Source organism: Arthrobacter sp. 10T416, assembly GCF_056394165.1.
The window spans coordinates 1-112,219 of the sequence record NZ_JBFTHI010000011.1; the positions used below are offsets into that span (position 1 = coordinate 1).

Genomic DNA, 112,219 nt, shown 5'->3' on the forward strand with positions numbered 1-112,219 from the left:
CACACCACCACCACCTCATCCACAAAGAACAATGGACCATCCACAACCACAACGGCACCCCCTAGTACACCCCACCACCACACCTCGACCCCACCCAACAACCCCGACGCAACCACCACTTCCGACCCTAAAAAGAAGTCCAGACCGGCCATCGACCCGGCCCTGCCCCAGCAACCCGCGGGAGGGCGCAGCTTCCCGGCAGCGCCACGGCAAGTATGTTGGGACCGCTAATGCCGCTTGCCTATAGGAGGGAATCCGTGTGAAGAATCCGTCCATCCCTCAGCTGGCGGCTGGAATCTTCATGCTCGTCTGGGCGATGATTTTCCTCACCTGGACGCCCCTCGACGCGGTGCGGCTCATCACAGGGATCGTGCTTGTTCCCGTCGGAGTGCTGCTGATCGCCAGATATGTCGCGGCCCGGCGCCAGGCGGGACGGGCGACGACGCACGCCCCGCCTGACGCGCAGAAGTAGCTGCAGGACGGGCCGAGCCCCTATGCCGTCGCGCAGCTCCCGCGGCTCACCCCAAGGTGGCTACAGCGGCAACTGCCGCCGAGCTCACCGCCGCCAGAGGTAGGGCGTCGTCGTCGAGACCCGTTCCAGGCCGTAGCGTTCCAGGATTGGCCGCGAATACTCAGTCGAGTCACTGTGAATGAGTGTCTTGCCTAACGCCATCGCCGAGCGGGCACGGGCAGCCGTCAACGCCCGGTAGATGCCCCGCCCGCGCCACTCCTGGCGGGTGGCGCCGCCCCAGATTCCCGCGAAATCCGTGTCCGGCACCGGTTCCAGCCGTCCGGCACTGACGATGTCACTTCCATGCTCCCCCACCCACAATTCCATCCCGTTCTCGCGGGCCATCCGGCGCAGAATGGCCTCCGCATTGCCGTCCGAGGCGGGGGTGCCAAAGACGTCGTCCTGCATGGCGCTCATGGCGCGGATGTCGGGCTCAGCCGTTATGCGCCGCAGGGTCACTCCCGGCGGTAAGGCCACCTCCACGGCGAGAGCGCTGGCGGGTCCGATCATGACCGATTCGGTCTCGTCGGGTTCGAACCCGTTCTCCAGCAGCGCCTCGTGAAGTCCGGGCGCGTGGTCGTGGCCGCGGGTCTTCCATTCAACCCGCACAATGTCCGGATCGGCGCGATAGAACTGGGCCGTCTCGGCCACCCACCCCGCGATCGTTTCCGCGCTGGCGCCCGCCAGGTCCTGGTAGGTCACGAATCCGCGGCCGCCCGCGAAGGTCACGAGCCGAAGTGGGCCCAGCCGTTCGACGGCGATCGCACTGGGAGTTTCCGCATCGGTGCGCAGTTGCTGGTCGTAGGCCTCAAGGAGTTTTCGAAGTATGCATTGGACCTCACGGTACATCCAGCCGGAAGGCACCGCTCCGCCATAGCGCGCGACACCGCCCTCCATGCGAAAGAGGCGGCCGCATCCGGCCCGCCGCCGCTAGGCTCGGGCCATGGCAAACCCGAACCTTCTCGACCAGATCAGGTCCGCCTACAACGCCGTGGCGGAGTCCTATGCAACGGCCCTCCCTGACGCCACGTTCGAGGCGCCGCTGGACCTCGCGATGGTTGAGCAATTCTTGCCCTGGTCTGCTCAACGCCGGAGCGCAGGGTGATCGACGCCGGCTGCGGTGCCGGGCGGATGAGCGCCCTCCTCACCGGCTCGGGAGTGCGGGCTACAGGCGTGGACCTGTCGCCGGAGATGGTTCGGGTGGCCCGCGAGCACCACCCGGAGCTCGCTTTCGAGGTGGGTGAACTGTCAGGGCTCCCGGCCGCCGACGCCGCTGCGGACGGCGTCCTCGCCTGGTACTCGATCATTCACTCATCCCCTGCCGAGCTCCCGCGCATCGCCCGTGAATTCTGGCGGGTCCTCCGGCCGGGCGGCTGGGCGCTGCTGGCATTCCAGGCGGGGAGCGGGCGCCGAACTATGGCACGCGCCTACGGCCACGACGTCGAACTCACGGCCGAACTCCACATTCCGGACGACGTCGCCACCCGGTTCGCGGAACAAGGCTTCACGCTTGAGGCCCAACTTGTTCGGGCGCCCCGGACGTCTGAAAAGCACCCGCAGGCGGTCCTGCTGCTGATGAAATCTCCGCTGCCCGAACCCGGCGCAACAGCCAGCTAGCCGCCGTCGGAAGTATTGGACGTAATGGAGATCCAGTACCGCCACGCGTCGGCTGATTCCGGGCCCACGCGCACACCGCCCTGCCGCTCAATAGTCTTCGCCGAGGGGAGATTTCCGGCCTCGCAGACCAGCAGAACACCGTCCATGCCGAGCGAGCGCGCTTCCTCGACCATGCGGCCGAGCGCCCACGTTCCCAGCCCGCGCCCCCGGGCGGAGGGACGGATACCGTACCCAATGTGCCCGTTTCGCTCCACGAACCCGTCGGAGCCGTGGCGCAGGGCAATCCCGCCGAGCACCGCACCGCCGTCGACGATCCACCGGTATGTGCAGTCCTCCGACTCGCCGGCCAGCCGTGCCAGCCACGCCTCAAACCCGGCTGCAGACGCGACGTCGTCGTCCGGGAGTAACCCGAAACCGTCCTCGTGCAGGCCCGGCCACCACTCCGCGTGAGCCGCGAGCCAGGCAGTATGAAGGCGCTTCGTCGGGGCAGTCAGTGCGGCCATTCCGCCACTCTAGCGCCGCCGAACCCGCGTCGGGAGCCTCCGGCGGGCGCGGTAAAGTGTCACCGGAAGATTCCTTCCCGGTCCCGCCACACATTCTTGAAAGGCTCGCTGCAATGAGCATGCTCGGCACCAAATGGAAGATCCACGGAAACGGCAAGTCCGTCCGCCCCGGCGAGGTTGTCCGGCCCGATGAACGGCTCGCCTGGCCCCTGACCATCGGTGTGGGCATGCAGCACGTTGTCGCCATGTTCGGTGCCACCTTCCTGGTCCCGATCATCACGGGCATGCCGCCGGCCACCACCCTCTTCTTCTCCGGCATCGGCACTCTGCTGTTCCTGGTCATCACCCGGGGCCGCGTGCCCAGCTACCTCGGCTCGTCGTTCGCTTTCATCGCCCCGATCATGGCGTCGCAGCAGCAGTATGGGATCGCGGGCGCGCTCGGCGGCGTGGTGCTGGCCGGCGTCGGACTGGCCATCATCGGCGCCATCGTGCAGAAATTCGGCGCCGGGTGGATCAACCGGCTGATGCCTCCGATCGTCACCGGCGCCATCGTTGGGCTCATCGGCCTGAACCTGGCCCCGGCCGCCAAGAATAACTTCGACGCCGCCCCCATCACCGCCCTGATCACCCTCGCCGTGATCATCGTGGTCAGTGTGTTCTTCCGCGGCATCCTGGGCCGGCTGAGCATCCTGGTCGGCGTGATCGTGGGCTACGTGGTGGCCATGATCCGCGGCGAGATCCACTTCGCGAAGGTCGACGCCGCCGCGTGGGTCGGGCTTCCGCACTTCCAGACCCCGGAGTTCCACCTCGGCGTAGTTGGCCTCTTCGTGCCCGTGGTGCTGGTCCTTGTGGCCGAGAACATCGGCCACGTGAAGTCGGTCTCCGCCATGACAGGGCAGAACCTCGACGGCGTGTCTGGCCGCGCGCTGCTGGCCGACGGCGCCGCGACGGTCCTCGCCGGCCTGGGCGGCGGCTCCGGCACCACGACATACGCCGAAAACATCGGCGTTATGGCCGCGACGAAGGTCTACTCGACGGCGGCCTACTGGGTGGCGGGCATCTTCGCCGTCGTACTGAGCTTCTCGCCGAAGTTCGGCGAACTGATCGCGACGGTCCCGGCCGGGGTCCTGGGCGGCGCCGCCACTATGCTCTACGGCATGATCGGCGTCCTGGGCGTGAAGATCTGGGTGCAGAACAAGGTCAACTTCTCGAACCCCATCAACCTCACCACCGCCGCAGTCGCCCTGATCGTGGGCATCGCGGACTACACGTGGACCATCGGCGACCTGAAGTTCACCGGCATCGCCCTGGGATCCGCGGCCGCGCTGGTGATCTACCACGGCATGAAGGCCATCGCGAAGGCCCGCGGAACCGTGGCCGAGCCGGAAACGGACGACGCCGCCGCGGTGGCGGCAGTGAAGTCTGCGGTGAACGCCGCAGCGAAGCGCGCCCCGAAGAAGCGCCGCTAAGCGGCAGCCGGCACACAAAAGGCCGGCCCCTCCACCAGATGGTGTGAGGGGCCGGCCTTCGGCGTTTCGGCGGCGGATTACCCGGCGTCGAACGAATCCTTGTCGTCGCGGCCGCGGTCCTTCGGTGATTTCTCCTCCGGCAGGTCCGTGCCGCTGCCGTCGGGAAGGCCGGCCGCGTCCTGGCCCGACTCCGAGGAGAAGGGGCGCTCCTGCTCCGGTTCCTCGGTGTTGGCCGCATCCATATCCGCCTCCGAGGACGGAACGGCACCGCCGCGCTCGGCGGCTGCCGCGCTGCCCTGCTCGAATCCGGCCTCGCTGCTTTCGTTTTCCGCGTTCATCTGTTCCTCCGTCCCCCCGAAGCGTCCGGCTCCGGGTTCACCTGCACTGTCCTGGTCTTCGGCGCCGAACTGGCTCAGGTCCGGCGCTCCGGCCGGGTACGTCTCGCCGTCCGGGCTGTCCTGGTTGAGGCCGGCCGCATCAAAGGCCTCCTCGTCGCGGGGCTGCGCAAACGACTTGTCGTCGCCGCCCGGCACTTCCTGCTCGGCGGTGGGCGTCCCGTAGCCGCCCGCTTCTTCTTCGATGGGGTGTCCCTGCTGGTCCTGAGTCATGTCGTTCCTCCTGCATTCTGGCATTCGGCCGGTCGATTCTGGATGATCGGAGCTGAGGATTGGGCCGGGCAAACATGCCGGGCCCTATCGCATTTCCACCGTACCCGAAAAATCCTCAGTAAGCTTAGTACCGAGGCGATTTTCACGATGAGGAGCGATGATGCCGGACGCAGCAGGGTCCCCGGGCACGGGGCGGGATGAAACCTTTGACGAGAAGATGGACCGCAACTGGGCGGAGCTGCTGCAGGAACTCCGGGTGCTCCAGACGGGCGTGCAGATCCTCGCCGGCTTCCTCCTGACCCTTCCCTTCCAGGCCCGCTTCACAACCCTCGACGGATTCGAAATGGTGCTCTATCTCGCCACCGTGGTCCTTGCCGCCCTCACCACCGCCCTGATCCTGCTGCCCGTCAGCGCGCACCGCCGGCTCTTCCGGCAGGGCCTCAAGGAGACCCTCGTGGCCAGCGCGGACCGGATCGCGAAACTGGCCCTGGCCGGCGTCGCACTCCTCAGCGTGGGTACCTCGGCGCTGGTCTTTGACGTCGCCATCGGCCGGGCAGCGGGCCTGATCGCGGGCGGCGGCCTGCTCGCCGTGCTGCTGGTCCTGCTCGTGCTAATCCCGGGCAGGCTCCGCCACAAAGCCCGGCGGACCTAGTCCGGCACCGGCCTAACACTTCACACCATCCACCCAGAGTCGGGAGAACAAATGCGCAAGTGGGTTAAAGAACGCGGGCTGCTGCTGGCCAACATCGGGCTCTTCGTTGTCTTCTTCGGCGGAATGGTGGTCACCGGCGCCGCCGACTACAGCGAAGACCAGCTGGCCCACGGGCAGTCCGCCGTCGGGATCTTCGAGTACCTGGGTACGGGCGCGTTCCTCGAGGCGACCTTCGAGAACTGGGAATCGGAGTTCCTGCAGATGGGCATGTACGTCATCCTGACGGTGTTCCTCTTCCAGAAAGGCTCCTCCGAATCCAAACCGATGGGCAAGGCTGCCCCGCAGGATGAAGACCCGCGAACCGCCACCATCAAAAAAGCGACGCCCTGGCCCGTGCGCCGGGGCGGGTGGGTGCTCAAACTCTATGAGCACTCCCTCTCGATTATGTTCCTGGTGCTGTTCCTGGCTTCAGTCGCCCTCCATGCCGTCGGCGGCAGCCAGGAATACAGCGACGAGCAGCAGGCCCACGGCCAGCCGCCCGTCACGGTCTGGGGCTACTTCGCCACCAGCCGTTTCTGGTTCGAGTCCTTCCAGAACTGGCAGAGCGAATTCCTGGCCGTCGCCGTACTGGTGGGCGCCTCGGTGTACCTGCGGGAGAAGGGCTCCCCCGAGTCCAAGCCCGTGGCCGAACCGCATTACGAAACCGGGGCCTGACGCCGCGGAGGCTAGTCCGCGTGGCCGTCCCTCTGCGCGGAACCGGCTGACTGGCCGGGGTCGGCCGGAGCAGCGGGGTCGGCCGGAGCAGCGGGCGCACCGGGCCGGGGAGCCGCCGCACCCGACTCGGCACCGGCCCCCGCCGCCCCCGCTTCACCCTCCGGCGGCTCGTAGGTGTGGTCGAACGGCATCTCGTTGAGGTCCAGGTTCTCGTTCGACTCTTGGCCGGCTACCAGTTCGTGCGCCTCCTCAATCGTGTCGACGCTCGGCATGGAGCCCATCAGCGGTTTGCCGGCCGTCTCCTTGATGAAGTACACCGCCACTGCGCCAACGGCCGAGGTGGCCATCAGGTAGTACGCGGGCATCATTTCGTTGCCCGACGCCGCAATCAGGGACGCGATGATGAACGGCGCCGTGCCGCCGAAGATGGCGACGGCGAAGTTGTACGCGATGCCCATGGCCCCGTAACGGCTGGCAGTCGGGAAGAGGGCGGGCAGGGTCGAGGCCAGGTTCGCCACGTAGAACGTCAGCGGGAACGCGATGAGCGCGAGCCCCAGCAGTGTTGACCAGATGGCCCCGACGCCGATCAGGAGGAAGGCCGGCGCGGCCAGCACCACGGTGCCGAGCGAGCCGATCCACAATACCGGCCGGCGTCCGATCCGGTCCGAGAGCTTGCCTGTGAGCGGAATCGCGGCGGACATCAGGACCAGGATGGGGATGGTCAGCAGGGTGCCATGAAGCTCGTCATAGCCCTTGTTGGAGGTCAGGTAGGTCGGCATGTAGGACGTCAGGGCGTAGCCGACCGTGTTCGCGGCGGCCACCAGGATCATGGCGAGCAGGATGCCGCGCCAGTGTGAGGTGAAGATGGCGACGGGTCCCTTGGTGTCCGCGGCCTCCCCCGCGGGACCCCCTGCCTCCTGCGCGTCGAGGCTGGCCTGGAACGCCGGGGATTCCTCGATCTTCATCCGGAAGTAGATGGCAATCAGGCCCAGCGGACCGGCAATCAGGAATGGAATCCGCCACCCCCACGCCACCATAACGTCCCCGCCGAGGGTGACCTGCAGCAGGGTCACCAGCGCCGCGCCGATGGCGAAGCCCATGTAGCTGCCTAGGTCCAGGAAGCTGGCGAAGAAGCCGCGGCGGGCGTCCGGGGCATGTTCGCTGACGAAGGTGGTCGCACCCGCGTACTCCCCGCCGGTCGAGAAGCCCTGGATGAGTTTGGTGGTGACCAGCAGCACCGCCGCCCAGATTCCGAGCACCGAGTAGCCGGGCAGCAGCCCCACCACGAACGTCGAGGCTGCCATGATGATGAGCGTCATGGCCAGGACACGCTGACGGCCGATCTTGTCGCCGAGCCAGCCGAAGAACACCCCGCCCAGCGGCCGGGCGATGAACGTTGCTCCGAAGGTGCCGAGCAGGAACAGGTTCTGCACGGTCTTGTCCGCCTCGGGCAGGAAAACCGGGCCCATGGTGGTGATCAGGTAGCCGAAGACGCCGACGTCGTACCATTCCATCGTGTTCCCGACGATGGTCCCGCCGAGTGCCTTACGCATAACGCGCCGGTCAACGACGTTGATGTGTTCGACCTCCAGGCGGCGTTCCTGGAGTTTGGGCCGGCGGGGACTGGTGCGCTTCATGGACATATCGGACTCCTGGGCAGGGCCACGGTCTGCGCGTAACCCTGGCAGGGAGTCACGGCCCCCAATGCCGCCAGTTTATCGGCGCCGATACGCCCGAACCAGAGTTTCCCCCGGGGAATCCGTGCCCGGGGGGCTAGGCCCCTTCGAGGACCTGGGTGGTGGCCCAGGCCAGGTACTTGGCCGCCTTCGCGATGGCCTCGACCGGGTTCGGGGCCACGTCCAGCAACTGCGCTGCCGCCACCACCCCGTGCCGGGCCAGGTCCTCGGGGGTGACCAGGATCCGGCCGGCGACCATAATGACCGGGATTCCGAGTTCGCGGGCGGCGTCGGCCAGCGCGATCGGCGCCTTCCCGCCCAGCGACTGGGAGTCCAGCGACCCCTCGCCGGTGATCACCAGGTCAGCGTCGGCCAGTTTGTCGGCGAGGCCCGTGAGTCCGGCCACGAGCTCGAACCCGCCCTCAAGGGACGCGTCGCTGAAGGCCAGGAACGACGCCGGGAATCCGCCGGCCGCCCCCGCACCCGGGACGTTGACGTCGCGGCCGGTCGCCTGCCGGATCACCGAGGCCCAGTTGCGCAGCCCGGCGTCGAGTGCTTCCCGCGCCTCCGCGTCGGCCCCCTTCTGGGCACCGAAGACGTGGGCGGCGCCGTCGGGCCCGTAAAGCGGGTTCTGAACGTCCACGGCGATCCTGAATTTCACCGCGGCCAGCCTCGGGTCGAGGCCGCTGAGGTCCACGGCCGCGACGTCGGCCAGCGACCCGCCGCCGAGCGGCACCACGTTCCCGGCGGCGTCCACGGGTTTCAGGCCAAGGGCGCGCAGGGCCCCGCTGCCGCCGTCGCTCATCGCAGAGCCGCCGACGCCCAGCACAATGTCCGTGGCGCCGGCGTCGAGGGCGGCCGCGATCAGCTGTCCGCATCCGTAGCTGTGGGCCCGCAGCGCATTCTCGGGCGTCGGTTCCATGTGCGCGAGGCCGGACGCCTGGGCTGTCTCGATGACAGCGGTCGCGCCGCCGAAGGCATCTTTGCGGATCGCCCAGGCCGCGCCAATTGGGGCCAGGATCGGGCCGACGACGGCGTTCAGCCGCTCCTCGTACCCGGCGGCGACGGCGGCTTCCAGGGTGCCCTCGCCGCCGTCGGCCACGGGAAACTGGATGGCTTCCGCCTCGGGATAGACCCGCAGGGCCCCCTCGGCAATGGCGGAAGCGGCCTCGGCGGCGGTCAGGGAGCCCTTGAACTTGTCCGGGGCGATCAGGATACGCATGGCTCCATCCTGCCAGCCGGCACCGACATTTGCCTTCCGAGACAAGGCCGGGGCCCGGGAGTAACGTGGGCACTTCCGGGCCGCCCGGGATCCTCCCGTGGACGGCAGTGGCAGTTTCGACAGGCCCCGCGGGCGGGCGTGCAGGAGGTAACGGTGGGCAACAGCGAATATGCCGGCGGCAGCTTGCCGGGGATCACGGGACTCGTCCTGATCCGGCACGGGGAAAGTGAAGGCAACGTGGCCGCGACCCGCGCGCATCAGGCCGGGGCACACGTCATCGACGTCCCGGCGCGCGACGCCGACGTCGGGCTCTCGGACACCGGCCGGGAACAGGCACTGGCGCTGGGCCGGTTTCTGGCCGGCGTCCCCGAGCAGAGCCGCGGCGCCGTGTGGTCCTCCCCCTACGCCCGCGCACGGCAGACCGCCGAACTGGCGGTCGGGACGGGCGGCTGGCGCGGGCAAATCCGGCTGGACGAGCGGCTTCGCGACCGCGAGCTCGGAATCCTGGACATGCTCACCTCCGACGGTGTCGAAGCCCGGCTGCCCGAGGAAGCCCAGCGCCGAAGGTGGCTGGGGAAGTTCTACTACCGGCCCCCGGGCGGCGAATCATGGGCCGACGTCGTGTTGCGGCTCCGCTCGCTGCTGGCGGATCTGGACCGGGTCCACTCCGGGGAAGGGGTTGTGCTGGTCTGCCACGACGCCTTGATCGTGCTGTTCCGCTACATCCTCCAGGGCCTCTCGGAATCCGAGTTGCTGGACCTTGCCGCCAAGACCAGCATCCTGAACGCCTCTGTCAGCCGCTTTGCCCGGACCGACGGGCGGGGGGCGTGGGTGCTGGAGAGCTTCAATATGGCGGACCACCTGGCGGAACAGGGCGTCCCCGTCACCGAGCACGCAGGGGACGCAGATGTCCACCCGCGCTAAGTCTTCGCCCACAGTGCAACTGACGCCAACGCTGCTGCGCGGCTGGCCGCTGCCCGGCGGCGGTTCCGGCAAGGACGACCGAGGTTCGGTGCTGGTGGTGGGCGGCGCGCGCAAGACGCCGGGGGCGGCCCTGCTAGCCGGCGTGGCGAGCCTGCGCTCAGGTGCCGGCAGGCTGACCTTGGCGGTGGCGGAGTCGACGGCGGTGCAGCTGGCGGTGGCCCTCCCGGAGTCGGGCGTTGTGGGGCTGCCGGAGACGTCGCATGGGTCGGTCAAGGGCTCCGGAGCGTCGTTGCTGGCGGACGAGGTAGGCGCTGCGGACGCCATCCTGGTCGGACCCGGCTTGGATGACAAGGACGAGACCCTGTCATTGCTGCGCGCCCTGCTGCTGCCTGGCAGGTCCCGTCCGAAGCGCGGGCCCGCCGTCGTCCTCGATGCCTATGCCCTGGGCTGCCTGCCCGAGCTGGCCGAGGAACTGCAGCCATGGGCGGGCCGGCTGATCCTGACCCCCAACGTCACCGAAGGCAGCATCCTGCTGGGCCGGGACATTGAGGACCTTCAGCGGGACGCGTCAAGAATCGCTGACAAATATCAGGCCGTGGTCAGCTGCCAGGGGGTGATCGCGGAGCCCGGCGGGACCGTCTGGGAAATCACCACGGGACACAGCGGCCTGGGCACCTCGGGAAGCGGCGACGTGCTGGCAGGCGCCATTGCTGGGCTGCGGGCGCGGGGAACCACGGACGCGCAGGCCGCCTGCTGGGGTTCCCATCTGCACGCCGCGGCCGGCGATCGGCTGGCGAGCAGGCTGGGCGGACTAGGCTACCTGGCGCGCGAACTCTGCGACGAACTGCCGGCCCTGATGGTGGAACTCAGCAGTTAGGTTCACTCCGAGCCGAGGGCGCGCGGCGTCGGGGTTCCCGGCGGCGCGGGTCCCCGCGGCAGCGCGTCTCAGTCGACCCACTGGCCGCGTTCCTGCAGGACCGTCTTCAGCAGGTCGGCACGGTCTGTAACGATGCCGTCGACGCCAAGGTCCAGCAGCCGGTGCATCTCGGCCGCCTCATTGATGGTCCAGACGTGCACATGCAGGCCCTGGCGGTGGGCGCGGCGGACAAATCCCGCCGTCACCACCGGCACGGCGCCGTACCGGACCGGGACCTGCAGGGCGTGGACGTCGCGGAGTGCCCGGGCCGTCGCCCGACGCAACAGGTCCGCCGGGAGCAGCGGTCCCAGCAGCACAAAGAGGGCATTGGCGGCCATCCCGGCGGAACTGGCCGCGGGCCGGCTCAGGCGCCGCAGTACCGCGCGCCGCCGGCGGTCGGAGAAGCTGGCAATGAGGACCCTGTCATGCAGCCCGAACTGTTCGATTGCGGCTGCGAGCGTGTCCACCGAATTCCAGTCTTTGACGTCCAGGTTGAGCCGGACGTCGGGCAGTTCGGCCACCAGTTCCGCCAGCAGCGGGATCGGCTCGGCGCCGGCGATCCGGGCGCGGGCAACGGTTGCCGCGGGTAGTTCGGAAATTCGTCCGCTGCCGTCCGTGACGCGGTCCAGGGTTTCATCGTGGAAGAGCAGCAGAACGCCGTCGGCCGTGGTGTGCACGTCCGCTTCAAGGTAGCGGTAACCGAGTGCGACGGCGGCGCGGAACGCGGCCATCGAGTTCTCGGCGCCTTCCGGCGAAAATCCGCGGTGCGCCATCGGCACCGGCGCCCCGGGGGCGCCGCCGGGGGCGAGGAAGGGGTGCGGGGCTATCACCCTTGAAGCGTACCGGAGGGACTCTTTGGGCTCAGGCGCTGTGCGGCAGGATCTCCACGCCATCGCTGCAGTGCAGCAGGGTGCGGCCGCCGCCGTCGAGGTCTACCCAGACCGTGGTGTGGTCCGGGGTGACGGCGTCGACGAACCCGCCGGTTTCAAACCCGGGCGAGAGCCGGACCCTGACCCGGTCGCCCTGCCGCAGGCTCTTCCAGTGCGCGTCCGGGTCCACCCGCCGGAGCGGCTGGTCATCAATATGTCGGTTGCCGTACCTGGCCATGAGTGCCCCACCATCAGTCAAGAGATCCATTCGGTGCTGCCAGCCTAGGAGCCGAAAGTGAACGGCAGTTGGCCGCCAGCTGGGAATCCCATGTCCGCCGGGGTTGCACTCCTGCGGGGGTTGCACTCCCGGGTCAGGGAAGGCGGACGCCCAGCTCGGCGAGTTTGGCTTCGAGGATCTGGGCCACGCCGTCGTCGTCGAAATGGGGCGCCTGCTGGCCGGCCGCGCGGATGGCCTCCGGGTGGCCGCTGGCCATGGCGTATCCGTCGCCGGCCCAGCGGAGCATTTCGATGTCGTTGGGCATGTCGCCGAACGCCACGACGTCCTGCGCCTGCACGCCCAGGGAAGCCGCGTACTCGGCGAGGGTCACGGCTTTGTTGACGCCGGGCAGCGACAGCTCCAGCAGGGCGACGTTCGGGGCGGAGTGGGTGGCGGCGGCCAGGTGGGCGACTGCGGGGGTAACTTCGGCCAGGAACTCATCCGCCGTCCCCTCCCGGACGATCGCCAGGAACTTTACGACGGCGTCGTCCGCGGTAAGCGTCTCCTGCAACGGCGCCGGGGTGAATTCGGCGAGGAGGGCAGTGGAGCCGGTGCCGAGGAAACCCGGTTCCAGGTGGAAGCCGGTGAGTGTTTCGGCGGCGAAGAGCGCGCTGGGGCGCAGCTGCTGGATGATCCGGCGGACTTCGAAGACGGCGTCGAGCTCCAAGGCCCGGGAGGAAACCACCCTGTCCGTCTCCAGGTCCCAGACCACAGCCCCGTTGGAGCAGATGACGGTGCCTGTGTGGCCAAGCTGGTCCTGCAGGGGGTGCAGCCAGCGCGGGGGCCGGCCGGTGACGAACACCAGTTCCACCCCGGCGTCGCGGCAGGCGTGGAATGCGCGCACGGTCCGGTCGCTGATTTTTCCGTCGTGGCCGAGGATCGTTCCGTCAATATCACTAGCTACCAGCCGCATAGTGCCAGTCTACGTTGGCCGCGGAGGGGGGCGGGGCTGGTGACGACGGCGGCCGTCAGTGCCGCTCGTAGGTGCCCGTCAGGCTGGCACGGGCCAACGTGTGTGGCCCGAGTTTGGCCTCGAGGCTGGCCGGGGAGGCGCCGGCGTCGAGGCCGGACGTGTCCGTATCCAGGGCGTGCACCGTGATCACGTAGCGGTGCGGGCCGTGTCCCTTGGGCGGGGCGGCCCCCAGGTAGCCAACTTTCCCGCCGTCGTTCCGGAGCTGGAACGCGCCTTGCGGAAGGCCGGCGCCGCGCCGGTCGCCGGCCCCGGCGGCCAGGGACGCAGTGCCGGCCGGGATGTCCAGGACGGCCCAGTGCCAGAACCCGCCGCGGCCCGGGGCGTCGGGGTCGAAGACCGTGACGGCGAAGCTCCGGGTTCCGGCCGGCGCGTTGCTCCAGCTCAGGGGCGGTGATTCATCCCTGCCGCCGGGGCCGGTGGCGGCGCCGCGTTGGGCCGGCGGAAGAACCTGCCTGTCGTCGAAGGCATCGCTCCGCAGTGTGAAGGTTTCCATGGCGTCCTCTCCTTACCGGCCGGCTCACCCGTCCCCGGGCCGGGGTCATCCAGTCCCGTCTACCTCTTCAGCGCAGCCCAGTCCGCTTCCATCCGGTTCAGTTCCGTCCGGGTGGGCGGGTTCGCTCCGGCACGGGAGACCGTCACAGCGGCGGCCGCGGCGGCCCGGGCCAGGAGTCCGTGCAGGCTCTCCGCGGAAAGTTCACGCAGGCCCGGGCGGTTCTGCGCCCCGTTCAATCCGCGGTCCACGATGCCGGAGAGCAGCGCCGCCATAAAGGAATCCCCGGCGCCGACGGTGTCCGCAACCTGCACTTTCGGTATCCTGACGTGCGCTTCTCCGGCCGCGTTGACGGCCCACGGCCCGTCGGCCCCGCGGGTGACCACCACCATGGCGGGGCCCTCGGATCCGCCCAGCCGGAGCCAGCGGCGGGCCGAATCGAGCGGGTCCTCGCCGGGGTAGAGCCACTCAAGGTCCTCGTCGGAGGCTTTGACCACATCAGCGAGCGAGGCGAACTTTTCCGCTTGCGCCCGGGCGTAGCCCACGTCGGTGATGATGGTCGGCCGGCAGTTGGGGTCAAAACTGATGGTCATTGACGGATGGGCATGCTCGACGGCGGCCAGGACGTCCGCGGCGCCCGGCGCCAGCATGGTCGCGATCGAACCCGTGTGCAGCAACGTGCTGCCCTGCAGGGTGAACGGCAGCCGGTCCGCGAAGCCGGGGAGCTCCCAGGCGAGGTCGAAGGTGTAGCTCGCGGCGCCGTCGTCGTCGATCAGGGCAGTGGCTACCGACGTCGGCAACTCATCCGGGCCCAGCGGTACCAGCACCGAGCTCGACTTCAGGTGCGCCGCGACGGACTCCCCGTAGGCGTCCCGGCCGTAGCGCCCGATGAACTGCACCGGATGGTCCAGCCGGGCCAGCCCAACCGCCACGTTCAGGGGACTGCCGCCAACATGGGCCTGGATTCCGGAGGAGCGCTGGACAACATCAACCAGGGCCTCACCAATGACTGTGAGCATGCCCATACTCTGCCAGAGAACACGTCCCGGCGCCGCTGTGGTCCGGATCCCGAGCTCCGCCCAGCCCGCTCCCTAGGACTCCGCGGGTCCCTGCTGGTAGACGTCCGGGATCCCGTCGTGGTCCGAGTCGCGCCTCTCCTCTTCCTCTGCCAGCCGGTACTGGCGGTTGCGGGCGCGCAGCACCACGCTCGCCAGCAGTGCGGCCAGCAGGGACGCTGCGAGGATCCCGACCTTGGCGTGGTCGTCGTGGACACTGCCCTGGCCGAAACTGAGCTCGGCAACCAGGAGCGAGACGGTAAAGCCGATGCCCGCAAGAATCGAGACGCCGCCGACGTCGATCCAGGTGAACGAGGTGTCCAGGCGGGCGCGCGTCGCCTTCGTGAGCAGCCAGGTGGTGCCCAGGATGCCGGCCGGTTTGCCCAGCACCAGCGCCAGGATAATCCCGATAGCCACCGGATCCGTCAGCGCAGCGTCCAGGCCGCCCCAGCCGCCAACGGCCACGCCCGCCGAGAAAAAGGCAAAGACGGGAACGGCGATGCCCGCGGAGATGGGCCGGAAGCGGTGTTCGAAGATTTCCGAGAGACCCGGACCCGCCTCTGGTCCCCCGCTGGCCCGGGAACGGAGCACTGGAATGGCGAAACCAAGCAGGACGCCGGCCACCGTCGCGTGGATGCCGGACGCGTGCACCAGCACCCACGTGGCCAGGCCGAGGGGCAACAGGATGAGCCACGCCGCGGGAGCTTTTAGCCCGAAAAATCGCCGGTACCGGTGCGCCAGGTAGGTGTAGAGTCCCAGCGGCAACACGGCCAAAAGAAGAGGTACCGGCTGGATCTCGCTGGAGTAGAACACGGCGATGATGGTGATTGCGATCAGGTCGTCCACCACGGCCAGGGTGAGCAGGAAGATTCGCAGCGCGCTGGGCAGGTGCGAGCCGATGATCGCGAGTACCGCGACTGCGAACGCGATGTCCGTGGCGGTGGGAATGGCCCAGCCGCGCAGAGTCTCCGGGCTGCCGAGGTTGGCGAGGGCGTAAATCACCGCGGGCACCAGGACCCCACCGGCAGCAGCGGCCACCGGAACAACGGACTTGCTGAGCTGGCGCAGGTCGCCCGCCACGAATTCGCGTTTGAGCTCCAGTCCCACCAGGAAGAAGAAAATGGCGAGCAGCCCGTCGGCGGCCCACGCGCCGAGGCTGAGCTCCAGATGCCATGGCCCGTAGCCGACAGTGAAGTCGCGGAGCGCGAAGTAGCTCTCCGACGCCGGGGAGTTTGCCCAGATCAGCGCCGCGAGGGCCGCGGCCACCAGAAGCGCGCCGCCGACGGTTTCCTTGCGCAGAATTTCGCCGATGCGCAGGGATTCCGCGTAGCTGCCGCGGCCCAGGATGGTGGCGCCGGGCGGGCCCGGCCTAGCCGCAGAGGGAGGAGTGTGGCTCACGTGGAAGTCCTAATTTTCGGGTCGACAGAACTATGCCGACCAGACTTCCCGGCGCACCTGACTTCAGTCTATGCGAACGCCCAGCCGGGCGCTCAGGTTACTCCGGGCTAGGCCAGGAGCTGCTGTACAAGTTCGCGGCACTTCCGGTAGGCGGGCGTCTTGGTGTCGATGAGCGCGAAGTGGTCGCCGGGGACCTTGAGGAACTGGACGGGGGCGCCGCTTGCCTTCGCAGCGGCCGCGTAAGCCTCCGACTGGCTCATCGGCACCGTGTCATCCTCAGTGGCGTGCACGGCGTAGACGGGGACCCGCAACGGCACCGCCGTCATGGGGTCGGCGTATTTATGCCGTTTGGGGTATCTTTCCGACGAGCCGCCCAGGAAGTTGCTGACGGCGCCGTTACTGAGGTCGAGCCGCTCGGCTGCGGCCAGGTTCAGCAGGCCCGACTGGCTCACGACGCCGGTGAGCTGCACCGCTGCGCCGTCGTCCCTGCGTTGCAGCTGGCGGTCAGCATCCGGGGTACCAAGCTGGCACAGCCGGCTCCGGCCCGCCGCCCACACCGCCAGGTGGCCGCCGGCGGAGTGGCCCAGTGCCACGACGCGCTCCAGGTCTAGGCTGTGTTCCCCGGCGACGTCGCGAAGCTTGTCGATCCCCGCGAGCACGTCCTCGAAAGTGTTCGGCCAGCCGCCGCCGTTGCCGGCCCGGCGGTACTCCAGGTTCCAGGCCGCCAGTCCGTGGGCGGCGAGGTCCCTGGCCAACGGTTCGCCGAGTTCGGCACCGTACTGCGAGCGCCAGTAACCGCCGTGGATCACCACCACCACACCCCTCGGCTCGGCCGCCTCCGGGAGGAAAAGTTCTCCCCACTGGCTTGGGTCGTCACCATAGTGGTACTTCTGCCGCTTCACTGTGTCCTCCTTGGGGCCCGGTGAACAGGCGGCGACCGTCCCCAGAGTCACCGCCGCTGCAGCCACGAAGAGATCCCGACGCCGCACTTCAGACATGTGCAGAGCCTACCTTGGGCGCCGCCCGGCACCGCCGAAGGCCCTCGCCGCGGTCAAAACACCGCAGTTTCGACGGCGGGCTGCCGGCCGCGCTGTCACACCCGCGCCGTAAGCTAGGCCCATGGCTAGCAACTGGGACCGCCTGGACCCCGCGCTGCGCGAATCCGTGCAGGAAAACGTGGAACTCTACGAGCGGGTTCGTCCTGCCCTGAAACTCGTCACCCGCGAGGTGCTGCTGACCCTCCGGGCAATGCTCAAGGGCACCGAGGTGACACCGCTGTTCGTCACCGGCCGCACCAAAACCGTGGAATCCTTCCGCGAGAAGATCTCCCGGACCGAGAAGCCACTGGAGCCGGGCGGCCCGCCCGTCCTGAAGTTCCCGGACCCGTTCCGCACGCTCAATGACATGGTGGGCATCCGGGTGATCACCAAGCTGCCGGCGGAAAACGCCGTGGTGGCCAACCTGATCAAGCGCCAGCGCCAGCTGTTCGACTGCCGCGGCGACCGCGAAAAGGACATCGGATCGATCGAATCCGGCACCTACGGGTACTCCAGCCGGCACCTGATCCTGCGGACCATCCAGAACGACGCCGTGAAGGCCTACCAGCAGGTGTTCAACCCGGACGTGCAGCCCAACGGCAGCTACTTCTTCGAGTGCCAGATCCGGACCGTCTTCGCGCACGCCTGGAGCGAGATTGAGCACGACATCCGGTTCAAGGCCGAAGATCCGCGGGCCTGGACCCCGCAGTTCGACCGGCAGTTCACCGCCACCGCGGCGATGCTCGAGACAGTCGAAAGTGCCTTCGCCGACCTGAACGAGAGGTACGAGGAGGTCCGGGGCTACTGGGACATGGACGGGGAGGGCGCCGCCCAGCTCACACCCAACCGCATCCGAGATGTCTGGCGGACCCTGCTGCCGCACGTGGACCGAAAAGTCGACGACGACTGGGGCTGGGCTGCGGAGCTGATGGCGGCGCACGGGCTGAACCAGACCGTGCAGCTGGCCGGCCTGCTCAGCGCCAACCGCATCACCGAGGTCCGCCGGGCGCTGGACCACCGCTACTCCCCCGGCCCGGACCGGCTCCTGGATGATCTGCTGCTGTGGCAGTACGGCACCACCCACATCGACCTCACCGCCGAACCCGCCGACGCCGTGCCCCATCCCCGGCGCGACAGCCTGCTGCGCCGGCTCAAACAGATCGAGCGGTACCGGCTGACCCAGGGGTAGGCGCGCCGGTGTACATCGCACGAACCTGGTGGAAAATTAAGGACAGCAGACTTAGTATTTCTTGCAAGCGGTCCTTTGGACCGGGACATAAACCAGCATCAAAAAAATTTCATCCCCCAGAACAAAGGAAACCGCAATGTTGCTTTGGATAGCCATCATTCTCGCCGTTCTTTGGCTCCTCGGCCTGCTGGGCAGCATCGGCGGCGGGTTCATCCACCTGCTTTTGGTCATCGCCGTCGTTGTCCTGATTTTCCACTTCATCCGCGGCCGATCCCGCGCTTAGCTACGGCACACTGGTTGCCCCGGCAACCACCGTCCGCGGAGCGTGCAGCTCCGCGGACGGCTGCCCCATCTTCAGGGGCCCCTCCCCGGGCGGCGGAGCCCGGGAACGGCTTGGGCGTTAGGGTTCGACGCCGGTAAAGCCCGCCACGTAGCGCCGCTGCCAGAGAGTCTCCACGGCAGCGCGCCGGTAGTTACTCCGCACAAAATCGACCGCCTCGGCGGCCGGGACGCCGTCCAGGACCGCGATGCAGGCCAGCGCGGTGCCTGTTCTTCCCCGGCCGGCCCAGCAGGCCACCTCCACCCGCTCGGTTGCCGCACGGCGCCATGCCTCGCGGAAGGCATCGAGGGCGTCGTCGCCGTCGGACGGGATGCGCAGGTCCCGCCAGCGCACCCACCGGTACTCCCAGTCCACGGGACGCGGACGACGCCCCAGCAGGTACAACGCGAATTCGGGCCGCGGTCCGGGCGGAAACGGCGCCAACAGCCCCCGGCCGCGGATCAGGCGTCCGGACGGAAGACTGAGCACGCCGGGTTGGCCCGGCTCCCATGTCTGCGCCATAGTCCCGAGCGTAGCCGGTCGGCGAACCAGGTAGAAGGATTCCAGATTAGGGTCGGAAGGGTCTGGCGGGGGCGGGATCCGGTGCCTAGAGTGGCCCGGAACTCCACGCTCCGCTGAAGGGAATCCAAGGATGTCATTCCAGGCGTACCTCGACACCATCGAAGACAGGACGGGCCTGACGCCACGTCAGCTCCTTGAGCTCGCGCGGAGGAAGGGGTTTTCCGGGACCTCCGCGCAGGCGGGCGAGATCCTCGACTGGCTGCGCGCGGATTACGGGCTGGGCCGCGGCCACGGCATGGCTTTGGTCCACGTCATCCGGCAAGGCCCGGGGATCAGCAGCAAACACGTCGGGACCACGGGCGCGCACAGCGACGAATCCAACACCCTGTGGCTCGACGGCAAGGCGACCAAGCCGGCGTCCTAGCCCGGCGGGGCCGCCCGGCTAGTGCCCTGTTAGTGCCCGGCGCCGAGCTTCCCGGCCAGGCGTTCGCGCATCAGGCTGCTGGCGTCGTTGAGTCCGACCACCGTCACATCCTTGCCCTGCTGGCGGTACTTCGCGGTGATGGCATCCAGCGTCGCGATGGTTGAGGCGTCCCACAGGTGCGAGCCATGCAAATCGATCACTACTTCCTGCGGGTCAAGGGCATAGTCGAACTGGGTGTAGAGATCGTTGGAGGAGGCGAAGAACAGTTCGCCGTCGACGACGTAGGTGGCTCTCCCCCGCCCGTCGACGGAACTCACGGTCCGCTCCACCGTCACGAAATGCGCCACCCGCCGGGCGAACATGACCATTGCGACAACGACGCCGACGCCGACGCCGATCGCCAGGTTATGGGTGGCGACGGTGACGATGACGGTGGCGGCCATCACCCCGGTCTCGCTCTTGGGCATCAGCACCAGGGTGCGCGGCCGGATGCTGTGCCAGTCGAAGGTGGCCACGGAGACGAAGATCATCACGGCCACGAGCGCCGCCATCGGAATGAGCGAGACGGCGTCGCCTAGGGCCACCACAAGGACCAGCAGGAACAGGCCGGCCAGGAACGTGGAGATCCGGGTGCGTGCGCCGGAGGCCTTGACGTTGATCATGGTCTGGCCGATCATCGCGCAGCCGCCCATACCGCCGAAGAATCCGGTCACGATGTTGGCCACGCCCTGGCCCCAGGCCTCGCGGGTCTTGGGCGACCGGGTGTCGGTGAAGTCGTCGACCAGTTTGGCCGTCATCAGTGATTCGAGCAGGCCGACGAAAGCCATGGCGAGGGCGAAGGGAAATATGACACCGAGCGTGTCGAGGGTGAACGGAACGTCGGGGATCAACAACGCCGGCAAGGAGTCCGGGAGCTCGCCCTTGTCGCCCACCGTGGGAACCGTGATGCCGGCAAGGACCGTGATCAGCGTCAGCACCACGATGGCCACGAGCGGTGCGGGTACTGCCCTCGTCAGCCGGGGCAGGCCAAAAACAATACCCAGGCCGAGCGCCGTCAGCGGGTACACCAGCCACGGGACACCCAGCAGTTCCGGCACCTGGGACATAAAGATCAGGATCGCCAGCGCGTTCACAAAGCCCACCATGACCGAGCGCGGAATGAAGCGCATCAGCCTGGCCACGCCGGCGAGCCCCAGGACTACTTGGAACAGGCCGGCCAGGATCACGGCGGCGACGAGGTAATCGACGCCGTGGGACTTCACCAGCGGGGCGGTGACAAGGGCCACGGCGCCGGTGGCAGCCGAGATCATTGCGGGACGCCCGCCCACGATGGCGATGGTGACTGCCATGGTGAAGGACGCGAACAGGCCGATCCGCGGATCGACGCCGGCGATGACCGAAAAGGCAATCGCCTCCGGGATCAGGGCCAGGGCCACGACCAGGCCGCCCAGGACTTCGGTCTTCAGCCGCCGCGGGGACAGCAGGGCGCCCCGGACCGACTGGCGTTGCTCGGGGGTTAACTCGGGGGTCAATACGGCGGGTAGGGCGGCCACGACTGGCTCCGTTCTGGCTGGGAGGGACGCAGCACCGCGCCGAAGGTTTGAGGGGGAAGCGCGTCGACCGGCGTCGCGGCGGGTCTCTAAAGTGCGCTCAGGAAATGCCTGCAAGGGGGCATGCCGGCGGGTTCAAGACTACAGCCGGGCACGCAGCGCCCCGTCGCCCGGCTAGGTCAAAAGTCTGACATAATCCCGCCCGGGCAGTCACGAACTGGCTCCGGGCACGCCGCCGGTGGCACCATGCTTGGATGCTTGAGGCAACCAAATCATCTCAGTCCGCGCCGGAGCCCCGCACTGACGCGGACGGCCCGGCGAACGCCGCCCTCGCCGCCGAGGCCAGAATCGCCCGCATTGCGGTCACCATTTTCCCGCTGCTCGTGGTGGTCGCCGGGGTCGCCGGTTTCCTGCTTCCGGGGGCCTTCAAACCGCTGGCGCCGAGCGTGCCGTACCTGCTCGGCATCATCATGTTCTGCATGGGCCTGACCCTCACCCCGCCCGACTTCGCCTCGGTCGCCCGGCGCCCCTGGGCCGTGGTGCTGGGCATCGTGGCGCACTACGTGATCATGCCCGGCGCCGGGTGGCTGATCGCGCAAGCGCTGCACCTCGAGCCGGAGCTCGCTGTCGGGCTGATCCTGGTGGGCTGCGCGCCGTCCGGCACCGCGTCGAACGTCATGGCCTTCCTTGCCAAGGGCGACGTCGCCCTGTCCGTGGCGGTCGCGTCCGTCTCCACGCTCCTGGCGCCGATCGTCACGCCGCTGCTGGTGCTCTTCCTCGCCGGATCGTACCTGCAGATCGACGCCGCCGGGATGGTCCTGGACATCGTCAAGACCGTCCTGCTGCCCGTGGTCGCCGGCCTGTTGGCCCGGCTGTTCCTGAAGAAGGTCGTCGCCAAGGTCCTCCCCGCCCTGCCGTGGGCGTCCGCCGTCGTGATTTCGCTGATCGTGGCGGTCGTGGTGGCCGGCAGCGCCAACAAGATCGTCGCCGCCGGCGGCATCGTCTTCCTGGCCGTTGTGCTGCACAACGGCTTCGGCCTCGGCCTGGGCTACCTGGCCGGCAAGCTCGGCCGCCTCGACGACAAGGCGCGCCGCGCCCTCGCCTTCGAGGTGGGAATGCAGAACTCGGGGCTGGCAGCCACCCTGGCGACGGCACATTTCAGCCCGCTGGCCGCGCTGCCGTCCGCCGTCTTCTCGCTGTGGCACAACATCTCCGGCGCGATTGTGGCCGCGTGGCTGGCCCGGCGCCCGCTGCAGGACGCGTAGCACCGGGCCAGGCGCCGGCCTAGTACCCGGTGCTGCGGCCGCCGCCGAGGACCTCGGCGGTTCCGGAGAGCCCCAGCCGGGTGGCGCCGGCCGCGACCATGGCCTGCGCAGCAGCCCAGTCCCGGATGCCGCCGGAGGCTTTTACGCCCAGGCGCGGAGCCACTGTTCGTGCCATCAGCTCGACGGCATGGGTGGTGGCCCCGCCGTCGAGGTGGAAGCCCGTGGAGGTCTTGACGAAGTCCGCCCCGCTGGCTTCGGCGGCCTCGCAGCAGCGGATGATCTGCTCATCGGTCAGTGCGGCTGTTTCCAGGATGACCTTCAGCACCGTTGGCGCAGGCACGGCCTCCCGTACAGCCCGGATATCCTGTGCGACGGCGTCGTAGTCACCGGCCCGGACGGCCCCGACGTCGATGACCATGTCGATCTCGTCCGCGCCGTTGCGCACCGCCTCGCCGGCCTCGGCCGCCTTGACGCTGCTGTGGTGCTTGCCAGACGGGAAGCCGCACACCGCGCTGACGCGGGTGGCGGCGGTGCCGGGCAGCGGGAGCATCGACGGCGAGACGCAGACCGAGTAAGCCCCCAGCCGCGCGGCCTCGGCGGCCGCCTCCGCTGCTTCGGCGCGGGTTCCGGTGGATTGCAGGAAGGTGTGGTCCACGATCGCGGCCAGGCCGGTCGCATCCAGCGACGCATTCAGGTCAGTCATGATTCTCCTCGGAGGTGGGGCTACTTGCAGGTGGCGGTGTCGCCGATGCCGCGCAGGTACGAGCAGAACCCGTCGACGCCGCTGCGGGTAACGAGCTTGCCCTGCAGGACCCGGGATTCCTCGACCTTCTCGCCGCTGGCCACGGCGTGGCCGATCTTGACGACCTCCTGGCCGAGGGCAAACGGGGACTCGGCGTTCGTGGCGTACATCTCGCCGCTCTTGACGGCGGCGAGGGCGTCGCCGATGCCGTCATTGCCCACGATCTTGATCGAGGACAGCAGGCCGCGCGACTTCACGGCGGCCACCGCCCCGAGTGCCATTTCATCGTTTGCGCCGTAGATGCCGGTGATGCCGGGGTTAGCCTGGAGGATGTTGGTGGTCACATCCAGGGCCTTGCCGCGATCGAAGTCCGCTGACTGCACGGCGACAACCTGCACGCCCGGGCATTCCTTCATGCCGGCTTTGAACCCGGCGGACCGGTCCCGCGCAACGCTCGTGCCAAGGAGGCCCTGCAACTCGGCGACTTTGCCGGTTCCGCCGACGGCCTCGCAGAGTGCCTTTGCGCCGTTCTTGCCGGCCTGGACTGCGTCATAGCCAATGAACGCGGCCAGTTTGCCCTGATCGGGCGCCCGGTCGAAGGCGACCACCGGCACATTGGCCTGGTTGGCCTTGACCGTGATCGAGCCGCCGGCTTCGCTGGAGGTCGGGTCGAGGAGCAGGACGCCGGGCTTCTTGACCAGCGCGGTGGTGGCCTGGTTCAGCGATGCGGTGTCGTTGTTGTTGGCGTTCTGCACGTCGAGGTTGACGCCGAGCTTCGCGGCCTGGTCCTTGGCGCCGTCGCCCACGGAGACGAAGAACGGATTGTTCAGCGTCGAGATGACCAGGGTGGCGCTCTTCGCGCGGTTGTCCCCGCCGCCGTTGTCCGCCGAGCGGAAAGCGGTGGTGACCCCGGCGCCGACCACCAGGAGGCCGACGACGGCGAGCATGGCGACCTTGGGGAGGAGCGGCGCGGGCGAGCCGGTGTCCGCAGCGGACGCCGCCGTCGTCGTGCCCGTCTTGGCCGGGCCTGCGCGGAAGATGCGCATCAGCACTCCCGAGTTCCGGTCCACGAAGACGGCCAGCAGGATCACGGCGCCCTTGACGACGCTCTGCAGGAACGGGGAAACGTTGAGCAGGTTCAGCCCGTTATCGATCATCGCCAGCAGGACCGCGCCGACGAGGGTGCCGAGCAGGGCGCCGCGGCCGCCGGAGAGGCTGGTGCCGCCGATGATCACCGCGGCGATGGCGGCGAGTTCCAGGCCGGTGCCCGCGGTGGGCTGCGCTGTTCCAAGACGGGCGGTAAGGATAAAGCCGGCGGTCGCGGCGAGAACACCGGAGATCATAAAGGCCGTGATCTTGACCCGGTCCGTGCTGATGCCGGCGAGGCGGGCGGCGTCGGCGTTATCGCCGGTGGCGTACAGCTCCCGGCCGTAGCGGGTGCGGGCCAGGATGTAGCCGAACAGCACGCCGAGGACCAGCATGATCCAGATCGGAGTGGGGATTCCCAGGAGGCTGCCCTGGCCGAGGGCCAGGAACGCGTCACTGGTCACCTTGACCGGGTTGCCCTGGGAGAACTGCAAGGTCAGCCCGGCGAAGATGGACATGGTTGCCAGGGTCGCGATGAACGAGGGCATCTTGGCCTTGGTGACCAGCAGGCCGTTGATCAGGCCCGCCAGTGCGCCGACCGCGAGGCCCGCGGCCAGGCCGGCCACCACACCGTACTGGCTGATAACGCTGGCGGTGGTGATCGCGGTGAAGCCGAGGACCGCACCGACTGAAAGGTCAATCTCCGCAAGGATGATCACGTATGTCTGGCCGGCGGCGATCAGGGCCACAACGGCTGCGGTGAGGAGGACGTTGAGCATGTTGGACGGCTGCAGGAACAGCGGTGTGGCGAAGACCAGGGCGATCGCTACGAACGCGAGCATCCAGACCGCACGCAGCTGGTCGTTGAAGAGGGATATTTTTTTCATCGGGAAACGGTCTCCATTGCGTGTTCCAGGACGGACTGCTGGGTGAGGGCGTCGGAGGCCAGTTCAGCGTTGATGCTGCCTCCGCGCATGACCAGCACCCGGTCCGACATTTCGACTAGTTCGGGAAGGTCTGATGAGACAAGGACGACGGCGACGCCCTGGGCGGCGACGTCATTGATGATGGAGTAGATCTCGGCCTTGGCGCCCACATCAACGCCGCGGGTGGGCTCTTCCATCAGGAGGATGGCAGGGTTGCCCAGCAGGCAGCGGGCGAGCAGCACCTTCTGCTGGTTGCCACCGGACAGGGTTCCGACGGCGTCATCGATGGTGTTGCATTTGACGCTCAGCCGGGTCGAGATCTCCTGGCACCGCTCCCGCTCCCGTTTCAGCGCCACGATCCCGTTCCGGGTGATGGCACCGAGGGTAGCCAGGGATTCGTTGTGCGAAATGGGCTGCGCCAGGGTCAGGCCCTCCGCCTGGCGGTCCGGGGTCAGGTAGGCCACACCGGCGCTGATGGCGTGCCGGGGCGAGGCCAGGCTCAGCGGCTTGCCGTCGATACTGACGGTGCCCGCCGCGTTGACCAGTCCAAACAGGGCACGCAGGACCTCGCCTTTTCCGCTGCCCATCACGCCGCCGATGCCGAGGACCTCGCCGGCCCGGACCTGGAAGGAGACACCGTTGACGCCGGCGGCTTCGAGGTCCCGGACGTCCAGCCGGACCCGCTCGGTTCCGTGGTGCTCCTTCGGATAGAAGTTCTCCACTTCGCCGCCCACCATGGCTGCCACGACGGCGGCCTCGGTCAGTTCCGCGGCGGTGCCGGTTTTGGACACGCGGCCGTCCCGCATCACAACAATCCGGTCGGACAGCGCGAAGACCTCCGGGAGGCGGTGGCTGATGTAAATCACGGCCACGCCGGCGGCCTGGATCTTGCGCACCTGCGCGAACAAGAGCTCGGATTCGCGGTCATCGAGGGCCGCCGTGGGTTCGTCGAGGATGAGCAGCTTCACTGAGTGGTTGAGGCAGCGGGCCAGCTGCACAAGCTGTTGCTGGCCGAAGCTGAGGCTCCCCACCGGACGCCGGGTGTCGACGTCGATCCCCACCTGGTTGAGCAGCTCGGCGGCCCGGGCGTGCATCTTGTCCTTATTGACGAACAGCTTCCCGAACTCGCCGGTGCCGTCATGGGCGAAGATGTTCGAGGCGACGTCCAGCTGCGGGAACAGGTTGTTCTTAAGTTCCTGGTAGATGACCTGGATACCGGCCGCCATGGCGTCCTGCGGACCGCCGAATTTCCGCGCTTGGCCGTCGATGGTGATCTCGCCGGAATCGGGCTGGTAGGCGCCGGCGATGATCCGGGTCAGGGTGGATTTTCCAGCCCCGTTCTCCCCGACGAGGGAGACAATCTCGCCCGGTTCGATGCTGAGGTCCACACCGCGCAGTACCCGATTGGGGCCGAAGGATTTGGTGATGCCGCTGAGGGTGAGAGTCATGTCAGTACACCACCCCGGCGATGAGGATGACGTTGGCGTAGGAGGTGAACTCGCCGGAGCGGACGGCGGCCTTGGAGTTCCTGGTCCGCTGCTTGAAGTCCGTGTGCGGGACCAGTTCCAGTGGGATTCCGTGGCTTTCGAGCCGTTCCGTGAGGGCCGCGAGGAGCTCGGGGCTGTGCTCGGCGATTTCCGAGGCCGCAATGGCCCCTTCCGCCTCGACTTCGGCCAGGACGACGTCCAGGCATTCAAGGAACCGCGGGACGTTGGCTGTTAGAGCGAGGTCGATCCGTTCCACTCCGGCCGGGATCGGCAGCCCGGCGTCAGTGACCACAAGTTCGTCGGTATGACCCAGTTCCGAGATGACCCGGGCGAGGGATGCGTTGAGGGTACCGCTGTTTTTGCGCATGGTTGCTCCACTGCGTTGTAGAGGGATGGGACGTTGGTGGGGTGGTCGCGCCAGCTAGCGGGCGGCGGCGGCCTGCCCGGCGAGGAAGGTGTCGATGGCCTCGCGCCGGGGAAGGCTGGGGCTGGCTCCGGCCACGGTGACGGCCAGCGCGCCGCCGGCCATGGCGCGCCGGAGGGCGTCGTCCCAGTCCAGACCCTCGGCCAAGGCGCTGCCCAGGACACCGGCGAAGGCGTCGCCGGCCGCCGTCGTGTCCACGGCGGTAACCCGGAAGGGTTCCTGCACGGTGACCGTGGTGCTGTCCGCGCCGGTCCGTTCGACGACGACGGCGCCCGCGCCGGCCAGCGTGATGACTGCACGGTGCACGCCGCGGTCCGTGAACCACCGGCCGGCCGCCGTGGCTGATGCGTGGTCCGTGACCTCGATTCCGGTGATCAGCCGGGCTTCGGTCTCATTCGGCGTGACGATGTCAACGTGCGGCCAGAAGTCCGGGTCGAGCCCTGTTGCCGGCGCCGGGGCGGGGTCCAGGATGACGGTGATGCCGCGGGCCTTGCATCCGCGCGCAGCTTCGAGCGCCGATTCGTGCGGGATCTCCAGCTGGATTAGGGCGACTGCGGCCTGCTGTCCGGGCTGCTCGAGGGTTTCCCGGATGTGCGCGGGGCTGAGCCGGGAGTTGGCGAGCGGGATCATCACGATGTCGTTTTCGGCCGAGGAGTCCACGCGGATGTGTGCGATGCCGGTGGGGCCTTCGGTGCGGAGGACGTTGGAGGTGTCGATGCGTTCCTCGGCCAGCGTTCCGAGGACCAGCTCGCTGAAGCCGTCGTTTCCGACACTGCCGACCAGCGAGACCTGGCTTCCGGCGCGTGCCGCAGCCAGTGCCTGGTTGGCGCCCTTGCCGCCGAGCACCATGGTGAACGAGTTGCCGAGCACCGTTTCGCCTGGCTGCGGCAGGCGGTCACTGAAGCTGGTCAGGTCGCAGGTGATGCTGCCGATCACCAGTACGTTCCCGTTTCCGGGCGCAGTTGTTGTCATGGGATTCCTTAAGCAGGGGTCAGGTGGGGTGTCAGTGGGAGGGCGGAGCGGCGCAGGACTGCCGGATGGTCAGGCTCACCGGAAGGACCTTGTGCTCCAGCGGGGGCTGGATGGGTCTGCCGAAGTGTTCGATCCGGGCGAGCAGCAGGTCTGCGGCGGCATGGCCCTCGGCGATGGCGGGCCGTGAGATGACGGTGACCGGCGCCGGGAGGAGCTCCGCCAGGTCGAAATCGTCAAAGCAAAGGAAGGACAGCTGCCCGGGAATGGAAACGCCGGCCGCGTGCAGCGAGAGCAGGGCGCCCTGGGCCATGGTGTTGTTTCCCACGAAGAGGGCGGTGATTCCGGTGGGGTCCTCGATCAGTTCCTGGGCGGCGCGGCGGCCGAAGTCGCGGCTGAACTCTCCGATCTTGATGGCCTCCGCGGGCACCTGGATGCCGGCGTCGGCCAGGGTCTGCAGGAAGACTTCGTGCCGGACACGCCCGGGGACGGTGTCCTGGCGGCCGCTGATGATGCCGAACCGGCGGTGCCCCAGGGACAGGAAGTATTCCGCGGCTGCCTTGGCGCCGCTGGCGTTGTCGACGTGGACCAGGTCAAAGCCGGGGTCCTCAACCACGGTGCGGTCGATGAGGACCACCGGTTTGTTGAGGCCGGAGAGCATCCTGCGCGTGTTCTCGCCCTCCTCGGCCGGAACGATCGCAACGGCGTCGACCGCCTCCACGAGGTTTCCCAGCAGTTCCGCTTCGGCGCTGGACTGCTCATCGCTGCTGGCAACGATGATCCGGAACCCCTGTGTCATGGCCCTTTCCTCGATGCCCCGGACCAGGGTAGCGAAGTAGGGGTTGGAGATATCAGGAACAATGACGGCAATGCTGTGGTGCTTGCCCAGGCGCAGGCCGCGGGCGCTGGCGTTCGGCCGGTACCCGAGATCGGCGATGGCCTGCCGGATGGCGTCGGCGCTCCGGACGTTTTCCCCCGCGAGCATGCGGGAGACGCTTGCAATGGAGACGCCGGCGAGCTTTGCCACGTCATGGATGTTCGCCACGGATGCACTCTCCTTTGAGTCGGCCAGCTGGGCGGGTCCGGCACGTCACGGCCGGGGCGGGACAGCCGGTTGTGAATCCAATCACGTCGGCTTTGCAATACTGTAAACGTTTTCAGTTAGCAGCACAAGAGCCGGTTTTCTGCCGGCTCAGCCCAACACCGCGGGTAACTCCTTGGTAAACGCCAGCGGGCGCGGAGAACGGTCTGACGGCGATGGTCAGCTCGCCGTCCTTCCTGGCGGCCTCCTCAACCGGGGCGGCGGCCATGTTCCGTTGCAAGATCTTCCGGTTCTGTTACCGAAGATTGCCCCGCGTGACGCGAGGGGACGGAATTGTGCGCCGCCGACCCGGCCCTCGCCTAGCCTGCATAGAAGACGGCAGACGATTGGGGGGCGCAAGGTGTCACTGACGACGCGCGGGACAACGCATCAGCTGGCCATTGACGCCCCCGGCGACCTGGTCTTCGGCGTGTTGCGCGACGCCTCGCACTGGCCCTACCTGGATGGTCTCACCATCTATTCCGAGCACGTCAGTGGCGACGAGTGGGAACACGAATTGAGGATCTCCGTCGTGGCGAACGGCGCCCTCAGTTCAAGTCACTGCCGCCGGCTCTTGGATCCGGGCCGGCTGCGGATCCTCTTTGAGCAGGCGCGGCCCGAGGCCCCGCTGGTGCGGCTGGCCGGCGGCTTGGCAGTGACGCGCGGCGCCGACGACGAGGCCGGCCTTGCAGTGGTCACGCTAAGTCACGAGTATGAAGTTGAGGACGGTGCGGCGGATCTCTCCTCCTGGATCCACCGCAGTATTGACGATTACGGCCAGCGGGAACTTGCCGCCCTCAAACTCAGTTGCGAACGGCTCGCGGTTTTGTTGCGGCAGCATTCCGGTGGCCGGGAAGTGGAAGTGGCCCATGGACGACCAGTACACAACTGAACGGGACGGCTTTGGCAGGCTGCTCGCCGACCGGCAGGTCTGGCGGCAGGCCACCACCATCCCTGCGGCCGGGGAACTGACCGCGCGCTGGCTCGAGGGCAGGAGCCAGTACCAGCCGGGGACTTTCACCGCCGGCATCGACGCGGAAACGGAGCCGATCGCCGACCAACTCGCGGTATTGAACCGCAGCGGCCTGTTCACCAAGGAGTCGCAGCCCGGCCTTCGCGAGGGCGGCAACACCCAGCGCGCTTATGTCACCGGCTACTGCGCCCCGGAGTCGGCCGGCCGCCTGCTGGAACTCTCATCCCGGACCGAGCTGGTGACCGTGGGGCACGCCCCGGGCGAGATGAGCCGCGCCTCAATCCCCGTGACGCTGCGGGACACGGAGATCGTCACGGTTTTGGGCACCAGCGAAAGCCCGATCGAGGCAGACCAGCTCCAGGACTGGTCGGCCGAGGCCAACGAATCGCTGGCCCTGGTGCTCGCGGAGTCCTGGTATGTCGAGGTTTTCGACCCGGTCTGGGGGCGCGACGACGTCCTGCTGGACGCGGTGCTCGACGCCCTCACCGCGGGGTAAGCTCAGCCGATTCCGGCAGCCTCGTCCAGGGTGCGGGCCTCGAAGTGTTCGAGCATCTCCCGCATGGCCTCGACGCCCTGCGTAAAGGTGTCCGACGCCCGCCACTGCTCAATTTGTTCCAACGACTCCCAGGGGCCGGTGCTGATAAAGCGGTTCCGCACATCGCGGTCGTGCATCAGCACAGCCTTGGCGTGGGGGTAGTCCTCCTGGGTCTTCCGTGCCAGATCGCGCCAGGCCTGCACAAAATCGTTCTCGCGTCCCGGGTGGACCAGCCAGATTCCAAGTGTGTAGACAGACATGGCTGCCGCCTCCATTCTCCGTATGGGGTTGATACCGGCGATTATCATCCCGCCGCAATGGAGCCGGTAGGGCCGGACTGCCCGGCGGGGCGGGGCGGCGGGGCGGGGTGTGCCGTGCGTGCGACGGGGGCGGCGTGGCGACATGCCCATCGGTGGTCGTCAGGGATGGACCTGCTCATCGGTGAACTTCGGCGACGACGAGCATGTGCATCGAACGTCATCAGGAATGGACATGCTCAATGGTGGTCCGCGAGCGTGGGCATGCTCAACGAGGATCTTCCCGAAGGATGGGCATGCTCGTCGTTAGTCGAGGCCGCTGGACATGCCCATCAGTGCCCGTCAGGAGTGGACATGCTCGTCCGGGCGCACCGAGAAAGACGGACATGCCCAGTCTTCGAGCCCAAGGATGGACATAGTTGCGTTATGTCCATTGGTCGGCGCGAACGTTGAGCATGTCCGATGGGTGCTCCCGGGGACGGGCATGTCCCGAGGTGGGGCCGGGACTCCTCCGGCACGCGCGCCAAAGCCTGCCGGGCAACGGCCTCCGCAGTCGCACCAGGTCCAAGACCCACGAGTCGTCACGCCCTCGCCAGCCCCGCCCACCTCACAGGACCTCGCTGCGGTCCGCCCACCTGAAGCGAATGGTCCCACCGATCGGCACCTGCGCGGCGATATCCAGCTGCGAGTCGACGACGACGGCGATCACCGGGTAGCCGCCCGTGATCGGATGGTCGGCCAGGAACAAAACGGGCAGGCCTTCGGGCGGAACCTGCAGGGCGCCGGAGACGGTCCCCTCGCTGGCCAGTTCCCCGTCGCGGGCGCGCTGAAGCGGGGTCCCGTCCAGGCGCATCCCCACCCGGTTGGACTGCGGCTTCACCTGCCACTCCTGACCGGTCAGGGAATCCAGCGCCGCCTGATCGAACCAGTCCGCGCGCGGGCCAGACACGACATCCAGGACTGTCACCCCGGAGCCGGGAAAGTCCGGCTGCAGTTCGGGGTCGCCGACGACGCCGGACTCGGCACCGCTTCCGGCCGCGAGGAAGCCGCCGGCAGCCAGCGGGTCGGGACCGATCCCTGACATGGTGTCGGTGGACCGGCTGCCGAGGACCGGGGCGGCGTCCACCCCACCCCGCACAGCGAGGTAGCTGCGGAAGCCCCGCTCCGGCACACCCACGGTGAGGGTTTCGCCGTCGAGCAGGACAAACGGGGCGGCCATCGGGACGGTGCGGCGGGCGGGCTCGTCCTCCGAGACGTCCGGTGTGGTGATGACCAGTTCGGAGGGTGCCCCCGCGACGGCCAAGACCTGGTCACCGACAGCTTGCACCCTCAGTCCGCCGGCCACGGTTTCGATCGCCGCGGCCGACGGCGTGTTCCCAACGAGCCGGTTGGCGCGGCGCAGTGACGCCCGGTCGAGGGCGCCGGACGCGGATACGCCGAGGCCGGAGTGGCCGTGCCGTCCGAGGTCCTGGATCAGGCTCTGCAGGCCAGGTGAGACGATCCGGAGCCCGGCCCCCGCCTCCGACACGGCGCGCTCGGGCCGCGGAGCCGCCTCCGCCGCGGCCGGCTCGGGCCGCGGAGCCGCCGCCAGCGGGACGGTCTCCCGGACGGGCCGGAACTGGATCCGCGTACCCGGGGCGGCGAGGGCAGGCTGCTCCCGGTCGAGGTCCCACATCCGCGCGGAGGTGTGGCCGATCAGCTGCCAGCCCCCGGGCGAGCGGCGGGGGTAGACCGCCGAATAGGTTCCGGCCAGCGCCACGGAGCCTGCAGGCACTGCGGTTCGGGGCGAACTGCGGCGCGGAACCTCCAGGGTGTTGTCCTCCCCCACGAGGTATCCGAAGCCGGGCGCGAAGCCGGCGAAGGCTACGGTCCACTGCTGGCGTGTGTGTGCGGCGATCACGCCATCGACCCCAAGGCCGGTCAGCTTCCCCACTTCGGTGAGGTCCTCGCCGTCGTACACGGTGTCGATAACAACCAGGCTGCCATCGCGCTGCACCGGATCGGTGAGGTCGAGCTGCAGCAGCTGCGCGCCGATCCGGCGGGCGGCGGAGGGCGAGTCGGCCGTGACCATCACGGTCCGGGCTGCGGCCAGGACGTCCACCTGGCCTGGCAGCGGGTGCTCCAAAAGCAGCGCTTGCAGCGCCAGTACGCCCTCGGTACCGGTCAGCTCGGCCAGCACCGCGCGGGTGCCCACCGCCCGCACCGACTCCACTTTGTGCCCGGATGCCCCCCGCGCCACCCCCGGCTCCATCCCTGCGTCCATGATTACCCCCGCCATTTCCCGCACCTAGGCGCGCGTACCCTGCAGCAGTCGCTCTTCCTCGCTGGACTGCGGGTTCCGGCCAATCGCCAGTCCCACCACCGTCACTACCGCGGACAGCGCGAGGTAGCCGGCGATCAGGAACCAGTTCCCGGTGGCGGCGAAGAGTGCGGTGAAGACCAGCGGGGCAATGGCGCCGCCAATCACCCCGGCGAGGGTGTAGGCCAGCGAGCTGCCGGCGTAGCGCAGCCGGGCGGGGAACTGCTCGGTGATGAAGGCGGCCTGCGGGCCGTACATAAATGCGTGCAGGGCCAGGCCGATCACGACGCCGATGGTCAGGACAGCCACCGATTTGCCCTGGATCATCAGGAAGAAGAGCGGAATGTAGATGGCGGTGGCGACGGCGGCGAGGCCGTAAACGAGGCGCCGGTTGAACCGGTCCGTCAGCGCGCCGGCGGCCGGGATCAGGGCCAGCTGGAATGCCGAGCCGATCAGAATGGCGCCCAGGACGTTGCCGGTGGTCATCCCGAGCTGCTTGGTGGCGTAGAGGGCGACGAAGACGGTGAACAGGGAGTACAGCACGTCCGGGCAGATCCGCGAGAGGGCGGCCGCCACAAGGGCGCGCGGTTCCCTGGTGAAGACTTCCTTCAACGGTGCTTTGGGGGCTTCGCCGTGGGCCTGGATGGCTTTGAAGACCGGGGTTTCTTCGAGCCGGAGCCGGATCAGGAGGCCGAAGACCACCAGCAGTGCGGAGGCAAGGAAGGCCACGCGCCAGCCCCAGGACAGGAAGGCCTCGTTGCTGAGGGTCGCCGCGAGCAGGGCCAGGACGCCGTTGGCCATGAGGTTGCCTGCCGGTGGCCCGATCTGGGCGGCCGAGGACCAGAACCCGCGCTTCCGGGCATCCCCGAATTCGCTGGAGAGCAGGACGGCTCCGCCCCATTCGCCGCCGACGCCGATGCCCTGGGCCAGGCGCAGCAGCACCAGGATGGCCGGGGCGGCAACGCCGATGGCCGAGTAGTCAGGCAGCACGCCGATGAGCACTGTGGCTACGCCGATCAGCATCAGCGTGACAACGAGGACATGCTTGCGGCCGATCCGGTCGCCGAGCCGGCCGAAGATCACGCCGCCGATGGGTCGGGCCAGATAGCCGACGGCGAAGGTCGAGAAGGACAGCAGCAGCCCCACCAGTTCGTCGCCTACCGGGAAGAAGATCTTGGGGAAAATCAGGGCCGAGGCGACCGAGTAGATCGCAAAGTCGTAGTACTCCAGCGAGGTGCCGGTGAGGCTCGCGATGTAGGCCTTGAGGGCGCCGGGCGGCAGATTCCTCTTGGCGGCGGCCGGAGCGGCCTGGTGTGGTGTGGTCATGATGGTCCTCCAAATTTCGGTGCGGCGCCGTTGCCGGACGGGTGAGGTTAGACGAAGGGGGCGGTGCCGATCCCGGCTGCTTCGAGCGCTTCCCGGACGGCGGCCGCCATCGCGACGGCTCCCGGGGAGTCGCCGTGGACACAGATGCTCTCCGCGCGGATCTTCAGGATGGAGCCGTCGATGGTGCGGACCGCCGAATCGGCGGCCATCCGCAGGACGTGTTCGGTGACTTCGGCATGGTTGTGAAGCACGGCGCCGGGCAGCGTGCGGGAAACCAGGGTGCCGTCCGGGTTGTAGGCGCGGTCGGCAAAGGCTTCCGTGACAGCGCGCAGCCCGGCAGCCTCGGCCAGGCGGAGCACTTCGGAGCCCGGCAGGCCCAGGATGGGCAGGCCCGGGTCGACGGACCTGACGGCGTCGACGACGGCCTTCGCCTGCGCGGTGTGCGCCACGATCGCGTTGTACAGGCCGCCGTGCGGCTTCACGTAGGTGACTGTGCCGCCTTCTGCGGCGGCCAGGGCCTGCAGCGCGCCGATCTGGTACACGACGTCGTCCGCCAGTTCTATGGGGTCGATGTCGAGGAAGCGGCGGCCGAACCCGGCTAGGTCGCGGTAGCCGACGTGGGCGCCGATCCGGACTCCGGCGGCTACGGCTTCCCTGCACGTCCGGCGGATGACGCTGGGGTCGCCGGCGTGGAATCCGCAGGCCACGTTGGCGCTCGAAACGGACCGGAACATGGCGGAGTCGTCGCCGATGCTCCAGCGGCCGTAGGACTCGCCGACGTCGCTGTTCAGGTCGATGGTGGTCGTCCCGGTAGTGCCCATTCGTGATCCTCGTCTCAGTGTGGTGCTCCTACTAGGATGCCCCATTGTGTTGGATTGTTCAACAATCCGACGATTCACCTGAAGAACAATCGTGTAGATTCGGCACTATGAGCACACCCGACGCCGCCCCGCAGGCCCTGGCAGCGGCGGCCCGGCTGCGGATCGCCGTCCCGTCCGTGGCGGATCGGGTCGCGGCCGAACTCCGGCAGCAGCTGGCCGACGGCGTACTGCTCCCGGGCGCCCGGCTCACCGAGTCGACCATCGCGGAGGACCTCGGTGTCTCGCGCAACACCGTCCGCGAGGCTTTTGCTGAACTGGCCGCCGAGCGTCTTGTGGTCCGGCAGCCCAACCGCGGCGTCTTCGTGGCCAGCCTTGCCCCCGGCGACATCCACGACGTCTACACGGTGCGGCGCGCCATCGAGGTCGCAGCCCTCCGCGGCGGCGGCAGCCCAGAGCGGGTGGCTGCGGTCCGCGCCGCCGTCGACGAGGGCCGCGCCGCCGCGGCAGCCGACGACGAGGAAGGCCTGGGCACCGCAAACCAGCACTTCCACAAGGCAATCGTCGCCCTGGCCGGCAGCCGGCGCTTGGACACGATCATGTCCCAGGTCCTCGCCGAAATGCGGCTGTTCTTCCACAAGGCCACGGTGGACGCGCACTTCTACCGCAGCTACCTCGACGACAATGAGCTGATCTGCACCGCCCTGGAGGCGGGCGACACGGCCCGGGCCGCGGACCTGCTGCTGGCCTACCTCGACCGCTCGGAGCAAAAGCAGAGCGCGGTCCACGGCGCCTGACTTTCCCGGGCCGCGGGTCTGCCGAAACGGATTTGGCCTCGCGACGCGCAAAATACCTGTCGCACCGGAAATACCCGCGGCGCTGGGCAATATCCGAGTCGGGTGGACCAACCCGCGTCGCCCAGCTACATCCGCGTCGCCCAGCTACATCCGCGTCGCCCAGCGCGCGGGACCCCGCTTGTTAGGCTGACGTCATGAAACGACGCCTCGCCGCCCTGTCCGCCGTTGCCCTGATGCTCCTCATTTCCGGCTGCGGCCAGGTGCAGCAGGCTGCCGAAAAGGCGGTCAATGACGGCGCGTCCCAGGTTGCCAGCGCGGCCGGCAGCGAGATCAAGAAACAGGCCTGCTCACCCGTGGCAGACGGCCTGGTCAGCGTCCAGGACAAAAAGGCCCTGGCCGGCCTGGTGGCCGGCGCGAAGGGCGCAGGAGTGCCGGCGGAGATCACCACCCCGCTGAAGCAGATCGCGGATTCCGGGGACCAGGTGCCGGCCGACGCCGTCAAGAACCTCCAGGCCGCCTGCGCCAAGTAGGCAGCCCGCGGGGTCGCCCGGGAAACGGCGACCTCCCCCCAGTCAGTGGGGTCGGCTTAGCGCTTTCCCTTTTTGCGGGATCCCTTGCCGCGGCCCTTGTCCGGGTTCGGCGCATACCGCTGGGCCACTTTCGGCTTCTTCACGGCCGGGCCACGGCGGTCCGGCTTCGGCGCGCGCTTGGGCTTATCCTGCTGGGCCGAGGGCTGCCGGGAACTGGCGGCGGTCCGGCCGCGGACGATCCCGATGAACTCCTCGATGACTTCGTCTGTGGTGTCGCTGGGCCAGGCCAGGGCGATTTCGGTGCCGGGGGCGCCCGTGAGTTTCCGGGCCACCGTGTCCTTAACGTTGAAGTGCCGGGCCACGGACATCGGCAGGATCACCAGGCCCGCGCCACTGGCCACCACCTGCAGGGCCGGTTCGGGTCCGCCAAGGGCGGCGACGTCCAGGAAGGATTCCGCGGCGAGATCATCCAGCGCGACCTCCTCGAAGACCGAGATTTCGTGCCCCTTCGGCGCGACCACCACGGGTTGTTCCTCGTAGAGGGGGATGACGCTGAGGCCCTCGCGCTCCACAGGAAGCCGGACGAAGCTCAGGTCCGCGGAGCCGTCCCGCAGCACCGCGAGCTGCGCGCCGTCGTCGGCCATAAAGGAGCGCAACGGAACGTCCGGCATCCGCTCTTCCCAGCGCCGGATCCACTTGCCGGGGGTCACACCGGCTACGTACGCGAATGTCAGCTCCCGGACGGCGGCATCGGGGTGGTCGTGGGGCTGGGCTGTTTCTTCGTCTGCGGGCACACGTTCACAGTACCGCCAGTGCCGCAGGATGGTCCGGCCCCTGCGGCCGGGTGGTGCCCTGCAGCCATCCCGCCGGATACCCTTGAACCATGACCTCTGCAAACTCCCAGTCCATGAAGCCGGCCACCGTTGCCAAGAAGCTTGGCATCTACCTGCCCGCAACACCCCAGGAGTTCCAGGATTCGGTTATCACCCGCGCAGATTTCGCCGAGCTCCAGGCCAACCCGCCGGAGTGGCTTGCCGAACTGCGCCGCACCGGCCCGCACCCGCGCCCCGTCGTCGCCCAGAAGCTCAACGTCTCCATCAGCGGCCTGGCCCGCGGCGGCGTCGAGGAGGCGCTGACGACGGCGGAAATCACCGCGCTGCTGCAGGCTCCCCCGGCCTGGCTGGTGGCCGAACGCGCCACCCACGCCGCCGTCCGCGCCGAGGCCCAGCGGGTCAAGGACGACGCCGCGAAGAAGGAAGCGAAGCGCGCACGCCAGTAGCGCCCGTCCGTTTCGACGGTTCCGCGCCGCTTCGACGCCGGTAACCATCCAGCCTGCAGGGAACCGTCGAATTGGCGGCCCGCGCCTAGTCCTGGTGCAGCTGGACGTAGTTCCCGCAGCCGTCGTCCAGGACCGCCGTTGTGCCGCCCGGGCCCTCCGACGGCTCGGACTGGAAGACCACACCCTTGGCGGCCAGCCGCTCGTATTCGGCCCGGACATCCGGCACGCCGAAGACGATCGCGGGCATCCCGGCATCGTGCAGGGCGTTCATGTACGTGGCCCCGATCGGATTGTCACTGGGCTCCAGCAGCAGCCCCACACTGCCGCCGTCGCCGGGATCCTTGACGATGTAGAGGTTGTGTTCGGGCAACACCATCAGCGTTTCAAACCCGAGGACTCCGGTGTAGAACTCGTGGGCGGCGGCCGGGTCCTTGACGTGGATACTGCACATTTTCAATCGCATGCGCCCTAGGCTACGCCGCGGTAGCTGCCGCGGGGAACCGCCCATTGACGGTCCGGCGCGGATGGACTCCAATGGAATCAGCGGAACTGCGCCCGCCCGGTCGCGTCCCGCGGGAGGTGCGCGATGCCGTCACTTGGAGGATCCGGCCCGCTTGGGGCCTGGCAGTTCCTGGCGCTTGCCCTCCTGATTGTCGGCGTTGTGGCCGCCTCGACGTTTATGGTCCGTAAGCACCGGGCGTCCGACGGCGCCCTGCCGGACGCCGTGTTCTGGGACGGTTTCGCGGGGCTCACCGTCGTTCTTCCCGCCGTCGTCCTTCCGGCTTTGGCCTCCCCGCGGGCGGGATCGGTCCTCGCCGGGCTCGCCGTGGCAACTGCCGTGCTCAGCTACCGCTGGGCGCCGGCGCTCTTCCGCTGGCAGGAGAACCGGCAGGCGGTGCGGGAGGCCACGGCCGACGACGACGCGGCGGCGCTCCGGCACCGCGCGGCCCTGGCGCGCTGGCAGCGCTACGAACTGGACCCCGCCCTCGAAATAGATTTCCCGGCCATGACGGACCCTGGGTGCGCGGAGACCGCCGCGATGTACAAAGCCATGCGGAAGGCCGATCAGTTGCGCGGCGGCACCGGTCACAGCCGCACCGGGTACGGCGGCACCGGTCACAACGGCACCGGCGGGGACGGCACGCCGTCCACGGGCTACAGCACCGCCGTCGAACGCTTCGAACAGGCACTGGCAGAGGCTGAGACCGCCGCAGGCGCCCGGCACATTTCCACAGGAGGGGCATGATGACTGACATCACGATAATCGGCAGCGGCAACATGGCCCGGGCGATCGGACTCCGCGCCGTCGCAGCGGGCCGCTCCGTGCAGGTCCTGGACCGGACGCCGGACAACGCGGCCACACTCGCGGCCGAGCTGGGTTCCGGCACTACGTCCGGCGGCCTGGGCGACGTGCCCGACGGCGACATCGTGGTGCTGGCCCTCTATTTCGAACCGGCGAAGGAGGTCGCCACGCACTATGGCGACACGCTGAGCGGCAAGACAGTGATCGAGATCAGCAACCCGATGGACCCGGAAACCGGGGACTCGGAGGTGGAACCCGGGAGCTCCGCGGCAGAGGAAATCGCCCGGCTCCTGCCCGGCGCGCGGGTGGTGAAGGCCTTTAATACGACGTTCGCCGGGCCGCTGGCGGAGGGCTCCTCACAGGGCATGGCCCTGGACGTTTTTATTGCCTCCGATTCGGAGGCGGCCCGGAATGAGGTGGCGGCCTTCGCGGCCGCGGCCGGACTGCGGCCCCTCCAGGTGGGCGCGCTGCGCCACGCCCGCGACCTGGAGGGGATGCAGCTGCTGGTGATGGGCCTGCAGATGAACCCGGCATACGAGTCCTTCGCCTGGAGCACGGCGCTGAAAATCCTCGACTGAGCGGCGAAGTCCGGCGGCGCCGAGCCCCTGCCCCGGCCGCGCCGCGGCTCCCGCGCCTAGAGTTCGACCGTTCCGCTTTCGCCGACGCTCATCCGGCTGTTCGTGACCTTCGATTTCACCCACTGCAGTACGGTCGCGGCCGTTCCGCCGGGGCTGGTCCAGTACTCGGCCGAATCGGAGTCCACGCGCAGCAGGACCACGCCCGGGGTGTCCGGGCCGTCCGGGAACCAGGCCTCGACCATCTGGTTCCACCGGTCGTGGATGGCCTGCCGGTCGGTAACAACCTCCGCGGTGCCGGCCACGGAGACCCACTCGGTCCGCTTACCGAATGAGACGTTGACTGCGGAATTGGCTTTGATGTGGGCTACCTGGGAGGTTTCTGCCGACGTAAAGAACCACATGTCGCCGTCGTCCTGCACGTCCTGAACGGCCAGCGGCCGGCTGACAAGGGCGCCTTTTTCATTGATGGTGGTGAACATTCCGATCCGCGAATCGTTGATGATGTCCGTCACCTTGCTGATGTCCTGTGCGTCCGACATGCGCTCACCGCTTCCATAATCCAACGGAGGAAGGTCCTCCTTCCGCCAGCCTATTGATAAGTGTGCTTACTTTTCAAGGAGCGCACACGGGGCCGGCGGAGGGAGGACCTCCAACACACGGGGATCAGCCGCGGGTCAGGACCTGCCCCTTGAAGAAACCGGGACGGAGCCTGGCCATCACCAGCATCAGGACCACGCCCAGCAGGATCACGCCCATGCCGAGGATGAACACCAGGCCCAGGCCACCGATGGAGGAACCTGAACCGTAGTCCGGGTCCATGGAGTCGTAGGCGGTCTTGAAGAACATCACCAGCAGGATCACGCCGCCCAGCAGCGGGGCCAGGAACTTGAAGAAGAACGAGTGCGCCCCGCTGAAGGCCTCGGCCCGGAAGAACCAGACGCAGGCCAGGGCCGTGATGCCGTAGTAGAAGCAAATCATCATGCCCAGTGCGGTGATGGTGTCGTACAGGGCGTTTTCGGACAGGGTCCGGGTGATGACGTAAAACGCTGCGGCCGCGGCGGCCGAGGCGACGGTGGCGTAGCTCGGCGATTTGTAGCTGGGGCTGATCCGGCCGAATTTTTGCGGCAGGGCCTGGTAGTGGCCCATGGACAGCAGGGTCCGCGCCGGGGAGACGAACGTGGACTGCAGCGACGCGGCCGAGCTGCTCAGGATAGCCAGGGACATCAGGATGGCGAACGGGCCCATCACGGGTCCGGCGAGGACGGCGAAGATGCTGCCCTGGTTGTCCGGGTTTCCGGTGCCCAGGCCCTCGGTTCCGACGCCGGCGAAGGCCAGGGTGGCCAAAGCGACGGTCATGTAGATGATCACAATCACCAGGACCGTGACGGTGGCGGCCCGGCCGGGGGTCTTCTCCGGGTTTTTCGTTTCCTCGTTCATGGTCAGCGTGACGTCCCAGCCCCAGTAAATGAAGATGGACAGCGACACGCCTGCGGCAAAGGCGGAGAAGGATTCGACGGCGAACGGATTGAACCAGTCCGGTGCGATGGCTGTGGCATCAAAGGCCGTCCCGTTCGCCACGTGGCTGAACGCGGCGACGGCGAACCAGCCCAGGACCAGCAGCTGGAAGGCCACGAGCACGTACTGCACCGTCTTGGTGGTTTCCATGCCCCGGTAGGAAACCCAGCACGCCAGGGCAATGAACACCAGGGTCGTGGCGATGTTCAGCGGCAGGACCTTGGTGAGGTCCGCCAGCTCCGGATTGCCGAAGAGCTGGGCCAGCATGAGGTAGAAGAAGTCCACGGCGACGGCGGCAAGGTTGGACAGCACGATGATGGTCGCCGCGATCAGCCCCCATCCGCCCATCCAGCCGATCCACGGCCCGAACGCCCGCGAAGCCCACGTGAACGAGGTTCCGGCGTCGGGCATGGCGTTGTTGAGCTCCCGGTAGCCGAACGCCACCAGCAGCATCGGCAGGAAGCCGACCAGGAAGATGGCCGGCAGGTGGACGCCCACCTCGGCGACTGTCGGGCCGAGGGCGGCGGTGAGGGTGTAGGCCGGGGCGATGCAGGATACGCCGATGACGACGGCGCCGATCAGCCCCACCGACCCGGCTTTGAGGCCCTTCTCGCTCAGGCCGTGTTGCCGGTCCGCCGGGCCGGCTGTGGTAGCCACGTGTTTGGTGCTCATGCTGTTGCCTCTCGGGAGGTGTCATTCGACGTTGAATGGGTTCGGGTCTTGAGCTCGTAGTCGCTGGGGACCACGATCATCGGCACCGGCAGTGCGCGCAGTATCCGGTTGGCAGTGCTGCCGAGGAAGATGGAGCGGCTCCGGGCAAGGCGGCTGGATCCGATCAGGAGGACCTCTCCGTCTTCCCAGTCGAGCCGGTCCACAGCCTCTTCGACGTCCCGGCCCTGGGCCACGACGACGTCGGCCCTGCCGTCGGGCGCGGAAGCAGCGGACCCGGCCGCGCCAGCGGCGTCGGCCGGGAGGGCCGCTGCGAGGTGCCGGGTGGCGTACGCGTTGGCGGCCGTCGCGGCGTCCGCGGAGTCCCCCTCGTCCAGGGTCAGCAGGGAGACAACGCGCAGCGGAACTTCGCGGTTGACCGCCATCGAGACGGCGTAGTCCAGCAGTTCCTCCGCGCCCGGGCGGTCCCCAAGTCCGCAGCTGACGCGGGTCAGGGCCTCCCGGCGGTGGTAGCCGTGCGGGGCGAGGGCCACCGGGACAGTGGCTGCGTGCAGCAGTGCACTCGCCACCGAGCCGATGGTGAAGCGCTTGAACAGCCCGCTGCTGGTGGCGCCGATGATGAGCATGTCCGCCTGGAACTCGTCACAGGCCTCGATCAGCGTCTGCGCATCGGATTCACCGCTGCGGACGTGCGCGGCGGCCGGGACGTCCGCCGGCACCAGGGCGAGGGCTTCCTCCAGCCATTCCCCCGCCTGCTGGTGCAGGTAGCTGTCATATCCCGCGGCGGGGGCGTGCGCGGCGTTGAACGGCCCGGGCTCCGGGATGGCCACCACCAGGTCCAGGCCCGCTCCGCGGCCGCGGGCCAGGGAGACGGCCAGGTTCACGGCGTCGCGGCCCCTGGCATTGGCTGAATACCCCACTACGTAACGCATCTGGCCGACCTCTCTGATCTTCTTTTCGGATTGTTGGATGGACTTTGGGGACTTAGCGTGCGGCCGTGGTCCGGTCCGCGGCCGCGGCGATCCGGGATGCGACCCGGCGCCCCATCCGGACGGCGCCGTCCACGTGCTGGTAGCCCTCAGCAGCAAGGTCCGAGGAGGCCCAGTAGATCGGCCCGACGGGCGCGTGCTGGTCCTTGCCGTAACGGTGCAGCCCGCCGAGGTCGTAACTGGCCGCGTACGCCCCGCGGGTCCACTCTTCGGAACCCCAATCGGATTCGTAGTAGACCTCCGGGGTGAGGGCCTTTTCGCCCAGGAAGGCGGCGATCGATTCGAGGATGGCGCGCTTGCGGTCTGCGGCGCTGAGCTCGAACATGGCGTCTGCTTTTTCGTCGGAGACGAAGCCCACGAGGGTGCCGCGGGGATCCTCGTGGTTGGTGTTGTCGTAGACCTCCTGGACCAGGGCGTCCGCGCCGAAGCAGGTTCCGGACAGGCCCTCTTCGCGCCAGAACGGTGTGCTGTAGACGGCGTGCACCTTGATGACGAGGCCCAGGGACTGGTGCTGGTGCATCTGGTGCTGGCGCCGCGGCAGGGGCGGGTTGTAGGAGACCCGAGAGTAGAGGTTGGGCGGGACGGCCATGATGACGAAGCGGGCCGTCACGGTGGCCCGGTCCGATTCGACGGTCACCCGCTGCCCCGCGCTGCCCTCAGCGGCGGCGCCCTCCCAATGGATGGTGCGCACCGGACTGGAGAGGACGACGTCGTCGCCCAGTTCCGCGGCCTGCAGTAGCGAGACCTGCTGCATGCCGCCGACGACGCGCTTGTCCAGAATGAAATCCTCATCGGTGAGGTTGGTGAAGGAGCCCGCGGAGGCGGCCATCAGCACGGCCTGCAGGGCCGAGAAGGCGTGGGCCGGCTTGGTGAGCATGCCCCCGGCGATGAAGAGTCCGATGTTGTTGCAGGCTTCCTCGTCCGAGGAGTTGGCCCGCAGCCAGTGATGGAAGGAGATGGTGTCCAACTCGCGGGCCTTGGGGTGGGCCCACGGCTCGGAGGCGCCGATCTCCGCGGCGAGCGAGTCCAGGAGGGCCGTCAGCTTGTCCATCTCGGCCGCGGTGGTGGCGCTGACGGGGAAGGTGTCGCCCGTGTAGAGCGTGCGCCGGCCGTCTGCGCCGATGTAAACCGATTCGCCGGCCCGGTAGCGGTCGTAGGTCTCGAGCCCGAGTTCGTCGAGGAGTTCCAGCAGCGCCGTCTGGTCCGGCGAGACCCACTGGCCGCCGATCTCCAGCATGGCCCCGTCGACGGCGTCGGTCCACGTCCGGCCGCCCACGCGGTCGCGGGCTTCCAGCACGGCGACGCTCAATCCGGCCTTCCGCAGCTCCCTCGCTGCGGTGAGGCCGGCGGGCCCGGCTCCGACGATGACGACGTCGCGGTCAAGTTCCAGCATGATGTCCTCTCCGTGGCCGCAAAGTGATGCTAACCACTAAATGAATGCCATTCATTTACGACGACTATAGCGGTACGGTGCAGAAGAGGGAAGACCTCGGGAGAAAGTCCCCTACGGTGGAATAATCCTTGGGACAGCCCAGAAGAAAGGTCGCGAATGCCGGCAGCCAGCAGCGCCACCGCGGATCCGCTCCGCCCCGACGCAACGACGGGCCGCCGGGTGGGGCGGCCGCCCGCTGCCGTCCTCGACCAGGCCGGGATCACGTCCGCCGCCCTGCAGCTGGTGCGCAAGAGCGGCTATGACGGCTTCACCATGGCCGCCCTGGCGCGCTCACTGAACGTGGCGCCGTCGGCCCTGTACAACCACGTGGCTTCCAAGCGGGAGGTGCTGGTACTCATCCAGGACCACCTGACGTCTTTCGTCGATGTGTCGGCCTTTGAATCAAAATCCTGGGATCAGGCGGTCCGGGACTGGGCCTGGAGCTACCGCGATGTCTTTTCGCGGCACACTCCCCTCATTCCGGTGATCGCGGTCCTTCCGGTGGCCGACGCGCCCAAGACCCTGGCCATGTATGAGGCCGTCAGCGCCGGGTTCAGCCGGGCCGGCTTCCCGCAGGCCCGGATTGTCTCAGCGATTGTGGCGCTTGAGTCCTTTATCTTCGGCTCCGCCTACGACGTCACGGCACCTGCGGACATCTTCGACGCCGGCAGCCTGGCCTCGTCTACGCCCCACTTCTCCGCCGCCGTCGCCAGCCTCGGTGACCAGGGCTACGCGAACCAGGCGGATGCGGCCTTCAGCCTGGGACTGGAGGCACTGGTGGCGGGATTCGGGGCGCTCCGGGCGAATGGCGAAACTCCGGCCAAATAGCGGTTGGCCGGAGTTTCACTTCATTATGTGCCGGGGCACCTGACTGTTTGCTTAGAGTACGCAAAAGGGAGGGCCCCAAGACCCTCCCTTTTGTCAGCTGGCCCTCGGCCCGCGCTTAGTCGTTGTTGTCGCTGCCCTCGTGGTGGTCACGGTGGCCGCTGTGGTCTTCGTTGTGGTGGCCCTGGTTGTGGTCGCCCTCGTTGTGGTGGGCCACATTCCAGTGTTCCGGGCGGTGGCGGGAGTCATCCCGACGTTCCGCATCGCGGCCGTGCTGCCGGGCCTCGGGAGCGGGGGTCGCCGCGGCGGGTACAGCGGCGGCCGGCTTGGCGGCTTCAACCTCTGCCGCGTCGTCACCCTTGCGCTCAGTGGCCTTATGCTCGGTGGCCTCGTTTTCAGTGGCCTCCGTTCCGGCCTCGTTGCCCTCGTTGACATCGCCGGCCTCGTTGTCGTCACCGGTTTCCGGCTCTGCCGGAGCGGGCGCCGAAGAGACCGGGGCGGACGGCTCCGGTGCCTCCGGCGCCGTCGGGCTGGGCTTGGCCGTCTCAGTGGGCGTCTCACTGGGTGTCTCCGACGGGGACTCCGAAGGCGTTTCGGAGGGAGACTCCGAGGCCGCGGAGGCAGTGGCCGTCGCTTCGCTGCCGGCGTCGGCCGTGGTGATGTTCGCGAACGCGGCCGCGCCCCCGCCCAGGGCGATCGCGCCTGCGGCAACCGAGCTGATGAGGAACTTGCTCGCGGCAAGACTGGTCAAAATAGGCATGGAAACCTCCGGAATTTCTCGTCTTGATTGCTCATTGGATATTTCTCGGATTGGGCTGCGGCTGCCTCACCGCACGTTCGGACTGACCGAACGCCCGCACCACCGTAGGCACATATGCGGTGCGTGTTGGGCGTTCCTGCGGTGATGCTGTGGTTCTGTTCATCTCCCGTTCACCGGGCACGTCCGGCTAGGCTGACGCCATGAAGACCCGGTTATCTGCCGCACTGCTGCCGGCGCTGCTGCCAGCGCTGGTGCTCGCCACCGGCTGCACCCCGGCCCCGACGGCCTGCCCTGCCGTCGGCTTCGTCAACCTCGACGCCGTCGAGTTGGATCTCTCCGGCGTTCCGGGCGCCCTGAGGGCGTCCGCCTGCTTCGTTACCAACGAGCACTGCAACCCCGCACCGGTCCCCCAGGACAGCTCCGGGCGGTGGATGGTCCCGCAGGCGACGCCGTTCCTCCAACCCGCCAACGCCCCCACGCCGGCGTCCCGCATCAGGGTCGTCGCCACCAGACCGGACATGTCCGTCTCCGACCACGTCTACGACATCGGCCACACACCGCCGCGCGGAGGGTGCGACAACACCTACGAACTCCTCCCGGTGAGGGTCCACTGATGGGCAGGGGACCCACCCGCCCTATCGACAGGACACTCTGATGAGCGAAACCCGCGCGGAAGAACCCCTGGGGAACACCGGCGTGACGATCCGTCCCATGACCCGGCAGGACTGGCCGGCAGTGGAAGCCATCTGGGCCGAAGGCATCACCACCGGGCACGCGACCTTTGAACCTGCGCCTCCCTCATGGGAAGACTTCGACTCCACCCGCCGGCCAGACCTCCGCCTCGTGGCCGAAGACCGCGGCACGGTGATCGGCTGGGCCGCCGGATCGCCCGTCTCGTCACGGCCGGTCTACCGCGGCGTCATCGAACACTCCATCTACATCTCCGCCGCTGTCCGGGGACGCGGGCTCGGACAGCGGCTCTTATTGGAGTTCATCCGCCACTGTGAAGCGGCCGGCGTCTGGACCATCCAATCCAACATATTCCCGGAAAACACTGCTTCAATTGCCCTGCATCTGCGGCACGGGTTCACCGCGGTAGGCACCCGCCGCCGCATCGGGCACATGGCCTATGGGCCCCGCTCCGGGCAGTGGCGCGACACCCTACTGCTGGAATACCGCAGCCCCGGGGATGCAGTTACAGACCCTCCCGGGGCGGCGGTAAAATCGGACAGTGCGCAGGGTCCTGAAACACGCGAGAGACATCGCCCGGATTGGACCCGCGCAGGCTGACCATCTGCCGGCGCTGCGCGTCGGAGTCAGCATCAGCGTCCCGCTTCTGGCGCTCCTCGCCCTCGGCCGCCCTGACTTGAGCATCTACGCGGTGTTCGGCGGATTCACTGCCATGTACGGGCGCAACGACGGCTACCGCTCCCGGCTCGTTCATCAATCACGCGCCGGCCTCTTGCTCACCTCTGGCCTTGCCCTGGGTGTCCTGCTGTCTGTCGCCCGGGCACCGTCCTGGATCCTGGTGGTGGTGGAGTCGCTGTTCGCTGTGGCAGCATCTCTGGCTGCGGACAGGATGCGGCTCAGACCCTCCGGGCCCTTCTATGCGATCTTCGCGCTCGGAGCCTGCGCATCGGTTCCGACCACCATCCCCTTTGGACTGGCGATCGGCATCTGTGCGGCTTCTGCGGCGTTCTCGGTCCTGGTCGGATCTTCCGGGTGGATCCGCAACAGGACGTGGACCGCGACGACGGCGACGACGGCGCCGGGAGGGGCGGCACTGGATCCGCGGGCGGTGCGCGTGCACGCCGCCCGTTACCTTATAGCCGTCGGCACCGCGGGCGCCCTCGGGGTTCTCGGCGGGGCCGGCCACGCGAACTGGACCATGGCCGCGGCGGCAGTGCCCCTGGCCGCCACTGACAGGAAGAGCCGCATCGTCCGCGGCATCCACCGGGTGGTCGGAACCTTTGCCGGCATCCTCCTCACGGCCCTGATCCTGCTGCCCGGGTTCGACCGGACAACCCTGACCGTCCTCCTTATGGTCCTGCTCTTCCCCACCGAACTGTTTATGATGCGCCACTACGGGCTGGCCATGATGTTCTTCACCCCGGCGATCCTGCTCATGAGCCAGCTTGCCAACCCGATCAGCCGGTTTGTCCTCATCACGGACCGGGGCATCGAAACCCTCCTCGGCGCTTCCATCGGCATAGCCGTTGCGGTCTTTGTCCCCGAACCCACCAGAAGTCCGTAGCCGGCGCGCACCAGCGAGTAATGCTCGCGCCGCGTTGGCGGGTCTATAGGCGGGCACAAAAAAGGACCCCGGGAAATCAACGATTTCCCGGGGTCCTGATGCGTGCGCGAGGGGGGATTTGAACCCCCACGCCCTTTCGGACACTGGCACCTGAAGCCAGCGCGTCTGCCGTTCCGCCACTCGCGCGCAACTTCTTTCACCCGGCCGGGGCCCGTTCTCCGGACCATCAACCTCGTAAAAGCAGCGAGATCAAGCATAACGGACAACAGCGGGAAAACACCAATCGAGTCCCGGAGGCGCCCGACGCGCCACATTTTCGGCGCCCCGGCCGCCCGTTCGGAGCACCCGGCAGCAGCGCTGCCACTGGAGTCGGCGGCCGGACGTCCGCGCACGTCAGAGCCGCCCGGCTCTAATTTTCACGACCCCTGCGGGGGCGCGCATTAAGGTCATTCCCAGCCTCGCCCAGTAGTATCTGATGTAGGAGTGCCCGAATACGGCGGACTCCTGCGAATGTTGGAAACCGAGTTCCGGAACAAACGCTGCCCCGCAGCCGTCAGGAAAGGAGAAGGACCATGGGCTTGCTTGACAAGGTCGAGCGCGGCATCGAAAAAGCCGTCCGCGGAGTCTTCTCCACCGGTTCCCGCGCCCAGGTAGAGCCGGTCGAAATCGCCAGCCACCTCCGCCGCGAGGTCGATAACAAGGCCCTCACGATTGCCGCTGGCCGCACCCTGGCCCCCAACGTCTTCGACGTCCTGCTCAGCGAAGACGATTTCCAGCGGGCCCAGGAATGGGGCACGCCGCTTGCGGAAGAACTCTGCGACGTCGTTATCAACCACGTACGCAGCCAGGGCTACACGCTCCAGGGCCCGGTGCGGATCAGTTTCCGTCGCGACGAGGACCGCCGCGCGGGCGATTTTGAAATCAAGTCCCGGACGGAAAAGTCCGGCGGCGCCCCGGCGCAGCCGGGCGGCCACAGCGGGATGCCGGCCGCCCCGACCCGCCAGCCGGGCCGGCTCCAGCCAGTCCTGGACATCGACGGCCAGCGCTACTCGCTGAACGCCCCCTCGGTTGTTCTGGGCCGCTCCTCCGAAGCGGACATCCTGATCGATGACACCGGCGTATCGCGCCGCCATCTGGAAATCCAGACCGGCCAGGGCACGGCGCAGGCAATCGACCTGGGCTCAACGAACGGCAGCTATGTGAACGGCCACAAAGTTGTGGGCAGTTCGGAACTCACCGACGGTGCCACGATCACGATGGGACGGACCAAAATCATCTTCCGCCTTTTGCCCGCCAGCCCGGGTGGCCGCCAGTGAGCGAACTGACCATCACGGCCCTGCGCTTTGGTTTCCTGATTCTGCTCTGGGTGCTTATTTTCAGCATCGTCTCAGCCATGCGCCGCGACCTTATGATCGGCCGCAAGGCCGCCGCCGGGGCACCGACGGCCAGGCAGGTACGCCGGAACCCATCGCTGGCAGAGCCTGCTCCGGCCCCGGTAAAGCAGCAGGCCCGCCAGCTCGTTGTCACCGAAGGCCCGTTGCGGGGCACCACCCTTCCGCTGGCAGCCAGCCCCATCCTGCTCGGCCGTGCTCAGGAGGCCACCCTGGTCCTGGAGGACGACTACGCCTCCGGCCGCCACGCCCGCCTGTTCCCGCAGGGCAGCCGTTGGTTCATCGAGGACCTCGGATCCACCAACGGCACCTATTTGGCAGATCAACAGCTCACCCGGGCCCTTCCGGTGGAGCTGGGTGTCCCCGTGAGAATCGGCAAGACGGTCATTGAATTGAGGCCGTAGCCATGGCTGCCTCCGACTCCCCCGCCGACCGGGCAGCAACTGCCCCGAAGCGGCCGCTCATCATGCGCTATGCCGCGCGCTCCGACGTCGGCCGCGTTCGCGCGAAAAATGACGACTCCGCGTACGTGGGCCGCCACCTCGCCGTCGTCGCCGACGGTATGGGCGGCCACGCCGGCGGTGACGTCGCGTCTGCAGCCACGGTGCTGGACATGCTGCATCTGGACCGCGATGACTATGACGCCGCCAGCAGCGAAGCGGACACCGTCCTGGCCGACGAAATCCAGACCGCGAATTCACTGCTGTCCGAACTGGTCCACATGAACCCGAAGCTGGCCGGAATGGGCACCACCGTTACGGCACTGCTGCTGGCCAACGGCAAGCTGCACTTCGCCCACATCGGTGATTCCCGGGCCTACCGGCTGCGCAACGGCGTCTTTGAACAGGTCAGCGTCGACCACACCTTCGTCCAGCGGCTTATCGATGAGGGCCGCCTGCGTCCGGAAGAAGCCGAGACGCACCCGCACAAGAACGTCCTGATGCGCGTCCTGGGTGACGTCGACGCCAGCCCCGAACTGGACCTCGACGTCCTGGCCGTCGAACCCGGCGAACGCTGGCTGCTGTGCTCCGACGGGTTGAACTACGTCGCCGGGCACGTTGTGGAGCGCACCGTCCGGGAAACCAAAAACCTGCGTGAATGCGCGGAACTGCTGGTGGACCTGACTCTGGAAGCCGGCTCCCCTGACAACGTCACGGTCGTTGTCCTCGACATCGCGGAACAAACGCCCGACGACGTCAACACGGCCGCTGTCGAGGTGGTCCCGGCGCCGGCCACGGTCACCGCGACGGCGTCAGAGCCGAAGTCCGGAAGCACCCCGCCGGCCGGGAGCACCGGCAGCACCTACGCGGGCAAATCTGCCGGCAGCAGCAAGGACGACGCGTCCGGCAAGGCCCAGGGCGAATCCGCGGACGATGCCAAGGAACCGCAACCCTCCACCGATCCGCACCTCGGGGAGCACCTCTCCGCCGAGGTCCTGCGCGAGGAACTTTCCACCCGCCCGCACGAACTTGTGGGCGCCGCAGCCGCGGCCGCCGCCTCCGGCTCCATCCCGTCCATCGCGGGGCGCACCGTCGCCCGCCGGGCCGCCACGGTCCTCACGCACAAGGCCGAGCAGGACAAGGAAGAGCCCGACGAGTTCAAGCCGCCGGTCAAGCGCCGGCGCTGGCTGACCATGTCCATTGCGGCCGCGATCATCGCAGTGCTGGGCATCGGACTCTGGCTCGGCTACGCATGGACGCAAACCCGGTACTACATCGGCGAGCAGGACCAGCGGGTCGCCATTTTCAACGGGGTGTCCCAGCGTCTGGGCCCCATTCCGCTTTCCACCCTCGAGACGGTGACCGATATCCGGATGTCTGACCTGCCAGAGTTTTCGCAGCAGCGCGTGCGCCAGACCGTCCCCGCACGGGACCTGTACGACGCCCAGCGAATCGTCAAAAACCTGCAGCGGACCGGCACCACGGCGCCGGCCGATGAGTGCCTGACGCCCTCCCCGTCGCCAAGCGCCAGCGCCTCGGCGACCCCGCGGGCCACCGCGTCGCCGTCGGGGACGGCCCGGTCGAAATCGGCCACCCCCACCCCGACGCCGACTCCGGTCCCGACCAACTGTGAGGGGGGCAAATGACCGCCATCGACGCCACGCCTAAACCGCGCCGCAACGTTGAACTCGTCCTGCTGATCCTCGCCCTGGCAGTCGGCATCGGCGCCAACGCCCTCGTCGGCGTCGACCGGCAGAAGGCCTTCGACACCGACTTCTGGTTCCAATCCGGGCTGCTGACCGCCGCCGCGCTGGCATTCCACCTGGTCCTCCGCGTCCGCGCTAAATATGCCGATCCGGTAATACTTCCTTTGGTGGTCGCTCTGAACGGCCTCGGGCTGGCCATGATCCACCGGCTGGACCGGGTTGGGGAAGACACCGGCAACAACCAGCTCCGGTGGACCCTCGTGGCGATGGCCGTCGCGATTGCCGTGATCTGGTTCCTCAAGGACCACAGGATCCTGCGCCGGTTCACCTACATTTCCCTGGCTGCCAGCGCCGTACTGCTGATCCTGCCCCTGGTTCCCGGAATCTCCGCCGGCGAAGTCCTGGGCGCCAGCGTCTGGATCAAGCTCGGGTCCATGACGTTCCAACCAGGTGAAATCGCCAAGATCACCCTCGCGATTTTCTTTGCCGGCTACCTCTCCTCCAACCGGGACCTGATCCTGCTGGCCGGCCGCAAGATCGGCCCGGTGCAGTTCCCCCGGTTCAAGGACATGGGTCCGATGATTGCGGCCTGGCTTGTCAGCATCGGCGTGCTGATCTTCCAGCGCGACCTCGGCACCTCAATCCTCTTCTTCGGCCTCTTCCTGGTGATGATCTATGTCGCCACCAGCAGGATCAGCTGGGTGATCATTGGTGTGATCCTGATGGCGGCCGGCGGCTTCGTGGCCGCCAAGGTCTTCTCGCACGTGGCGCTCCGGATCGACGGCTGGGTCAACGCCTTCACCCCGGAGGTCTACGACCGCGAGTTCGGCGGCAGCCGGCAGATCGTCGAAGGGCTCTTCGGGATGGCCAACGGCGGCCTGGTCGGCACCGGCCTCGGCCAGGGCCGCCCCAACCTCGTGCCCTTCGCCAACAGCGACATGATCGTCGCGTCCTTCGGCGAGGAACTGGGGCTGATCGGCATCTTCGCGATCGTCCTCATGTACCTGCTGCTGTTCACCCGCGGATTCCGTGCGGCGCTGGGCACCAGGGACGCGTTCGGCAAGCTGCTCGCCACCGGGCTCTCGTTCGCGATCGCGCTGCAGTGCTTCGTGGTGATCGGCGGCGTCACGCGCCTGATCCCGCTCACCGGACTCACGACGCCGTTCCTCGCCGCCGGCGGTTCCTCGCTGCTGGCGAACTGGATCATCGTCGGGCTGCTCCTGATGATCTCGCACGCGGCACGCGGGCCGGTGGACACCACCCCGCTGCCGCCCGGGCAGGATCCCGAGGCGAGAAAGGACGCACCGTCCCTGCCGCCCAGGCCCGCCACGGCCCCGGCCACCAGCTCCAGTCAAGACGCTCCCACCGAGGCGGTGAAACACCTGTGAACCAGGCAATTCGTAATTCCTGGATCGCCGCGATCGCGATGTTCGCGCTGATCTTCGGCGCACTTAGCTACGTCCAGGTGGTCGGTGCCGACGAGCTCAAGGCCAATGCCTGGAACAAGCGCACGCTGATCCAGAACTACTGCAACGACCGCGGCGCCATCATCGTCGGGGGCAAGCCGGTTGCACAGTCCGTGGCCGGCAATGAGGCCTGCCAGTTCCAGCGCACCTACACGCAGCCGCAGCTTTACGCGGGCATCACCGGCTATTTCTCCAAGAACTACGGCCTGACCGGGATGGAGCTGGCCATGAATGAGCAGCTCGCCGGCAGCTCCGACCAGCTGTTTTTGGACCGCGTGGGACAGCTGTTCCTGGGGAACCAGCCCAAGGGCGCCTCGGTTGAGCTGACGCTGGATCCGAAGCTGCAGAAACTGGCCTATGACCTGATTCCGGACGGCCAGCGCGGGTCGATCGTGGTGACGAACCCCAAGACCGGCGCGGTCCTGGCCATGGTGTCCAAGCCGTCGTACGACCCCAACCTGGTCGCTACCCAGGATGCCGACGCCGAGGCAGCCAACATCACGGCGCTGAACAAGATCCCCGGGATCAACCTGAACCAGTCAGTGAGCGGGCCCACCGGTGCCCTGCTGGCCCCCGGATCGGTCTTCAAGATCGTTGACACGGCCGCGGCGCTGAGCTCCGGAAAGTACAACAAGGACAGCGTGCTGCCCAACCCGGCCGAGATGCCGTTCCCCGGCATCCAGTACAAACTGCCGAACTACGCCGGCGGCAACTGCTACACCCGGAACACGGCCTCGTTCGCGTTCGCGCTGCAGCAGTCCTGCAACACCCCCTTCGCCAGCATCGCCGTCGACCTCGGGCAAAAGGCCATCGAAGAGCAGGCCACCAAGTTCGGTTTCGGGCAGGACTTTGGCGACCAGCTGAAGCTGGAGAACGCCAAGAGCACGTTCCCGAGCGAGCCCCTGGACGAGGCCGGGCTGGCGCAGTCCGCCATCGGTCAGCGGGATGTCCGCGCCACGCCGCTGCAGATCAACATGATGACGGCCGCCATCGCCAACGGCGGCGTCCAGATGAAGCCCAACCTGATCAAGGCCCTGCGGTCCCCGGACCTGCGGATCCTCAACGAGCCCAAGCCCGAGCCGCTCCGGACATCCACCAGCCCGGAAATCGCCCGCCAGATCACCGAATGGATGACCAGCGTCGTCAGCGAGGGCATTGCCGGCGGAGCCGCCGTGCCCAACGTGGAGGTGGCCGGCAAGACCGGTACCGCCGAGCTCGGCACCGGCTTGAACAACTCATGGTTTACCGGGTTTGCCCCGGCGAATGACCCGCAAGTGGCCGTCACGATCGTCATGCAAGGCGTGGACATCACCACCGGCGCAAATCTAACCAGTCCGAACGCGAAGAAGATTTTTGAGGCGGTGTTGAATAAGTGAGGCCTACATCGGGAATCACACTCGGCGGCAGGTTCCAGCTGACCACACGCATTGCGATCGGCGGTATGGGCGAGGTCTGGAAGGCCAAGGACCTCATTCTTGGCCGGATCGTCGCCATCAAGGTCCTCAAGGAGGAGTACACCGGTGATCCGGGGTTCCTGCAGCGCTTCCGGGCCGAGGCACGCCACACCGCCCTGCTCAACCATGTAGGCATCGCCAACGTCTTTGACTACGGCGAGGAGGAAGGCTCGGCGTACCTGGTTATGGAACTCGTTCCCGGCCAGCCGCTGAGCAGCATCATCGAGCACGAGCAGGTCCTCTCACCGGACCGCACCCTGTCGATGATCTCCCAGACGGCGCGGGCGCTCTCGGTAGCGCACGCCCAGGGCCTGGTGCACCGGGACATCAAGCCGGGCAACCTGCTCATCACCCCGGACGGCCGGGTCAAGGTCACCGACTTCGGCATCGCCCGGCTGGCCGACCAGGTTCCGCTGACGCAGACCGGGCAGGTCATGGGCACGGCCCAGTACCTCGCCCCGGAGCAGGCCACCGGCCAGACCGCGACCGGTGCCTCAGATATTTACTCGCTCGGCGTCATCGGTTACGAGTGCCTCACGGGGCACCGGCCGTTCTCCGGCGAGTCCCAGATCGCCATCGCGCTGGCCCAGGTCAACGACGCCCCGCCGCCGCTGCCGGAAACCCTGCCCAGGCCGGTCCGCGCGCTCCTGATGTCGATGCTGGCCAAGGACCCGAAGAACCGTCCGGCGGACGCCATCAAACTGGCCGAAGCCTCGGACGCCATCCGCAACGGTGACATCGCGGCAGCGCACGCCGCCGTCCCCGGCATGCTGCTCTACGAGGCGCCGACCGGCCCCATCACCGCCCCGGTGGATGTCCGCACCGCGGCAACCGGTGTCATCGGCACCGAGGACAGGTCGACGTCGGCACTGCCCGTGCTCGGGGCAGCCGGCGCCGGCGCCGCTGCAGGACTCGCAGCGGGAGCCGCGGCGGCCAGCGGCCACGGAGCGCGCAGCGCCCTGTCCCGCGCCGATGCGCTGGCCGCCGAACGGACCTGGACCCCGGAGGAAGAGGACTACGACGACTACGAGCCCGACGAAGAGCCGCGGCGCAAGGGCCGCAGCCCCTGGACGTGGCCGCTGATCGCCCTGATCCTGCTGGTGCTCTTTGCCCTGGTGGGCGTGGTGCTCACGCAGGCCGGGATCCTGTTCCCCTCAACCCCGGCCGCGACCAGCTCAACCACCAAGGCCAGCGTTACCAGCGCCCCGCCCACGTCCCAGAGTCCCAGCCCCACCAGCAGCTCTGCCACACCCACCGTGTCGACCCCGGCTGCCATCAACCTCCTGCCGGACGCGTACAAGGGCCGCCCCTACAACGACGTCCGCGCTGAACTCAACGGCTTGGGTCTGCAGGTCAAGGGCGAGCCGGTCGCGGATCCGTCCGCTCCCGGCACCGTCCTGGACATCAACCCCTCGGGCCCGGTCGAGCCGGGAAGCCTCATCACCGTGAGCTACTCCAAGGGCCCGGAGAAGGCCACCGTTCCCACGCTTCAGCAGGGCGCCAGCGAGGCCTCCGTCCAGCGGGCTATCGAGGGTGCAGGGCTGCGCTGGCAAAAGGGTGATCCGGTTGAGGGCGACGGAACCCAGCAGGAAGGTACTTTTGTGAGCTCCGAACCCGCATCGGGCAAGGAAGTCCCTGCAGGCTCCGTGGTGACCTACCACTTGGCCAAGGCTCCGGCTCCGGCCGACTCTTCCCCCACCCCGAGCGTCAGCCCCAGCAAGTAGGCACCTGTGTCCACGTCGCCCCGCACTCCATCGCACCGTGAGGACAGCAGCCCGGTGTCATCCCGGCGTGTCCTCAGCGGGCGCTATGAGCTGGGTGAGCTGATTGGCCGCGGCGGGATGGCCGACGTCTTCCGCGGGGTCGACACCCGGCTGGGCCGGACGGTGGCGATCAAGCTCCTGCGCCCCGACTTGGCCCGTGACCCCCAGTTCCAGGCCAGGTTCAAGCGTGAAGCCCAGGCCGTCGCCGCGCTGAACCATTCCTCGATCGTCGCCGTCTTCGACACTGGGGACCATGCGGTGCCCGGCGGCCACGACGACAGTGTGCGGGTTCCGTACATCGTGATGGAGTACGTCTCCGGGAAGACCATCCGGGAGCTGATCCGCTCGAAGGATGTCACTATCGACCAGGCCATCGACTTCTCCCTCGGTGTGCTGGCCGCCCTCGATTACAGCCACAAGGCCGGAATTGTGCACCGCGACATCAAGCCGGCCAACGTGATGTTCTGCCCTGGTTCGAACAGCGTGAAGGTGATGGACTTCGGGATTGCCCGGGCCATGGCTGATTCCTCTGCCACGATGACCCAGACGCAGGCCGTGGTGGGCACGGCCCAGTACCTCTCACCGGAACAGGCCCGCGGCGAAACGGTCGACGCGCGCAGCGACCTCTATTCGGCCGGCTGCCTGCTGTACGAGATGCTCACGGGCCGGCCGCCGTTCGTCGGCGACAGCCCGGTCTCCGTCGCGTACCAGCACGTGCGGGAGATCCCGGAGCCCGCGAGCAGCCTTAACCCGGACGTGTCCGAGGCCCTGGACAGCGTGCTGGCCAAGGCCCTGCAAAAGAACCGGGCAGACCGGTTCCAGGACGCCGGCGCGTTCCGGCGCGCGCTCCGGGCAGCCCGCAGCGGCGTCGCCGTCGCCCTGGTTCCCGCCAGTGAGGCACCCACCGATCCCAACAACACAGTGGCCCCCGAGCCGGGGCCCCCCACCGCTGCCTTCGCGCTGACCGGTGCGAGGTTCCTCGACGATGCCCCGTCCGGTCGCATCCCGACCCAGCACGCCGCGGCGGCCGAGGATGCACCGGCCGTCGAGTCCGCGTCCGACGTTCACCTGCAGCCGGAAACGGACAGCTTGGAGCTGAGCTTCCCCGCGGAACGTGAACCCACCCGCCGGCAAAAGACCACGCGGCGGATGTGGACGGCAACGCTGGTGATCTTTACGTTGCTGGTGCTGGCCGGCGGCGGGCTGTGGCTGTACAACATGGTCAACCAGCAGCCGCCACCCGTTGCCAAGGTGGCCGTGCCAGCGGTGGCCTCGCTGACCGAGTCCGAGGCGCTGCAAAAGCTTTACAACGCCGGGTTGAAACCGCAGCTGGAACGCATCCAGCACGAGAAGATCCCGAAGGGCTTCGCCGTAGGCACCGTGCCGTCCGCCGGCAGTTCCCTGGAAACTAACTCGGAGATCACGCTCGACATTTCCGAGGGTCCCAGCGTGATCACCATCCCCGCGGATCTGCCGGGCCGGACGGAGGCTGACGCGCGGGACGAACTGCGCCGAACCGGCCTGACCGGCGCCCCGAAGACCACCCTCAACAACAGCCCGAGCGTCCCGGCGGGCATTGTCATCACCACGAATCCTGCGCCGTCCCAGACGGTGGCCGTGGACAGCACGGTGGAGATCATTGTGTCCACCGGCAAGGTCGCGGTGCCGCAGCTCGTCGGCCTGCCGCGCGCCGAGGCGCAGGCGGCGCTGAAGAAGCTCGGCCTGATTCCTATCTTCAAGGAGACCGAGAACTCACAGGTCCAGCCGGGCAAGGTGACCGCCCAAAGCGATGCCGCCAATACCGCCGTCGAGCAGGGCAAAGCCGTCACCGTCACGGTGGCCAAGGCACCCACGCCCACGCCCACCCCGACGCCGACTCCCACCCCCACGGACACCCCGACGGATGTCACTGAGGGCGTGGGCAAGCTGCTGGGACCTTCCTCCTAGCAGCGCAGGGACGTCAGTGCTGGATGAGCGGGCTCAAGGCCGCCGCCCGCGCGGCCGCACCGTCCATGCCAAGCGATTCCAGCCAGTTGCCCACCATCTGGTAGCCGCCCTCGGTCAGGACCGACTCGGGGTGGAACTGGACTCCGCAGAGCGGCGCCGTTCGGTGTTCCAGCCCCATGACCACGCCGTTTCCAGTCTCCGCGGTGATCTCGAGGATCTCGGGGATACTCTCACGGACGGCCGCGAGGGAGTGGTAGCGCGTTGCGGTGAACGGGGAAGGAAGGCCCTTGAAGACGCTGGTGCCGTGATGCTGGACCAGTGAGGTCTTGCCGTGCATCAGTTCCGGCGCGTGGGTGACGCGCCCGCCGTACGCCTCAGCCAGGGCCTGGTGCCCAAGGCAGACGCCCAGCATCGGCTTGTTGTGGCTGCCGCACCATTTGATGAGTTCGATGCAGACCCCCGCCTCGGCCGGTGCCCCCGGGCCGGGAGAAATCAGCACACCGTCGCGCGCCTCGGCCATCTCGACGACCTCGGCCAGCGTGACGTCGTCGTTGCGGACCACCGTGGTCTCCGCCCCCAGTTCCTGGAGGTAGCCGACCAGGGTATAGACAAAGCTGTCGTAGTTATCCACGACCAGGATCTTGGTTGTACTCATTGCCGTGCTGTACCAATCGTTGAATCAGTGAACGGGCTGAATTGCGCCATCCACGGGAAGAGGAACTGAACCATCAATACCAGTACGCCTGCCAGCAATACCAGCGAGGTCACCACCCGGACCCAGAGTGGGCCGGGCAGCCGCCGGAAAATCCATCCATACATGGGCTACCCACCCGCCAGAGTCCGGGAGACCTGGGCTGCGATGTCCGCGGGCGGGCCGGCCGCAGCGGGCCGCCAACTCTCCAGCAGGGAGTACGCCACAATGCGCTCCTGCGATCCGAAGCGTGGGTTGCAGCTGGTCATGGTCAGGTAGCTGTCCTTGGCTACGGCCCCTGGCTGCGTCGGCACCGGCAGCAGGACGTTGGTAGCTGTGGGAAGGACAATCTCGCTGTTGCGGAAACGGTAGGTGTAATAGCCGTCGCGGGTCTGAACGTAGATCCTGTCTCCCGGAACCAGGGAATCAATGCTGTCCAGCACCGCACCGTGCGTTTGGCGGTGCCCGGCCACCGCGAAGTTGCCGGCCGCGCCGGGCATCGCCGTTCCCTGGTAGTGACCGATTCCCAGGGAATCAAGGACGGCCGGAGTGGTGCCCTGCACGAGCGGGCGCGTGTAGCCGGCTCCGAAGCGGGGCACATAGAGGACACCGATAGTGGCGCCCGGCGCCGGCTCCGCGGCCACCACGGCGCGGTCCGGTCCGTTGGAACCGGCGGAGCCGGTTGGCTTCCCTTGTTGCCCGGGCTTGGCGGGCGTGCCGATCTCGCGGGCAAAATCCCGGACGACGTCGCGCTGCCGGGCATCGGCGTCGAGGTTGGTCCACCAAAGCTGCCACGCCACGAACAGGAGGAGCACGACGCCGGCGGTCAGCATGAGTTCCCCGCCGATCTGCAGTGCCCGCGCCAGCGGACCGCGGCCGGCCTCGGAACCGGCCCGGGCAGGTGCGGCTGCGGGGTCCGCTGTCTCCTGCAACACCGTGGGCTCTCCTTCGGGGCTTTCGCAGCGGGCGCGGGGTATGGCCTGAATTACAGCTAGAATTGGCTGCGATTAGGATTTCCAAGTTGACCAAGAGCGCGTTAACCGCCGGCTGTTCCTCCCAGCAGGATATCAAGCCGTGTCGCCGCTCCTCACCAAGCCCGCCAAGGAGGACCCGTGCCCGAGTCGAAGCCGCGAAAGAGGACTGCCCGCGTAGAGCAGCAGACTTCAGCGACGCAGGCCTACAAGCCCAACCCTGTGTGGTTCAAGCCGGTGATGTTTGGCCTGATGATCATTGGACTGCTGTGGATCATCACGTTCTACATCAGCGAGGGCACCCTCCCGGTCCGGGACTGGGCGTCGTGGAACATCGTTGCCGGGTTCGGCATCGCCATCGTGGGCTTCCTGATGACCACACGCTGGCGTTCCTAATAACTCCATCTATTCGCTTTTCCAGCGGGCCGGCACACCGAGTGTGCCGGCCCGCTGCCGCATCCGGAGCCACTGCGCGGCAGGCGATAATGCTGGAAGGCAACTCTCCAGCGAAGGACGCTTTATGACCCCCGACCTCAGTGGCTGCATCACCGGTGCGGACGGATTGGCCCGCCCCGCCTGGGCGGCGACGGATCCGCTCCTGCGCGACTACTACGACGGCGAATGGGGCCTGCCGGTGCGCGACGAGCAGGGACTCTACGAACGCATCAGCCTCGAGGCTTTTCAGGCCGGCTTGTCCTGGGCAACAATCCTCCGCAAGCGGCCGGCGTTCCGGGCCGCCTTTGCCGACTTCCATCCCGAGACTGTGGCCGCCTTCACCGAGGACGAGGTCGAGCGGCTGCTGCAGGACGCCGGTATCGTCCGGAACCGGCTGAAGATCCGGGCGGCGATCACCAACGCCCGCGCCACCATCGATCTAAGGGCCGACGGCGGCCTGGTTGATTTTGTGTGGGGTTTCCAGCCCGACTTGACACCCGAGCCGACAGCCCTGGACCAGATCCCCACCAGTTCGCCCGAATCCGTTGCGCTCTCGAAAGCCCTGCGCGGCCGCGGCTTCGTCTTTGTAGGACCCACCACCATGTATGCCCTGATGGAAGCCATCGGGATGGTGGATACGCATCTGCTCGACAGCCACCGGAGGGGATCCTCCGGCGTCTGGACTGCCTAGAAGTCATCGCTGACTACGGGCTCAGCGCGTCCACAGCTGTGCAGAACGAAGCCTATAGTTATCCACAGTCTGTTGACAGTTGGTGCGGGATCCAGCTCGGAGTCTGGCATTTGAGGGCCCCCTGCGCCCCGCAGCGAGGAGTTTCGAGCATAACGGCAGGGGAATTACGGCTCTGTAAGTTATTAACAATGTGGATTAACTGTGGATAACCACCGGGCGTGCAGGGATACGAGTCAAAAATGGCCGGTAACGGTCTCCTGGGGACGCTGAACCAGGCAGGGACGGGCATTTCCGGCCCCCGCACACTGACGGGTTCCGGTTATCCACTTAATAACAATCCACTACCCACAACTTATCCACAGGTGGGGATAACCGGCAGCTGGTCGCGGCACGGGTGCCTCCTCCGGGGCCACAACGGCGCTTTCCGGTGCGAAATACTCAGAAGATCAAGTTATTAACACTGTGAACAACGCTGTGAATAACCCGATAGAAATCAGATATATAGACCCCGGGGCCCGATCCGGCGGGCCTGCGCCCGGCAACAGCTCGCAACTCGAGGCGTAAGCCTTGGAAATGCCTTTCCGGGCCACCCTCCGGGTTCATGCCAGTTGTCCACTTAACCACAGGGCCGGGGCGGGAAGTTATCCACAGATGTGGAGAATCTCTCGTGCGGCTGGGGAAATTTGCCCGCTGTGGCTGTCAGATCCGCATCGCCAGCCTGAACTACAGGGATGTAAGTTACCAACAGTGTGGATAACCCCTGTGGAAAAGACGGCTGCGCCGTCCCGCAGGGACTGGCCGGTGATACCGCACGTGGGGTTGCCGGGCTGGCGTGGGGGCGCCGTTTAGCGTACGAAGGGAACCAGAGGGCGGGGCCGAGCGGAGGCGGGAGACGCGGGGCGCCACAACGCAGGGATGCAACGCAGGGCGCTACACCGGAGGGAAACACGACGGGGCGCCACAACGCAGGGCGACACCACGGGGCCGTGCCGTGGGTGGGGAAAGCCGGGCTAGGCCGGGACGGCTGTGGCGGTGGCGTGCAGGGCCGAGGCGACGATCAGCAGGCACAGGACGGCCGTAAGTCCGGCGGCCTGGAACAGGCCACGCAGCCGTCCCCTCGGGACATACGCGATGGCCGCAGCGCACAGGGCTCCGGTGACCAGGCCACCCAGGTGCGCTTGCCAGGCGATCTGCGGGACTACGAATCCGATCACACCGTTGATGGCGATCAGGACCCAAAGCTGCCTCGTGTCCCCGCCGCGGTGGCGCTGGACCACCAGCATCGCCCCGAAGAGGCCGAAGATGGCGCCCGAGGCACCCACCACGCCGGTCAGGTCCTGGCCTGGAACATAGGCCGGTGTCAGCAGGAGGTAGCCGACCGATCCGCCGACTGCGGAGAGAAGATAGACGGCCAGGAAGCGGATGCGCCCGAGAAGGGGTTCCAGCGCCTGTCCGAACATCCACAGCATGTACATGTTGAGCACGATGTGGAGTATGAAGCCTTGCGAGTGCAGGAAAGCGGACGTCAGCATCCGCCAGGGTTCAAAGGCGCCATAGGCCGGGTTGGCGTACGCCGTTGCGAAGGCGAAGTTCTGGTAGATCGCGTCGTTGGGGATGATCCACTGGAGGACGTACACGAGGGCACACACAGCGATGATCCCGAAGGTGGCCAGGGGCCGGCCGACGGCGGCGGCGCCGCCATAGACGGAGCGCGGCGCCGGCGCCGTACGTTTGGTTTCGTTGACACAGTCAACGCACTGGAATCCGACGGCGGCCGCCCGCTGGCAGTCGGGGCACGCAGGGCGCCCGCACCGCTGGCACCGCACGTAGGCGGGCCGGTCCGGGTGCCGGGGGCACACCGGGATCTGCGCGGACGGCTCTGCCGCCGGATATCCGTAGCTCATGGCGTGTGGCTAGAGCTGTTCTACGTCGATGCTGTTGATGACGACGTCCTCGACCGGACGGTCGCCCATCCCGGTGCGGACACCCTCGATGGCGTCGACGACCTTCTTGGAGTCCTCATCCGCGACTTCACCGAAGATGCTGTGCTTGCCCTGCAGCCAGCCGGTGGGGATGGTGGTGATGAAGAACTGGGAGCCGTTGGTGCCGCGGCCCATCTGGATGCCGGCGTTGGCCATGGCGAGCTTGTAGGGCTCGTTGAAGGTGAGTTCGGGGTGGATTTCGTCGTCGAACTTGTAGCCCGGTCCGCCGATGCCACGGCCCAGCGGATCGCCGGCCTGGATCATGAAGTCCTTGATGATGCGGTGGAAGATGGTGCCGTTGTAGAGCGGGGTACCGGTCTTGTCCTCACCGCTCTCCGGGTGCGTCCAGGCCTGCTCGCCCGTGGCCAGTCCGACGAAGTTCTTGACGGTCTTGGGCGCGTGGTTGCCGAAGAGGTTGACGACAATGTCGCCCAGGTTCGTGTGAATGGTTGCTTTTGCAGTTGCGATGGCAGTCATGGCCCTATTCTTCCACGGCAGGGGCAGCCGTACAGGGCCGCGGAGTCAGTTCCGCGCTGGGTGAAATCGGGCCAAAATCCGGCCGGAGAATAGCCGGTGGAGTCCGGGACACGTAGGCTAACTGCAGAACCGTCACATTAATCGGGAGGTAGTTGTGAAGAAAACGGATCGTATGGCCCGTGAGCTGGAGCACTCGGTCAGCAGCGCGGTGGAGAACGCCAGGGACTGGGCCGCCCCGCGGGTCGAGGCGGCAGTCGACTGGGCCGTGCCACGCCTGCAACAGGGCATTGACACCGCTTCCCCCAAGATCCAGGAGGGCCTGAAGTCTGCGGCCCACAACCTGGCCGACGGTGTGGCAACTGTGACCCCCCGCCTTCAGGACGGGCTCGCGCAGCTGGCGCCGAAGATCCACGACGCCGTCGAGAGCGCCACCCCGCGGCTGCACGAAGCGCTGGACAAGGCCACTCCGGTGATCGCCAACGCCCGCGACCGCGTCGTCGTCGAATACCTGCCCAAGCTCTCTGACCAGCTCGGTCAAGCGTCCGACGCCGTCCACCGCACCCTCGAGGGCGCTCCAGCCCACGTGGACGCCGTGGCACAGCGCCTGGTCGATTCCGGTGTGGTCCACAACATCCAGGAACAGGCGCAGTCCGCCGGCCAGCAGCTCAAAGCCGCAGCCGCCGAAGCGAGCCGCGCCGTCTCCGGCGAGATCGCCAAGCCGCAGAAGCCCAAGCACCGCGGTTTCCTCATCTTCGGCGTCATCGCCGCCGCCGTAGCCGCCGGTGTGGCCGCGTGGAAGGCGTCCAAGCCGATCGAGGATCCGTGGAAGACCCCGGCCCCTGTTGCACCGTCAACCCCGGCCCCGGTCCCGGCCACAACCGTCAGCGACGTCAAGGAAGCCGTGAAGGACACCGCCAGCGACGCGGCCTCCGCCACGGTTGCCGCCGCCGACAAGGCCGCCGAAGCTTCGGCGGACGCCGCCGACGCCGTGGCGGGCAAGTCCGAGGACCCCGCGTCCAAGGTTGCCACCGACGCCAAGACCGCGGTCCGCAACATCGCCGCCAGCCTGAACGGCGACGACAAGGCCAAGTAACCGCCGGTCCGCCCGTCGAGCACACGGGGGGCCAAAGGCTGTATTCATGGGAGGGATCCCGCTGCTGGAAGGTTTCAGCGGCGGGGTCCCTCCTTTGCGTTGCCCCGCCGCCCCGCGGCCCGGTCATCGGATCCCCTGAACACTGCAGGTGCTAAATTTGGGGTGATGTCACCCGAACAGCCTCCCGTGGATGCCCTGGACGATGCTGCGCCGCCGCCAGCCGTCTCCATCGTCATCCCGGCGTACAACGAGGAAAGCGTCATACGGCAGTGCCTCATCGCCGCCGTCTACCAGTCCGTGCCGGCCCACGAAATCATCGTTGTGGACAACATGTCCGGGGACCGGACCGCTGAAATCGTCCGGCACATGCAGCTGGAATACCCGGAGAGCCCGATCATCCTGCTCAGCCAGGACAAGGACCAGGGCCTCATTCCCACCCGCAATTTCGGGCTGGACCACGCCACAGGGGAAATCCTGGGCCGGATCGACGCGGATTCGGTGTTGGAGCCGGACTGGGTAGAACAAGTCCAGAAGGCCTTCGCGGACAGCGCCGTCCATGCCGCCACCGGACCCGTCGTGTATTACGACATGCCGATGCGCCGGTTCGGTCTCAAAGCCGACGACAAGATGCGGCAACTGATGCTGAAACTGGCCAAGCACCAGTACCACTTCCTCTTCGGCTCCAACATGGCCCTGCGCCGCTCCGCGTGGGAGACTATCCGGCTCGAAACCTGCCGGGACGAAAAGGATGAGATGCATGAGGACATCGACCTCTCACTGCACCTCGCCGACCACGAGCTCCGGATCCAGTACTGGCCGCAGATGGTCTCCGGTATGTCCGCCCGCCGGCTGGAGGATTCCCCGCGGGACTACCGCTATTACGTGACCCGGTTCGACCGCACCTACAAGGCGCACAACGTCAAGAAAATGGCGTTGAAGGCCCCTATGGTCGTCTTCTTCTCCGTCTACTTCCCGGCCAAGCTGCTGCGCGCCATCCACACGGTGAACACTGCCCAGCCCGCCCGCCGCGGCGGCCAGTAGCCCCCTGCGGCGCGGACCGCCGTCGTCGTTAGTCCGTTCCCAGCTCCGCCAGCCGTGCGGCGTCACGCCGGACCGCGCGGGAGCGCCGCTGGCCGGCGACGACGACGGCGAGCCCCACAAGGATCATCGCCAGCCCCGCATACGTTCCGCCGGGGAGCTTCTCGCCCAGGAACGCTGCGGCGAGCAGGGCGGCGCCGGGGATCTCCAGCAGGATGATCATGGAGACCAACAGCGGGCTCATGGTGGCCAGGAGATGGTTGAAGGCGGTGTGTCCCACCAGCTGCGCGCATACGGTGATCGCCAGGATGCCCAGCCACCCCGTCGCGTCAAAGCCAGCAAGGGGCTGGCCGGTGGAAAGGGCCAGCACGGCCACTAAGGCGGCACACATGCCGTAGCAGAGCGTCGTGTAGACGCCGGTTCCCATGCTCTGCCGGGCCTTGCCGCCGGCCAGGGTATAAATGCCGGCCAGGACCCCTCCGGCGACGGCCAGAAGATCCCCAAGCGCGGCCTGCGGCGAGCTGCCCATGTCGAAGCCGGTGATTGCGACGACGCCGCCGAACGCCAGCCCCAGGCCTGCGAGGACCTGCCACGGGTGCCTGATCCCGCGGAAGAGCTGGAAGACGGCGATCCAGCCCGACTGAAGGCACACCAGGGCCGTTGCGGCTGCTACCGAGGTCAGCTGCAGGGACGTGATGAAGCAGGCAAAGTGCAGTGCAAGGGCCACCGCTGCGGCCAGCGACCAGCGGAATTCGCTGCCGCTGACCCGACCGAACTGGCGGGGCTGCCGGACCAGGACGGGTCCGGCCATGACCACGGCACCGATAGCGTTCCGCCAGAAAGCGATGGCGAGGGCGCTGACGGTCGTGGCGCCGAGGGTCGCTGCGATCAACGGACCGGAGGAGGCAACGCCGAGGACTCCGAGCGCGGCGAGGAAAAAGTTCACGTACCCACAATAGAGGCCAGCAAGGGCGGTCCCGGCTCCGGACAGAGTGGTTACGCGGACCCCGGGGGCGGGAGTAGGTATGAACCTGGCGACAGTGGTTAACGCAGAGGGTCCCGGCCAGCGTTTCCGCTGGCCGGGACCCTTTCCTATGGTGGAGGCACGGGGACTCGAACCCCGAACCCCCTGCTTGCAAAGCAGGTGCGCTACCAATTGCGCCATGCCCCCATAAGAAGCAACCCGTCAATCATACCCCGGCGCCGTCACGCTGTTTCCAGCGTTCCTGCCCCGGGTCCCAGGCTAATCAACCGTATCGGTCGATTTGCTCCAGACTGCCTTTCGGGCTTCGGATTCCTGCACTTTCCTGTAGACCAGGACGCCTGCGATCGTGGCTGCAACAACCAGCAACTTCTTCACATGCACCCCGTTCCGGGCCACTTTTACGTGGACCCTTACAGGAACCAGTACAGGTTCCGTGGGCGTACCAGGACTTGAACCTGGGACCTCTTCGTTATCAGCGAAGCGCTCTAACCGCCTGAGCTATACGCCCCGATGCCTCATCGGGCCGAGATATGACTTTACAGCACATCCCGGCCCGATCTCAAATCGAGGCATTTCCCCGGGGTTTGGCCGGGAAAAGTACGGGTTTTAGTCGTCCGTGAGGGTGACGCCGATGCCGCCCACCAGGGTGGCAGCGATGTTGTACAGGACCGCCGAGAGCATCGACAGGGCTGTCAGCAGCACCACGTTGATCACGGCAATAATCACCGCGAAGGAGGCGACCTGGCCCAGCGACGCGACCTTCTTCAGCTCGAAGCCGCCGCTCTCGGTGCCGGCAAGGGTGCCAAGGAGGCCGTCCACCTGGTCGAAGATGCCCGTGAGGTCCAGGACGGTCCACAGCACGATGGCAGCCACCACGGTCACGATACCCAGCGCCACCGAGAGCAGGAAGGCCATCTTCAGGACGGACCAGGGGTCCACCTTGCTGACCAGGAGGCGTGCGCGGCGGACCTTGGCCTTCGGTGCCGGCTTGACCAGCCCCGGGGCGCCGGGGGCGCCCTGGGCGGGACGCTGACCCTGGGCGGGCGGGCGCTGGCCCGCAGACACCGGACGCTGGCCCGGAGCAACCGGGCGTGCACCGGAGCCGGCGACGTTCGGCCGCTGCTGCGGACGCGACGGCGCGTTCACCCGCGGGGCGGCAGAGGGCTGCCGAGTTCCGGCGGGACCACTGCTGGACTTGGGATATGAGTCGGAATTACTCACGCGTTACCTCCGGTGTTGTCTTCGTCCAGTTCGGCATGGCCTGATGACTCATCTGACTCCGGGGCCGGTACTGATTCTGTCGCTACGGACCCCTCGTGTGATCCGTTATCTGCAGCCAACGTTACGTCATCCTGCCCCGCAGCCGGACTTTCGTCCCCGGTTTCGGCATCGGTTTCGTCCGTCTCGAGGCCGCGTTCGCTGTTCCGCGCCACTGCGATGATGCGGTCATTCTTGTCCGGCTTGGCAAAAATCACGCCCATGGTGTCGCGGCCCTTGGCAGGCACCCCGGTCACCGAGGAACGAACCACCTTGCCGCCTTCCATGACCACCAGGACTTCATCCTCTTCCTGGACAATCAGGGCACCAACGAGGTGTCCGCGCTCTTCCTGGTACTTCCCGACCTTGATGCCGAGGCCGCCACGGCCCTGGAGGCGGTATTCCTCCACGGCGGTCCGCTTGGCGAACCCGCCTTCGGTGACGATGAAGACGAAGGAACCGTCCTGCACGACGTCGGCCGCCAGCAGTTCATCGTCCTCGCGGAACTTCATGCCGGTTACACCGGACGTGGCCCGGCCCATCGGGCGCAGGGCATCGTCGGTGGCGGTGAAGCGGATGGACTGTCCCTTTCGGGAGACCAGCATAAGATCGTCGGTTTCGGAGACCAGCTGGGCGGAGACCAGCTCGTCCTCATCGCGCAGGTTGATGGCAATGACGCCGGCGGACCGGTTGGTGTCGTAGTCCTCCAGCCGGGTCTTCTTGACCAGGCCGCGTTTGGTAGCGAGGACCAGATACGGCGCGTGCGCGTAGTCGCGCAGGTCCAGCACCTGGGCAATGTGCTCGTCGGGCTGGAAGGCGAGCAGGTTTGCCACGTGCTGGCCCTTGGCGTCCCGCGCTGCTTCGACAAGCTCGTACGCCTTGGCGCGGTAGACCCGGCCCAGGTTGGTGAAGAACAGGAGCCAGTGGTGGGTGGTGGTCACAAAGAAGTGCTCCACGACGTCGTCGCCGCGCAACTGCGCACCCTTGATGCCCTTGCCGCCGCGCTGCTGTGAGCGGTAGTTGTCGCTGCGTGTCCGCTTGACGTAGCCGCCGCGGGTGATGGTGACAACCATCTCCTCTTCGGGGATCAGGTCTTCGATGGACATGTCGCCGTCGAAGCCCATCAGCACCTTGGTGCGGCGGTCATCGCCGTGCTTGGCGACGATCTCGCCGAGCTCGGTGCTGATGATCTCGCGCTGGCGTGCCTCGGAGGCCAGGATGGCGTTGTACTCGGTGATCAGGGCTTCGAGTTCGGCATGCTTGTCCTGGATCTTCTGGCGTTCCAGGGCGGCGAGCCGGCGCAGCTGCATGTCCAGGATCGCGATGGCCTGAACCTCGTCGATCTCGAGGAGCTCCATGAGCCCGTCGCGGGCCGCCTGGGTGGTGTTGGAGGCGCGGATCAGGGCGATGACCTCATCGAGCGCGTCCAGCGCCTTGAGGAGTGCCCGCAGGATGTGCGCTTCCTCCTCGGCCTTCCGCAGCCGGTACCGCGTGCGGCGGGCAATAACGTCCATCTGGTGCGTGACCCAGTGCCGGATGAACGCGTCGAGGCTCAGCGTGCGTGGCACGCCGTCGACGATCGCCAGCATGTTGGCGGCGAAGTTGTCCTGCAGCTGGGTGTGCTTGTAGAGGTTGTTCAGCACCACCTTGGCCACGGCGTCGCGCTTGAGCACGATCACCAGGCGCTGGCCGGTGCGGCCCGAGGTCTCGTCGCGGAGGTCGGCGATGCCGGAGATCTTGCCGTCCTTGACCAGTTCGGCGATCTTGATGGCCAGGTTGTCCGGGTTGGCCTGGTAGGGCAGCTCGGTGACCACCAGGCACGTGCGGCCCTGGAGTTCCTCAACGTTGACCACAGCGCGCATCGTGATGGAGCCACGGCCGGTCCGGTAGGCATCCTCGATGCCCTTGTGGCCCAGGATGGTGGCGCCGGTCGGGAAGTCGGGTCCCTTGATGCGCTGGATGAGTTCCTCGAGGAGTTCCTCGCGGGTGGCGGTCGGGTTGGCCAGGTACCACTGCACACCGTCCGCAACCTCGCGGAGGTTGTGCGGCGGGATGTTGGTGGCCATGCCGACGGCGATGCCGGAAGAACCATTCACCAGGAGGTTCGGGAACCGCGCCGGCAGGATGGTGGGTTCCTGGTTCTTGCCGTCGTAGTTGTCCTGGAAATCGACGGTTTCCTCGTCGATGTCCCGGACCATTTCCATGGCCAGCGGGGCCATTTTCGTTTCGGTGTACCGCGGGGCGGCGGCGCCGTCGTTGCCGGGCGAGCCGAAGTTGCCCTGGCCGAGCGCCAGCGGGTAGCGCATGGTCCAGTCCTGGATCAGGCGGACCAGGGCGTCGTAGATCGCGGTGTCGCCGTGGGGGTGGTACTGGCCCATGACCTCGCCGACGACGCGTGCGCACTTGTTGAAGGAGCGCTCGGGACGGTAGCCGCCGTCGAACATCGCGTAGAGCACGCGGCGGTGGACGGGCTTGAGGCCGTCGCGGACGTCCGGCAGGGCACGTCCGACGATGACTGCCATGGCGTAGTCCAGGTAGGACCGCTGCATTTCGGTCTGCAGGTCCACCTGCTCGACGCGGTCGGTCAGCACATCGGTGTCAAGAACGTTGCCTTCGAGTACGGGCTCCGCGCCTGATTCGGCGGGGACCTCGGGGGTTTCGTCACTCATAGTCTATATTTTCCGTTTCAGGTATATATCGGTTCTGGAATATGCAGGGCCGCAGCCGCTAGATATCGAGGAACCGAACGTCCTTGGCGTTCTGCTGAATGAAGTTTCGGCGGGATTCAACGTCTTCGCCCATCAGGACGGAGAAGGTCTGGTCCGCCGCGAGGGCGTCGTCCATGGTGACCTGCAGGAGGGTCCGGTGGTCCGGGTCCATGGTGGTGTCCCAGAGTTCCGTGTAGTCCATCTCGCCCAGGCCCTTGTAGCGCTGGATGCCGTTATCCTTGGGGATACGGCGGCCGGCGGCCTGGCCGGAGACGAGTTTCGCGTCGCGTTCCCGGTCGCTGTAGACGTAGTCGTGCGGTGCGTTCGACCACTTGATCCGGTACAGCGGCGGCTGCGCAAGGTACACGTAACCGTTTTCAATCAGCGGGCGCATGTAGCGGAACAGGAGCGTCATAAGCAGGGTGGTGATGTGCTGGCCGTCGACGTCGGCGTCGGCCATCAAGACGATCTTGTGGTAGCGCAGCTTGGCGAGGTCGAAGTCCTCGCCGATGCCGGTGCCGAAGGCCGTGATCATGGACTGGACCTCGGCGTTGCCCAGGGCTTTGTCCAGCCGGGCGCGTTCGACATTCAGGATCTTGCCGCGCAGCGGGAGGATCGCCTGGGTTTCGGGATTGCGGCCGCGCTTCGCGGAACCACCGGCCGAGTCACCCTCCACGAGGTAGACCTCGCACTTCTGCGGGTCCTTGGAGGAGCAGTCGGAAAGCTTTCCGGGCATACCGAACGATTCCAGCGGGCTCTTGCGGCGGGCGTTGTCCCGGGCTTTGCGGGCGGCCATGCGGGCCTGGGCTGCGGAAATGGCCTTCCGGATCACGTCGCGGGCAGGCCCCGGGTTGCGTTCCAGCCAGTCGCCCAGCCCGTCGGTGACTACGCGCTGGACGAAGCCCTTGACCTCGGAATTCCCAAGCTTGGTCTTGGTCTGGCCCTCGAACTGCGGTTCGGACAGCTTGACCGAGATGACGGCCGTCAGGCCCTCGCGGATGTCGTCACCGGTGAGGTTGTCATCCTTTTCCTTGATGATGCTCTTCTCCCGCGCGTAGCGGTTGATGAGCGAGGTCATCGCGGCCCGGAAGCCCTCTTCGTGGGTGCCGCCCTCGTGGGTGTTGATGGTGTTGGCGTAGGTGTGGACGCTTTCGGAGTACGCGTTGGTCCACTGCATCGCCATTTCCAGCGCAATGTGCCGTTCCGTGTCCTCGGTTTCGAAGGCAATGACGTCCTCGTGGACAACGTCCACCTTCTTGCCGGAGTTCAGGTGCTTGACGTAGTCCAGCAGGCCGTCGTCGTACTGGTAGACCACGGTGTGGAATTCAGCGGGGACTTCGCCTTCGGTCTCGACGACGTCGAGATCCAGGTCATCATCTTCGGCGGGCTCTGAAGCCGCCTGGCGTTCGTCGGTCAGCGTAATGCGCAGGCCCTTGTTCAGGAACGCCATCTGCTGGAAGCGCGCGCGCAGCGTCTCGAAGTCGAAGTCGGTGGTCTCGAAGATGCTGGCGTCCGGGTAGAACGTCTGGGTGGTGCCGGTTTCGGAAGTCTCTTCGCCCTGGACCAGGCTGCCCTGGGGCTTGCCGCCGTCGGCGAAGGACATCCGCCAGACGTGGCCTTGCCGGCGGACCTCGGTTTCCACGCGGCTGGAGAGGGCGTTGACAACGGAGATGCCGACGCCGTGCAGGCCGCCGGAGACCGCGTACCCGCCGCCGCCGAACTTTCCACCGGCGTGCAGGATGGTCATGACCACTTCCACCGTCGGTTTGTGCTCGGTGGGGTGCATGTCCACGGGGATGCCGCGGCCGTTGTCCACGACCTTGACGCCGCCGTCGGCCTGCAGAACGATCTCGATGTGCGTGCAGTAGCCGGCCAGCGCCTCATCGACGGAGTTGTCCACCACTTCGTAGACCAGGTGGTGCAGGCCGCGGGGACCCGTGGAGCCGATGTACATACCCGGGCGTTTGCGGACGGCTTCGAGGCCCTCGAGCACCGTGATGTCGCTGGCACCATATTCGCGGGGTTTCACTGCCTCCCCGGCTGTTTCCACCGCCGCACCTTCGGCTGGATCCGCTGCCGGGAAATCATTACTGTCGTTAGCCACAGGCGCTTTCGACTCCTCTATGTTCGTTGAAGGCCGGCCGTCCCGTTCCCGAAGGAACGTGGCCGCCAACAGGCACGTCGCTGCACCCCGGCTGCTGTCCCCGGCCGAGTCCGTCCGCACACAAAAAATGCGTCGGAAACGAACTCAGTCGACGTTTCACCGGCGCCCAGTTATCTACCACGATTCTACCGTGTTATAGGACGGAAACCCGCATTCTGGAGGCCCAAACGGCGGTCTAAATGCCGCTGAGAGGCCGCTCGTTCCCCCTGCACGCGCCCAGGGGTACTCCTGCTGGGTGCCTATACGAGTCCGGGGCCTCAAAGCGCCCTACACGGCGTTAGGGCATTTTTCAATAGTTTTGGAAGAAGTGCTTCATACCCGGAGGGCCGGGCGTGGTTATCCGTAGGTGTCGCGCGGGCCGCGGCCGTTGACGGTGCGGGCACCTTTTCGCCAGCTGGGGGCCGCCGGGCCGAGCACCTGGATGTTGGTCACCACGCCCTCGCCCAGTTCCAGGCGGAACTTTTCCAGCAGGCTCAGGCTCAGGAGCCGAAGCTGCGTGGCCCACGCCGTGGAATCGCAGCGGACGTGCAGTGTGGTGTCCGTAAAGCTCTCGGGGATGCAGTGGGCTGAAATTTCGGGCCCCACCAGGGCTGGCCACTGGGCCATTACCGATCCCACGGCCACTGGCGATGACCAGCCGCGCTCGGCGACGAGCCGTCCCACGACCTTCCCGAGTCCCAGGGGATCCCGTCCCGTGCCGTGGAACTGGCTGAATCCGCGGGTGCCGCCGCGTGCGGGTTTTTGGGTAGTTCCCGGCCGCGGGGGCGCTTTCCGGCGGATTTCGCCGCGGGCTGCCGCAGCGTCCCGCATGCGGTTCAGAGCCGATTGGGCAGCATCAATTTCGTCAGGATCCCGGCCCGGCTGCAGGCCGCCGTCGGTGTCCTTATTCATCGGTTGTCCGGCTCATCGATTCCTCCGGGAATGACCTTGACCCGCCGCCCGGCCAGTTCCGCCGGGATGTCGTCCTCGACGGCGGCGGTCACGAGGACCTGTTCCGCGCCGGATACTATGGCGGCCAGTTTACGCCGCCGCTGGACATCAAGCTCGGCAAAAACGTCATCGAGGATCAGGATCGGCGCGGACCCGCCGGTGCGGGAGTCATCCAGCATGACGTAGTAGGAGGCCAGGCGGAGCGACAGGCACATGGACCAGGTCTCACCGTGGGAGGCATAGCCCTTGGCCGGCGCCTGGCCCAGGATCAGTTCGAGTTCGTCGCGGTGCGGGCCCACCAGGGAAATTCCGCGTTCGAGTTCCCTGCGCCGCGACGCCGCGAAGGCCTTGATATACCGATCCGTCAGCTCCTCCACGCTGAGGGTACGGAGATCCTCCACCCCCTCGGGCGGCACGGTGCCCGACGCCGGACCGGCGGATTCGTCGTCGTCGGACATGCCCTGGAGGGTGGAACGGTACACCGCGCCGGCGGCCTTGGAGCCGTCCGTGAGCTGCGCGTACGCGTTTTTCAGGTGCGGCTGGAGCAATTCCACAAGCTCGAGCCTGGCGTGCAGCAGTTCCGCCCCGGCCCGTGCCATGTGCTGGTCCCACACATCCAGTGTTGCTTCATGTCCCGCGGTGAATTTGCCGGCACGGCCGGATTTGAGCAACGCGTTGCGCTGTTTGAGCACCCGGTCGTAGTCACTGCGGGTGGCGGCGTGCCGCGGGATAAGACTGACCAGCAGTTCATCGAGGAACCTGCGCCGGTTGGACGGATCCCCTTTGACCAGAGCCAGATCCTCAGGGGCGAAAAGGACCGTCTGGCAGATACCCAGAATGTCCCGGGCGCGGACCGGGTTGCTGCGGTTGATCCGGGCCCGGTTGGGACGTCCGCCGTTGATTTCCAGTTCCAGTACCGTCGGCTGGCCGGCGCGGACCAGCCTGGCCCGAATCATCGCCCGTTCGGTGCCGAAACGCAGCAGCGGAGCGTCGGTACTGACCCGGTGGGAGCTGAGGGTGGCGAGGTAGCCGATCGCTTCCATCAGGTTGGTCTTCCCGATGCCGTTGGAACCCACAAGGACCGTCGCGCCCGGGGACAGGCTGAGGTCCACCTGGGCGTAACTGCGGAAATCCGTCAGCGAAAGGTGTTCTAGGTACACGCCGTTTTCAGGATTCCGGTGATTATTTGGCCGGGCGCGTGGCGTGCCCGCCGAACTGGTGGCGCAGTGCCGAGACCATCTTCATGGCCGGTGAACTGTCCTCGCGGGAAGCGAAGCGCGCAAACAGAGCCGCCGTGATAGCCGGTGCCGGGACAGCGTTGGCGATTGCTTCTTCCACGGTCCAGCGTCCTTCGCCGGAGTCCTCGACATAGTCGTCGATGGTTTCCAGGCCCGGATCCTCGTCCAGTGCCTTGACCATCAGGTCCAGCAGCCAGGACCGGACGACCGTACCCTTCTGCCAGGCCCGGAAAGTGCCGGGCAGGTCGGTGACGATGTCTTTGGCGGCGAGCAGTTCGTAGCCTTCGGCGTAGGCCTGCATCAGGCCGTATTCGATGCCGTTGTGCACCATCTTCGCGTAGTGCCCGGCGCCGACGCCGCCCACGTGGACAAAGCTGTCGGCGCGTTCGCCTTCGGGGCGGAGCGCGTCAAAGACCGGCAGGGCACGCTCGATATCTACCGCGTCACCGCCGGCCATCAGGCCGTAGCCGTTTTGCAGGCCCCAGACGCCGCCGGATACGCCGCAGTCAGCGAAACGGATCCCCTTGGCAGCCAGCGCGGCGCCGTGCTTCTGGTCTTCCGTGAACCGGGAGTTGCCCCCGTCGATCACGAGGTCGCCGGCGTCGAGCTTGTTGCCGAGCTCGGTGATGACGGCGTCGGTGATGTCCCCGGAGGGCACCATGACCCACACCAGGCGGGGTGCCGGCAGGGCGGCAATCAGGTCTTCGACGGTGGCGACGTCGGTGACATCAGGATTGCGGTCGAAACCCGTGACCTGGATGCCGCCCTGGCGCAGCCGCTCGCGCATGTTGTTGCCCATTTTTCCAAGGCCGATTAGTCCGATGTGCACGGTGTGAACTCTTTTCTGCGCTGGTGGTGCGGGTGGGCGAAGAATCGCGCCCTAGTTGGGAAGGCGGACCGGCATGACCAGGTAGCGGTAGTCATCCTGGTCCTCACCGTCGGCGTCCTGCTGGGCGGTGATCATCGCCGGCTTGGGAGCGGTGGTGAAGGAGAACCGCACGAACTTGGTCTCGATGACGCTCAGGCCCTCGATCAGGTAGTGCGGATTGAACGCAACCGTGATTTCTTCCCCGGTCAGCTGCGCTTCAAGTTCTTCGGATGCCTGCGCGTCCTCGCCGGTGCCGGCGTCAAGGTGCAGCTGGCCCTCGGTGAAGGCCAGGCGCACCGGGGTGTTGCGTTCAGCCACCAGCGAGACACGGCGGACAGCCTCCACCAGCTCCTGGGTCTGGACGGTGGCGTGGATCGGCGTGGAATCCGGGAACAGCGACCGGATTTTCGGGTAGTCCCCGTCCACGAGCAGCGACGTGGTGGTGCGGCCGCCGCTTTCGAAGCCGATCAGCCGGCTGTCATCGTCGGCCAGCGCGAGGTTGATATCCCCGCTGCCGCCCAAGGTCTTGGCGACCTCGTTGAGTGTCTTGGCCTTCACCAGCGCGCTGGTGGAAATCCCCGGCGTAGCCGGCTTCCACGGAACCTCGCGCATGGCGAGGCGGTAGCGGTCGGTGGCCAGCAACGTGATGAGATCGTCCTCGATCTCCATCCGGACACCGGTGAGGATCGGCAGGGTGTCGTCCTTGCTGGCGGCGATGATCACCTGGGAAACGGCCTGGGCGAAAGAGTCGCCGGGCACGGTACCGCTGATCGGCGGCAGGGCCGGCAGCGGCGGGTATTCGGTCTCGGGCATGGTTGCCAGGTGGAAGCTGCTTCGCCGGCAGGTGAGGGTGACTTTGTTGCCGTCGGTCTCAATTTCCACCGGGGCGGAGGGCAGGCTGCGGCAAATGTCGGCCAGCAGGCGGCCGGAAACCAGGATGGTGCCCTCGGTGGTGATGTCGGCGGGAATTTCCAGGCGGGCCGAGGTTTCGTAGTCAAAGCTCGAAAGGCTGACAGTGCCGGCCTCAGCTTTGAGGAGCAGACCGGAAAGCACGGGAACAGGCGGCCGCGGAGACAACGACCGGGCGGTCCAGGTCACGGCTTCGGCCAGGACGTCCCGTTCGACTCTGAACTTCACGGAAGGGTGCCGCCTTTCATTGCTGCTGACATCGCTAATAAATCACTGGGCCATTGCGGCTCCGGGCGTGGTGCCCGATCCGTCAAAAGGCAAGTGCATGCACCCCGGACGCACTGCTTCCGCTTCCCGCTGCCGGGCTGCGAATGACAAAGAGTGTCCGGGACGGACGCACTGCAGACAGCTTAGCCCCAACATCGGAGTTCTCCCATCCCCGGGTTACACCAGTGTGGTTCCCGGCCAGGCCGGAGCGGGTTGGTTCAGGAGAGTCCGGGGTGGGGCGAGGTCGGTCGGGAAGAAACTGTTGTTTGAGGGAATTTCATTTTCTTGGGATTAGTAGTGTTAATAACTGCTGTGGAAACTGTGGATAACCCGGTCTGGACGCTGGGATCCGCGGTTAAGCCCTGTTCATGGACTGTGGGTGGAGCAGGTTTTAAACAGGGTGTGGATGGGGACAACATTTTTGGCCGTTTCGCCGATCCACAGGCGGCTTAAGGGTTTTAAGCCCATTAAGGCCGGTTGTCCCCTTAACTATCCACAGGGTTGTCCACAGCCCCCTGTTAATAAGGTAAGAGTGCGCGACGCCGAAGCTCAGGAATTGCGCTGCTGCTGCTTGATCCGGTTGGTCAGTTCCGTCACCTGGTTGTAGATCACTCGGCGCTCGGCCATCAGTTCGCGGATCTTCCGGTCTGCGTGGATCACCGTGGTGTGGTCGCGGCCGCCGAGCTCCTGGCCGATCTTCGGCAGCGACATGTCCGTGAGCTCCCGGCAGAGGTACATCGCGATCTGCCGGGCGGTCACCAGGGTCCGGGTGCGGGACTTGCTGCAGAGCTCTTCCATGCTGAGCTTGAAGTAGTCGGCCGTCTGGGTCAGGATCTGGGCCGACGTGATCTCCTGGGCGCCGTCGTCGGTGATGAGGTCCTTGAGCACCATCTCGGCGAGGGCCACGTCCACCGGCTGCCGGTTCAGGCTGGCGAAGGCCGTGACGCGAATCAGGGCTCCTTCGAGTTCGCGGATGTTGCTGGCGATCTTCGACGCGATGTACTCCAGGGCGTCGTCGGGGGCCGAGAGCCCTTCGCTGAGGGCCTTCTTGCGGAGGATCGCGATACGGGTTTCCAGTTCCGGGGGTTGGATGTCGGTCAGCAGGCCCCACTCGAAGCGGGACTTCATGCGGTCCTCGAAGCCTGCGAGCAGCTTGGGCGGCTGATCCGAGGTGATGACAACCTGCTTGTTGTTGTTGTGCAGGGCGTTGAAGGTGTGGAAGAACTCCTCCAGGGTCCGGTCTTTGCCGGCAAGGAACTGGATGTCGTCGATGAGCAGGACATCCACGTTGCGGTAGGTCGTTTTGAAGCTGGTGCCCTCGTCATCACGTATCGAGTTGATGAAGTCGTTGGTGAATTCCTCGGAGTTCACGTAGCGGACCCGGATGCCGCTGTAGAGCCGGCGGGCGTAGTGGCCGATCGCGTGCAGCAGGTGGGTTTTGCCCAGTCCCGAGTCGCCGTAGATGAACAGCGGGTTGTAGGCCTTGGCAGGTGCTTCGGCGACGGCGACGGCGGCCGCGTGTGCGAACCGGTTGGAGGACCCGATCACGAAGGTGTCGAAGACGTACTTCGGGTTTAGCCGGCCGAACTCGTGTGACGTGCTCGGCAGCATCGGCTGCGGCTTCAGTTCCACCATGGGGTCGGCAGCAAGGGCGAGCTCGGCGGCAGGCTCGGGTTCAACATGCAGAGGCACCAGGTCCGTGTCCACGTCGATGGCGCAGCGGATCTCGTCGGAGAAGACGTCACGCAGGGCGTCGTCGAGGGCTTCCTTGACCTGGGTCTGGAGTACCTCGCGTGTGAGTTCGTTGGGAACGGCCACCAGCAGGGTGGAACCGATGAGGCCCTGGGCCTGGGCCAGGATCACGAAGCCGCGCTGCCGGGGCGAGACCCGGTGGTCGTTCTCCAGGAGGCTGACCACCCTGCGCCAGGAACTTCCGACGGTGTTTGCGTGGTTGGCTTCGTCTACCGTCATCAATCAGTTCCTCAAACCTTGCTTGCCTGCGTTACGTGCACCTACATGCCCCGGGCCAGGCGGCTGGCCCCGGCTTAATCCACAGGGTTGTGCACAGTCCGTGGATAATCGGCTACTCGGACACTCTAGGGGATCAAAAGACTAGAAGATAGCTGGGCTCAGGCCTGTGGATAATTACACGCGTGTGGTTCCAAAACCGGGGGCGTGACGTAGTTCATCCACAGCCCGGCCATGCGGTTAACCACAGCTGGGGACAGGCCTGCCGGTGGCCGCCGGTTTGACTCCGGGGGCGTTTTTCCCCTAACGTTGTGAAGTCCTTTGTGTCCGCTTTTCGCCTCTTAGAAGCGCTCCCCGACGCCTTGCGTCTTGCGAGCCGGGGGTAGCGGCACATACAAAACTTAGCGTCGGCCAGTTCTTCCCCTTTTTTTGATCGGGTGGGCGCACCTTTGATCCACTGGAGTAACTAACGTGAGCAAGCGGACTTTTCAGCCGAATAACCGCCGTCGAGCCAAGAAGCACGGCTTCCGCCTTCGTATGCGTACCCGTGCCGGCCGCGCCATCCTGGCAGCCCGCCGTGGCAAGGGCCGCACCGAGCTGTCGGCATAAATACCTGACTCATCGGTCACCATCCCTATGCGAGTTGAACGGTGCTAGCCACCCGGAACCGTCTGAGGACCCCTACCGATTTTTCAACAACTGTACGTTCCGGCGTCCGCAATGGACGCCGGAACTTAGTGTTATATACGGCAGCTCTCGCTGCCAATGAGCCAAGCCGCATCGGTTTCATCGTTTCCAAGAGTGTTGGGAACGCTGTTGTCAGGAACCTCGTTAAGAGGAGACTGAGAGAAGCTGGCGCTTTGTCGCTGCAGAACTATCCCAGCGGGTTCGCTATCGTGGTCCGGGCACTGCCCGCCTCGGCAGCTGCCGGCTGGGACGCTCTGTTGGCTGACTATAACGTCGCTTTGGAAACAACCATGAAACGCTTGGGCAGCCGCTTTTCACCGGCCGCTTCTACAGTTTCTTACGAGAGAACACAGGAAGGGACCCCGCGTGCGTAACTCAACTGCCGCCGTCGTCCCTGTTCCTCGATCCCGCATCCAAACCGCGGCCCTCTGGCTGGTCAGGTCCCTGTGGAAGCTACCGCGGAACATCCTGATCCTCCTGCTGATGGCCTACCGCAAGGTGGTCTCTCCGCTGTACGGACAGGTTTGCCGCTTCTTCCCCAGCTGCTCGGCCTATGCGCTTGAAGCAGTCACGGTGCACGGCGCCGTCAAGGGAAGCTGGCTTGCCGCGAAGCGCCTGGCACGATGCCACCCATGGAATTCCGGCGGAGTGGACCATGTCCCCGCCGGGCACCGGGAGTGGCCCGACGGCCACACCCCCAGAATTGTTGTGCTGAACAACCCGGACCAATACCTGGTTGTTCAGTCTGATGGAGAAGGCCGCTCGGCGGCCTGACGAGTAGGGATATCGTATGGACTTCTTTGGCACGATCATGGCCCCGTTCAAGTGGCTTGTTTCAATCATCATGATTGGATTCCACGACGGACTGAGCACCATCGGCATGCCGGCGGCGAACGGCTGGACCTGGACCCTGTCCATCATCGGGCTCGTCCTTGTGATCCGGGCCGCGTTGATCCCCGTCTTCGTCAAGCAGATCAAGGCCCAGCGTGGCATGCAGTTGCTGCAGCCGGACCTGAAGAAGCTGCAGGAGAAGTACAAGGGCAAAACGGACCAGCTGTCCCGCCAGGCCATGGCCCAGGAACAGATGGCCATGTACAAGAAGCATGGCACCAACCCCTTCTCGGCCTGCCTGCCGATGCTCATCCAGATGCCGTTCTTCTTCGCGCTGTTCCAGGTTCTTTCCGGGATTTCGGCGGCCAAAGACCAGGGTGCCGGCATTGGCGCCATGAGCCACGAGCAAGTGGTGGAATTCGATGCTTCCAGCATCTTCGGCGCCCCGTTGTCTGCGGCCCTGCTCCACGGTGGATCCGGCAACGTCGCCGTTGTGGTGCTCTCGGTCGTGATGATCCTGGCCATGACGGCCTCGCAGTTCATCACCCAGAAGCAGATCATGGCCAAGAACATGTCCGAAGAAGCCATGGCCAGCCCCTTTATGCGCCAGCAGAAGATGATGCTCTACATCCTGCCGCTCGTCTTCGGCATCGGCGGCATCAACTTTCCCATCGGTGTCCTGATCTACTGGACCACCACGAACCTGTGGACCATGGGCCAGCAGTTCTTCGTCATTCGCCGGATGCCGACGCCGGGATCCCCTGCCGCTAAGGCCCTGGCCGAACGCCGGGCCGCGAAGGGTCTGCCGTCCCTGCCCCTGATGGGTGCCAAGAAGGCCGACGCCGAAGCCGAGGCGGCTGCTGCCGCTGCCGCCGTTGCCGCCAAGAGCCAGCGCGTACAGCCCCAGCGCAAGAACAGGAAGAGGAAGTAATGTCTGCCGAGAGCACTGAACACGCTATTTCCGCCGAAACCCCTGCGCAGGATGACCTTCACGAGGTCGCTGCCGGGGAGGCCGGAACCTCCGACAACCCTGCCGCGTCAGCGAAGGGAAGCTCGGCCAGCCGCCTCGAGGAAGAGGGCGACGTCGCCGCGGATTACCTCGAAGAGCTGCTGGACATCGCTGATATCGACGGCGACATCGACATCGAGGTGCGCAACGGCCGCACCTACATCTCCATCGTGGCGGAAGACGACGCCGCAGGCCTCGAGAACCTGGTTGGCCGCGACGGTGAGGTACTTGAAGCCCTCCAGGAGCTGACCCGCCTGGCCGTCCTGTCCGCTACGGAAAACCGCTCCCGCCTGGTGCTGGACATCAACGGCTACCGTGCCGATCGTGCCGGTGATCTGCAGAAGATCGCGGAGGATGCCATCGCATCGGTCAAGGAGTCGGGCAAGGCTGTAGCACTGGCACCCATGAGTGCTTACGAGCGCAAGATTGTGCACGATGCTGTCGCCGATCTCGGGTTTGTCAGTGAATCCGAAGGCGAAGGTGCCGGCCGGCACATCGTTGTTTCCGCAGACTGATTCGCGGGACAGGTTAATGGTGGAAATTACCGCAGCCGAACTTAAGGCTGCCGAAGCAATTTTTGGTGACCGGCTGGACCTGGCCAAGCGCTATGTGGAGCATCTGGCGACGTCAGGCACCGAGCGTGGCCTGATCGGGCCCCGCGAGGTACCCCGCCTGTGGAGCCGGCACGTCCTCAACTGCGCCGTCATCGAACGTGAGATCGCGCATGGCAGCCACGTTGCCGACGTCGGCAGCGGCGCCGGGCTTCCCGGACTCTGCCTGGCAATTGCCCGCCCGGACCTGGAGCTGACACTGATCGAACCGCTCGAGCGGCGGGTCATCTGGCTCCAGGAAGTAGTGGATGACCTCGGCCTGGACAACGTCACCGTGATGCGAACCCGGGCTGAACTGGCCGTGGGCCAGGTGAGCGCCGACGTCGTGACTGCGCGGGCTGTTTCAGCCCTCTCAAACCTCGCCGGATTGACCATTCCCCTGCTTGGCGGGAAGGGTGAGGTAGTGGCCATCAAGGGCCGGAGCGCCGGCGAAGAAATTGAGAAAGCCGCTAAAACCATCCGGAAACTTGGCGGCGTGGAGACCTCCGTGGTGGTTGTCGGCGACGACCTTCTCGAAGAACCCACAACGGTGGTCAGAATCGTTGTAAACAAGCCTCGAAAGATTGCGTAGCACCAGCCCGGTGCCCTCGGACTCGAAGGGGAAGAGGTTAGGCTAGTAACCGGCAGCAACAGCCGAATGAGAGCGAGAGTGTCAAGTGAGCAGTAGCGAAGCCTCCACACAGCGGATTCCCCCGTTTGTGTCACTGGGGTCAGCACGGGTCCTTTCCGCGCCCGCAGTCGCTCACAATATCTCCTCCAAGCAACCCGCATCGGTTGCTGAAGTAGCCACCTCCACCGGAGTTTCACGTGAAACTTCAACGTCCTCCGGCCGCAACGTACTGGACTCCATCGACGATTCCAGCCCCATCGCCCGCGAACTCGCGCACGAAAACAAGCGTCGCGAGCGGCTCCTGGGACGCGAATTGCCCAAGCCCGAGAAGACCCGCATCTTTACCGTCTCCAACCAGAAGGGCGGCGTCGGCAAGACCACCACTACGGTGAACATTGCCGCAGCCCTGGCCGCGGCGGGCCTCAACGTACTGGTCATCGACATCGACCCGCAGGGAAACGCCTCCACCGCGCTTGGCATCGAACACCACGCCGACGTTGACAGCATCTACGACGTCCTCATCAACGACGTTCCCCTGCAGGACGTCGTGGCCCCATGCCCGGACATTGCGAAGCTGATCTGCGCTCCGGCGACAATCCACCTGGCCGGGGCCGAAATTGAGCTGGTCAGCCTGGTTGCCCGCGAACAGCGCCTGCGCCGTGCCATTGACGTCTACGCCAAGGAGCGCGCCAAGAACGGCGAGGAGCGGCTGGACTACATCTTCATCGACTGCCCGCCCAGCCTGGGACTGCTGACGGTGAACGCATTCTGTGCAGCCGGCGAGGTACTCATTCCCATCCAGTGCGAATACTACGCGCTGGAGGGCCTGAGCCAGCTCCTCAAGAACATCGAAATGATCCAGAAGCATCTCAACGCGGATCTGGTGGTATCCACCATCCTGCTGACGATGTACGACGGACGCACTAACCTCGCAGCCCAGGTGGCAGCTGAGGTCCGCGAACACTTCCCTGATCAGGTCCTTGGTGCAGTGGTCCCCCGTTCGGTCCGGATTTCCGAGGCACCGAGCTACCAGCAGACCGTCATGACCTATGATCCTTCCTCCAGCGGCGCCCTTTCCTATCTGGAAGCCGCAGCGGAAATTGCTGAACGTTAGAATCTTCTCAACAATTGCACTAGCCAGAGCCGGGGGATGCCAGGCTCTTCCAATGGAGGGATTTATCCATGAGCGATAAGCGACGCGGCCTTGGCCGTGGACTTGGCGCACTGATTCCAAGTTCCGCCTCGGCTAACGCCTCCGGGAACGGTTCCGCTCCGTCCCGGCCCGTGGATCTGTTCTTTCCTGAAGCCAGGAAGCGATCACCTGAAGCGGTGCTCACCGAAGAGCCGCCCGCTGCCTTGGACGGGACGACGACGGCGTCTCCCGCCGTCGACGGAGCCTCGGCAGAGTCAGTTCGCGGTGACGAGTCTGCGGCACTTGATTCCACAGATGCCAAGCCTGCTGCGAAGCAGGCAACGTCACCGGTGAGCGGATCGAAGAATTCGTCCCCGAAGGCCACCGAGACGACGGCGAAGAAAGCGACTGCACGCAAAGCCGCTCCCTCCAAGGGCAGTGCCCCGGTCCAGGACGTTGCTCCCGTGACCGAAGCGACGACGAACCCCCAGGACAACGGCGTCGACCTCGTGGAGGTACCCGGCGTCCGGTTCGCCGAAATCCCGGTCTCGGACATCCACCCGAACCGGAAACAGCCGCGTTCTGTCTTCGATGAGGACGACATGGCGGAGCTCGTTCACTCTGTTCGCGAAATCGGCGTCCTCCAGCCAATTGTGGTGCGAACTTCAACCGAAGAGGGTGGCGAACCCTATGAGCTCGTCATGGGTGAACGCCGTTGGCGGGCAGTACAGGCCGCCGGACTCGATACCATCCCCGCGATTGTCCGTGACACGACCGATGATGACCTCCTGCGCGACGCATTGCTGGAGAACCTGCACCGCAGCCAGCTGAACCCCCTCGAAGAAGCAGCCGCGTACCAGCAGCTGCTGGAGGACTTCGGTACGACGCACGAGCAGCTCGCTGACCGCATCGGCCGGTCACGGCCCCAGGTCTCCAACACTCTGCGCCTCCTGAAGCTTCCGCCGCTGGTGCAGCGTCGCGTCGGGGCCGGTGTTATTTCGGCTGGTCACGCCCGCGCTCTGCTGGCTCTGCCGGATGCAGCCGCGATGGAACGCTTGGCGCAGAAGATCGTCGCCGAGGGAATGTCCGTCCGGGCTACGGAAGAGGCAGTGACGCTCTACCAGAGCCCGGCTGCACCGGCCAAGAACAACATTCCGCGTCCGGGTGCGCGCCATGAGCGTCTCGACTACCTCGCTTCGTCGCTTTCTGATCGCCTGGATACGAACGTAAAGATCTCACTGGGTGCCCGAAAGGGACGCGTAAGCATTGAGTTCGCCAGCGTTGAAGACCTGAACCGCATTATGGAAGTTCTGACGCCGGGTAACCCTAACTAGCGCCCTAGCAATCCGAGGCCGCACTTGGTGCGGAAAACAGGCCCTGTTTCACGTGAAACAGGGCCTGTTTTTTGCCTGCGGGGCGGTTTACGGGTGTATTGATCAAGCCGGAGTGTAGGGATCTATGAAGTTACAGTGCGGGTGCCTCGTCCAGTACGCCATGTGGAAGGTCCGGGCTATAGAGGCGAGCGTTCTATGGGCTTTCGCGTCTCTCGGAGCACCACGGCCTCGCTGGGACAGCGTCGTCGCTCCAGTGGCCAGTACTGAATGCGCCGGCGTTGAGCGGGCGGGTCTACCTATGGCTGGACGGGCCGGCCGCGTGAGGGTGTGTCAGGGGCTGTCGCAGCTACGCCCCGATACAAGGGCGCCTTGGCCTGCGATGGGGCCTGGAGGCGCTTACAGGCGGGCGATGCTAGCCGTTTGGCTGTGGCTGGAGCGTCTCTACTCGCCAATAATCCGGCGGCTGCGAGACTCTTCTGATGGTGTTGTTGGCGGAATGGCTGCACCCCTCGTCGGTGCCGGACGCTTTGTGTTGGCGCCCCGTAACGTGCGCTGAGACGTTTGTCCGGCTCAGCATCCCTAGTTGTCCCGAGCAGGTGGTCGGAACCGCGGTTGTGTAGTTCCGTTTCGGTGCCATTGGTGTTTCACGTGAAACCCGTTTATATCCGGGTAAGCGATAATCAGATACATGTCACAGCCCATGGGGCTTCGGATGGATCACTGCGGCTGGCTGCGTTGGAGCGTGTTCCGCTGCCCCCAGCGAGTTGGTCGCCAGGGATGTCCGGGAAAGGTTGTCCGAACTAGTGCTGCCACACAACTGTTTGGCGAAGTTCAGTAGGCCGCCATTGTGGCTACGTCTGGCAAGCACGCCGTGAAAGTTACAGATTTTCGTGCGGCAGGGCAGCTCGGATGCTTCGGGCAATTCGTATGAGGGATTCGACAGCCCAAATTGATGTCATGTTTCACGTGAAACGGATACGCACCCGCGGTCGCGTATGTAGACTTCCCCACTGCCGCTTGGCCGGGGAGTACCTCCACCTGGCGACTACCCCTGTCACACGTGAGAAGTTCTTGGCGCCTACCCCTGGATTCGCAGTAACGCGCGCTCAGCCGGCCGAGAATAGGTGAGCGTAGAGTGACTAGCGGCGGCCCGACCAGTCCTAACCAGGACTCTCGCGGCAGCCCGGAGGTTGGTTGCCACAGGTGGCGATTCGTATCCGGGCAATGCAGACTCGAAGGCAGTGGGGTCACGGAAGGCCATGCCCGTGATTCCCACGCGGGCCCAGCTGGAATGCTGTTTGTCTGCTTCCGTCCGTAAGTGCTGTCCGAACGAGAACGCGCACGTACGTTGTCTGGTGGTGCTACAGAAAGTCACCTCCTGGGATCAAGTGGCAGTCCAGATCCCGACCGTGGCGCTGGGGCGACGCTGTTCCGCCCTCCCCCAGCTGCAGCGACCCGGCACGCGATTGCCTCGGGAGCCTATCGTGGCCACTCAGACCCACCCAAGTGGACGGCCGCACCACGCTGTTGCCGCCGCACAGGGTGCTCCTTGCGGTAGCCCTAGGAGCTTCGCTAGCTGGAGTCGCTCATGGGGAGGTACCTCAGAATTCGATCTGATCGACAATCGCTCCCCCTCTTTTCCTTGAGCCGGTCACCCGTCAGAGCCCGAGTTGCTGCCATCTGCATTACGATCGGTGCGTGGGGCCGATAGGGCGTGGTGCCCGGCGCAGGCCGTTGCCTCGGATACCTCGGGGCACCGCAGTGTTCAGAAGCTGACAGGGAGTTGTGTACGAAAGTCACGGGCACCTCGCAGCTCAAGAATCGTCCACGCCCGACGCCGGCGCACGGTCGAGTGAACAGAGCCCGTGCTCGGTCTCGGCCTATCCTCACCCTCTCTGCCTGGACAGGATGGGCTGCCGCCTGAGGCAAGTCGTAGGTCCTCCCCGGCCTGTATAGAGGGCTTGACCGCCGGCGATTTTTGCGGGGCGGAACCCTCACATCTTCTCCACCCAATGACCAATATCCACAAGCCCCAGCGACCCCGAGACTGTGAATTGATCGGTGGATATCTCTGTGGATAACTTTGTGGATAGAGTATGACGAGCCAGCGAGTCAAGCCACCCCGTAGTCACGCCCGAAGTCCACTTGCCAATACGAACGTCCACCAGTCTCTTCGCCTCCCGACCTGTTTCACGTGAAACATTCAAGGGACACCTTGGACGTCGGGGAAATACGCTGGATTTCACCCGAAATTCGCCTCTACTGGGTTAAGTATCGGCTGCGCTTTGGGTTCGGCTTACTTGCTCCTGAGGACATTGCAGGGACACTCAACCCCGCGAGAGATTCGAGATCGGCTGGTCGGGATGAAGGATCGGCACTGGGACGCCAGTAGGCCTGTGGATACCGCTGTGCGTAAAGTCTCAGAGGCCTGTGGATAAGTTTGTGTATAACCGCCTGGCGGTACGCGTCCATGATCGAACGTTTGGCAGCCCTTTCGATCCTTCTCGACCCGCTCGTTGGCCGACCGATGCTGTCGTAGATTGGCGGACAGTGTGGGCGGGAGCGACGTTGCCAATGCCCTATCCAGGTTGGCAGTGGGCCGGCCACCAACGCAGCGCAGGGTGGTGCCTCCCCTGATGCTTCCCCGCTGAGAACTGCGGAGGTGCTCAGCTGAGAAGACATGTCGGTGGCTACGCCGCACGTCGCTATTTGCCCTGTGAGATCCTGCAGGGCAATGCGCGTTGGCATTGAGGAAGTTCCCTCTGCCGAAGATGCACTGTGGACCTCCCCTACGTAGCTCTCGATAGATGCCTAGTAGGTGCGTGGGTCTGTCGGTTTTAGCTAGGCCATAGGACCAGTTTCGCTCCCATGGAAATATGTGAGCATGAATGGCTGGGACCATTTCTTGACTGCGGCCGGGTGGAGTACGTGAATGACGTCTGAGGCAGTGCCTGTGCCGGTCTATCAATGGTGCAAGTGCCCAGGCGCTCGTGGGACACACAATTGCAGCGCCTGCACGTGAAACTCGAACCCTGCAAAGACCCGTGAAGCGAGGCTGACATCCATCCCGGGGCGCCACCTACACCCCCGCCTGTGGGAGCTCTCGCCCTCCCGTGTGAGCGGGCCGGCAACGAATCTCGTGGCCGGCACCGTGCACGGCTGCGACCATCGACTTTCCCGTCGTCTCACGCAGAGGCGCGGATGGTGCCAGGGAGGGCGAGCGGGCGTAGCCCCTGCGGTGCTTGGCTCCGCCGTGTATCCGACGGCGATTCCCCGGCTAGCCTTCTGTACTCTCCCCTGCGCCGCTAGGGCACGGTTAGGCAAACAATGAGGGGGCGGGGCGTCCTGGGAGTCTCAGGCAAGGACTAAGACCGCTCCAGGCCGCTGCGGCCAGGTGGCGGATGGATGGAGGGACGATGCGCGTAGGGTTTCGATTTGCGGAAGGGTTTTGGGGCCTAGCTAGGTCCATGTACCGGTCATTGGAGGCTCAGGACTGGCGGGTCGATGCGAAGGGGCTTGTGCGCGTGGGTCGGACGGTGGGCGGTCAGGACTCAAGGGAGCGGTATCGCGCCGTGGTCGATGCGGAGAGCAGTCCAAGCGGTGCATGTTCCCGTCTGCCAACGACCGGAAGCCTCGGGCGTCCGCGGTTCGCCAGGGCGGTTCTTCTACCCTCGTTCACGGCCTCCCCCGGAGAACGCAGGCCCGTAGAAGGCAAGCAAGGTGCGACCGACGAAGTGAGTCTGAGCTAGAAGCGCCTAACGAATAGGAATCTGGTTGCCGTCGTTCTTCAAGGGGTGCGTTGTGACTTCCTCGTGGGCGGCCACGGAGTTATGTGTAGCCGCGTCCGCTGCCGGCGTCGCTGGTTCCAGCTGCGTACAGAGGTCGCATCACCTGGGCCTGCCGGGCTCTGTTTCACGTGAAACAGAGCCCTACTATTTTGCCCGAATACGCAAAAATGCGGACATGTACTATGCCGGGTGGCGCTCAGCCCGCCTGGCCTAAGCGTCGGTGCGGCCAGGACAGGGATGGCGCGAGATGTAGTGCGCGATGGGTGTCTCGAGTATCAGCCCAATTTTGTGTCGATACACGCTCCAACTGTCGCCACATCGGTTGGGGCACGGTGGGGTCCGTTTGCGTCGTAATGGCTGATTCGATGCCAGGATTTGGTTTCGCTGGCTAAACGACCAACAACTTATGCATACCGTAAAGTTCTGACGGTGCGGCCAGACCCACCAATTTTGGCTGTAACGCTGCTCATGGGCGGTTCCGGATGTGGCCTTAGGCGCGACGTGACGTTGTTTCACGTGAAACAGCGCTGGGAGGAATCGCTGAGGCTCGAGTTGTGGAGAGCAGGTGGGCTGTTCACCCTAGCGAAAGAAAATGGAATCGACCGTTTCAAATGATTGTCCGGGACGTACCGTGTGTCCGGACACGGGGTGTGCGGAGCTCTACCCAACTCAGGGAAGCCCACGAGCGCCGATCACGTCCTGGGCCGGTGCGCAAGGTGCCAGCAGCCGGACCATGGTCGCGTAATGGCGGCAACCCCGTCCTCGGACTCACCTGGGGCGATGATCCAGGTTTTGGCCGCAGCCTGCTTATGTGTCTACGCAGCCCTGGGCGTTCTCCGTAGATACCAAAAGGCGCGAAGCGGAGGCGTCGCGCCGAACGCCGTTTCACGTGAAACATTGCGCTTCGAGCTGGAGCACGTAATGCAAGCCCTCGGTCCACCGGGCAAGCTAAAGGGAAGCTTAGCCGCCGCCTGATGCCGAGAGAGGCGTGGACCGTCGAGCGACTTCAGTCTGTGATCGTGCCTTCGACCTCAAACCGACTGTCGCCGGGCACTCTCACCGGCCTCCCGCTGCCGGCGGAATGTTTCACGTGAAACGAACTTCCAGGGTCTGGGGACATTTGAGCATCAGATGCGGAAATGACAGTGAGCCGAGCCGTAGGGCGCGTCTCTTGGCGTCAGTGTCCCCTACCCCACGTCACGGCGATGTTGGAGGTTCAGGGTAGTCAATCCTAGACAATATGGTAGTAGACATCAGTTTATATACGTTGCATGCGGCTCAGTTCTCGGGATAGGTGGATAAGCCGCACCAAGGCGCTCCTCTCCAAAAAGGCCGGCAACGCGCAACAGGGACCATCCCCCACATCAGCCGAGCTTCATCCCTACGAAAAACGGCGGCTCCCCTTCCGAATGGAAAGGGAGCCGCCGTCGTGGCAGTCCGGTCAGCAGGCTGACCGGGTACCGCGGTTCAGACTAGGACAGGACGTCCGCGAATTCCTTCTCGAAGAACTGCTTGGGCTTGGCGCCGATGACAGTGCTCTTCACTTCGCCGTTCTGGAACAGGTACACGGCAGGGATGGAAGTGATGCCGAACTCGGCCGCGATGGCCGGGTTGTCATCAACGTTGACCTTGACGACGTTGACCTTCTCCCCGTACTCAACGGAGATCTCGTCCAGGATCGGGCCCAGCTTGCGGCAGGGGCCGCACCATTCGGCCCAGAAATCGACGATGACGGGCTTGTCCGCTTCCAGCACGTCGGTGCTGAAGCTAGCGTCTGTTACATCTTTAGCGTTGCTCATAACCTTGTCTCTCTCTAGGGATTCTTGCCGCGCGCTGATTAGGCGTGGAGGTCTGCGAGGTAGTGTTCGACGTCGAGGGCGGCGACGCAGCCGGAGCCCGAGGCGGTGATGGCCTGGCGGTACGTGGGGTCGATGACGTCACCGGCAGCAAAAACGCCCTTGACGCTGGTCTTGGAGGTCCTGCCCTGGACGGCAATGGTGCCCTCGGGTGCGAGGTCGACCTTGCCCTTGACCAGGTCGGTGCGGGGATCGTTGCCGATGGCGACGAAAACGCCGGTGACAGCCAGTTCGGTTTCGGTACCGTCGACCAGGTTCTTTAGGCGCAGGCCGGTGACCTTGTCTCCGCCGATCACGTCCTCAACACCGGTGTTCCAGACGAAGTTGATCTTCTCGTGGGCCAGGGCGCGGTCGGCCATGATCTTGGAGGCGCGCAGGGTGTCACGGCGGTGGACCACGGTGACCGACTTGGCGAACTTGGTCAGGAACAGGGCTTCCTCCATAGCGGAGTCGCCGCCACCGATGACGGCGATGTCCTGATCCTTGAAGAAGAAACCGTCGCAGGTTGCACACCAGCTAACACCGTGGCCGGACAGGCGCTTCTCGTTGGGGAGGCCGAGCTCGCGGTAGGCGGAGCCGGTGGAAAGAATGATGGCGCGTGCCTGGAAGGTCTCCCCCGTGGCAATGGTCACGGTCTTGATGTCGCCGTCGAGGTCCAGCTCGGTGACATCCTCAAACTGGATTTCCGTACCGAAGCGTGCCGCCTGCTTTTCGAAGTTTTCCATCAGGTCCGGGCCCATGATGCCTTCCGGGAAGCCCGGGTAGTTTTCGACGTCGGTAGTGTTCATCAGCTCGCCGCCGGCGGTGACCGAACCTGCCAGGAGCAGCGGCTTGAGGTTTGCACGAGCCGTGTACACCGCGGCGGTGTAACCGGCAGGCCCGGAGCCGACGATGATGACATCACGTACTTCGGACGCGGTGTTTTCTGCGTTGCTCACTGAACGGTGAACCTCTTCCTTTGTCGATGCGCCACCCAGAACGGGCGGCCACATGGCACAACCGTTGCGGGTAACTGAATATTCCGGGCGCACCTAGCAGGGCCCCGGTGTACTTCCCCTAGGTTACCGGCCGCGGACGGCCACAGCCGTCCGCATTTAGCGGATTCCGACCCCGCAGGCGGCCGCCAGGGCTACTGGACCTTGATCTCCGCGAGCCGCAAGCCATAGCCGTAGCGGGTCTTCGGGGCAGCCAGCTTGGGGAGGCTCTTGATGGAGATGATGACGTACTGCGCCTTGACGGGTTCCTGCAGCGGCATGGTCAGGTCCGAGGACGTGAAGCTGTTGCTGCCCACCTGCTTGGCGCCGTCCAGCGACGGCCGGTCATTGGTATAGACGATGATGTTGCCGCCGGAAGCACCGAGCTGGCTGAGGGTCACGGAGGAAATCTGCGCTGCGCTCTTGAGCTTGACCACCAGCGGTACCCCGTCGGGGGCAAATCCGCCCCAGCCATCAGTAGCGAATTCCATGTCGGACCAGTAGCTCGCCGCGTTGCCGTCATAGGTCTTGACCAGGTCGCCATCGTAGGTGGCCGCGAAGTCGAAGTTGCCCTGCCGCGTCACCGACTCGATCGCGGGCGGGACGGCGGCCGGCGGCGCGGAGCTCTGGGTGGCCGAAGGCGCGCCGGAGTTCGCGGGCGTGCTCGCCGGCGCGGTCGTTTTGGCTGCCTCAGGCGTTCCACCCTTGAAGAGGCCACCCAGATTGGTGACGGCGAAGATCAAGCCAATCACCAGGACGGCCGCCAGCAGTGCACCGACCAGCCACCGCAGCGATCGGCGTTCGCCACGGGGAGCGTCCTCGTCATCGGCGTCGTCGTAGGAATCGTCCGCAGCGTTATTACGAGCAAAAGCGGGGAAATTACCGGCCGCCCGGCCGCCTCCGGCGTCCGTTGCCGCCGGCATCGACGAGGTGCGCTGATCGGGCACCGCGTCATCGTAATCATCGTCCTCCCAGCGGGAGACTTTCGGCACCGCGCTGCCCTGCGCCGCGGTGGGCGCCGCCTGCACGGGATGGGCCGCTGTGGGCTGCGCCGCCGCTTCCTGCGGAGCCGTCTTGGGAGACTTCGCCGCCTTGGCCGCTGCTGCTCCGGCTGCAACACCTGCTGCTCCGGCAGCTGCCGCTCCGGCCGCACCGGCGCCTACGCCCGGGGAGGCCGCCGGCGGTGCGGGGACCCGCGTCGCGGGGGCGGACGGCGACGGCGGCGTGGCGGGCTTCTGCCCGGCCGGACGCTGCTGTCCCCCATAGTTGATGTAGCCGGCGTCGACTTCCTCGTCGTCATAAAGGCCGTCGTACGTCTCGGGCTCAGTGGAGCGGGCCTGGCCGAAGATTTCGCTGCCCAGGGTGTCCGTGAAGAACGGTTCCACATACGGCGGGTTGGAGCTCACCACAAGGTCCAACAGGTCCGCGGCGGAGGTGTGGTTGGTGATGAGGTAGGTCGCGGCATCACTGACCCCCAGATCCAGGATCTGGACGTGCCCGGGACGTTCGCCCGTGGCAACTTCGCGTGCGCTCTGGGCCACCTGGTCGGCGTTGCCGGGGCCAGCTACGAGGATGCTCACAGGCCGGTTCAGCACCTGGTCCACCCCGTCCAGCACCAGATCCTGGTCATGCGAGGTCAGTACCGTGGCAGTGACCTTGTAGCGGCCGCCAAGTACTGATCCGACATCGATCGGGTGGGACACAGGTTCCTCCTAGACTGTCCGGGAGCTGCCAACCACGGCGACTTCGTCAGTCACCTGGGGCCCCGGTAAGGCTGGTTGACCCCTGGTCTGCAACTCCCCTTCTTAGTCTTCGATCCTAGCCGATGCACTGTCCGCGCCGTGTGATGCGGCGCCCTGAGGCGGAAAGGCGTTATTTTTTCCGACGGCGGTCGAAGGGGAAGTAGGGATTGTGGCCCGGCTCCCCCTGATAGGTGCGCCGGCCGGGCAGGGGAATCTCCGCGTGGCCCTGGCTGCCCTGGGCCGTGCCCGGAAGCTCCTCCTCGGGCAGGTATTCGTTGTCCGTCCGCCATCCGGGGGTCTCCCCGGACCCAAGGTCGGGGCCCGCCCGGAAGGACGCGGCGTCGAACTCGCCGGAGATCCGCGGGATCAGGCCGGTATCCAGCGACGTGGTGGCCCGTTCAGGCGTGGGGTGGAGCGGCGGGGCGTTCTCGGCGGCAACAGGTTCGCCGGCCACAGGGCCGTTTTCCGGCCCAGGCGCGGCGGGAGCCCGACGCAGGCGCCCCAGCAGCGGCTGCAACAGGTCCTGGAGTTCGGTCACCCGCAGGGCCTTGAGGAGAACGAAGTACGCGGCCAGCATGACGGGTCCGACGACGACGACCGTCACCAAGGCGGCGATCCGGCTGCTCCAGGCGAAACCGTCCGCGTGGTAGCTGCCCATCAGCCACAGCGCACCGGCACCCGCCACGGCCGACCCCAGTGCCGCGTAGCCCATCCGGATATAGGAGCTGGCAACGCGTGGACCATCCAGGTGGCCGAGGAGGCGGCGGAGGAAGAACGCGCTGACAAAGACCGAGAGGATGTTGCCGGCCGTGTACAGAATTGCGATGGCGAAGATGATCTGGTCGAACGGCAGGAACTGGATGAAGAACGCGGAAACGACGTTGACGGCGGCCAGGACCAGCTGGATGAAGAACGGGGTCCGCGCGTCCTCGTTGGCATAGAACACCCTGGACATCATGAAGTTCGCGCTCATAAACGGCGTGCTGAGGGCCAGGATGGTGAGGGTCTGGGCCAGCATCACGCCGTCCTGCCGGTGGTCACCGGAGAAGAACATGCCCAGCGGTCCGGCGAGGGCAAACAGGGCCAGAGCGCCAAACACCGTAGCGACGGCCATGGTGCGCAGGCCGTGCGAGAGGGCCCGGCGGAGCTCGGCCCGGTCGCCGTCCTGGGAGGCCCGGGTCATGCGGTTAAACAGCACGGTGGCCAGCGAGAGCGCAATGATGGAGTGGGGCAGCAGGTACAGCTGGCTGGCGACTTCCAGGACTGCGTTGCCGGGCAGCGTTGCTGCGGCAGCGTGGTCGCCGGCCTGTTCGAGCCGGAGGCGTTCGGCGCCGGGGATCGTGGCGATGCGCATGACGTAGAGGAACGCGAGCTGGCCCGCGGCAGCGGTGGCCAGGGTCCACACGCTGAGCTTCGCTGCCTGGCCCAGGCCCACACCGCGCCAACCGAATCGGGGCCGCAACCCCAGCCGCAGCCGGAAGACCGGAACCAGCAGGATGGCCGTCTGCGCGATCACACCGATGGTGGAGAAGCCGGCCACCAGGAACGTCTGGAAGGGACCCCAGTTATCGAGGGTGTGGGGGTTGGCGGCGTTCGCGCCGAGGATGGCAATAAACATGCCCAGTCCGGCGATCGCGACGATGTTGTTCAGGATCGGTGCCCACATGGCCGGGCCGAACGCCCCGTTGGCGTTGAGCACCTGGGTCAGCAGGGCGTAGAGGCCGTAGAAGAAGATCTGCGGAAGGCACCAGAACGCGAAGGTCACGGCCAGCGACTTCTGCTGTGGCGAGTAGCCCTGCGTGGTCAGCTCGATCACCCACGGGGCAAGGAGGGTCACCACCAGCGTCAGGGACAGCAACACCACCACGGCGAGGGTCAGGAGGCGGCTGATGTAGTCCGCGCCGCGGTCCGGGCCCTTGCTTGCCTTGATGATCTGGGGCACCAGGACCGCGTTGAACACGCCGCCGGCCACCAGCAGGAAGATGAGGTTCGGGAGGTTGTTGGCGTTGATGAACGTGTCGGTGACCGTCGACCCAAGGCCGAGGGCGGCCGCCAGCATCCACGTCTTTCCGAAGCCCAGGAAGCGCGACACCAGGGTTCCGGCCGCCATGACGGCACTGGAACGTGCCTCTCCGGCGGGATTGGGCTGGGCGGCGGCGGACCCGGAGGGGACGGGCTTCGCTGATCGGGGCTTGGCGGCAGACATTATCTTCATCGTCTCACCCGGGCCCGGCTTTGTGGGTATTCACAGGGCCCGACGGCGCACGGAACGGCTGTCCCTGCTGCCGGGGCGGCCCGGTCAGCCTCAGCGGTGCTCGGGCAGGACTTCCCGGGCGAGGTCCGCAATACGGCGCTCGTTCGGGAAGGAAAGCTTGCGGGCGAGTTCGTGGATCGGCACCCAGGCGACGTCTACGGCCTCCTGGTCCGGATCGTTCTCGATGGTCAACTCGCCGCCGGTGGAGCGCAGGAGATAGTGGTGCACTGTCTTGTGGACGCGGTGTCCGCTGACCGTGAACCAGTAGTCAATGCTTCCAAGGGGCGCGAGGATGGTGCCTTCGATGCCCGTTTCCTCCGCGATTTCACGGACCGCGGCTTCCTCGTTGCTTTCCTTGCCCTCCGGGTGTCCCTTCGGCAGGCACCATTCGAGGCGTCCGCCGCGGTTGAGGCGGGCAATGATCGCGACCCGCAGTTCGGCGTCGGACGTGTCCACCACCACTCCGCCGGCCGAGATTTCCTCGACGGTGGGCAGCGAGGCCTGGCCCGGATGCTGGGCGGGCGCGACATTGGCGCCGATTGCCGATGGCAACGGCGCGTTTGTCCTCCTGCCGGGAGCGCTCGGTACGGGATGGGCCATGCAGTCCACTCTAACGACTCTTACCCGGACTTGATGACCTAAACATGACAGGAAAGTGGCCCGGCGGAAAACTGGATTGACGGCCGCCGCCCTCCCTGCCGCACGCGGCCGCGGATCGGAGGCGACTCCGGTGTGGTGCTGGCCGGGATTTCTGACAAGCTTAAGAGACTATGGCGCACGCACATCACCAGACTGACACCCACACCGTTGATTTCCACGTAGATCCGGTGGTCATTGAGCTCGGGCAGCGCTTCGTCGACGCCGGTTACGAGCTCTCCCTGGTGGGCGGGCCCGTGCGTGACCTCTTCCTGGGCCGCGTCTCACCGGATTTGGATTTCACCACGGATGCCACGCCGGACCAGACCGTGGCACTGATCAAAAAGTGGGCTGATAACTACTGGGAGATCGGGCGCGCCTTCGGCACCATCGGCATGCGCAAGGCCGGCTTCCAGATCGAGATCACCACGTACCGTGCCGAGGCCTACGATCCCGAGTCCCGCAAGCCCGTGGTCGCCTTCGGCTCGTCGCTCACTGACGACCTGCAGCGGCGGGACTTCACCATCAACGCCATGGCCCTCCGGCTGCCAGGATTGGAACTGGTGGACCCCTTCGGCGGCGTCCGAGACCTGCACGCCTCCACCCTGGCCACGCCCGGTTCACCCGAGGACTCCTTCTCGGACGACCCGCTGCGGATGATGCGGGCCGCACGCTTCGCCGCGCAGCTGGGCGTTTCGGTGCACCCGGACGTGCGCCAGGCCATGACGAAAATGGCCGAGCGCATCACTATCATTTCCGCGGAGCGCGTCCGCGACGAGCTGGTCAAACTCATTTGCGCCCCCCGGCCCCGGACCGGCGTGGACCTGCTGGTCGAGACGGGACTCGCCGAGTTCGTGCTGCCCGAGGTATCGGCCCTGCGGCTCGAATCCGACGAGCACCACCGGCACAAGGACGTCTACCAGCACTCGCTCCAGGTCCTGGAACAGGCGGCCGCGTTGGAATCGGACGCTGACGGCCCGGTGCCCGGGCCGGACTTTGTGCTCCGTTTCGCGGCCCTGATGCACGACGTCGGCAAGCCGGCCACCCGCCGTTTCGAACCGGGCGGCGCGGTGAGCTTCCGCCACCACGACATGGTCGGATCCAAACTGACGTCCAAGCGGATGAAGGCCCTCCGCTTCGACAATGACACCGTGAAGGCTGTGGCACGCCTTGTGGAACTGCACATGCGCTTCTACGGGTACGGCGACGCCGGCTGGAGCGACTCCGCGGTCCGCCGCTACGTCACCGACGCCGGGCCCCTGCTGGAGCGGCTGCACCGGCTCACCCGCTCGGACGTGACCACCCGCAACCAGCGCAAGGCCGAGCGGCTGGCCTTCGCCTACGACGACCTCGAGGCGCGCATCGCTGCCCTGCGCGAGCAGGAATCACTCGACGCCGTCCGCCCGGACCTCGACGGCGGCCGCATCATGGCGCTGCTGGGGCTCAAACCGGGGCCTGTTGTGGGCCGGGCCTACAAGTTCCTGCTCGAGGAACGCATGGAACACGGCCCGCTCGAGCCCGCCGAGGCCGAAGCCAGACTGCATGAATGGTGGGCGCAGCAGCCGGAAGCTGCCGCCGTCGACGTTTCCCCAACAGAGGAGTCCTAAGTGATTGCACCTTCCAACGGTCCCCGTCCCCAGCTCTGGATCCTCCGGCACGGCGAGACGGAATGGTCCAAGAGCGGGCAGTACACCGGACTCACCGACCTTCCGCTCACGGTTGAGGGCGAGCAGCAGGCAGTTGAGGCTCGAAAGGTGCTCGACGCCGTCGACTTTGACCTGGTCCTTACCTCTCCGTTGCGCCGGGCCCGGCGGACGGCGGAGCTGGCAGGGTTTCCGGACGCGCAGCTCGAGCCCCTGGCCGTCGAGTGGGACTACGGCGAGTACGAGGGCATCAGCTCGGATCTGATCCGCAAGGACAACCCCGATTACCTGATCTGGACGGACGGGGTGCCCAACGGGGAATCACTCGACGATGTCGCTGCCCGTGCGGACAAGATCGTGGCCCGGGTACTTGAGTCGGGCCTGGACAACGTTCTGATCGTGGCCCACGGCCATTTCTCCAGGATCCTGACGGCGCGGTGGCTGGGACTGGACGCCCATGAAGGCCGCCATTTTGTGCTCGGCACCGCAAAAGTGTGCACGCTTGGCTGGGATAAGAAGACGCCTGCCGTGGTCCGCTGGGGACTATAAACCCGGCGCAAAAAATATTTTGCGGAATATTTCCCATTTAAGTGGTCAAACTCCGCATTTGTAGTGTAATTTTATTTCTGACCCCAGAGCGGCTTGCCAGGGTCACGGCGCGCGTCGCCCGGCCAGTCAGCCGGAGCTACGGCAGATCAGAAAAGGAGGTTGGGAAATGAATATTTTGACTAGCGGACGGATGTACAACGTCACCGCGAACCCGGCCTCTGACGCTGCCGCGCGCCCGAAAACCGGACTGCCCGCCTAAACAATCCTCCCGCCGGCGTAACGCCGGCCCGGAATGATTGCCGGGTCCATCCCACGGGATGACCCGGCCGGCATGTCTGGCCCAGCGGACCCACGCGGTTGCGCAACACACCCCCCACAGCAGTAACCAGTGCAATACCCCATAGTTCGGAACCCAGCTTCTTGTTGGGGTGCGGCACGTAGCGGCAGGGGCCATTCTTCGCATTTGCGAAAACCACCGTATTAGTACCGGGCATTCCTATGCCTAAAACATACTGTTCTTCAACAAATTGAGGGCTTAATTGCTGTGCCCAATTACTTTTATTTCTCCAACCCAGAAAGGCCCACTGTGACCATCGCAGCGAAACCACATCCCGGCACCGCCCCACGCCGGAACGCGCAGAACGCCCAGGCTCCCCGAAAGGAGGTGACCACCATGATCCGAAAACTGAAAGACGTACTGATCTTCAACCCGCGGCCCGCGATCCGGGACAAATCGGAGTTCAACGCCCGGCTGCTCGAGCAGCGGCGCGAAGACATTTACCTCGCCATGCATCAGATGGGACTGCTCCGTTGATGCCGTGCCGTCCCATTCAGGCCGACGGCCGTCACGGTACCCGGCGAAGGAGGATCCGATGGTGACCATTGCACCTGATCCGCAAGGAGCCCACGCGGCTACGCGTGGGCTCCTCCCTTTTAACCTGCGACTTAACCTGCAACGCTGAGCTGCGCCGGGCCGGCTTGACGGCCACCGGCAGCGCCGGGACGCCGTCCCGGTCCTTCCCCGCACGGCCCGTCGGCCCCGGTAAGCTCGAGGCATGCAGGAGACAATGCCGCCGGAGAACCGCAAGCGGACCCGACTGGTAGTCCCAAGCCGCAGTGATCTACTGCTGCGGAACTTCACGGAACTCGTCGGCGGACCGCTCGGCCGGCGGACGGCTCCGGGGATTGTCTCCCCCGGACTCTTCACCGTCGAACGGGTCCTGGTGGTCCTCACCGTCCTGGCAGCCCTCGTGGCCCTGCTTCTTAAGGGGTACTGCCGCACCAAGGGCTGGGACTCCCCCGGCCAGTTCTACGCGACCTGCTACTCGGACTTCCCCGAATTGTTCAAGAACCGGGGCCTCGGCGACGGCGCCTTCCCCTTCGTCACGGCCGGAAGCTTCTTCGAATACCCGGTGCTGATGGGCTTTATTGCCGGGGCCACGGCGTTCCTGGTTCCCGGCGACGGCGTCAACCCCACCCGGGTCCTCGCGTACTTCGACCTCAACGCCACCCTGGTGGTTGCCGTCTGGATCGTCACCGTCCTGGCCACGGCGCGTACCGCCCGCCGCCGCTCCTGGGACGCGGCCATGGTGGCACTCGCCCCCGGCATCGTCCTCGCCGGCTTCATCAACTGGGATATGTGGGCCGTGGCGATGCTGGCCCTCGGCATGTACTTCTTCGCCCGGAACAAGCTGCTCCTCGCGGGCCTGTTCATCGGACTCGGCGCCGCGACCAAGCTCTACCCGCTGCTGATCCTCGGGGCCGTGCTGGTCCTCGCCCTGCGCACCGGCAAGGTCCGGGCCCTCCTCGTCACGGCGGGGGCGGCGGCGGCGACGTGGCTGGCCGTGAACATTCCGGCGGCGGCGGGCGACCCGGCCGGCTGGAAGTACTTCTACCAGTTCACCGAGACGAGGCCGGCGGGCTACAGCTCGCCCTGGTTCGCGTACAACCTGGTGGCGGGCCGGCTGGGCTGGAAACCACTGGAGGCCGAGGCCGTCAATGGACTGGCCCTCAATCTCTTCCTGGCCGCGTGCGTGCTGATCGCCGTCCTGGCCCTCGCGGCGCCGCGCCGGCCCCGGCTGGCGCAGCTGGTGTTCCTGATCGTGGCCGCCTTTATCCTTACCAACAAGGTGTATTCGCCACAGTTCGTGATCTGGCTGATTCCGCTGCTGGCCCTGGCGCGGCCCAGATGGCGGGGCTTTCTGGTCTGGCAGGCCATTGAGGGCCTGCACTGGGCAGCCATCTGGATGTATCTGGGGCAGGTCACCAGCGGCGGCCCCACCCAGCACAACATCGACATGCCGTACTACGTCCTCGCCGTGCTGGCGCACATGCTCGCCACCGGCTACTTGATGGCGCGCATTATCTGGGAGATCTGGGACCCGGCCTACGACGTCGTGCGCCGCGGCGGCGCCGACGACCCGCACGGCGGCCCGTTCGACGGCGCCAGCGACTGGTTTGCGGTGAATCTCCGGCGGCCGGCCGCGTCGGTGCTGCCCTGGCGGCGTGCCCGCACGGACGCCTGATTCCGGTGCCTGACGTCGCCGTCGTCGGTTCCGGACCCAACGGGCTCGCGGCCGCCGTGACTCTGGCCCGCGCCGGACTGGCGGTGCGCGTCTACGAGGCGGCAGCCAGCCCCGGCGGCGGCCTCCGGACTACGGAACTGATCGAACCCGGCCACCTTCACGACGTGTGCTCGGCTGTGCACCCGATGGCCCTGGCATCGCCGTTCTTCCGGAACTTCGAACTGGCGGACCGGGTCAGGTTCGAAGTGCCGGAACTCTCGCACGCGGCTCCGCTCGACGGCGGCCGGGCGGCCCTCGGCTACCGCTCGCTGGAGCGGACCGTCGCCGGCCTGGGACGCGATGGCGGCGCCTACCGGCGGCTGATGACGCCCCTGCTGGCCAGGCTGGAGGGCGTCCTGGACCTGACCCTGAACCAGCTGCTCCGGCTGCCACGCCACCCGGCCGCGGCCGGGGTCTTCGCGTTGCGGGCCCTGGAGCAGGGTTCGCGCCTGTGGGATGTCAGATTCCGGGACGATCTCGCTCCGGCCCTCCTCACCGGGGTTGCGGCCCACGCCGTGGCGCCGTTGCCTTCACTGTCTGCCGCCGGCGCAGGGCTGATGTTGGGTGCGCTGGGCCACGCCGGCGGCTGGCCCATCCCGGTAGGCGGTTCGGCCGCGATCGCACGCGCGATGGTGGCGGACATCGAGGCGCACGGCGGAGTGGTGGAAACCGGCACCAGCATCGGATCCCTTGCTGAGCTTCCTCCTGTCCGGGCCACCCTGCTGGACGTGGCACCTCCCGGACTCCTGCAGATCGCCGGGGACCGGCTCCCGGGCGCCTACCGCCGGGCGCTCGAAGGGTTCCGCTTCGGCAACGCCGCCTGCAAGGTCGATTTCATCCTGTCCGGCCCCGCCCCGTGGGCCGCCCCGGAACTCGCCGATGCAGGGACGGTCCACGTCGGCGGGACCCGCGCTGAAACCGCCGAGGCCGAACACGCCGTGGCGGCCGGGCGCCACCCTGACCGGCCATATGTCCTGGTCTCCCAGCCGTCCCGCTTCGATGCCGGCCGCGCCCCCGCCGGCCGGCACGTCCTGTGGACCTACTGCCACGTCCCGGCCGGGTCCACGATCGACATGGGCGGCGCCGTCGTGGCCCAGCTTGAGCGCTTCGCGCCCGGCTTCCGCGACCTTATTGTCGGGATGCGGGTGACCACCGCGGCGGAACTCGGCACCTACAACGCGAACTACGTCGGCGGGGATTTCAGCGCCGGCGCCATGAGCCTGCGCGGCCTGCTCCGGCGGCCGGTCCTCAGCCCGGTGCCGTGGCGGACCCCGGTGCCGGGACTGTACCTCTGTTCCTCGTCGACGCCTCCGGGGCCCGGGGTGACCGGAATGCCAGGTTTCCATGCGGCCCGGCACGCGTTGAAGGACGTCTTCGGCCTGGCAGTCCCCGAGCTGGGTCACTAGGCAGGGGCGGCTCCGCCAGGCGGGAGCGGCGCCGCTACGCGGGCACGGGGAGTTCCGCCGCCGAGAGCCGGCCGTCCCGCATCGTGGCCACGGCATCCGTGTAAGCCACCATCCCGGTGTCGTGCGTGACCATCAGGGTCCCCACCGCAAACTCGTCCGTGACCTCGCGCAGCAGCCGGACAATCCCGGCGCTGCGGTTGTGGTCCAGCGCCGCCGTCGGCTCGTCGACCAGCAGCACCGCCGGGCTGGCCATCAGTGCCCGGGCGATGTTGACCCGCTGGCGCTGGCCGCCGGAGAGCTGGTGCGGGCGCTTGTCCAGGGCCCCGCCAAGGCCCACGCGCTCCAGCAGGCCGGCAGCCCTGGTCATTGCCCCGCGGAGAGATTCACTCCGCAGGTGCGCGGTGATGACCAGCTGCTCGACGGCGGTGAGGGACGGCAGGAGATTCGGCTGCTGGAAGATGATGCCGATATGGTCCCGGCGCAGGGCGGTCCGCCCGGCATCGGTGAGGGCTCCGGCGTCGTTCCCTGCCACCATAACTGTTCCGGCAGTCGGGCGGACCAGGGTGGCGGCCACGGCCAGCAGTGACGACTTTCCCGAGCCGGATGGTCCAACGAGGGACCTAAATTCGCCGCGTCCAACGTCAAGACTGACGTTGTCGAGGGCCCGCAGGACGGTGTCCCCGTCGGGGTATTCGAGGGTGACGTTGGTGAGTTGCAGGGCGGATTCCATAGATATGCCTTTCAGGGAATGTTTTACGGGTTTGGTCTGGTAGACGAGGTGTCAGTTGCCGCCGAGCGCCAGCAGGGGGTCAACGCGGGTAACGCCCCGCACCGCCAGCGCCGCGCCGGCCAGCCCCAGGACCACGATCCCGGCGATCGGCAGCAGCGTGGTCTGCACAGTGGTCAGGAACGGGGCGGCCCCGGCGGCAAAAAGGCCCCCCACCACGCCCGCCGCACCACCCGTGGCGGCGCCGGCCACCAGCACCACCGCGGCCTGCACCATGGCGTCTTTGAGCACGTAGCCCGCGGACCCTCCCATGGCCTTGAGGACCGCGATGTCCCGGGTACGCTGCACGGTCCAGACGGTCAGGAATGCTGCGATCACGAGAGCGGAGATGCCATACAGGAACGCCTGCATCAGCATGAGTGAACCGCTCTCGCTGCGGTAGGAGCCAAGGGCCTGGAAGGAGCCTTCCCGGCTGGCGCTGACGGTGCCGGCCGCCCGGTTGGCCGCGGCCACGTCAACACTCGCGCCCCGGTCGAAGCTGACCGCGATCACGGTGCCCACTGTGTCCTTTCCGGCAAGATGGGCCACCTTCCGCCAGTCCGTCAACGCGGTCCAGATGACGCCCGTGTGGGAGTACCACTGGTCCGGGACAACGGCAGCGACGGCCAGTTCCGTGCCGCCCACGGCGACCCTGCTGCCGGCTGACAGATCCAGGTCCCTGGCCAGCCCGGACCCGATCACCACCGTGCCGTCGGCCACAGGTACCGGGGCCAGGCTGCTTCCGGCTCCGGTGCCAAACACGGCGACGTTGGCCGTTCCTGCAGGCACGCCTCCGGCGCCAAGGGCCTGCAGCCGACCCTGGCTGATGCCCAGGGCTTCCGCGCTGCTGACGCCGTCCCGTCCGGCCCAACCGGCTACCTGCGCCCCGGTGACTTCGGATTCGGTATAGGAGGACTGGGGTGTGCTGCCGGCGGGGGCCCCGAACGCGATCTGGTCCGCCGGCAGGCCGGCAATGGCGGAGGTCGACTGGTTGCCAAGTCCGGCCGTGAGCCCCGAGAGCATCACCAGCAGCAGGGTGATGAGGGCGACCACGCCGCCCATCAGCGCGAAGCGGCCTTTGGCGAAGCGGATGTCGCGGAGAGCGAGAAACATTGGAGTCCTTCTGTGGTGGTGGAGTCTTCCTTTCCACTCTCGCCGCCCGGGCGGACCGTGCCATCGGGCCTCCGGATGGTCCCGCGCGGCGGTTCGGTTGGTCCCAGGATCAACCGATTGGTTGATCCTGCCCCGGCAACGGCCTGCAGCGGCCCGCGGTGGGCAGCCCGGCGCTAGGCTGAACGCATGGACGGCGGACGCAGCACGGTGACGGGGGAACCCGCCGGCGCGGCCGTCATCCTGCGGGTCCTGCGGGTCAGCCTGCACGTGGGATTTGCCGTATTGCTGCTGGTTGCGCTCGGCCGGCTGCTGGCCGCAGGAGTCCGCGGATCCGGCTGGATCAGCCTGGCGCTGGTCCTTGCCCTGGCGGGCGTCTACCTGGCCGGCACCGTGCTGGAGAAGCGCCACTCCGTCCGCCCCGACCGTTTCGATCCGCGGCCGTATTCGGCCTGGTGGCTCGGCGCGGTGTGCCTGCTATGGCTGCTGCTCGTCTGGGGCAGCGCCGATTTCGCCTGGCTGGCCTTTCCGCTGTTCTTCCTGCAGCTCCACGTGCTGCCCCGATGCCCCGCCCTGGCCGCCATTGCGGCCAGCACGGTGCTGGTGGTCGCAGCGCTGTGGTTCCACAACGGCGGCCCGGCCGGCGTCGCCCTGCAACTTCCGATGGTGCTGGGGCCGGCTTTCGGCGCGGCCTTCGCGGTGGTGACCGGCCTGGCCTACCGTGCCCTGTTCGTTGAGGCAGAAAACCAGCGCCGGGCCGCTGCCGAGCTCCGGCGGACCCGTGCCGAGCTCGCCCGCAGCCAGCATGAGGCCGGAACACTGGCGGAGCGGACCCGGCTGGCCCGCGAAATCCACGACACCCTGGCCCAGGGCTTCTCCAGCATCGTGCTGACCGGACGTTCCGCCGAGCAAGCACTGGATGCCGGGGACACCGACGCGATCCGGAGCCGGCTCAGGACCATCCAGGAGACAGCAGCCACCAACCTGGCTGAGGCCCGTAACTTCGTCCGCGGCCTGCAGTCCCCCGAACTCGAGCAAAGCTCACTCGTGAACAGCCTGCATCGGCTCTGCGCCTCGACCGAAACGGAGGCCGCCGCCCGCGGCACGGTGCTGCGCTGCCGGCTCGAAGTGGAGGGGACTCCGGCGGAACTTCCCAACCCGTACCGCACCACCTTGCTGCGTGCCGCGCAGGCCAGCCTCGCCAATGTGGCGGCCCACGCCCGCGCACGCAGCGCCGTTGTGACGCTGTCCTTCCTCGGTTCCGAAGTGGCCATGGACATTTTCGACGACGGCGCCGGATTCGACCCGGCGGCCGCCTGCCAGGACCGGGCCGACGGATCCGGCTACGGGCTCAGGTCCCTGCGGGACCGCGTCGCCGCGCTGCAGGGCACCCTTGACCTTGAATCCGCCCCGGGCGAAGGGACCGTGGTGGCCATCCGGCTGCCCCTGGGAGCGGACGCAGGATGACCGCGATCCGCGTCCTCCTCGTTGACGACCACCCTGTAGTCCGTGCCGGCCTGCGCGCAATGCTGGCCGATTTTGACGGAATCACCGTCGCCGCCGAAGCGGCCGACGGCGCCGCCGCACTGGCCGCGGTGGCGCGGCTGCACGCCCTCGGTGACCCGGTCGACGTCGTCCTGATGGACCTGCAAATGGGCGCCGGTATGGACGGCGTCACCGCCACGGGCCGGATCAAGGCCGGAGAGGCCGGAACACCGGCACCTCCCGTCCTCATCCTCACGACGTTCGACTCGGACGCCGACATCCTCGCCGCGGTGGAGGCGGGGGCGAGCGGGTACATGCTCAAAGACGCGCCCCCGGAGCAAATCAGGCAGGCCGTGATGGCTGCCGCGGCGGGCCAGACGGCGCTGGCTCCGGAAGTGGCAGCGCGGCTGCTCGGCAGGATCCGCAATCCCGAACCGGCGCTGACCTCCCGGGAGATCCAGTTGCTCGAACTGCTCGCCACCGGGCTGGGGAACCGGGCCATCGCCAGGCAGCTGTTCATCTCCGAGGCCACGGTGAAGACCCATCTGGTGCACATTTACGGGAAACTCGGGGTGGATAACCGGACGGCGGCCATCGCCGTGGCGGCGCAGCGGCGCATCATCCGGCGGAGCTAGCCGCCCCCGGTGACCGTGTGACGCGGGAGGTGTCCGCAGCTCGGGGCATAATGTCGCAATGGGGAAAATTCAGAAGCTCTCGCTTGCTCTCGTTGGTCTGGTTCTCGGTAGCACGCTGGTCGCGTGCGACGACGGCCGGTCCGGTGCGCAGGATGCGGCGAAGCAGCTCGCGTCGGCCGTGGCCGCGCTCGACGTCGGCACCGTGTCCTTTGACGGCAAGGACTCCGCCGCCGCGAACGATCGGGTCAAGGCCGTTTTCAAGGCCCTCGACCCGGTGAAACCCGCCGTCGCGGCAGGTGAGCTGAAGCTCGACAAGGACACCGCGACGGTGCCGCTGGACTACAGCTGGAAGCTCGGCGCCGGCGAGTGGAAATACACCGTGACCGCGCAGCTGAAGAAGGCCGACGGCACGTGGAAGACCGTCTGGAGCCCTGAACTGCTGGTGCCCGGCCTCGCCGACACCGAGGTCGTGGGCAGCTCCAGCGAGTCCCCGCAGCGGGCCGACATCCTCGGCGCCGGCGGAACCAAACTGGTCACCTACCGGCCCGTGGTCCACGTCGGAATCGACAAGCAGCAGCTGGACTCCGCGGATCCCGCCGCCGCCGCGGGCAAACTGGCACGGCTGGTGGGCGTTGACCCGGCCGCCTACACCAAGCAGGTCGCGGCCGCCGGACCCCAGGCTTTCGTCGCCGCGATCACCCTGCGGCAGGAGGGCCGGACCGTCACCGACGAGCAGATTGCCGCCATCCCTGGTGCGCGCGCGATCGCGGACTCCCTTCCCCTGGCTCCCAGCCGCACGTTTGCCCGCGCCGTGCTCGGCACCGTTGGTGAAGCCAGCGCCGAACAGATCGAAAAGTCCGGCGGCACACTCCACAGCGGCGACACCACCGGTACCGGCGGGCTCCAGCAGCAGTACGACGCGCAACTGCGTGGAACCAGCGGCACCCAGGTATTCGCCCAGACCGAGGGCCTCACTGCCGAGCAGCGTCAGGGGCTGGCCAACGGCGGCCGTCGCGTCCTGTTCCAGGAACCGATGAAACCCGGAACCGCGCTGAAGACCACCCTGAACACGCGGCTGCAGCAACTGGCCGAGGACACCCTGGCCGACGTCGGTCCGGCGTCCGCCATCGTGGCCATCAAGCCCTCCACCGGCGCGGTCCTGGCCGCAGCTTCCGGCCCCGGCAGCAACGGGTACGACACCGCTCTGCTGGGCCAGTACGCCCCGGGATCCATCTTCAAAATGGTGGACTCGCTGGCCATGTTCCGGAACGGCATGACCCCCGATGACAAGGTGGACTGCCCCCCCACCCTCACGGTGGACGGCCGGACCTTTAAGAATGCCGAGGGCTACCCTGCGACGTCCCTCGGATCAGTGACGTTGCGGGACGCCTTCGCGCATTCCTGCAACACCGCGTTCATCAACGCCCGGGGCAAGGTCAGCCAGGCGCAGCTGGAGTCCGCCGCGACGTCCCTCGGCGTTGCCGTCGAGGCGCCGTCCCTGGGCGCCGCGGCCTTCCTTGGCTCGGTCCCGGGCGAGGCTGAAGGCACCGAGCACGCGGCCTCCATGATCGGCCAGGGCAAGGTGCTGCTCTCACCGCTAGCCGCCGCCGTGATGGCCGGCTCGGTCGCCAAGGGTGCTCCCGTGTCACCGCAGCTGGTCCTGAACCCGAACGCCGCACCCGCAGGCGGCGCCACGCCGTCGGCCGGTCCGACGGCGGCGCCGTCCACGTCCGCCCCCGCGCCCGCGAAGGCGGCCGGGAAACCCATCACGGCCGCGGAAGCCGCGTCCCTCGCTGACATGATGCGCGCCGTGGTGACCTCGGGCCACGCCGGCTTCCTCGCCGACGTTCCGGGGGCCCCGGTGGGCGCCAAGACCGGCACCGCCGAATTCGGCAAGGACAACCCGCCCAAGACCCACGCCTGGATTGTGGCTGTCCATGGGGACCTCGCCGTCGCCGTGTTTGTCGAGGACGGCGGCCTCGGCGCAACCACCTCCGGCCCGCTGCTCAAGGACTTCCTTACTGCGGCCGCCGGCTAGCCGCCCCCGGGCCACCGGAAGACCCAGCCGTGGGAGGATTACTGCGTGGCTCATATTGACGTATCCGGCATCGACTACTTCCTCTCCGACGGCACCCAGCTGCTCAATGGCGTGACGTTCAAGGTCCCGGACGGCAGCAAAACAGCGCTGATCGGACCCAACGGAACCGGCAAGACCACCCTCTTCCGGATCATCTCCGGTGACCTCGTCCCGGACGAAGGCGTGATCGGCCGGTCCGGGAACATGGGGATCATGCGCCAGTTCGTCGGCCAGGTCCGGGACGACTCCACGGTCCGGGACCTGCTGGTGTCCGCCGCGCCGCCCGCCCTGGCTGCCGCCGCGCGCGCCGTCGACGAAGCCGAACTGGCCATGATCGAGCACGACGACGAACCGACCCAGATGAAGTACGCCCAGGCGATCGTCGACTGGGGCGACGCCGGCGGCTACGACGTCGAGACCGTATGGGACGAAGTCTGCATGGCGGCACTTGGCCTGCCGTTTGACCGCGCGCAGCACCGGCCGGCGTCGAGCCTGTCCGGTGGCGAACAGAAACGGCTGGTCCTCGAAGCCCTGTTCGCGGGACCGGACGAGCTGCTGCTGCTCGACGAGCCGGACAACTACCTCGACGTGCCGGGCAAGCGCTGGCTCGAGGCAAAGCTGAACGAGTCCAAGAAGACCGTGTTCTTCATCAGCCACGACCGCGAGCTGCTCAACAACGCCGCGGGCCGCATCGTGACGCTGGAACCCGGCATCAACGGTGCCGGCGCGTGGATCCACGGCGGCGGCTTCGGCTCTTACGTTGAGGCCCGCGCCGACCGCAATGCCCGTTTCGAGGAACTCCGCAAGCGCTGGGACGAGGAGCACGTCAAGCTCAAGGAACTCGTCAACATGTACAAGAACAAGGCGGCGTTCCGCTCCGACATGGCCAACCGGTACCACGCGGCACAGACCCGGCTGGCGAAGTTCCTGGAGGCGGGTCCGCCGGAAGCGCTGCCGATCGAACAAAACGTAAAGATGCGGCTCAAAGGCGGGCGCACGGCCAAGCGCGCCATCGTGGCCGAGAAGCTCGAGCTCACCGGACTGATGAAACCGTTCTCCACCGAAGTCTGGTTCGGCGACCGGGTGGGCGTCCTCGGTTCCAACGGCTCCGGCAAGAGCCACTTCCTTCGGCTGCTGGCCACCGGCGGCACGGATCCGGAACGTGAGCACCTCCCCGTATCCGACGTCGAAATCGCCGAGGTCCCGCACGAGGGAACGGTGAAGCTCGGCGCCCGGATCCGGCCCGGATTCTTTGCCCAGACACACGTCCGTCCCGACCTGCTCGGCAAGACCCTGCTGGAAATCCTGCACCGCGGCGACGAACACCGCTCCGGGATGGCGCGCGAGGCGGCCGCCGGCGCCCTGGACGGCTACGGCCTGGCCTCGCAGTCGGAGCAGAAGTACGAGTCGCTCTCCGGCGGCCAGCAGGCCCGGTTCCAGATCCTGCTGCTGCAGCTCTCCGGCGCCACCCTGCTGCTCCTCGACGAGCCCACGGACAACCTGGACCTGCACTCGGCCGAGGCGCTTGAACGCGCCATCGACCACTTCGAGGGCACGGTCCTGGCCGTCACCCACGACCGCTGGTTCGCCCGGACCTTCGACCGGTTCCTCGTGTTCGGCTCCGACGGCCGGGTCTACGAATCCGGTGAACCCGTCTGGGACGAAAAACGCGTCGAACGCGCCCGCTAATCCGCCCGCACACCCGTAGATGATCAAACTTTTGATTAATTGATCATCCAGACCTATCGTTTAAGCATGAGTACCGAGGAGCGTCACCGCAGGATCGGTGAACTGCTGCGCCAGCGGGAGCACATGAGCGTGGAAGAGCTCACCGCCGAATGCGGCGCCTCGGGTGCCACTATCCGCCGCGACCTTGACGTCCTGGCCCTCCGGGGGGTCCTGCGCCGCGTCCACGGTGGCGCCCGGAGCCTGGTGTCCCGCGGCGAGAACCCCGAGTACGGCCAGCGTGAACTCGAGGACCACGACGCCAAGATGCGCATCGCCGCCGGCGTGGCAGCCCTGCTCAAAGACCGCGGACACGTCTGGCTGGACAGCGGCACCACAGCCACCGAAGTGGCACGCCGGCTGCAGGGCCGGGACATCACAGTCATGCCGATGTCGCTGCAGGCCGTCAACGCCCTGACCGGAACGGCCCCCGGCCCGCGGCCAGAACTGCTGCTGCCCGGCGGAAGCCTCACCCCCGGCGAACTGTCCTTCCGCGGCCCCATGGCCGAATCCAACATCCGCGCCCTCCGGTTCGACACCGCCGTCGTGACACCGTGTGCGCTGAACCTCCGCGACGGCCTCCTGGCCCACGACCTCGAGGACGCAGCCGTTAAACGCGCCGGCCTCGAGTCAGCCGCACGCGTGATTGCCGCGTGCTCGGATGCCAAGTGGAACGCCAGCGCCGTCGCGCTGGTCGCTGCGCTCGACGCCGTCGACATTCTGGTGACAGACAAGAACCTGGGCCCGGCCGAACGTGCTGAGCTCGCCCGACACTCGGTGGAAGCAGTGATCGTATGACAAGCACAACAACCGCCCCGCAGGTCAAAGCCGCGGCCGCGGCGACGTTCCTGATCTTCGGCATCAACGGGCTGGTCTTCGCCAGCTGGGCCGCCCGCATCCCGGCGGTCACCGAAATCCTGCAACTCAGCTCCGGGCAGATGGGCAGCCTGCTGCTGTGCGTTGCCGTAGGCTCGCTGATCGCCCTGCCGACGGCGGGATGGGTGGTGGGCCGGCTGGGAACGGGCAACACCGTCCGCGCGGCCGGTCTGCTGGCGGCCGCCGGCGGCGTCGGCATCGCCCTGTCCCTCAACGCCGGCTCCGTGGCCGGAACGGCTGTTTCCCTGTTCTTCTTCGGCATCGGCATCGGCCTCTGGGACGTCTCCCAGAACATTGAAGGGGCCGACGTCGAACACCGGCTGGGCCGGACGATTATGCCGCAGTTCCACGCGGCCTTCAGCGGCGGCGCCTTCGTGGGCGCGCTGGCCGGGGCCGGCCTGTCCGAACTCGGCGTCGGACTGCCTACCCACCTGCTGGTCATCGCCCTCGTGGTGGCCGTCGCCGCCCAGATGGCTCCCCGCTACTTCCTGCCGCACACGACGCCGGACGCCCCCGCCGCAGGTGAGGCTCCGCAGCCGCGGGCTGCCGCCTGGCGGGACGGCCGGACCCTGCTGATCGGCGTCGTCGTCCTGGGCGCAACCCTGACCGAGGGTGCCGGGAACGACTGGATCGCCAAGGCCTCCGTGGACGGACTCGGCGCCGAACAGTCGAGCGGTGCCCTGCTGTTTGCGGTCTTTGTTCTGGCGATGACGGCCATGCGCTTTTTTGGCGGACGGGCGATCGACGCCTACGGCCGGGTGGCCGTGCTGCGGGCCAGCATGGCGGCCGCTGCGGCCGGGCTGGGACTCTTTGTCCTCGCCGGTAACATCTGGCTGGCGGCAGCCGGTGCAGCGCTTTGGGGAATGGGGGCCGCGCTGGCTTTCCCGATGGGTATGTCCGCGGCGGCCGACGATCCACGCCACGCGGCGGCGCGGGTCTCTGTCGTGTCAACGCTGGGGTACGTGGCGTTCCTGGCCGGGCCACCGCTGCTGGGCTACCTCGGAGACCTGACCGGAATCCGGCTGGCGCTGCTGGTTATCGGTGTG

106 protein-coding genes and 3 tRNA genes (2 of these 109 running past the window's edge) are annotated in these 112,219 nt (G+C 66.8%); 53 read left to right on the forward strand and 56 right to left on the reverse strand.

Annotated elements, in window-relative coordinates; all coding sequences use genetic code 11:
* The first annotated feature begins 259 nt into the window (after positions 1-259).
* Positions 260-472, forward strand: a complete 213-nt coding sequence (locus AC1DBE_RS11965; protein ID WP_476970670.1) for a hypothetical protein — start codon at positions 260-262, stop codon at positions 470-472.
* Between the two features lie 84 nt (positions 473-556).
* Here the strand turns inward: AC1DBE_RS11965 and AC1DBE_RS11970 are convergent, their stop codons facing one another.
* Positions 557-1,360 (reverse strand): GNAT family N-acetyltransferase, encoded by an 804-nt coding sequence (locus AC1DBE_RS11970; RefSeq protein WP_476970739.1) that lies wholly within the window; start codon positions 1,358-1,360, stop codon positions 557-559.
* Between the two features lie 94 nt (positions 1,361-1,454).
* Here AC1DBE_RS11970 and AC1DBE_RS11975 point away from each other — a divergent pair, with 94 nt between their 5' ends.
* Both AC1DBE_RS11975 and AC1DBE_RS11980 read left to right on the forward strand, forming a co-directional pair.
* The gene (locus tag AC1DBE_RS11975) at positions 1,455-1,616 is read left to right on the forward strand and encodes a hypothetical protein (protein ID WP_476970671.1); all 162 of its coding nucleotides are present in this window, start codon (positions 1,455-1,457) and stop codon (positions 1,614-1,616) included.
* Positions 1,613-2,128 carry a class I SAM-dependent methyltransferase gene (locus AC1DBE_RS11980; RefSeq protein WP_476970672.1) on the forward strand — a complete coding sequence of 172 codons (516 nt, stop codon included), beginning with the start codon at positions 1,613-1,615 and terminating at the stop codon, positions 2,126-2,128. The genes AC1DBE_RS11975 and AC1DBE_RS11980 overlap by 4 nt, the downstream gene beginning before the upstream one ends.
* Here AC1DBE_RS11980 and AC1DBE_RS11985 read toward each other — a convergent pair.
* Positions 2,125-2,631 carry a GNAT family N-acetyltransferase gene (locus AC1DBE_RS11985; RefSeq protein WP_476970673.1) on the reverse strand — a complete coding sequence of 169 codons (507 nt, stop codon included), beginning with the start codon at positions 2,629-2,631 and terminating at the stop codon, positions 2,125-2,127. The two genes, AC1DBE_RS11980 and AC1DBE_RS11985, sit on opposite strands and share 4 nt — an antisense overlap.
* A gap of 113 nt (positions 2,632-2,744) precedes the next feature.
* Here AC1DBE_RS11985 and AC1DBE_RS11990 point away from each other — a divergent pair, with 113 nt between their 5' ends.
* Entirely contained in the window at positions 2,745-4,100 is a 1,356-nt protein-coding gene (locus AC1DBE_RS11990; protein ID WP_476903739.1) for a uracil-xanthine permease family protein, read from the forward strand.
* A 77-nt stretch (positions 4,101-4,177) separates the two neighbouring features.
* Here the strand turns inward: AC1DBE_RS11990 and AC1DBE_RS11995 are convergent, their stop codons facing one another.
* A complete protein-coding gene (locus tag AC1DBE_RS11995) occupies positions 4,178-4,708 on the reverse strand; it encodes a hypothetical protein (RefSeq protein ID WP_476879892.1) in 531 nt (176 codons plus the stop codon).
* 160 nt (positions 4,709-4,868) lie between these two features.
* Here AC1DBE_RS11995 and AC1DBE_RS12000 point away from each other — a divergent pair, with 160 nt between their 5' ends.
* Both AC1DBE_RS12000 and AC1DBE_RS12005 read left to right on the forward strand, forming a co-directional pair.
* Entirely contained in the window at positions 4,869-5,360 is a 492-nt protein-coding gene (locus AC1DBE_RS12000) for a DUF6328 family protein (RefSeq protein WP_476879891.1), read from the forward strand.
* Positions 5,361-5,411: 51 nt separating this feature from the next.
* The gene (locus AC1DBE_RS12005; protein ID WP_476970674.1) at positions 5,412-6,074 is read left to right on the forward strand and encodes a DUF6766 family protein; all 663 of its coding nucleotides are present in this window, start codon (positions 5,412-5,414) and stop codon (positions 6,072-6,074) included.
* An 11-nt stretch (positions 6,075-6,085) separates the two neighbouring features.
* On the opposite strand, the gene AC1DBE_RS12010 is transcribed toward AC1DBE_RS12005, so the two are convergent.
* On the reverse strand, positions 6,086-7,717 hold the full coding sequence (locus AC1DBE_RS12010; RefSeq protein ID WP_476970675.1) for an MFS transporter: 1,632 nt from the start codon (positions 7,715-7,717) through the stop codon (positions 6,086-6,088).
* A 130-nt stretch (positions 7,718-7,847) separates the two neighbouring features.
* Complete coding sequence (locus tag AC1DBE_RS12015) at positions 7,848-8,972, reverse strand: glycerate kinase (RefSeq protein WP_476970676.1); 1,125 nt, start codon at positions 8,970-8,972, stop codon at positions 7,848-7,850.
* A gap of 153 nt (positions 8,973-9,125) precedes the next feature.
* Between AC1DBE_RS12015 and AC1DBE_RS12020 the strand changes: the two genes are divergently transcribed.
* Positions 9,126-9,896 (forward strand): histidine phosphatase family protein, encoded by a 771-nt coding sequence (locus AC1DBE_RS12020; protein ID WP_476970677.1) that lies wholly within the window; start codon positions 9,126-9,128, stop codon positions 9,894-9,896.
* A complete protein-coding gene (locus AC1DBE_RS12025; protein WP_476970678.1) occupies positions 9,880-10,773 on the forward strand; it encodes an NAD(P)H-hydrate dehydratase in 894 nt (297 codons plus the stop codon). The genes AC1DBE_RS12020 and AC1DBE_RS12025 overlap by 17 nt, the downstream gene beginning before the upstream one ends.
* 68 nt (positions 10,774-10,841) lie before the next feature.
* On the opposite strand, the gene AC1DBE_RS12030 is transcribed toward AC1DBE_RS12025, so the two are convergent.
* From AC1DBE_RS12030 to AC1DBE_RS12060, 7 genes are all read right to left on the reverse strand, one after another.
* Positions 10,842-11,585, reverse strand: coding sequence for a glycerophosphodiester phosphodiesterase family protein (locus AC1DBE_RS12030; RefSeq protein WP_476879767.1), 744 nt, complete (start codon positions 11,583-11,585; stop codon positions 10,842-10,844).
* An 88-nt stretch (positions 11,586-11,673) separates the two neighbouring features.
* Positions 11,674-11,919 carry a hypothetical protein gene (locus AC1DBE_RS12035; RefSeq protein ID WP_476879761.1) on the reverse strand — a complete coding sequence of 82 codons (246 nt, stop codon included), beginning with the start codon at positions 11,917-11,919 and terminating at the stop codon, positions 11,674-11,676.
* A 133-nt stretch (positions 11,920-12,052) separates the two neighbouring features.
* Positions 12,053-12,871 carry an HAD family hydrolase gene (locus AC1DBE_RS12040; protein WP_476970679.1) on the reverse strand — a complete coding sequence of 273 codons (819 nt, stop codon included), beginning with the start codon at positions 12,869-12,871 and terminating at the stop codon, positions 12,053-12,055.
* A gap of 55 nt (positions 12,872-12,926) precedes the next feature.
* On the reverse strand, positions 12,927-13,424 hold the full coding sequence (locus AC1DBE_RS12045; RefSeq protein ID WP_476970680.1) for a YbhB/YbcL family Raf kinase inhibitor-like protein: 498 nt from the start codon (positions 13,422-13,424) through the stop codon (positions 12,927-12,929).
* A gap of 59 nt (positions 13,425-13,483) precedes the next feature.
* A complete protein-coding gene (locus AC1DBE_RS12050; RefSeq protein ID WP_476903736.1) occupies positions 13,484-14,440 on the reverse strand; it encodes a carbohydrate kinase family protein in 957 nt (318 codons plus the stop codon).
* A gap of 72 nt (positions 14,441-14,512) precedes the next feature.
* Positions 14,513-15,874: a Na+/H+ antiporter NhaA gene (nhaA, locus tag AC1DBE_RS12055; RefSeq protein WP_476970681.1), complete on the reverse strand. Its 1,362-nt coding sequence runs from the start codon at positions 15,872-15,874 to the stop codon at positions 14,513-14,515.
* Positions 15,875-15,981: 107 nt separating this feature from the next.
* Entirely contained in the window at positions 15,982-16,776 is a 795-nt protein-coding gene (locus tag AC1DBE_RS12060) for an alpha/beta hydrolase (protein WP_476970740.1), read from the reverse strand.
* Positions 16,777-16,993: 217 nt separating this feature from the next.
* On the opposite strand from AC1DBE_RS12060, the gene AC1DBE_RS12065 reads away from it, so the two are divergent.
* Both AC1DBE_RS12065 and AC1DBE_RS12070 read left to right on the forward strand, forming a co-directional pair.
* Positions 16,994-18,100 (forward strand): GTP pyrophosphokinase, encoded by a 1,107-nt coding sequence (locus AC1DBE_RS12065; protein WP_476903734.1) that lies wholly within the window; start codon positions 16,994-16,996, stop codon positions 18,098-18,100.
* A gap of 136 nt (positions 18,101-18,236) precedes the next feature.
* Positions 18,237-18,383 (forward strand): lmo0937 family membrane protein, encoded by a 147-nt coding sequence (locus AC1DBE_RS12070; RefSeq protein ID WP_354234780.1) that lies wholly within the window; start codon positions 18,237-18,239, stop codon positions 18,381-18,383.
* Positions 18,384-18,500: 117 nt separating this feature from the next.
* On the opposite strand, the gene AC1DBE_RS12075 is transcribed toward AC1DBE_RS12070, so the two are convergent.
* Complete coding sequence (locus AC1DBE_RS12075; RefSeq protein ID WP_476970682.1) at positions 18,501-18,941, reverse strand: protein-tyrosine phosphatase family protein; 441 nt, start codon at positions 18,939-18,941, stop codon at positions 18,501-18,503.
* Between the two features lie 130 nt (positions 18,942-19,071).
* Here AC1DBE_RS12075 and AC1DBE_RS12080 point away from each other — a divergent pair, with 130 nt between their 5' ends.
* Positions 19,072-19,365 carry a DUF4287 domain-containing protein gene (locus tag AC1DBE_RS12080; RefSeq protein WP_476880650.1) on the forward strand — a complete coding sequence of 98 codons (294 nt, stop codon included), beginning with the start codon at positions 19,072-19,074 and terminating at the stop codon, positions 19,363-19,365.
* A gap of 29 nt (positions 19,366-19,394) precedes the next feature.
* Here the strand turns inward: AC1DBE_RS12080 and AC1DBE_RS12085 are convergent, their stop codons facing one another.
* The gene (locus AC1DBE_RS12085; RefSeq protein WP_476970683.1) at positions 19,395-20,918 is read right to left on the reverse strand and encodes a SulP family inorganic anion transporter; all 1,524 of its coding nucleotides are present in this window, start codon (positions 20,916-20,918) and stop codon (positions 19,395-19,397) included.
* Between the two features lie 251 nt (positions 20,919-21,169).
* Between AC1DBE_RS12085 and AC1DBE_RS12090 the strand changes: the two genes are divergently transcribed.
* The gene (locus tag AC1DBE_RS12090) at positions 21,170-22,180 is read left to right on the forward strand and encodes a bile acid:sodium symporter family protein (protein ID WP_476878256.1); all 1,011 of its coding nucleotides are present in this window, start codon (positions 21,170-21,172) and stop codon (positions 22,178-22,180) included.
* 19 nt (positions 22,181-22,199) lie between these two features.
* Here the strand turns inward: AC1DBE_RS12090 and deoC are convergent, their stop codons facing one another.
* Genes deoC through AC1DBE_RS12120 form a run of 6 tightly spaced genes read right to left on the reverse strand, consistent with a single transcriptional unit; the run spans position 22,200 to position 28,859 of the window.
* Positions 22,200-22,883 carry a deoxyribose-phosphate aldolase gene (deoC, locus tag AC1DBE_RS12095; RefSeq protein WP_476970684.1) on the reverse strand — a complete coding sequence of 228 codons (684 nt, stop codon included), beginning with the start codon at positions 22,881-22,883 and terminating at the stop codon, positions 22,200-22,202.
* A 20-nt stretch (positions 22,884-22,903) separates the two neighbouring features.
* The gene (locus tag AC1DBE_RS12100) at positions 22,904-24,895 is read right to left on the reverse strand and encodes an ABC transporter permease/substrate-binding protein (RefSeq protein WP_476878254.1); all 1,992 of its coding nucleotides are present in this window, start codon (positions 24,893-24,895) and stop codon (positions 22,904-22,906) included.
* On the reverse strand, positions 24,892-26,382 hold the full coding sequence (locus AC1DBE_RS12105) for a sugar ABC transporter ATP-binding protein (protein ID WP_476970685.1): 1,491 nt from the start codon (positions 26,380-26,382) through the stop codon (positions 24,892-24,894). The genes AC1DBE_RS12100 and AC1DBE_RS12105 overlap by 4 nt, the downstream gene beginning before the upstream one ends.
* A 1-nt stretch (position 26,383) precedes the next feature.
* Positions 26,384-26,788 (reverse strand): D-ribose pyranase, encoded by a 405-nt coding sequence (gene rbsD, locus AC1DBE_RS12110; RefSeq protein ID WP_476878252.1) that lies wholly within the window; start codon positions 26,786-26,788, stop codon positions 26,384-26,386.
* Between the two features lie 54 nt (positions 26,789-26,842).
* Positions 26,843-27,817 carry a ribokinase gene (locus AC1DBE_RS12115; RefSeq protein WP_476970686.1) on the reverse strand — a complete coding sequence of 325 codons (975 nt, stop codon included), beginning with the start codon at positions 27,815-27,817 and terminating at the stop codon, positions 26,843-26,845.
* Between the two features lie 31 nt (positions 27,818-27,848).
* Positions 27,849-28,859 (reverse strand): LacI family DNA-binding transcriptional regulator, encoded by a 1,011-nt coding sequence (locus tag AC1DBE_RS12120; RefSeq protein WP_476970687.1) that lies wholly within the window; start codon positions 28,857-28,859, stop codon positions 27,849-27,851.
* 397 nt (positions 28,860-29,256) lie between these two features.
* Here AC1DBE_RS12120 and AC1DBE_RS12125 point away from each other — a divergent pair, with 397 nt between their 5' ends.
* Both AC1DBE_RS12125 and AC1DBE_RS12130 read left to right on the forward strand, forming a co-directional pair.
* Positions 29,257-29,787, forward strand: coding sequence for an SRPBCC family protein (locus tag AC1DBE_RS12125; RefSeq protein WP_476878249.1), 531 nt, complete (start codon positions 29,257-29,259; stop codon positions 29,785-29,787).
* Complete coding sequence (locus AC1DBE_RS12130) at positions 29,765-30,364, forward strand: DUF6919 domain-containing protein (protein ID WP_476878248.1); 600 nt, start codon at positions 29,765-29,767, stop codon at positions 30,362-30,364. The genes AC1DBE_RS12125 and AC1DBE_RS12130 overlap by 23 nt, the downstream gene beginning before the upstream one ends.
* Before the next feature lie 2 nt (positions 30,365-30,366).
* Here AC1DBE_RS12130 and AC1DBE_RS12135 read toward each other — a convergent pair whose 3' ends face one another.
* From AC1DBE_RS12135 to AC1DBE_RS12150, 4 genes are all read right to left on the reverse strand, one after another.
* On the reverse strand, positions 30,367-30,663 hold the full coding sequence (locus AC1DBE_RS12135; RefSeq protein ID WP_476878247.1) for an antibiotic biosynthesis monooxygenase family protein: 297 nt from the start codon (positions 30,661-30,663) through the stop codon (positions 30,367-30,369).
* 604 nt (positions 30,664-31,267) lie between these two features.
* A complete protein-coding gene (locus AC1DBE_RS12140) occupies positions 31,268-32,911 on the reverse strand; it encodes a 5-oxoprolinase subunit B/C family protein (protein ID WP_476970741.1) in 1,644 nt (547 codons plus the stop codon).
* A gap of 36 nt (positions 32,912-32,947) precedes the next feature.
* Entirely contained in the window at positions 32,948-34,285 is a 1,338-nt protein-coding gene (locus AC1DBE_RS12145) for an MFS transporter (RefSeq protein ID WP_476878246.1), read from the reverse strand.
* A 47-nt stretch (positions 34,286-34,332) separates the two neighbouring features.
* Complete coding sequence (locus AC1DBE_RS12150; protein ID WP_476970688.1) at positions 34,333-35,106, reverse strand: LamB/YcsF family protein; 774 nt, start codon at positions 35,104-35,106, stop codon at positions 34,333-34,335.
* Between the two features lie 107 nt (positions 35,107-35,213).
* Here AC1DBE_RS12150 and AC1DBE_RS12155 point away from each other — a divergent pair, with 107 nt between their 5' ends.
* A complete protein-coding gene (locus AC1DBE_RS12155; protein ID WP_476878244.1) occupies positions 35,214-35,900 on the forward strand; it encodes a GntR family transcriptional regulator in 687 nt (228 codons plus the stop codon).
* 194 nt (positions 35,901-36,094) lie between these two features.
* A complete protein-coding gene (locus AC1DBE_RS12160) occupies positions 36,095-36,430 on the forward strand; it encodes a hypothetical protein (protein ID WP_476970689.1) in 336 nt (111 codons plus the stop codon).
* 56 nt (positions 36,431-36,486) lie between these two features.
* Here the strand turns inward: AC1DBE_RS12160 and AC1DBE_RS12165 are convergent, their stop codons facing one another.
* Positions 36,487-37,224 (reverse strand): LysR substrate-binding domain-containing protein, encoded by a 738-nt coding sequence (locus AC1DBE_RS12165; RefSeq protein WP_476878242.1) that lies wholly within the window; start codon positions 37,222-37,224, stop codon positions 36,487-36,489.
* Between the two features lie 89 nt (positions 37,225-37,313).
* Between AC1DBE_RS12165 and AC1DBE_RS12170 the strand changes: the two genes are divergently transcribed.
* Entirely contained in the window at positions 37,314-37,709 is a 396-nt protein-coding gene (locus AC1DBE_RS12170; protein WP_476903730.1) for a DUF5997 family protein, read from the forward strand.
* 85 nt (positions 37,710-37,794) lie between these two features.
* Here AC1DBE_RS12170 and AC1DBE_RS12175 read toward each other — a convergent pair whose 3' ends face one another.
* Positions 37,795-38,172 carry a VOC family protein gene (locus AC1DBE_RS12175; RefSeq protein ID WP_476970690.1) on the reverse strand — a complete coding sequence of 126 codons (378 nt, stop codon included), beginning with the start codon at positions 38,170-38,172 and terminating at the stop codon, positions 37,795-37,797.
* Positions 38,173-38,295: 123 nt separating this feature from the next.
* Between AC1DBE_RS12175 and AC1DBE_RS12180 the strand changes: the two genes are divergently transcribed.
* Both AC1DBE_RS12180 and AC1DBE_RS12185 read left to right on the forward strand, forming a co-directional pair.
* Positions 38,296-38,955 carry a hypothetical protein gene (locus tag AC1DBE_RS12180; RefSeq protein ID WP_476970691.1) on the forward strand — a complete coding sequence of 220 codons (660 nt, stop codon included), beginning with the start codon at positions 38,296-38,298 and terminating at the stop codon, positions 38,953-38,955.
* Positions 38,955-39,590: an NADPH-dependent F420 reductase gene (locus AC1DBE_RS12185; protein ID WP_476970692.1), complete on the forward strand. Its 636-nt coding sequence runs from the start codon at positions 38,955-38,957 to the stop codon at positions 39,588-39,590. The genes AC1DBE_RS12180 and AC1DBE_RS12185 overlap by 1 nt, the downstream gene beginning before the upstream one ends.
* A gap of 56 nt (positions 39,591-39,646) precedes the next feature.
* Here the strand turns inward: AC1DBE_RS12185 and AC1DBE_RS12190 are convergent, their stop codons facing one another.
* The 4 genes from AC1DBE_RS12190 to AC1DBE_RS12205 all read right to left on the reverse strand — a co-directional run bounded on the left by AC1DBE_RS12190 (position 39,647) and on the right by AC1DBE_RS12205 (position 44,156).
* On the reverse strand, positions 39,647-40,129 hold the full coding sequence (locus AC1DBE_RS12190) for a pyridoxamine 5'-phosphate oxidase family protein (RefSeq protein WP_476970693.1): 483 nt from the start codon (positions 40,127-40,129) through the stop codon (positions 39,647-39,649).
* A 124-nt stretch (positions 40,130-40,253) separates the two neighbouring features.
* Positions 40,254-41,777 carry an APC family permease gene (locus AC1DBE_RS12195; RefSeq protein ID WP_476970694.1) on the reverse strand — a complete coding sequence of 508 codons (1,524 nt, stop codon included), beginning with the start codon at positions 41,775-41,777 and terminating at the stop codon, positions 40,254-40,256.
* Positions 41,774-42,706 (reverse strand): universal stress protein, encoded by a 933-nt coding sequence (locus AC1DBE_RS12200; protein ID WP_476970695.1) that lies wholly within the window; start codon positions 42,704-42,706, stop codon positions 41,774-41,776. The genes AC1DBE_RS12195 and AC1DBE_RS12200 overlap by 4 nt, the downstream gene beginning before the upstream one ends.
* 52 nt (positions 42,707-42,758) lie before the next feature.
* Positions 42,759-44,156 carry a flavin monoamine oxidase family protein gene (locus AC1DBE_RS12205; RefSeq protein WP_476970696.1) on the reverse strand — a complete coding sequence of 466 codons (1,398 nt, stop codon included), beginning with the start codon at positions 44,154-44,156 and terminating at the stop codon, positions 42,759-42,761.
* 156 nt (positions 44,157-44,312) lie between these two features.
* Here AC1DBE_RS12205 and AC1DBE_RS12210 point away from each other — a divergent pair, with 156 nt between their 5' ends.
* Positions 44,313-45,023, forward strand: coding sequence for a TetR/AcrR family transcriptional regulator C-terminal domain-containing protein (locus AC1DBE_RS12210; RefSeq protein WP_476970697.1), 711 nt, complete (start codon positions 44,313-44,315; stop codon positions 45,021-45,023).
* A 115-nt stretch (positions 45,024-45,138) separates the two neighbouring features.
* Here the strand turns inward: AC1DBE_RS12210 and AC1DBE_RS12215 are convergent, their stop codons facing one another.
* Positions 45,139-45,780, reverse strand: a complete 642-nt coding sequence (locus AC1DBE_RS12215) for a hypothetical protein (protein WP_476970698.1) — start codon at positions 45,778-45,780, stop codon at positions 45,139-45,141.
* 200 nt (positions 45,781-45,980) lie between these two features.
* Between AC1DBE_RS12215 and AC1DBE_RS12220 the strand changes: the two genes are divergently transcribed.
* Genes AC1DBE_RS12220 through AC1DBE_RS12230 form a run of 3 tightly spaced genes read left to right on the forward strand, consistent with a single transcriptional unit; the run spans position 45,981 to position 48,034 of the window.
* Entirely contained in the window at positions 45,981-46,394 is a 414-nt protein-coding gene (locus AC1DBE_RS12220; protein ID WP_476970699.1) for a hypothetical protein, read from the forward strand.
* 40 nt (positions 46,395-46,434) lie between these two features.
* Entirely contained in the window at positions 46,435-47,070 is a 636-nt protein-coding gene (locus AC1DBE_RS12225; RefSeq protein ID WP_476970700.1) for an N-acetyltransferase family protein, read from the forward strand.
* Positions 47,012-48,034, forward strand: coding sequence for an FUSC family protein (locus tag AC1DBE_RS12230; protein ID WP_476903727.1), 1,023 nt, complete (start codon positions 47,012-47,014; stop codon positions 48,032-48,034). Before AC1DBE_RS12225 ends, AC1DBE_RS12230 begins: the two co-directional genes overlap by 59 nt.
* 103 nt (positions 48,035-48,137) lie before the next feature.
* On the opposite strand, the gene AC1DBE_RS12235 is transcribed toward AC1DBE_RS12230, so the two are convergent.
* A tRNA-Leu gene (locus tag AC1DBE_RS12235) sits at positions 48,138-48,220 on the reverse strand.
* A 386-nt stretch (positions 48,221-48,606) separates the two neighbouring features.
* On the opposite strand from AC1DBE_RS12235, the gene AC1DBE_RS12240 reads away from it, so the two are divergent.
* The 7 genes from AC1DBE_RS12240 to pknB are packed head-to-tail and all read left to right on the forward strand — an operon-like array spanning position 48,607 to position 58,201.
* Positions 48,607-49,350, forward strand: a complete 744-nt coding sequence (locus AC1DBE_RS12240) for an FhaA domain-containing protein (RefSeq protein WP_476903726.1) — start codon at positions 48,607-48,609, stop codon at positions 49,348-49,350.
* A complete protein-coding gene (locus AC1DBE_RS12245) occupies positions 49,347-49,829 on the forward strand; it encodes an FHA domain-containing protein FhaB/FipA (RefSeq protein WP_476903725.1) in 483 nt (160 codons plus the stop codon). Before AC1DBE_RS12240 ends, AC1DBE_RS12245 begins: the two co-directional genes overlap by 4 nt.
* Before the next feature lie 2 nt (positions 49,830-49,831).
* A complete protein-coding gene (locus AC1DBE_RS12250) occupies positions 49,832-51,511 on the forward strand; it encodes a PP2C family protein-serine/threonine phosphatase (protein WP_476970701.1) in 1,680 nt (559 codons plus the stop codon).
* Positions 51,508-52,959, forward strand: coding sequence for an FtsW/RodA/SpoVE family cell cycle protein (locus AC1DBE_RS12255; protein ID WP_476970702.1), 1,452 nt, complete (start codon positions 51,508-51,510; stop codon positions 52,957-52,959). Before AC1DBE_RS12250 ends, AC1DBE_RS12255 begins: the two co-directional genes overlap by 4 nt.
* Complete coding sequence (locus AC1DBE_RS12260; protein ID WP_476970703.1) at positions 52,956-54,413, forward strand: peptidoglycan D,D-transpeptidase FtsI family protein; 1,458 nt, start codon at positions 52,956-52,958, stop codon at positions 54,411-54,413. Before AC1DBE_RS12255 ends, AC1DBE_RS12260 begins: the two co-directional genes overlap by 4 nt.
* Positions 54,410-56,215: a protein kinase domain-containing protein gene (locus tag AC1DBE_RS12265; RefSeq protein ID WP_476970704.1), complete on the forward strand. Its 1,806-nt coding sequence runs from the start codon at positions 54,410-54,412 to the stop codon at positions 56,213-56,215. The genes AC1DBE_RS12260 and AC1DBE_RS12265 overlap by 4 nt, the downstream gene beginning before the upstream one ends.
* Positions 56,216-56,221: 6 nt before the next feature.
* The gene (gene pknB / locus AC1DBE_RS12270; RefSeq protein ID WP_476879681.1) at positions 56,222-58,201 is read left to right on the forward strand and encodes a Stk1 family PASTA domain-containing Ser/Thr kinase; all 1,980 of its coding nucleotides are present in this window, start codon (positions 56,222-56,224) and stop codon (positions 58,199-58,201) included.
* Positions 58,202-58,214: 13 nt separating this feature from the next.
* Here pknB and AC1DBE_RS12275 read toward each other — a convergent pair whose 3' ends face one another.
* Both AC1DBE_RS12275 and AC1DBE_RS12280 read right to left on the reverse strand, forming a co-directional pair.
* Positions 58,215-58,856, reverse strand: coding sequence for an anthranilate synthase component II (locus AC1DBE_RS12275; RefSeq protein WP_476970705.1), 642 nt, complete (start codon positions 58,854-58,856; stop codon positions 58,215-58,217).
* 167 nt (positions 58,857-59,023) lie between these two features.
* On the reverse strand, positions 59,024-59,824 hold the full coding sequence (locus AC1DBE_RS12280; protein WP_476970742.1) for a class E sortase: 801 nt from the start codon (positions 59,822-59,824) through the stop codon (positions 59,024-59,026).
* Between the two features lie 180 nt (positions 59,825-60,004).
* Here AC1DBE_RS12280 and AC1DBE_RS12285 point away from each other — a divergent pair, with 180 nt between their 5' ends.
* Positions 60,005-60,259 carry a cell division protein CrgA gene (locus AC1DBE_RS12285; RefSeq protein ID WP_476880150.1) on the forward strand — a complete coding sequence of 85 codons (255 nt, stop codon included), beginning with the start codon at positions 60,005-60,007 and terminating at the stop codon, positions 60,257-60,259.
* 124 nt (positions 60,260-60,383) lie between these two features.
* Complete coding sequence (locus AC1DBE_RS12290) at positions 60,384-60,989, forward strand: DNA-3-methyladenine glycosylase I (protein ID WP_476970706.1); 606 nt, start codon at positions 60,384-60,386, stop codon at positions 60,987-60,989.
* A 1,010-nt stretch (positions 60,990-61,999) separates the two neighbouring features.
* Here the strand turns inward: AC1DBE_RS12290 and AC1DBE_RS12295 are convergent.
* Both AC1DBE_RS12295 and AC1DBE_RS12300 read right to left on the reverse strand, forming a co-directional pair.
* Positions 62,000-62,893 (reverse strand): rhomboid family intramembrane serine protease, encoded by an 894-nt coding sequence (locus AC1DBE_RS12295; RefSeq protein WP_476970707.1) that lies wholly within the window; start codon positions 62,891-62,893, stop codon positions 62,000-62,002.
* A 9-nt stretch (positions 62,894-62,902) separates the two neighbouring features.
* On the reverse strand, positions 62,903-63,448 hold the full coding sequence (locus AC1DBE_RS12300; RefSeq protein ID WP_476903720.1) for a peptidylprolyl isomerase: 546 nt from the start codon (positions 63,446-63,448) through the stop codon (positions 62,903-62,905).
* Between the two features lie 154 nt (positions 63,449-63,602).
* On the opposite strand from AC1DBE_RS12300, the gene AC1DBE_RS12305 reads away from it, so the two are divergent.
* Together AC1DBE_RS12305 and AC1DBE_RS12310 are read left to right on the forward strand one after the other, a co-directional pair.
* Positions 63,603-64,541 (forward strand): hypothetical protein, encoded by a 939-nt coding sequence (locus AC1DBE_RS12305; RefSeq protein WP_476970708.1) that lies wholly within the window; start codon positions 63,603-63,605, stop codon positions 64,539-64,541.
* Positions 64,542-64,706: 165 nt separating this feature from the next.
* Positions 64,707-65,582: a glycosyltransferase family 2 protein gene (locus AC1DBE_RS12310; RefSeq protein WP_476970709.1), complete on the forward strand. Its 876-nt coding sequence runs from the start codon at positions 64,707-64,709 to the stop codon at positions 65,580-65,582.
* Between the two features lie 28 nt (positions 65,583-65,610).
* Here AC1DBE_RS12310 and AC1DBE_RS12315 read toward each other — a convergent pair whose 3' ends face one another.
* The 12 genes from AC1DBE_RS12315 to dnaA form a co-directional block, all read right to left on the reverse strand.
* A complete protein-coding gene (locus AC1DBE_RS12315) occupies positions 65,611-66,525 on the reverse strand; it encodes a DMT family transporter (protein WP_476879875.1) in 915 nt (304 codons plus the stop codon).
* Positions 66,526-66,674: 149 nt separating this feature from the next.
* Positions 66,675-66,750, reverse strand: a tRNA-Ala gene (locus AC1DBE_RS12320).
* 72 nt (positions 66,751-66,822) lie between these two features.
* Positions 66,823-66,960, reverse strand: coding sequence for a DLW-39 family protein (locus AC1DBE_RS12325; RefSeq protein ID WP_476879876.1), 138 nt, complete (start codon positions 66,958-66,960; stop codon positions 66,823-66,825).
* A gap of 38 nt (positions 66,961-66,998) precedes the next feature.
* Positions 66,999-67,072, reverse strand: a tRNA-Ile gene (locus AC1DBE_RS12330).
* A 98-nt stretch (positions 67,073-67,170) separates the two neighbouring features.
* Positions 67,171-67,785, reverse strand: coding sequence for a DUF3566 domain-containing protein (locus AC1DBE_RS12335; RefSeq protein WP_476970710.1), 615 nt, complete (start codon positions 67,783-67,785; stop codon positions 67,171-67,173).
* Positions 67,782-70,490 (reverse strand): DNA gyrase subunit A, encoded by a 2,709-nt coding sequence (gyrA, locus tag AC1DBE_RS12340; protein WP_476970711.1) that lies wholly within the window; start codon positions 70,488-70,490, stop codon positions 67,782-67,784. Before gyrA ends, AC1DBE_RS12335 begins: the two co-directional genes overlap by 4 nt.
* A gap of 58 nt (positions 70,491-70,548) precedes the next feature.
* Positions 70,549-72,633, reverse strand: coding sequence for a DNA topoisomerase (ATP-hydrolyzing) subunit B (gene gyrB / locus AC1DBE_RS12345; RefSeq protein ID WP_476879879.1), 2,085 nt, complete (start codon positions 72,631-72,633; stop codon positions 70,549-70,551).
* Between the two features lie 396 nt (positions 72,634-73,029).
* Entirely contained in the window at positions 73,030-73,584 is a 555-nt protein-coding gene (locus AC1DBE_RS12350; RefSeq protein WP_476970712.1) for a DciA family protein, read from the reverse strand.
* Complete coding sequence (recF, locus tag AC1DBE_RS12355; protein ID WP_476970713.1) at positions 73,581-74,783, reverse strand: DNA replication/repair protein RecF; 1,203 nt, start codon at positions 74,781-74,783, stop codon at positions 73,581-73,583. Before recF ends, AC1DBE_RS12350 begins: the two co-directional genes overlap by 4 nt.
* A 22-nt stretch (positions 74,784-74,805) precedes the next feature.
* Positions 74,806-75,735 carry a phosphogluconate dehydrogenase (NAD(+)-dependent, decarboxylating) gene (gnd, locus tag AC1DBE_RS12360; protein ID WP_476970743.1) on the reverse strand — a complete coding sequence of 310 codons (930 nt, stop codon included), beginning with the start codon at positions 75,733-75,735 and terminating at the stop codon, positions 74,806-74,808.
* Between the two features lie 6 nt (positions 75,736-75,741).
* Positions 75,742-76,866, reverse strand: a complete 1,125-nt coding sequence (dnaN, locus tag AC1DBE_RS12365) for a DNA polymerase III subunit beta (protein ID WP_476880325.1) — start codon at positions 76,864-76,866, stop codon at positions 75,742-75,744.
* A gap of 588 nt (positions 76,867-77,454) precedes the next feature.
* On the reverse strand, positions 77,455-78,876 hold the full coding sequence (gene dnaA, locus AC1DBE_RS12370) for a chromosomal replication initiator protein DnaA (protein ID WP_476970714.1): 1,422 nt from the start codon (positions 78,874-78,876) through the stop codon (positions 77,455-77,457).
* 468 nt (positions 78,877-79,344) lie between these two features.
* Between dnaA and rpmH the strand changes: the two genes are divergently transcribed.
* The 8 genes from rpmH (at position 79,345) to AC1DBE_RS12410 (ending at position 85,087) form a co-directional block, all read left to right on the forward strand.
* Entirely contained in the window at positions 79,345-79,482 is a 138-nt protein-coding gene (gene rpmH, locus AC1DBE_RS12375) for a 50S ribosomal protein L34 (RefSeq protein WP_003800212.1), read from the forward strand.
* A gap of 41 nt (positions 79,483-79,523) precedes the next feature.
* Positions 79,524-79,934, forward strand: a complete 411-nt coding sequence (rnpA, locus tag AC1DBE_RS12380) for a ribonuclease P protein component (protein WP_476970715.1) — start codon at positions 79,524-79,526, stop codon at positions 79,932-79,934.
* Entirely contained in the window at positions 79,927-80,334 is a 408-nt protein-coding gene (gene yidD, locus AC1DBE_RS12385) for a membrane protein insertion efficiency factor YidD (RefSeq protein WP_476970716.1), read from the forward strand. The genes rnpA and yidD overlap by 8 nt, the downstream gene beginning before the upstream one ends.
* Before the next feature lie 16 nt (positions 80,335-80,350).
* Positions 80,351-81,322 carry a membrane protein insertase YidC gene (gene yidC, locus AC1DBE_RS12390; protein WP_476903714.1) on the forward strand — a complete coding sequence of 324 codons (972 nt, stop codon included), beginning with the start codon at positions 80,351-80,353 and terminating at the stop codon, positions 81,320-81,322.
* A complete protein-coding gene (locus AC1DBE_RS12395) occupies positions 81,322-81,915 on the forward strand; it encodes a Jag family protein (RefSeq protein ID WP_476970717.1) in 594 nt (197 codons plus the stop codon). The genes yidC and AC1DBE_RS12395 overlap by 1 nt, the downstream gene beginning before the upstream one ends.
* 16 nt (positions 81,916-81,931) lie before the next feature.
* Positions 81,932-82,582 (forward strand): 16S rRNA (guanine(527)-N(7))-methyltransferase RsmG, encoded by a 651-nt coding sequence (gene rsmG, locus AC1DBE_RS12400; protein ID WP_476970718.1) that lies wholly within the window; start codon positions 81,932-81,934, stop codon positions 82,580-82,582.
* An 85-nt stretch (positions 82,583-82,667) separates the two neighbouring features.
* Positions 82,668-83,735 (forward strand): ParA family protein, encoded by a 1,068-nt coding sequence (locus AC1DBE_RS12405; protein WP_476970719.1) that lies wholly within the window; start codon positions 82,668-82,670, stop codon positions 83,733-83,735.
* A 68-nt stretch (positions 83,736-83,803) separates the two neighbouring features.
* Positions 83,804-85,087, forward strand: coding sequence for a ParB/RepB/Spo0J family partition protein (locus AC1DBE_RS12410; RefSeq protein ID WP_476970720.1), 1,284 nt, complete (start codon positions 83,804-83,806; stop codon positions 85,085-85,087).
* 5,260 nt (positions 85,088-90,347) lie between these two features.
* Here AC1DBE_RS12410 and trxA read toward each other — a convergent pair.
* The 5 genes from trxA to AC1DBE_RS12435 form a co-directional block, all read right to left on the reverse strand.
* The gene (gene trxA / locus AC1DBE_RS12415) at positions 90,348-90,674 is read right to left on the reverse strand and encodes a thioredoxin (RefSeq protein ID WP_476879328.1); all 327 of its coding nucleotides are present in this window, start codon (positions 90,672-90,674) and stop codon (positions 90,348-90,350) included.
* Between the two features lie 38 nt (positions 90,675-90,712).
* The gene (gene trxB / locus AC1DBE_RS12420) at positions 90,713-91,669 is read right to left on the reverse strand and encodes a thioredoxin-disulfide reductase (protein ID WP_476970721.1); all 957 of its coding nucleotides are present in this window, start codon (positions 91,667-91,669) and stop codon (positions 90,713-90,715) included.
* Between the two features lie 191 nt (positions 91,670-91,860).
* Positions 91,861-93,408 (reverse strand): ABC transporter substrate-binding protein, encoded by a 1,548-nt coding sequence (locus AC1DBE_RS12425; protein ID WP_476970722.1) that lies wholly within the window; start codon positions 93,406-93,408, stop codon positions 91,861-91,863.
* Positions 93,409-93,577: 169 nt separating this feature from the next.
* Complete coding sequence (gene murJ / locus AC1DBE_RS12430) at positions 93,578-95,662, reverse strand: murein biosynthesis integral membrane protein MurJ (RefSeq protein WP_476970723.1); 2,085 nt, start codon at positions 95,660-95,662, stop codon at positions 93,578-93,580.
* A gap of 90 nt (positions 95,663-95,752) precedes the next feature.
* Positions 95,753-96,301 (reverse strand): NUDIX hydrolase, encoded by a 549-nt coding sequence (locus AC1DBE_RS12435; protein WP_476879324.1) that lies wholly within the window; start codon positions 96,299-96,301, stop codon positions 95,753-95,755.
* Between the two features lie 170 nt (positions 96,302-96,471).
* On the opposite strand from AC1DBE_RS12435, the gene AC1DBE_RS12440 reads away from it, so the two are divergent.
* From AC1DBE_RS12440 to AC1DBE_RS12460, 5 genes are all read left to right on the forward strand, one after another.
* Positions 96,472-97,944, forward strand: coding sequence for a CCA tRNA nucleotidyltransferase (locus tag AC1DBE_RS12440; protein WP_476970724.1), 1,473 nt, complete (start codon positions 96,472-96,474; stop codon positions 97,942-97,944).
* On the forward strand, positions 97,945-98,529 hold the full coding sequence (locus AC1DBE_RS12445) for a histidine phosphatase family protein (RefSeq protein WP_476903712.1): 585 nt from the start codon (positions 97,945-97,947) through the stop codon (positions 98,527-98,529).
* A gap of 673 nt (positions 98,530-99,202) precedes the next feature.
* Positions 99,203-99,343, forward strand: a complete 141-nt coding sequence (locus AC1DBE_RS12450; protein WP_476879481.1) for a hypothetical protein — start codon at positions 99,203-99,205, stop codon at positions 99,341-99,343.
* 241 nt (positions 99,344-99,584) lie between these two features.
* Positions 99,585-101,054, forward strand: a complete 1,470-nt coding sequence (locus AC1DBE_RS12455) for a glycosyltransferase family 87 protein (RefSeq protein WP_476970725.1) — start codon at positions 99,585-99,587, stop codon at positions 101,052-101,054.
* Positions 101,055-101,059: 5 nt separating this feature from the next.
* Positions 101,060-102,499, forward strand: a complete 1,440-nt coding sequence (locus AC1DBE_RS12460; RefSeq protein ID WP_476879479.1) for a phytoene desaturase family protein — start codon at positions 101,060-101,062, stop codon at positions 102,497-102,499.
* Positions 102,500-102,533: 34 nt separating this feature from the next.
* On the opposite strand, the gene AC1DBE_RS12465 is transcribed toward AC1DBE_RS12460, so the two are convergent.
* Positions 102,534-103,229 carry an ABC transporter ATP-binding protein gene (locus AC1DBE_RS12465; RefSeq protein WP_476879478.1) on the reverse strand — a complete coding sequence of 232 codons (696 nt, stop codon included), beginning with the start codon at positions 103,227-103,229 and terminating at the stop codon, positions 102,534-102,536.
* A 51-nt stretch (positions 103,230-103,280) separates the two neighbouring features.
* Positions 103,281-104,378: an FtsX-like permease family protein gene (locus tag AC1DBE_RS12470; protein WP_476970726.1), complete on the reverse strand. Its 1,098-nt coding sequence runs from the start codon at positions 104,376-104,378 to the stop codon at positions 103,281-103,283.
* Between the two features lie 186 nt (positions 104,379-104,564).
* Between AC1DBE_RS12470 and AC1DBE_RS12475 the strand changes: the two genes are divergently transcribed.
* From AC1DBE_RS12475 to AC1DBE_RS12500, 6 genes are all read left to right on the forward strand, one after another.
* Entirely contained in the window at positions 104,565-105,842 is a 1,278-nt protein-coding gene (locus AC1DBE_RS12475) for a sensor histidine kinase (protein WP_476879476.1), read from the forward strand.
* Positions 105,839-106,495, forward strand: a complete 657-nt coding sequence (locus AC1DBE_RS12480) for a response regulator (RefSeq protein WP_476970727.1) — start codon at positions 105,839-105,841, stop codon at positions 106,493-106,495. The genes AC1DBE_RS12475 and AC1DBE_RS12480 overlap by 4 nt, the downstream gene beginning before the upstream one ends.
* A gap of 58 nt (positions 106,496-106,553) precedes the next feature.
* Positions 106,554-108,533, forward strand: coding sequence for a penicillin-binding transpeptidase domain-containing protein (locus AC1DBE_RS12485; protein WP_476970728.1), 1,980 nt, complete (start codon positions 106,554-106,556; stop codon positions 108,531-108,533).
* 45 nt (positions 108,534-108,578) lie between these two features.
* The gene (locus AC1DBE_RS12490) at positions 108,579-110,261 is read left to right on the forward strand and encodes an ABC-F family ATP-binding cassette domain-containing protein (protein ID WP_476903710.1); all 1,683 of its coding nucleotides are present in this window, start codon (positions 108,579-108,581) and stop codon (positions 110,259-110,261) included.
* Positions 110,262-110,327: 66 nt separating this feature from the next.
* Positions 110,328-111,095 (forward strand): DeoR/GlpR family DNA-binding transcription regulator, encoded by a 768-nt coding sequence (locus AC1DBE_RS12495; RefSeq protein ID WP_476878948.1) that lies wholly within the window; start codon positions 110,328-110,330, stop codon positions 111,093-111,095.
* Positions 111,092-112,219, forward strand: the 5' portion of a protein-coding gene (locus AC1DBE_RS12500; protein ID WP_476903709.1) for an MFS transporter. The gene runs 57 nt beyond the window's last position; 1,128 of the gene's 1,185 nt are visible here — the first part of the coding sequence; its start codon is at positions 111,092-111,094; its stop codon lies beyond the right edge, outside the window. The genes AC1DBE_RS12495 and AC1DBE_RS12500 overlap by 4 nt, the downstream gene beginning before the upstream one ends.
* Positions 112,209-112,219, reverse strand: partial view of a phosphatase PAP2 family protein gene (locus tag AC1DBE_RS12505; protein ID WP_476878946.1) — the 3' portion only. It continues 706 nt past the right edge of the window; 11 of the gene's 717 nt are visible here — the last part of the coding sequence; the start codon falls outside the window, past its right edge; the stop codon is at positions 112,209-112,211. The genes AC1DBE_RS12500 and AC1DBE_RS12505 overlap by 68 nt on opposite strands.

Excerpts from the sequence above, each read along its gene's own strand:
- AC1DBE_RS12010 (WP_476970675.1), bottom strand. The coding sequence starts at position 7,717 with ATGTCCATGAAGCGCACCAGTCCCCGCCGGCCCAAACTCCAGGAACGC.
- AC1DBE_RS12215 (WP_476970698.1), bottom strand. The coding sequence starts at position 45,780 with ATGCCTATTTTGACCAGTCTTGCCGCGAGCAAGTTCCTCATCAGCTCG.
- AC1DBE_RS12485 (WP_476970728.1), top strand. The coding sequence starts at position 106,554 with ATGGGGAAAATTCAGAAGCTCTCGCTTGCTCTCGTTGGTCTGGTTCTC.
- AC1DBE_RS12350 (WP_476970712.1), bottom strand. The coding sequence starts at position 73,584 with ATGAATAAGGACACCGACGGCGGCCTGCAGCCGGGCCGGGATCCTGAC.
- AC1DBE_RS12395 (WP_476970717.1), top strand. The coding sequence starts at position 81,322 with ATGTCTGCCGAGAGCACTGAACACGCTATTTCCGCCGAAACCCCTGCG.
- AC1DBE_RS12495 (WP_476878948.1), top strand. The coding sequence starts at position 110,328 with ATGAGTACCGAGGAGCGTCACCGCAGGATCGGTGAACTGCTGCGCCAG.
- AC1DBE_RS12090 (WP_476878256.1), top strand. The coding sequence starts at position 21,170 with ATGCTTGAGGCAACCAAATCATCTCAGTCCGCGCCGGAGCCCCGCACT.
- AC1DBE_RS12005 (WP_476970674.1), top strand. The coding sequence starts at position 5,412 with ATGCGCAAGTGGGTTAAAGAACGCGGGCTGCTGCTGGCCAACATCGGG.
- AC1DBE_RS12295 (WP_476970707.1), bottom strand. The coding sequence starts at position 62,893 with ATGAGCTACGGATATCCGGCGGCAGAGCCGTCCGCGCAGATCCCGGTG.
- AC1DBE_RS12190 (WP_476970693.1), bottom strand. The coding sequence starts at position 40,129 with ATGTCGGACGCACAGGACATCAGCAAGGTGACGGACATCATCAACGAT.
- yidC (WP_476903714.1), top strand. The coding sequence starts at position 80,351 with ATGGACTTCTTTGGCACGATCATGGCCCCGTTCAAGTGGCTTGTTTCA.
- AC1DBE_RS12115 (WP_476970686.1), bottom strand. The coding sequence starts at position 27,817 with ATGACAACAACTGCGCCCGGAAACGGGAACGTACTGGTGATCGGCAGC.
- AC1DBE_RS12040 (WP_476970679.1), bottom strand. The coding sequence starts at position 12,871 with ATGCGGCTGGTAGCTAGTGATATTGACGGAACGATCCTCGGCCACGAC.
- AC1DBE_RS12045 (WP_476970680.1), bottom strand. The coding sequence starts at position 13,424 with ATGGAAACCTTCACACTGCGGAGCGATGCCTTCGACGACAGGCAGGTT.
- AC1DBE_RS12160 (WP_476970689.1), top strand. The coding sequence starts at position 36,095 with ATGAAACGACGCCTCGCCGCCCTGTCCGCCGTTGCCCTGATGCTCCTC.
- rbsD (WP_476878252.1), bottom strand. The coding sequence starts at position 26,788 with ATGCGCAAAAACAGCGGTACCCTCAACGCATCCCTCGCCCGGGTCATC.
- AC1DBE_RS12210 (WP_476970697.1), top strand. The coding sequence starts at position 44,313 with ATGCCGGCAGCCAGCAGCGCCACCGCGGATCCGCTCCGCCCCGACGCA.
- AC1DBE_RS11975 (WP_476970671.1), top strand. The coding sequence starts at position 1,455 with ATGGCAAACCCGAACCTTCTCGACCAGATCAGGTCCGCCTACAACGCC.
- AC1DBE_RS12105 (WP_476970685.1), bottom strand. The coding sequence starts at position 26,382 with ATGACTCTCACCCTCAGCGGCATCACCAAATCCTTCGGCCCCAATCGG.
- AC1DBE_RS12250 (WP_476970701.1), top strand. The coding sequence starts at position 49,832 with ATGGCTGCCTCCGACTCCCCCGCCGACCGGGCAGCAACTGCCCCGAAG.
- AC1DBE_RS12070 (WP_354234780.1), top strand. The coding sequence starts at position 18,237 with ATGTTGCTTTGGATAGCCATCATTCTCGCCGTTCTTTGGCTCCTCGGC.
- AC1DBE_RS12435 (WP_476879324.1), bottom strand. The coding sequence starts at position 96,301 with ATGGCCCATCCCGTACCGAGCGCTCCCGGCAGGAGGACAAACGCGCCG.
- AC1DBE_RS12025 (WP_476970678.1), top strand. The coding sequence starts at position 9,880 with ATGTCCACCCGCGCTAAGTCTTCGCCCACAGTGCAACTGACGCCAACG.
- AC1DBE_RS12200 (WP_476970695.1), bottom strand. The coding sequence starts at position 42,706 with ATGCGTTACGTAGTGGGGTATTCAGCCAATGCCAGGGGCCGCGACGCC.
- AC1DBE_RS12455 (WP_476970725.1), top strand. The coding sequence starts at position 99,585 with ATGCAGGAGACAATGCCGCCGGAGAACCGCAAGCGGACCCGACTGGTA.
- AC1DBE_RS12220 (WP_476970699.1), top strand. The coding sequence starts at position 45,981 with ATGAAGACCCGGTTATCTGCCGCACTGCTGCCGGCGCTGCTGCCAGCG.
- AC1DBE_RS12065 (WP_476903734.1), top strand. The coding sequence starts at position 16,994 with ATGGCTAGCAACTGGGACCGCCTGGACCCCGCGCTGCGCGAATCCGTG.
- AC1DBE_RS12050 (WP_476903736.1), bottom strand. The coding sequence starts at position 14,440 with ATGCTCACAGTCATTGGTGAGGCCCTGGTTGATGTTGTCCAGCGCTCC.
- AC1DBE_RS12075 (WP_476970682.1), bottom strand. The coding sequence starts at position 18,941 with ATGGCGCAGACATGGGAGCCGGGCCAACCCGGCGTGCTCAGTCTTCCG.
- AC1DBE_RS12195 (WP_476970694.1), bottom strand. The coding sequence starts at position 41,777 with ATGAGCACCAAACACGTGGCTACCACAGCCGGCCCGGCGGACCGGCAA.
- AC1DBE_RS12130 (WP_476878248.1), top strand. The coding sequence starts at position 29,765 with ATGGACGACCAGTACACAACTGAACGGGACGGCTTTGGCAGGCTGCTC.
- gyrA (WP_476970711.1), bottom strand. The coding sequence starts at position 70,490 with ATGAGTGACGAAACCCCCGAGGTCCCCGCCGAATCAGGCGCGGAGCCC.
- AC1DBE_RS12015 (WP_476970676.1), bottom strand. The coding sequence starts at position 8,972 with ATGCGTATCCTGATCGCCCCGGACAAGTTCAAGGGCTCCCTGACCGCC.
- AC1DBE_RS11985 (WP_476970673.1), bottom strand. The coding sequence starts at position 2,631 with ATGGCCGCACTGACTGCCCCGACGAAGCGCCTTCATACTGCCTGGCTC.
- AC1DBE_RS12275 (WP_476970705.1), bottom strand. The coding sequence starts at position 58,856 with ATGAGTACAACCAAGATCCTGGTCGTGGATAACTACGACAGCTTTGTC.
- deoC (WP_476970684.1), bottom strand. The coding sequence starts at position 22,883 with ATGACTGACCTGAATGCGTCGCTGGATGCGACCGGCCTGGCCGCGATC.
- AC1DBE_RS12150 (WP_476970688.1), bottom strand. The coding sequence starts at position 35,106 with ATGGGCACTACCGGGACGACCACCATCGACCTGAACAGCGACGTCGGC.
- AC1DBE_RS12470 (WP_476970726.1), bottom strand. The coding sequence starts at position 104,378 with ATGTTTCTCGCTCTCCGCGACATCCGCTTCGCCAAAGGCCGCTTCGCG.
- AC1DBE_RS12140 (WP_476970741.1), bottom strand. The coding sequence starts at position 32,911 with ATGGAGCCGGGGGTGGCGCGGGGGGCATCCGGGCACAAAGTGGAGTCG.
- AC1DBE_RS11970 (WP_476970739.1), bottom strand. The coding sequence starts at position 1,360 with ATGTACCGTGAGGTCCAATGCATACTTCGAAAACTCCTTGAGGCCTAC.
- AC1DBE_RS12155 (WP_476878244.1), top strand. The coding sequence starts at position 35,214 with ATGAGCACACCCGACGCCGCCCCGCAGGCCCTGGCAGCGGCGGCCCGG.
- AC1DBE_RS12205 (WP_476970696.1), bottom strand. The coding sequence starts at position 44,156 with ATGCTGGAACTTGACCGCGACGTCGTCATCGTCGGAGCCGGGCCCGCC.
- AC1DBE_RS12030 (WP_476879767.1), bottom strand. The coding sequence starts at position 11,585 with ATGGCGCACCGCGGATTTTCGCCGGAAGGCGCCGAGAACTCGATGGCC.
- AC1DBE_RS12225 (WP_476970700.1), top strand. The coding sequence starts at position 46,435 with ATGAGCGAAACCCGCGCGGAAGAACCCCTGGGGAACACCGGCGTGACG.
- AC1DBE_RS12135 (WP_476878247.1), bottom strand. The coding sequence starts at position 30,663 with ATGTCTGTCTACACACTTGGAATCTGGCTGGTCCACCCGGGACGCGAG.
- AC1DBE_RS12035 (WP_476879761.1), bottom strand. The coding sequence starts at position 11,919 with ATGGCCAGGTACGGCAACCGACATATTGATGACCAGCCGCTCCGGCGG.
- murJ (WP_476970723.1), bottom strand. The coding sequence starts at position 95,662 with ATGAAGATAATGTCTGCCGCCAAGCCCCGATCAGCGAAGCCCGTCCCC.
- AC1DBE_RS12475 (WP_476879476.1), top strand. The coding sequence starts at position 104,565 with ATGGACGGCGGACGCAGCACGGTGACGGGGGAACCCGCCGGCGCGGCC.
- AC1DBE_RS12080 (WP_476880650.1), top strand. The coding sequence starts at position 19,072 with ATGTCATTCCAGGCGTACCTCGACACCATCGAAGACAGGACGGGCCTG.
- AC1DBE_RS12290 (WP_476970706.1), top strand. The coding sequence starts at position 60,384 with ATGACCCCCGACCTCAGTGGCTGCATCACCGGTGCGGACGGATTGGCC.
- AC1DBE_RS11995 (WP_476879892.1), bottom strand. The coding sequence starts at position 4,708 with ATGACTCAGGACCAGCAGGGACACCCCATCGAAGAAGAAGCGGGCGGC.
- AC1DBE_RS11990 (WP_476903739.1), top strand. The coding sequence starts at position 2,745 with ATGAGCATGCTCGGCACCAAATGGAAGATCCACGGAAACGGCAAGTCC.
- dnaA (WP_476970714.1), bottom strand. The coding sequence starts at position 78,876 with ATGACGGTAGACGAAGCCAACCACGCAAACACCGTCGGAAGTTCCTGG.
- AC1DBE_RS12145 (WP_476878246.1), bottom strand. The coding sequence starts at position 34,285 with ATGACCACACCACACCAGGCCGCTCCGGCCGCCGCCAAGAGGAATCTG.
- AC1DBE_RS12185 (WP_476970692.1), top strand. The coding sequence starts at position 38,955 with ATGACTGACATCACGATAATCGGCAGCGGCAACATGGCCCGGGCGATC.
- AC1DBE_RS12170 (WP_476903730.1), top strand. The coding sequence starts at position 37,314 with ATGACCTCTGCAAACTCCCAGTCCATGAAGCCGGCCACCGTTGCCAAG.
- AC1DBE_RS12240 (WP_476903726.1), top strand. The coding sequence starts at position 48,607 with ATGGGCTTGCTTGACAAGGTCGAGCGCGGCATCGAAAAAGCCGTCCGC.
- AC1DBE_RS12410 (WP_476970720.1), top strand. The coding sequence starts at position 83,804 with ATGAGCGATAAGCGACGCGGCCTTGGCCGTGGACTTGGCGCACTGATT.
- rsmG (WP_476970718.1), top strand. The coding sequence starts at position 81,932 with ATGGTGGAAATTACCGCAGCCGAACTTAAGGCTGCCGAAGCAATTTTT.
- AC1DBE_RS12465 (WP_476879478.1), bottom strand. The coding sequence starts at position 103,229 with ATGGAATCCGCCCTGCAACTCACCAACGTCACCCTCGAATACCCCGAC.
- AC1DBE_RS12180 (WP_476970691.1), top strand. The coding sequence starts at position 38,296 with ATGCCGTCACTTGGAGGATCCGGCCCGCTTGGGGCCTGGCAGTTCCTG.
- AC1DBE_RS12310 (WP_476970709.1), top strand. The coding sequence starts at position 64,707 with ATGTCACCCGAACAGCCTCCCGTGGATGCCCTGGACGATGCTGCGCCG.
- AC1DBE_RS12000 (WP_476879891.1), top strand. The coding sequence starts at position 4,869 with ATGCCGGACGCAGCAGGGTCCCCGGGCACGGGGCGGGATGAAACCTTT.
- AC1DBE_RS12450 (WP_476879481.1), top strand. The coding sequence starts at position 99,203 with ATGATCCGAAAACTGAAAGACGTACTGATCTTCAACCCGCGGCCCGCG.
- AC1DBE_RS12175 (WP_476970690.1), bottom strand. The coding sequence starts at position 38,172 with ATGCGATTGAAAATGTGCAGTATCCACGTCAAGGACCCGGCCGCCGCC.
- AC1DBE_RS12100 (WP_476878254.1), bottom strand. The coding sequence starts at position 24,895 with ATGAAAAAAATATCCCTCTTCAACGACCAGCTGCGTGCGGTCTGGATG.
- trxA (WP_476879328.1), bottom strand. The coding sequence starts at position 90,674 with ATGAGCAACGCTAAAGATGTAACAGACGCTAGCTTCAGCACCGACGTG.
- AC1DBE_RS12440 (WP_476970724.1), top strand. The coding sequence starts at position 96,472 with ATGGCGCACGCACATCACCAGACTGACACCCACACCGTTGATTTCCAC.
- AC1DBE_RS12255 (WP_476970702.1), top strand. The coding sequence starts at position 51,508 with ATGACCGCCATCGACGCCACGCCTAAACCGCGCCGCAACGTTGAACTC.
- AC1DBE_RS12300 (WP_476903720.1), bottom strand. The coding sequence starts at position 63,448 with ATGACTGCCATCGCAACTGCAAAAGCAACCATTCACACGAACCTGGGC.
- AC1DBE_RS12480 (WP_476970727.1), top strand. The coding sequence starts at position 105,839 with ATGACCGCGATCCGCGTCCTCCTCGTTGACGACCACCCTGTAGTCCGT.